The following is a 108,456-nucleotide window of genomic DNA, read 5'->3' on the forward strand; positions in this document are numbered from 1 at the left end:
ACGATGCCCAGTTTTTTCGCAAGCCACTGGATGCCTGTCTCGGTGACCATCACTACTGCGTAGTGCTTGAGTCGTTTCGGACCTACTTGGACGCTTCGCGGATCGGAGAACAAATGGCCGCTGTCACGGTGGTGACTCGCTAGATCGCCCGCTGGCGTGAGAATGCGTAACTCGCGGAGCGCCTTGCGAAGGGCGCGTGGTTTGACGCCAAACAAGGCCGCGGTCTGGTCAAGAGTACGATTCATGTCGAACTCCTTCTGAAATGACGTTTTCTGCGATTTGGCGGTTTGCTACTTCGTGCATGAAGTCACGTAGATGTAGGTGATTGGCTCGATCACCGCGACGCAGCTTCACCTGGTCTGAGCGCCCCGCCACGTCGACTCGGACAAGTGCGTATTCCGCAGTCAACTCAACATCGAACACCGCTTGGATTGTTTGCGCTGGCCGCATCATTGAGCAGGCAGCTCGGCCGCCTGTTTGCAACATGTGATGCAGCAGGTCTTGTTCTATAAGTGGTAGCTGAAAGCAATTCATGGCGTATCACCATGCTCAATTTGTCGGACTTCTATCGTGGTTTCATCCGGCAAACTGTTCGCAGTAACTACATTTTCGTGGGGCGCTATAGAGGTCATCGCTCGTGCTCTTGGTGAGAGGTATACGAGGCGAACAATACAAATACGTATCGATCTGGTCAATACGAATGTGTATTGATTTTTCCATGACCACAAAAAAACCGCCTAAAGGGCGGTCTTGTGGGGAGAGCGATTTAGAAAATTTCCAGTTTTGAAATGACAACCCCGCAAATCACGGCATCTGGCGGTAGCTCAATAATGGGTTCTGGCCACGATGGGTTGAGAGGCTTGAGAAACTGACGATGCCCCTCCAAGACCAGTTGCTTGAACGTTGCTTCATCACTGTTTGTCAGTTTGGCGATGACAAGAGATCCGTTTTCTGGATCCTTCGCTGGGTCGACGTAGATGATGTCGCCATCTCGAAAAGATCGACGTTCATGAGGATTGAACATTGAAAGCCCGCGCACACGAAGCGCATAGGTTTTCTTACTATGAGATACGGCGCATGGAAGCCAAATCTCCGCATCGCCGATATTCATAATATCGATTGCTTCGCACCACGCACCCGCTTGTACCCATGAAATCAATGGAACAGAACCTTTAATAGCAGGACCTGGCTCCACGTTGGCGTGCGCAAACGTACTTGCCTCAGATCCTGCGCTCTTACCAGTCCACAACCAATTCGAAGTAACAGCAAGAGCCTTCGCAATTTTTTCGACGTTCGATTGCCTCGGACTAAGCGATTCACCGGTGATTATTCTGTGAATAGTTGGTTGAGGTACGCCGGATCTGCGACCTAATTCACCTTCTGATAGCTGAAGCTCCGTCATGCGCTGAGCTATACGCTTGCCTATCACATGTTGGTCCTCTGATTCGTAAACGTATTGGGAGTGTATTGCGCTCGTCGATACGCATGCGTATTATCAGCTCAATGCGAAAACGCATTGGTGAATCACATGACTATTCAAAAGATGCTGAACGTACTTCTGGGGCTTGGCTATTCGCAGCGTGCGATTGCGGAGCGTGTCGGAACGACGCAACCCACGATTTTTCGAGCTGCTAAGGGTGCGGATATTCGATACGAAACGGGCAAAGCAATTGAACGGCTTTTTGAGCAAGAAAAAGGCGCTGAGACCCAGCAGGAAATAGCTTAAAGGTGCCAGGCCGGGGCCTCTCACCAAAGATCCCCCAGCCCGGCGACGACGATACACAGCAATGCACATCGGTCGTGGTCGTAGGATAGGTTGTGCCTGTTCCTATGGCTAGACCGTAAAAGGAGTTTTTACGGTTATGAGTCGCAACGCAAAACTGCCGGCCCCTGAGCCGGTTCTTTCTCTTCGAAAGGCGCTGTACCGCGCCGGCCATTCCTACAGAGGCGGTGTCACTGCCTTGGCCCTGGATATGGTTATCGATTACGACACCCTGCAGAAAAAGCTGAAGCACGACTTCGAGCAACGCTGGCTGGATCCGGACGAACTGGAAGAAGTTATCCGGTTGACGGCCAGCCCTGTATTGCTGGATGCGCTAATGCGTCCTGCGGGAATGGTTTGGTACAAACCCGAAGCCGCGGCTCCTACAAAGCAGGCGCTTTTGGCCGTCAGCAAGTTGCTGCACGAAACAGGACTATTTGTTTCCAGCATGCACGAGGGCGCAGCGGACAACGTGTGGGAACAGCACGAAGTCGCTGAGCTGGAGAAACATGGTGCGGACGTGATCCGCGCAGTGCTGGGCATCATGGCCGGCGCCCGTCAGGCGATGGAGGGGCACGAGCATGGCTGATGTGATCGATACGGCCAACGACCAAGCCGATTATTTCCTCCAGGTCGCTTTGGATCGTCGCCCCCGCCCGGTAGTAGGTATCGCCAGTTCCGAATATTGCGCTGACTGTGATGAGCCCATCCCGGTACTTCGTCAGCATACGATCGAAGGGTGTCAGACCTGCGTCAGCTGCCAGGCTTTGCGGGAGCGTCGCCGATGAGTGAGCTGGTCAAAGGAGCGCCCATAGCAGAGTGGGCGCAACGTTACATCGACTCCTTCAATCTCGCCCTGGTTCCCATTGAGGCAGGGGAGAAGGCCCCCAAGGGCATGGGCTGGAACAAGCCCGGGGGCTACATCACCGAAGCGGCGAAAGCCGCTCTTTTTTGGCAAACCAATCCTGCGCACAACTTGGGTGTGGTGCTGGGTCCAAGCCGCGTCTGCTCGTTAGACGTGGATGATGTGCAATGGACGAGGCATCTCCTCTACGAATTGCTGGAGATTGATCTGGATGCAATGGCGTTGGTATTCCCGACGGTTGTTGGGAACCCCGCACGCTTTCGGATCATGTTTCGTGTGCCGGACGGCATCGAGCTGACCCGGCATGCATTGGCGTGGCCGAACGAGAAAGATCCGGATGGCACGATCCACAAGGGTTTGATCGAGAAAGCCAAGGCTGCCAAAGCTGCTGGCGATGCGGTGGGGGAGATCGTGGCGCGGGCTGAGGCCGAGGAGTTCAAGCGCTTTACGGTATTCGAGCTGCGTGCGGGCTTGGTGCAGGACGTGTTGCCTCCATCGATCCATCCAGGTACGGGCAAACCTTACGCCTGGCGTACGCCACCTAAGACAGAGGATGGTTTGCCGGTGCTGCCCTCTGAGTTGCTGGCTATCTGGAACAATTGGGAGATTTTCAAGCGTGACGCCGAGGCTGCGTGTCCCTGGGCGGTGAAGGCAAAAAAGCCTCTTGGCAAGCCGATCAAGCGCCAGGCACCGGCCAATGGCAAGCAACCCTCTGTAATCGACGAGTTCAACCGCTGTCACGACGTGGAAGAGTTGCTGCGCGCCAATGGTTACACCAAACGCGGCGGCAAGTGGCTCTATCCACAGAGCAGCACAGGGTTGCCGGGCATCACGGTGACCGAGGGTAAGGTGTATTCGCACCACGGCGCCGATCCGCTCGCCAACGGACACCAGAACGACGCCTTTGAAGTGTACTGCCTACTCGAGCACGGCGGTGATCAGTCGCGGGCGGTCAAGGAGGCGGCGCGCCTGTTGGGTATGCAGCATTCGTCTCGACCGGATCCGCGAGATCTTCCCCCGCCCCCTTCTGGTGATGCAGCTGCGGCAGATGTGCATGATGAGGCGGCATCTAGCGAGGCGGCTCCTGCAACTCCCGGGGGAACGGGGGAGGAGTTAACCCTTGAGCAGGTGTTGCGTCGGTTTGCACTGGTGGAGGGCACCACGCATGTGTGGGACTGCGACCAGTCGAAGGTAATGAAGAAGTCGGCGTTCGAGGCCCGGGTAGGTAAGCCGTTGGCCAAGGCCTGGCTGGATGACACGGGCAAGCGTCTTATCTCCGATGACCACGTCCGTGACATCGAGCAGGCACGACGCATGGCCGGTAAAAAGGGCGGTGCCCTGGGCATGTCGCCGACGGATCGTTACGTGTACATCGACGGCACCAAGGACGTGTGGGACCGGGAGAAAAAGCGGCGTATCGCCGAAGGTGCGGTCAAGATGGCGTTGGGCGACACCTATCCGCTATGGCTCAACAGTAGCGAGCGGCGAACGGTGGATGTTGAACACATCGTGTTCGATCCGACCATGACCAAGGATCCGGCCGTGTACATCAATACCTTCGACGGGCTGCCGCTTGAGCCGGTCAGAGATGATGCAGCCTGCGCCAACCTGCGCTGGTTGATTTCGTTCCTTTGCAACCATGACGAAGATGCGGTGCGGTGGCTGACGTGCTGGCTGGCTTATCCGCTGCAGCATCTCGGCGCCAAGATGGACACCGCGGTGCTGATGCACTCCAGCATGGAAGGCTCGGGCAAGAGCCTGTTCTTTGCCGACACGCTCGGCATGTTGTACGGGCAGTACGCGGCGACGGTCGGACAGACTCAGCTGGAAAGCAATTTTAACGCTTGGCAAAGCCGCAAGCTTTGGGCGGTCTTCGAGGAGGTTGTGAGTCGCGACCAGCGCTACAACCAGGTAGGCAAGATCAAGCATCTGGTGACAGGCAAAACGGTACGAATGGAATCCAAGTTCATCAACGGCTGGGAAGAGGCCAACCACATGAACGCGGTGTTCCTGAGCAACGAGATCCTGCCCTGGCCCATCAGCGACACCGACCGGCGCATGCTGGTGGTGTGGCCATTGGAGACGTTGCCGGTGGAGCGCCAGAAGGCCATCGGCCAGGAGCTGCAGGAAGGCGGCGTCGCGGCGCTGTACGGTTGGCTATTGGCGGTCGACCTGGGCGATTTCAATCAGCGCACACGTCCACCGTCTACCGATGCCCGGGAGCGGTTGGTCGCCCTGAGTCGTGCCGGCTGGCAAACCTTCCTCCACCTGTGGAAGTACAGTGAACTCGGTCAGGGGTTATGGGGGCCATGCCTCTCCACGGATTTGTATTCGCTGTTCCTTGAGTGGTGCCAGCGCAACAAGGAGCACGTCATGAGTCAGACGAAGTTCTCATTGTTCATCAGTTCGGAGATGAACAAGACACGGGCGATCCCTTGGACCGATGGTAACAACCGACGATTCGGTGCGTTCTTCTTTCCGGTCGACCAGGACGCTTCCCCGCCCCCATCACTGAAAGCGGCCGAGCTTGGCAAGCAGGTCGAAAACTGGCGGGCCAAAGCGAAGCTGGCGGGCTGGAACGTGGACAACTGGGATCACATCAAGGCGGCTGCCGCATGACGACGCCTCTAAGTGTGTTGGGTGTGTCGGGTATGTGTTGGGTTGTCGTGGGCTACTCCACACAGTGTAAACCCCTATGTTTCGCGGACTGGCGGGCTTTGTGTCGGGTGTGTTGGGTTTACGTACGCGTGCGCGCATATGTGACGTTTTTTGATGGCAAAAATGGTGGTCGGAATTCCTTTCATGCGATGGGCGAAAACCCCAACACACCCAACACACTCAACTCAAATTGGATAAAGACCTTGGTTTTAAAGGGATTGTTTTGTGTTGGGTTTGTGTCGGGTATCGGGATTTTTGTGTGGGGTTCGATTGGCGGGGAAATGGGGCAATGATCGAGGAAATTGAAGAGCTGATGATGCACTGGGGGCGGCAGCACTGCCTGATTGGCGACGGGCCGGGGTTAGGCAGTCCGATGGCGACCATCATGCAATATGGCGGCAGCGCGCCGCGTGGAACACCGGGGTCTCGCGATCTTTTGCTGAACGGTGGCGGCGGAATGGATTACGTGGCTTGCGAGGTAGCCGCGGCGGTCGCCCAGTTGGGGAGGCAATCGGAGAAGGGGGCCAAGCTGGCAGCCTTGGCTCACAACCGCTACCTGGCGAATCCGCCGTTGCCGGTTCGCCGTCAGTTGCAGTTGCTGGGTTTACCCGAGGATGGCGACCGGACTTACCGCAATTGGGTGCACCGCATGCATCAGCAAGTGCAGCTCATTCTTACGGTGCGGACTGCGACGACGCGCAACTATGATCGGCGCAGTGGCAGTGCCCAGACCAATCTGACACGTGCCTCGTCCGTAAAGCGGCGTCTGGCGTACTGACCGTTCATCGGAGTGGATTGCCTCAAAGCTGCGTCAAAGTGAGCCAAAGTTGCGTCAAGTGTCACAACCGAAAATAGCCCCTTTTCGGTTTTTCCGGAGGGGGGTAAAAAGTCTCCACGATATGGAATTTGCGCCTTGGCGTAGAGCCCACGAACTATGCACTTTGTCCCGGGGTTACCCAGGACTCCGAAAACCCTGCCCACCCCGGCGGGGTTTTCTTTTTCCGGCGTTGGTGGCGCTACTACTGAGGCAGAACATGACAAATGAGCAGCAAGCGTTGGCTGAGATGCCGATCTGGTTAGTGATCGTCCTGGCCCTGGTTGGCGGCGTGTCGGGTGAGATGTGGCGGGCGGACAAAGATGGGGCGCGAGGTTGGGCATTGTTGCGTCGACTTGCACTTCGATCCGGTGCCTGTATCGCCTGCGGTGTGACAGCGATGATGCTGATGATCGCCGCCGGCATGTCGATCTGGACGGCAGGCGCTCTGGGTTGCCTGACCGCGATGGCCGGCGCCGATGTTGCAATCGGCCTTTACGAACGCTGGGTCGCCAAGCGGTTGGGCGTTTCCGAGTCGGCATCGACCGACCACACCTAGGCGGCCCCCCGGCTGGGGGCCGATTTTTCCGGGTCCTCCTCGAGGGCCGCCCCCTACACGGGTTACCGAACTCGCGGATTCTCTGCAGCTGAGAATCTTGCAGGGATGTCCGTCTTTTCAAAGGGTTAGATATGGGCAGGACAGTCAATAAGGCCGACTTGAGTGAGATCGTCGGCCGCGACGAACGCACCCTGACCCGTTGGCAAAACGACGGCATGCCCGTAGTCGAGTTTGGCATCGGGCGTGGCAACGAAAACCAGTACGACACTGAAGCCGTGATCCAGTGGCTGATGCATCAGGCCTCGCTCAACGGCAAAAAGGAATCCTCCCGCGACCGGCTCGACCGGATCCGGGCCGACCGCGAAGAGCTGGCGATGGCCAAGGATTTGGGTGAGGTGGTCATCGCCGATGACCTGATCGAACGCTTCGAGGCCATGATCACCGCCGCCAAAGTCGAATTACTCAACTCATTTCCGGACGCGCTGGCCGCCGAGCTGTCGGCGCGTTACGGCGTGGAGGTGGACGACCAACTGATCCGAGATCCCATTGAAGCCATCCTGAGGAGGCTGTCTGACTATGACAAGGATGATGCCCCGTCAGATGGATATTCTGACGAACCGGACGATTCGGAGCGCTTTGAGGAAGGCGGCGACTAAGGCGCTGCGCAGCGCCTGTCGCAAGTGGGCACCACCACCGCGCATGAGCATCATCGAGTGGGCGGACAAATACCGCTGGCTCGCGCCGGAAGAGGCGGCACGCCCTGGCAAATACCGCTTCGATGTGACGCCGCACCTGACTTGGCCGGGTGGTCCGCTGGAGGCGCTGGACGATCCGGCGGTTAGTGAGATCGTTGGCCGCAAATCGGCCCAGGTAGCCTGGACGTCGGGCGTATTGGGTAACGCCTTGGGTAAATGGATCGACATCGACCCGTCGCCGATTCTGGTGCTGTTCCCCAAGGCCGAAGCCGCCAAGCAGTACGTCGGTGAAAAGCTCGAACCAATGATCGAGGCCACGCCGCGGCTGCGCAAGAAAGTCGATCTGCGCAGCCGCAAGCTGCAGCAGCGTCAGGACTTCAAGCGGTTCCCCGGCGGGTTCCTGAAGATGGTCGGCTCCAACAGCCCGGCCAGCGTGAAATCCACACCGGTGCCTCGGGTGGCCATCGAGGAGCCCGACGACTGCAACCTCAACCTGCGCGGCCAGGGCGACAGCATCAAACTGGCCAAGGAGCGTCTGAAAACCTTTCGCCGTTCGAAGATCATCATCGGCGGTACGCCGACCATCAAAGGTCTGTCAGCGATTGATGCCGAGCTGGAACTGTCAGACAAGCGCGTTGGCCTGGTGCCGTGTCACGAATGTGGCCAGGAACATGCGCTGAGCTTCGACAACCTGCACTGTGATGAGGATCCGGATTACCTGCATGAGGTATACGGCAGGAAGCGGCCGGAGAAGGCCTTCTACTCGTGTCCGCATTGCGGTGCGATCTGGGACGACAACCAGAAGAACGCCAACCTCAAGCACGGACGCTGGTCGGCCACCGCCGAGTTTCGCGGGATCGCCGGCTACATCCTCAACGAGCTGTACGCGACGTTTTGGGGATCGCGCTTCCAGGTGCTGATGGAGAAAAAGCTTCAGGCCGAACACGCGGCGGCGCAGGGCAACATCGGGCCGATGATCGCCTTCGTCAACAGCTCGAAGGGCGAAAGCTACGAGTACCAGAGCGATGCGCCGAAGACCGACGAACTGGAGAAGCGTGCCGAACCTTACGCCGAACTGACGGCACCCAAAGGCGTACTGCTGATCACCGTCGGCGTCGACGTGCAGGGTGACCGACTGGCGCTGGTCATCACCGGCTGGGGGCGGGGCGAAGAATCCTGGCGATTGTATTGGGGGGAGTTGCATGGCAATCCCATCGATCCCCATGACAGCGTCTGGCAGGAACTGGATCGGGTTATCTCCCGGCCGATTCCCACCGAGGGCGGCGCTCAGTTGGCGGTATCGGCGGTCAGCATCGACAGCTCGGACGGCAACACGAGTGATGCGGTCTACAGCTACGTGCGGGATCGTCAGCGCTACAACGTGATGGCGATCAAAGGCGCGTCCATTGACAGCCGCGACAAGGAGATTTTCACCAAGCCGCCGCAGTCGGTGGATACCTCGCAAGACAACACTAAGGCCGCGAAATACGGCCTACGAGTGCACATCGTCGGCACGCACAAGGCTAAGACGTTGATCGACGGCCGCCTGCGGTTGAAGGGGGCAGGGCCTGGGCGTATGCACTGGTACAGCGAGATTCGCTCGGACTACTACGAGCAGCTCACCAACGAAGTGCTGGCGCCGCATCCGCGTAACCCCAGCAAGATGGTCTGGCAGAAAAAGGCCGGTCGCCGCAACGAGGCACTCGACTGTGAGGTGTATGCCTTGCACGCCGCACGCAGTTTGAAAACCCACCTGCTGCGCGATCACGAGTGGGATCAGTTGGAGCAGCAGCTGCTGCAGCCAACCCTGTTCAACACCGAACAACCGGTCGCACCGGTACCGCGCCGAGCAGTCGCTCGTGGGCGGGGCACCCGCAGTCGTGCGGGCTACTAAGGAAACAATCATGACAGACGCACAACAGCGCCTAGCGGAAGTTCGGGCGGCGATCTCTGACGTCCTGAAAAAAGGGCAGCGCCTGCGTCGTGCGGATCGCGAGCTGTACCGTGCTGAGCTGAACAGCCTGCGCTTGCTGGAGCAGCAGTACGCCAAGGAGGTCGCCCTGGAACAGGCCCAGCAACAGGGCCGTGGCCGCAACCGCATCTCTTACATGGCGATCTGACTATGGGCTTCTTTCGAAAGGATCCGGCCGAGCTGCTGATGCGCGAGGCCATCAAGCTCGCCAAGTCGGCATCCAGTGCACGGCCCATCGTTGCCCAAGGTGGCGGGGGCGGCACCGAGACCCGATGGCGGGGTGCCTCGCGCGTACTGCGCAGCATGGCCAGTTGGATTCCCGGTCTGGGCAGTCCGCGCCGCGACCTCGACCAGAGCGAGCGCCGGATGCTGGTAGCACGCTCACGGGACGCCATGCGCAACCACCTGATTGCCCGAGCAGCCATCACCCGCTTGCGCACCAACGTAGTGGGCACCGGGCTGGTCTGCCGTTCGCAGATCGATCACGACGCGCTTGGACTCAGTGAACAACAGGCGGAAGAACTCAACACCCGGCTTGACCGGTTGTGGTCGCTGTATGCCGACGATCCACGCGAATGCGACGCCGAAGCGACGCTCAACCACTACCAGCTGCAGGCGCTGGTGATGATCTCGTCGATGGTCTGCGGCGATGTGCTGATTGCCAGCCCCGACGATGAGCGTCCGGGTTGCGTATTCAGCACGCGCTTGCAATTGATCGAGTCGGATCGGGTGTGCAATCCGGCCGGCCAATTGGACAGCACTAACCTGGTGGACGGCGTCGAGTTCGACCGACTCGGCGCGCCGCTGGCATATCACGTCTGCAGCGGCTACCCAAACGAGTTCACCGCAGGCCAGTCTCTTCGTTGGGAGCGGTTGCCGGCCTTTGGTGAGGCCACTGGCCGGCGTAGGGTCATGCACGTCATGGCCGACAAGGAGCGACCGGGCCAGAAGCGTGGCGCGCCGTACTTGGCGCCGGTGCTGGAGCCACTGCAGAAGCTGGAGCGCTACAGCAGCGCCGAACTGATGGCGGCGGTGATCTCGGCGATGTTCACCGTGTTCATCAAGAAGAACAACGACTTTCAGGTCTCCAACTTGCCGCTGTCGGCGCTGGCCAACGAAGGCAACGGAGCCGGCGGCGACACCACCGCTGACGGCGAGTTGGCGTTGGGGGAGGGCGCGATTGTCGACTTGGGACAGGGCGAGGAGCCGGTGATCGCCAACCCGGCGCGGCCTAATGCGCAGTTCGATCCGTTCTTCACGGCGGTGGTGAAGGAGATTGGCGCCGCCCTGGAGCAACCGATGGAAGAGCTGTTGCTGCACTACAGCAGCAGTTACAGCGCGGCCCGTGCGGCGATGTTGCAGGCATGGCGCTTCTACAGCCTCCGCCGCTGGTGGCTGATCTGCGACTTCTGCCAGCCCAGCCGTGAACTGCTGATCGACGAAGCGGTGGCGCGTGGGTTGATCAAGTTGCCCGGCTACGCCGATCCGGCCAAGCGCAAGGCGTACTGCCAGGCGATCTGGATCGGTCCGGCACGCGGCGCCATCGATGAGCTGAAGGAAGCCAACGCCGCCGGCAAGCGCATCGAGATCGGCGTCAGCAACGAAACGCTGGAAACCGCCGCGATGACCGGCGAGCCGTGGCAGCAGGTGTACCGCCAGCGCGTGCGCGAAGTGGAGCAACGCCGTGCTGACGGCCTGCACGTTTTGCCCAAGGGGCGCGAGCAGGAAACGCCGCCGCCCACCAACCCCAACGAGGAATAACCATGCCCCGCGCATTTGAGCTGGCTGCCTCGCAGCCCTGGCTGATGCTGCCTGGCGCCCTGGATAACCTGCTGACCATTGCAGATCGGATGGGCGATCCGGCGGCGCTGGAGACCCGGACAGGCGTGCGCCTGGACAACAGCCGCACCGTCAGTACCCGCAATGGGGTGGCGATTATCCCGGTGGTCGGTCCGGTGTTTCGTTACGCCAATCTCTTCACCGAGATCAGCGGCGCGACCAGTACTCAGGTGCTGGCCACCGACCTGCAGACGGCACTGGATGACCCCAAGGTCAACGCGATCATTCTGAACATCGACAGCCCTGGCGGCGTGGCCGCCGGGATCAACGAGCTGGCCGACCAGATCCATGCAGCCCGATCCCGCAAGCGCATCGTCGCCTACATCGGCGGCACCGGGGCCAGCGCGGCCTACTGGATCGCCTCGGCAGCCAGCGAGATCGTTATCGATGAAACCGCGCTGGCCGGCAGCATCGGCGTTGTGGTCGAGGCAGTCGTGGAAGGCGAGGCGGCCAGCGGGCGCAAGCGCTACCAGATCGTCAGCCGCAACGCGCCGAACAAACGCGTGGATCTGGCCACCGAAGAGGGCCGGGCCAAGGTCGGCGAAACGGTCGATGCCATGGGCGACGTGTTCGTGGCCAAGGTTGCCCGCAACCTCGGTGTCGATCCCGAACGCGTGCCGGAGATGGGCGACTTTGGCGGGCTGCGTGTCGGCGCCGCCGCCGTCGAGTCCGGCCTGGCTCACCGCCTGGGCTCGCTTGAAGCACTGATTACTGAATTGGCCAAACCGGCCGCAACCCAACCGAGGAAATTCAATATGACCACCGTCAGCAGCACGGCGGAGTTGCGTGAGGCGCTGGCCGCCGGCACGGATCCGCAAACCATTCAGATTGCCCAAGCCAGCCAGCCGGATCTGGAGAGCATCCGCACCCAGAGTCGCGAGGAGGGCGCGAGCGCTGAGCGTGAACGCATCACCGGCATTCATGCCCTGGCGAGCAAGGGCTTCGAAGCCGAAATCTCTGCCGCCATCGATGCCGGCACCTCGGTCGAAGCCACCGCCCTGCAACTGTTCAAGGCGGCCCAGGATCGCGGTATTTCCCTGAATGCGATCAAGGCCGATGGCACCGGTGCCTCGACTTCCACCCCACCCGGCAATGACGACCAAGGCGAACGCAAGGCCGTGGTCGGCGCCATCGTCGCGGGCGCTTCGCGCCGCTGATTGGAGAACCTCATGAGCAACCCCGAACGCCAAACCTACGTGCCGGATCAGCTGTCGGCCGGTGCCTTCCCGGTGATGATCGACACCGCCGTGATCGCCGCCGGCCAGAGCCTCAAGCGAGGCGCTGTTCTGGGCCAGGTGAAAACCAGCGGCGAATACGTGCTGTGCGCGTCCGCCGCCACCGACGGCTCCGAGGCGCCGAAGGCAATCCTCGACCAGGCCACCGACACCAGCCAAGGCGCCCAGGTGGCGCCGATTCGTCTGACCGGCGAAGTGCTGGGCAGCCAACTCACTCTCGGCGCGGGCCTCACCCTGGCGCAGGCGAAAGCCGCGCTGCGTGGTCTGTGCCTGTTCATTCGCTAAACCGGAGTTTCCGATGGATATTTTTGATACACGCACCATGTTGGAAGCGGTCGAGCAGATGCCGACTGCGCGCCGTTTTCTGCTGAACACCTTCTTCAACGGCGGCAGCCCGGTGACGTTCCCCACCAAGACGGTGGACATCGACATCATCAAGGGAAAACGCAAGATGGCGCCGTTTGTTCACCCGCGCCTGCCAGGCAGCGTGTCGCTGCGCGACGGTTACCACACCGACAACTACACGCCGCCGTATATCCAGCCCAAGCGCGAGACCACCGCCGAACTGGTGCTCAAGCGTGCGGCCGGTGATAACCCATTTTCGTCGCGTACTCCACTGGAGCGCGCGGGGCAACTGCTGGGCAAGGATCTGCGCGACCTGGACGACGAGATCACCCGACGTGAAGAATGGATGTGCGCCCAAGCCCTGACCACCGGCAAGGTGAGCGTGGTCGGGGAGGGCGTGGACGACACCATCGACTTCCTGATGGCCAGCGACCACAAAATCAGCCTGGGCAGCGGTCAATGGGGTACTGCTGACAGCGACCCGATTGCCAACCTGCGTGGCTGGAAACGCAAGATCGCCAAGGATTCCGGGCGCACGGCCAATACCGTGGCTATGAGTGGCGAAGCGCTGGACGCTTTTCAGTCCAACGCGACGGTGATGAAGCAGCTCAACACCCGCCGTGTCGACATGGGTCTGATCAAGCCCGAAGAACTGCCAGATGGCGTGACTTACTTGGGCTACCTGAACGATCCGGGTGTCGACCTGTACGGCTATGACGAGTGGTACCTGGACGATGACGACGACGAACAGCCGATGATTCCGGCGGGTGGCCTGATCCTCGGCTCCACCTCGACGCGCAACGCCATGTTGTACGGCGCCATTCAGGACCTGGCTGCGGTAGAGAGCGGTCTGGTTGAGGCCGCGCGCTTTCCGAAAAGCTGGGTGACTGAAGAACCGAGTGCCCGCTGGCTGAAGCTGCAGAGCGCGGCCTTGGCCGGCCTGCTGGAGCCGGATGCCTTCATCTACGCCAAGGTGGTGTGACATGGCCAAAAAAGCTGAATACCTGGTGATCGATGGTTGTGTGCAGGACGGGCGCACGGTGGTGGTGAAGGGCGAGCCGTACAGTCCGCCGAGCAAAGAGGTGGCGGACGCACTGCTCGCCGAAGGGCGCATCGCCTCGATCAAGGATCCGCTTGCGCAGCAGCTGTTGCGTGAAACTCAGGGCCTCGCCGGTGACGCGGACGACAGCTCCGACGACGGTGCATAACCGTGCGCTTTCGGGAGTTGAGCGACGACATGGACGCCCTGGTGCTGGATGACCTGGGCGACATTGGACTGGTCGGCGATCGGGAGATCGCCGGCTTCTTTTCGGCGCCCTGGCTACAGCCGCGCATGGGGCGGATCAACACCGCGCTACGGGAACCGCAGTTCGAAATCCGCGTCAGCGATGCCGTGGGGATTGAGCCGGGGCAAGTGGTGGTCATCGACCTGCCGGTACAGGACGGTGGCGGCCAGTATGACCTGGTGAAGCTGGAGCCGGACGGCACCGGCTGGGTGGCGTTGCTATTGAGGGCCAAAGCATGAGCGTCGGCAGTCACTTCAAACCCTCGGTCAGCGGCGGAATGATCTCCCTGCAAACCTCGGCGGCGGATCTGAAAGCCTTTCAGGACTTCGCGGCCGTGGTGCCCAAGGCGGCGGCCAATGCCCAGCGCCGGGCGATCAACAAAACCCTGCGCTGGCTGAGCACACACATTGCTCGCGCTGTCGGTCGGCAAGAGCGCATTGCAGTCGCGGCGGTGCGTCAACGTCTGCGCAGTTATCCGGTCAGCGGCGGTGCCACCAGCGGCAAGTTGTGGTTCGGTCTCAATGCCATTGAGGCGAGCCGGATCGGCAACCCCAGGCAGGGCAAGTCCGCCGTGTCGGTGGCCGGCCGCCGCTATCAGGGGGCCTTTTACAAGAAGGTCTACGGCAACAGCGCGGACATCTGGATCCGTACGGCCAGTAAGCATTTCGATGCTGACGACTATCCCGACAGCACGGTGAGCGCGCGAGGTGGGGCGAGTTCGGGCTGGATCGCCGAACACGATAGTCGTTTCCCGCTGGCCAAGGCCAAGGTTTCCCTGGAGCAGGCTCGACCGCACTTCGAAAGCTGGGTGCGTAAGGCCGATGAGCACCTAGTGCATGTCCTGCAGCAGGAACTCAACTTTGAACTGCAGAAGTACCTGAAGGGGAAATGACGTGACGGACGAACCAGAAATCCCGTTCAGCCTTGAACAGCTGTACCAGGCCATCGAGCGGTACATCCATACGCACCTCCCAGGTGTGCAGACGGTCGCTGTGTGGCCAAACATCGAAGATCGAATCTGTCTGCCGGCGGTGTTCATCGAGCTGGCCGAAATGGAGCCGGGGCAAGATCCGGGGACCGGTGAGATGGGGCTGGCCTGCAAGTTCGAAGCGCGAGTGATCACCGATCCGATCCAGCCCGATCACCACCAGCAAGCGGTATTCCTTGCTGGGCAGCTCGCTGTGTTGCTGCGCCTGCAGAGCTGGGGCGTCGCAGTAGAGCCCGCCGAGTTTGTTCAGGCCATGCAGGACTGGACCAAGCCCGAGCTGGACGGCTACACCGTCTGGGTCGTGGAATGGACGCAGCAGATCTACCTCGGCGAAACCGACTGGCCATGGGCGGATCAGCCACCGGGCACGCTGGTGCTGAACATCGAGCCGGGCGATGGCGTGTTCCGTCCGGAGGAGGTGCCATGAGTTCGGGCTACGTCAGCGCGCAGCATGACCGGATGCTTGCCGGCTTGGTCAAGGATTGTTACGTGGTCGCGGTGGATCTCGCTGCATCTCCGCCGGTGTGTCGGGTTTCGGACGGCGAATGGGTCAGCGGCTGGGTGCGCTGGCACAGCGTCGCTGCCGGCAAGGCGCGGCATTGGCGGTCGCCCAGCCTGAACGAGCAGGGCACGCTGATCAGTACCAGCGGCGATGTGGCACAAGGCACGTTCATCCCCGGCCTGTACGGCAACGGCGGACCGCCACCGGACAACCGCGATCACGTCGAGGTCTGGCGTTTTGATGATGGCGGATCCTTGGTCTACGACTGGCAAGCCAAGAGCTACAGCATCAGCCTGCCGATGGGCACGGTCACCATCAAGGTTGGGGCGACCCAGGCCGAAGTGACCGACAACGCCGTCACGGTGAAGTCCGGCATGATCAACCTGGAGGCAACGGTGAACATCAAGGGCCCGGTCAACATCGACGGCACGCTGCACACCACGCAGAACATCACCAGTGACGGGGCGATCCTCGACACCACCGGCAACAGCAACCATCACTCGCACTAGCGACAACTTTTAACCCAGCCCGCCGCGTGCGGGTTTTTTCATTTCCGGAGCAACCATGGCCAAGCCTCAAGACGACTCGGCGGTGCAGGATCTAGCCGCCGCCACCTCCTCAACGCTGACGGCGTCGACCACGACTTTTCGCGACACCCTTTACACCTCCCGCACGCTGATCCTGCCGGATGACCGCGTGCTGGCCGTGGCGAAGGGCGTGATCGCGGTCAGCGCCACGGATGACGTGGCGCTGAAGTACCTCAAGGCCCACGCCGAGTTCGAGCCGCTTAAGGAGTAACTGCGATGATCGGAATGGATCGCCACACCGGGCAGCCCATCTCCGGCATCGAGCATTTACGCCAATCCGTTGCGGACATCCTCGGCACGCCGCTGATGAGCCGTCGTGAACGTCCGGAGTACGGCAGCAAGCTGCGGCGCATGGTCGACCTGCCCATCAACGAGGGCTGGAAGAGCGCCGCGCAAGCCGAGGCCGCCCGGGCGCTGGGCCAGTGGGAGCCGCGACTAACGCTTGAGCGGATACGTGTCCTGTCTGTTCTGGGCGGGCAAATCAATATGCAGATCAGCGGCGAATACCTCGGTGTGCGCGGCACGTTGGAGGTGTGGGTATGAGTACCCTGGTGGATCTGTCGGAACTGCCGGCGCCGGACGTTCTGGAGCCGTTGGACTTCGAGGAGGTGTACGGGGATGCGCTGGACGTGTTCCGTGGACACATGGGCGACAACTGGACCGCCTCGCTGGAAAGCGATCCCGTGACCAAGCTGCTGGAGGTCGGCAGCTACATCAAACTCGGCAACCGGGCACGGGTTAACGACGCGGCCAAGGCGCAGTTTCTGGCTTATGCCATCAACGGCGATCTCGATCAGTTGGCAGCCAACGTCAATCTCAAACGCTTGGTGATTCAGGCGGCGGATCCGCTGGCCGTGCCACCGGTCGAGGCGGTGCTGGAGTCCCACGACGCCCTGCGCGAGCGGGTGCAGATGGCCTATGAGGGGCTGACCACCGCCGGACCGCGCAACAGCTACATCCTGCACGCCCGCAATGCCTCGGCGCTGGTCGCCGATGCCACTGCGGAAAGCCCGGCGCCGGCCTGCGTCGACCTCACCGTGCTGGGGCTTGAAGGCGACGGCGAAGTCGGTCCGGATCTGCTGGCTTTGGTCGCCATAGCTGTGAATGACGACGACGTGCGTCCCGTCGGCGACCGCGTGACGGTGCGCAGCGCCGAGATCCTGCGCTACCGCATTGACGCCGTGCTGCACATGAAAGGTGCCGGCCCGGAAAACGATGCCGCGCTTGCCGAAGCGATCAAACGTCTGGCGGCGTGGATCAACCCGCGTCGACGGTTAGGGCTGGAGGTGGCGCGTTCCGGCGTCGATGCGCAGTTGCATGTGGCCGGGGTGGCGCGGGTTGAACTCAAGGATTGGCAGGATCTGGCCCCGACCAAGGCGCAGGCGGCGTACTGCACTGGTTTCAGCGTCGTGCTGGGAGGTTGATATGCGCAGTCTTTTACCGCTCAACAGCACGCCGCTGGAGCGAGCGATTGAGGCGACGTTCGCTGAGGACACCCTGATCCCGCTGCGTACGCTGTACAACCCCGACACCTGTCCGGTTCACCTGTTGCCGCACCTGGCCTGGGCCTGGTCGGTCGACCGCTGGGATCCCAACTGGTCGGAGCCGGTCAAGCGCGCCGCGATCAAGGCCTCGTTCTACATTCATGCCCACAAGGGCACCATCGGCGCGTTACGTCGGGTAGTCGAGCCGCTGGGTTACCTGATCGAAATCGTCGAGTGGTTCAACACGGTGCCGCAAGGTGTGCCGGGCACCTTCGCCCTGAAGGTCGGCGTGCTGGATACCGGGATCACCGAGGAAATGTATCAGGAGCTGGAGCGCCTGATCGACGACGCCAAGCCTGTCAGTCGGCACCTGACAGGGCTGGACATCATTCTTGAAACCTATAGCGACGCTTACGTTGGCTTCGCCGTTTATGACGGCGATGAGATCGATGTTTACCCATGGAACAACCCGGATATCGACGTGGTGATTCAGGGTTACAAGGGCGTCAGCAATTACATACTCGACGAATTGGACGTGTACCCCCATGGTTGATACGAACACTATTTTTGGCGGCATGCTCACGATTCTGGGGGCGGCGAAGAAAACCAACTGCGACGCGCTGGGGATTCCCTGGGAGCCCAAGTATTTGTTGATCGGTGATGCAAACGGCACCGATCCAGTTCCAAGTCCCACGCAGACGGCGCTGATCCATCAGGTTCATCGCGCCCAGCTCAATCAACTGCGCGTGTCACCGACGGACTCCAACATTTTGATTGCCGAGGTGGTTCTACCGCCGGATGTGGGTGGTTGGTGGATGCGAGAGTTGGCGCTGGAAGACAAGGACGGTGTGTTTTCAGCCGTGGCCAACCTGGCTCCCAGCTATAAGCCGTTGCTGTCCCAAGGATCGGGCCGCAATCAGGTGGTGCGGATGCACATCATCACCAATGGCACCGCCAATATTCAGTTGAAAATCGACCCGAGTGTTGTGCTGGCAACGCGTGAATACGTCGACTCCAGAATTCTGGAAGAACTGTACAAGCTCGACAGCAAACAATCGGTGCGCGTGGCCACTACTGCGAACATCGTGCTGTCAGGTCTTCAGACGGTTGATGGCGTTGCAGTGGTGGCCGGTGATCGGGTGTTGGTGAAAAACCAGGCAACGGCCAAGGACAACGGCCTGTATGTGGCGGCGGCGGGTGTTTGGGCGCGTGCTCCAGATGCCGACGCCAATACCGAGGTGACCTCGGCGTTACTGGTGTCCGTCGAGCAGGGGACCACGCTGGCTGATACGCGCTGGCAGTTAATCACCGACGCCGTGATTGTGCTGGGCACCACCTCGCTGACCTTTCAAAACGTGACCTTTGGCTTCGCGCCGCTGATGTCGCCTAAGTTGACCGGAGTACCTGAAACGCCGACGGCTGCCAAGGACACGGCAACACCGCAAATCGCTTCCTGCGAGTTTGTGCTGGGGCAAGCCTCTGACGATAACCCGAAGGTTAACGGCGTGGCGGCACCCGGCGAGTCAAAGCGTGTGGCACGTTCCGATCACGTTCATCCGACTGACGCGACACGCGCCGGGCTTACCGATTTGCCCTACCGGGGGTTCCTGTCCTGGACTGTGGCGGGGGTCTATACGTGGACGGTTCCACCTGGTGTGACCAAGGGTTATTCCATTGTAAAAGGTGGGGGTGGTAGTGGTCGAAACAGCCAGCTCTTCGGTCCGGGCGGTGGCGGTGGTGGCGTAGCTGAAGGTCTGGTGACACTGGTGCCGGGTACCGTCATTACGATCACGGTCGCCGCCGGCGGAGCGGGGGTCTCCTACAGCGTGGGTGGCAGCCCTGGTCTTGCCGGGGGTAGTTCTTCGTTTGGCGGCTTCATGTCGGCCTCTGGTGGCGGTGGCGGCGACTCCAGCGGTGGCGGTGGTAAAAGCGGCACCGGCACGGGTGGTGACCTCAATTATGGATTGGGCGATGGTCAAAGCGGCGGCCGTGCAAATTCGACATCGTATGGTTTTCCGGGTAGCGGTGGCGGGCCTGGTGGCGCTGGCGCAACGGTCGACGGGGCCGGCGTTAGTCAATCCTCGCTCAGAAATGGTCAGGGGCCAGGCGGTGGCGGTGGAGGGCGGATGGACAACGGCGGCCTCTCTGGTGCCGGTGCGGCCGGCTCCGTCAGCATAAGGTGGTGAGTATGTGGGCACATATTAAAAGCGGTCGTGTCATTGAGGTGACAGACATCGACCCTGTGGGGCGCTATCACGAATCCTGGATCTGGAAGAGCTGTCCGGCGGCTGTCGGGGCGGGTTGGACCTTTGACAGCGGCACCTTTTCGCCGCCGGCGGGCCTTTCTGCGGAGGCCCTGGCCGCCAGCGAGCGGTTTTGGAGGGGCGCTGAACTGGCCAGCAATGAATGGCTGGTCGCCCGGCATCGGGATGAGCTGGACATGAACGAGGCGACAACCCTGTCGGGCGAACAGTTTTCGGCGCTGCTGTCCTATCGCAAGCAGTTGCGCGACTGGCCCGAAGGCTCAGCGTTCCCAGAGAGCACGGGCCGCCCCGTAGCGCCTGACTGGCTCGCGACAATCATTGTCACCTGACGCCCCGCACTGACGGGGCGTTTTCTTTTCCATTACGCAATACCAACATTTCTCACGGCCTCGCTTATGCGGGGCTTTTTCGTTTCTGGAGATTGAGCCTTATGAGTTTCTTTCACGGCGTCACGACCACGGCGGTCGATACCGGCGCACGCACCATCTCGTTGCCGTCCTCCTCGATCATCGGGCTGTGCGACACCTTCACCCCTGGCGTCCTTGGGGGCGGCACGGCCAAGGCCGGCGAGCTGAAACTGATCACCACCGAGCGCGAGGCCATTGCCGCCTTCGGCGCCGGAGCAGCAATCACCAAGGCCTGCCAGGCGATTTACACCAAAGCCAAGGCGGTGATCGTGGCCATCGGCGTGCCCAAGATGGACGACCCGGCGCTGCAGACATCGGCGATCATCGGCGGGGTGCTGGCCTCAGGTCAGCGGACCGGCCTGCAGGCGTTGCTCGATGGCAAAAGCCTGTTCAACGCCCAGCCGCGGCTGCTGATCGCGCCGGGGCATTCAGCGACACAAGCGGTAGCCACCGCCATCGACAGCCTGGCGCAGAAGCTGCGCGCCATGGGCATCATCGACGGTCCCTGCACCACCGACGAAGCCGCCATGGCCTATGCCGACAACTTTGGCAGTCGCAACCTGTTCATGGTCGACCCGGGTGTGCAGTTCTGGGACACCGGCGAAAGCAAGACCGTGGATGCGCCCGGCTCGGCCTGGACGGCGGGCCTGTTCGCCTGGACCGATGCCACCTATGGCTTTTGGGCCTCGCCGTCGAACAAGGAGTTTATCGGCATCACCGGCACCACCCGCGCCGTCGAGTACCTGGATGGCGACGAAACCTGCCGGGCCAACCTGCTCAACAACGCCAAGATCACCACGATCATTCGCGACGACGGGTATCGACTGTGGGGCAACCGCACGCTGTCGAGCGATCCGAAGTGGGCATTCGTCACCCGTGTGCGCACGCTGTTCATTCTCATGGACGCGGTGCAAGCCGGGCACAAATGGGCGGTCGACCGCTCAATCACCAAGACCTACGTCAAGGACGTCACCGACGGCCTCGAGGCATTCATGCGCGACCTGAAGAATCAGGGCGCGGTGATCAACTTCGAGGTGTATGCCGACCATGAGTTGAACACGACCAGCCAGATCGAGCAGGGCAAGGTGTACTGGCGCATTCGCTTCACCGACGTGCCGCCGGCCGAGAACCCGAATTTCCTCTTTGAAGTCACCAACGAATGGATGACCGAAGTGCTTGAAGCCGCCTAAGGAGGCCACCTGATGATTCCTGAAGTTCTGTCCAACTGCGCCGGGTTTATCGACGGCGTGAGTTTTGCCGGTGAGATGCCGAGTCTCACCCTGCCCAAGGTCGTGCTGAAAACCGAAACCTACCGGGGCGGCGGCATGGCCGGCGAGATCGAGATCCCGACCGGCGTCGAGAAACTCGAAGCCGGGTTCACCACCAACGGTGTGCGTCGTGAGGCGTTGAAGTGGTTCGGCCTGTCCGATCGCACCGCGTGCAACGCCGTGTTCCGGGGGGCGTTCAAGGGCCTCAAGGGCAAGGTCATCCCGGTCATTGTCACCATGCGCGGCGGGATCAAAGAGGTCGACATGGGCGACTGGAAGGCCGGTGAAAAGGCCGAGAGCAAACACAACATCGCGCTGACTTACTACAAGCTCGAAGTCGATGGTCGGTTGATCTACGAGATCGACATGGTCGGCATGGTGCTGGTGGTCGACGGCGTTGATCAACTCGCTGAAGAACGTTCGGCCCTGGGCCTTTAAGGAAAAAACATGACTCAAACCACCCTAGAAAAACCGTTACCGAAATGGCTACAGCTCACCGAAGAAGGCTTTCGCATCAGCCTCAAGTATCCGACCGAACTGTCCGGCGTACTGGTCGACACCCTCGCCATCCGCGCGCCCTGTGTGCGTGACGTGCGGGCGGCCCAGGCCACCTGCAACGGTGATGAGGAAAAGCGCGAAATGTCGCTGTTTTCCTCGCTGACCCAGACCCCGGAGGCGGATCTGATGGCGCTCAAACTTGTCGACTATATGCGCCTGCAGGCCGGCTATTTTCGCCTGGTCACGGACGATTAGGTGTGACGCAACCACGTTGAAGACGCTGGCCAAACGCATGGCTCGGGAAACCGGGTTTTCTGCTGCCGAGATCACGGCCATGCCCTTCAACGAGCTGGTGTGGTGGCTCTCCGATTGAGCCACCGCTTAAACCCTCCGAAATATAAGGCACTCACATGGCGAAGAACCTCGCGCTCGGCTTTGTCATCGGCGGCGCTGTCGATCCGACGGTGGGTAAAGCGTTCAAGGACGTCGAAAGCAAGATCAAACATCTGGATTCGGTGGGCAGCAAAGCCCGTGTGTTGCAGAACACCATCGGCGACACCATGCGTCTGCGCGAGGAATGGCGCAAGGCGCACATGGCCGGTGCTGAAGGCGCAGACAAGCTGCTGGCCAAATATGAAAAGAACCTCGACCTGCTGAAAAAACAGGGCGTCGAGGTCGGTCGGCTGAGCAAGGCCTACGCCACGATGGGCCGCGTGGCCGCCGGAGCTGAATTGAAAGCGCTCGGTCACCGGCAGATCGAGGAGGGGCGTTCGGGCCTGAAAAGCACCATCGGCCAAGCCGGTGCGCTGACGGCTGCGGTGGCCATTCCGACCAAGGTCAGCGCGGACTATGGCGCGATTACTCGTGACATCGCAATCAAGGCAGGGATTGCCAATACCTCTCAAGAGGCGGATCTGTCCAAGTCGATTATCGGTACTTCAAGAGATATCGGTATTGCTCGTAATCGATTGGCAGAGACCATCAACACCTTGGTTGGCTCTGGCCTGGAGTTGAGTAAGGCGCGGGAGTATTCAGCTCCGGCGGCAAAATTCATCGTAGGGCAGGGAGCTGGGGACACCGACACTGCCAAGTTGATCAACGCTTTGAGTCAGAACGCCAAAATCACCGATCCGGCGATGATGCAGAAGGCGCTGGAGGCGATCGCTTATCAAGGACAAGCGGGCAGCTTTGAGGCTGCCGATATGGCCCGCTGGTTTCCCGAGCTGCTGGCCAACATGGGCAGCCTGAAGATCTATGGCATGGACGCCGTGACCCAGCTGGGTGCGATGCTGCAGGTGCAGATGAAGACGGCCGGCGGTGCTGACGAAGCGGCCAACAACCTGAAAAACTGGATGGGCAAGATCGGCTCGGGGGACACGGTCGACGCGTACAAGAAGGCCGGGATCGACTATCAAGCGTCGATGACCTCCGGCCTGCAGAACGGTATGTCGACCTTGGAATCGAGCTTTGCCCTGGCGCAAAAATACATCGCCGCCACCGACCCGAAAAAGGCCAAGGCGATGGCCGAAGCCACGGCCAAGATCAGCAAGGAAACCGATCCGGAAAAGGCCAAGGGCATGATCATCGCACTGGAGGAAGCCCTGCGCACCGGCGACCTGTTCGCCGACATGCAGGTCAAGGCGGCGCTGACTGCGTACATGCAGAACAAGGATCTGTACAACCAATTGAAAAAGGACTCGGCCGCCGCCACCGGGATCCTCGACAAGAACCTCGCCGAGCGCCGGCAGACGTCCGCGCAAAAATGGTCCGAGATGGCCCAGGGCATGGACGACGCTATGCGCAGCATCGGCGATGCGTTGCGGCCGGTCACCGACGCCGTGGCCGACGGCATCAACAACGTCAGTCGCAAGCTGTCGGGATTCGCCGACGAGTTCCCACGGGTAGTGGTTGGTATCGGTACGGCCGTGGTCGGTCTGGTTGCGCTGAAGGGCGCTGTCAGCGCTTTCAAGGTCGGCAAAGGCTTGATGAACCTTGGGCGCGGCACCCTGATGGGCAACCCGAATATTCCGCAAAAGGTGATCGTCACCAATCTGCCGGCTACGGGTGGCGGGATGGATGCCGGCGACCTGGATGCCAACGGCAAAAAATCGGGCAAGGCGGGTAAAGGGGGCCGTGGTGGTGGCCTTGGTCGTGGGGCCTCCATCGCCCAGGGCATGAAAGGCCCGGCGATACTCGCGGTCGCCCAGGTGGGATACAAGGCGTATGACACTTACGAAAACGCCGAGACTCAGGACGAAAAAGCCGAAGGTTACGGTCAGGCTGCGGGTGGCCTCGCCGGTACATTGGCCGGAGCGGCCGCCGGTGCCGCCATCGGCACGGCGGTGCCGATCATCGGCAACATCGTCGGTGGACTGATCGGCGGGTATCTCGGTTACATGGGCGGTGATGCCCTTGGCGGCTCTCTCGGCAAGTCGTTGTTTGGCACCGACGAGTCGCTGAAAACCCTGCCGACGGCCGGGCCGCTGATGATGGCCAACGCCGGGCAGAACCTTCCGCCGGTGATGGGCAGCATCGCCCGGTCGTTTGCGACCGCCGTCGGGCTACTCAGCCCTGCCGCATCCGGCTCGCCGAAACCATCGGCGGTGCAGAGCCTGTTGCCGGAGCGCGAAGCCGACGGCGCCGCCTTGGGTGATGTAACGCGATCCTTGGCCGCTCCGGCACCACCAAGCGTTCCGGCGCTGCTGACCCCGGTGCCGGCAGCGACCAAGCCTGAAGCACCGAAGGTGGAACAACGGATCGACATTCAGGCACCGCTGCACATCACCGTGCAGGGCGATGTGAAGGATCCAGCGCAAATGGCACGCGAGCTGCGACCCTTCATCGAGCAACAGATGCAGCAGGCCACGCAGCAGCTGCAGAACCGCAAGCTGTACGACGAACCGCATGTGTAAGGAGGGCCAATGGCCTACATGGAACAGCTGCAGTCAGGGCTCAAGCAACTGGCAGCAGCAGGGGAGACCGGCCGGCGCAGCCTCGACGGCATGATGGGGCCGGTCAACGGCGCGATCAGCGAGATCAGCGGCGCGGCCTCGGAGCTTGAGGGTATCCCGATTGTCGGTCCGGCGGTCGGGGAAAAGCTGCAGCGCGTGATGCGCGGGGTAAACGCCGCCCAGGCCAAGGTCGGGCAGGTGGTGGCCACCTACAACAAAGCCACCCGTGCTGTGTCGCAGATCGATGAACGCATGGGCCAACTGAAGGAACAGGCCGCCCGAGCGTCTACTGCGATCAACAAAATCGCCGGCAAGGTCAGTCCATCGCTGGCCAACATCGTGCCCACCGGATCACTGGCCGGTGACGCCACGCCGGTGCCGGAGGCAGTGAAGCCGTTCCCGCACCTGCTGATCGTGCAGCCGCAGGATCCCAAAGCGCCGCCGTACTACTTTAATTTGGACACCGCCGCCTTTGATGAACTGCGGCGCTCCACCGAATTTCGCTGGGCCTCGCAGGAGCGGCTGACCCGGCGACCGGCGCAGCAGGCGGTGGGCATCGGCGAGGAAAAGATCACCCTAAAGGGCGCGATCTTTCCCGGCTTCAAGGGCGGGATCAAGCAGCTGGACACTTTGCGCAGCCTCGGTGCCCAACTGAAACCCCTGACCCTGACCACCGGTTATGGCGACGTGCTGGGCACCTGGTGCCTGAAGAACGTCGAAGAAGAACAGAGCGCGCTGCTGCAGGGTGGAATCCCGCGCAAGCAGGCGTTCACCTTGGAGTTTGTGCGCTATGGCGACGACCTGCAGAACGTCTGACGGGGATTTGCTCGACACCCTTTGTTATCACGCTTACGGGCATTTGAGCGGCACCGTCGAGGCGGTGTTGGATGCCAATCAGGGGCTGGCCGACGAGCCGCAACCGTACCGTGCCGGCATCGTCATCGAGCTGCCGGATCTGCCGGCACCCAGCAATGACGGGGTGATGTTGTGGGGCTGATGTTCACGCATCGCCCTGATGACATTTCTTGGCTCTTCACGGATTGCCAGAAAAGTCGTTCTTGACTTTCAAACACACACCGGGCCGCGACCCTTGCACCGACATAGAGCCTGACATGCTTGCCAAGGCATGTATGCCGCCATAAAAGTAGTTGCAAGCGCTTGAAGATCGTGTATTAAGGGAAGGCCGCGAGCCGAAGGGTTCGTGGTGTGCTCCTGGAAGGTGCGCTGTTCGAGTGAGGCTGTCTCCAGGTCTTTTCGCAAAAACTAAAAGGATTTTAGATATGACGTCTCTTCAAGACATAAAACCTGAGCAGGTCGATGCGCTCAACAAGCAATCACAGGCTGCCTTTGACGCACAAATCAAGCGCCAGCAAGAGGTTGTCAGTGCAAAGCCGGCGCTAAAAGAGGTCCTCGATCAGAAGGTGCACCCGCAATCGTTGTGTGGATGCGGATGCCAGCAGACCATTTGCGGTTGGTTCACCTTCGAAGGTTGCGGTTGCGGTTGTTATCCTCAATCCGAAACCATCCAGATTAGTTCGTCACTCGGCAATATCGAACCACAAGGAGTCGGAGTGAAGTTCGTCGGTCAGGTGACAGGTAGTGGCACCAACATTAACATTTCCCCCGGTGTCTACCTGCAGGGCACCGTGCCTGATACTGAGAACCTCATCGGCATCCCGTTGACGCTGCAATTGTCGATTAATTCAGGTTCGCTCACCCTCTATCTTTTTGAAGGGCCGCGCCTGCTGGCCGCACTGGTCCCGCAATATGGCGCGAACATTGGCGGGGAGTTCTTCGGCAGTGGGACCGGCATATTCCAGCTGGGGTTGTAGTCGATCAGGAGTAATCAGCCCGACGCCGGGCAAGAAAGCCCTAGCCTCAAACGCTAGGGCTTCTTTTCCTTTACGGATTGCCGGGAAAGCCGTTCTTGATCTTCAAGGAACACACCGGGCCGCGAGCCTTGTCCCGACATAGGGCCTGACATTTCCAAGGCATGTGTGCCGCCATCAAAGTAGTTGCAAGCGCTTGCAGATTGTGTTTTAAGGGATGACCGCGAGCCGAAGGGTTCGTGGTGTGCTCCTGGAAGGTGCGCTGATCGAGTGAGGCTGTCTCCAGGTCTTTTCGAAAAAAATAAAAGGATTTTTAGATATGACGTCTTTTCAAGATATAAAACCTGAGCAAGTCGATGCGCTCAAAAAGCAATCGCAAGCTGCCTTTGACGCACAAATCAAGCGCCAGCAAGAGGTTGCTGGGGCGAAGCCGGCGCTAAAAGAGGTCCTCGATCAGAAGGTGCATCCGCAATCGTTGTGTGGATGCGGATGCCAGCAGAACATTTGCGGCTACTTCTCGTTCGAAGGTTGCGGTTGCGGTTGCTATCCTCAGACCGAAACCATCCAGATTAGTGCGTCACCCGCCGATATCGGACCAAATGCTCCTCAGCAAGGAACCCGAGTGCGGTTCGTCGGTCAGGCGACAGGTACGGGTACCAATATCAATATTTCCAGTCTCTATCTACAGGGCACCGTGCCTGATGCTGAGAACCTCATCGGCGTCCCGTTGACGCTGCAATTGTCGATTAGTCCAGGTTCGCTCACTCTGTACCTTTTTGAAGGGCCGCGCCTGCTGGCCGCACTGGTCCATCCAGCGCAGTATGCCGGGAACATTAGTGGGCAGTTCTCCGGCACTGGAACCGGCTTTTTCCAGCCGGCGTGATGTAGTCGACCAGAAGTAAACAGCCCGATGCCGGGCAAGAAAGCCCTAGCCTCAAATGCTAGGGCTTTTTTTTGGCTCTTTTTTCCGGTAATCGGTGAAGAATTTTTTTTTTGCCCGCCGTGTGCGGGCTTTCTTTTGGACAGAACAATGACCCCAGCCTTTCGCGTCGTGGCCGACGGCGCCGACATCACGGCGCTGATCAATGATCGGCTGCTGCAACTAAAAACCACTGACAAGCCCGGCATGGAGTCCGACGAGTTCGAACTGCGCATCGATGACCGCGACGGTGCCGTGGCACTGCCGCCGCGAGGGGCCGGCATCGAGATCTACTTGGGCTATGCGGAGACCACATTGACCCGCATCGGACGCTACGTCGTCGATGATGTGGATTTCGACGGACCGCCGGACACCCTGATGATTACCGGCAAGGCCAGCGACATGCGTGGCAGCGGCAAGACCACCCGCAGCGGCAGCTGGGAAGACGTGCCCCTGTCGCGGATCGTCGCCGATGTTGCCGCGCGTAATGGCTGGCAACCGGTGTGCCCGGTACAGACCAAAGTGCCTCGCGCTGATCAGCTCAACGAGTCGGATTTCAACTTCATCACCCGCCTGGCCAAACAGTACGACTGCACGGCCAAGGTGGCCGACGGCAAATTGCTGGTGATGCCTCGGCAGGCCGGGCAAAGCGCCTCGGGCAAGGCCTTTGGCGTGGTGGTGATTCATCGCCGTGACGTCAGCCGCTTCAAGTTCCGCTTGGGGGATCGCAACACCCACAAGGCGGTGTCGACCAAGCACCAGGACAAGAAAAACGGAAAACTCGCCGTCGTCACCCTGGACAACGACGACTCACCGGACGGCTTGCCGCCGGTGCATACCGACCGTCACATCTACCCGAACAAGTCGGCGGCCGAACAAGCGGCCAAGGCTCGACTGGCGGCCTTCAACCGGTCGACGGCCGAGGTTCGTCTGGAAATGCCCGGGCGCACCGACCTGTTTGCCGAGCGAACGATCGATGCCCAAGGCTTCAAGGTCGGTTTCGATGGCGACTACCTGGTGGACTCGGTGGAGCAGGTGTACACCCAGTCCGGTTGGAGCACGACTGTGGAGTGCAACGGCGGCAAGCAGGGTAAGGCGAAAGCCAAAGGCAAAAAGAAAAAGTCGGCGAAGGATCTGAAGGTCGTTCAGCTCAAGCAGTAGCGCCGCATTCCCCCAAACCCATGGAGACCCGCTATGTCACTGACAGAGCAACAGCTACAGCGCATCATGCCCAACGCCCGCCGCCAAGCGGGCGTTTTTGTATCCGCCCTAAACACCGCCATGGCCCATCGGCAGATCAACACACCCCAGCGGCAGGCCGCGTTCCTGGCTCAAGTCGGTCACGAGTCCGGCCAATTGCAGTACGTCCGCGAACTGGGCGGCGACCAGTACCTGAGCAAGTACGACACTGGCAGTCTCGCGGCGAAGCTGGGTAATACGCCGGAGGCTGATGGTGACGGCCAGCGCTATCGCGGTCGCGGGCTGATTCAAATCACCGGCCGCAACAACTACCTGCGCTGCAGCCTGGCGCTGTTCGGCGACGAACGATTGCTGCGCACCCCGGAGTTGCTCGAGCTGCCGCAATGGGCCGCCGAGTCGGCGGCGTGGTTCTGGTGGGTGCGTGAACTGAATGCCCTGGCGGATCGGGATGAGTTCGAGGCGATTACCCGTAAGATCAACGGCGGGCTGAATGGCTTGGCAGATCGCCGGCAGCTGTGGGAGCGGGCGAGGGCGGTGCTATGCGCCTCGGCGAACTGATCCCGGCGCCCTACCGGCTGCTGGCCAAGGGTGTGCTGCTGGTCACTTTGTCTGGCGGTTCCGCTGCAATTGCCTGGCAAGTGCAGGACTGGCGCTATGGCCGGCAGCTGGAGGAACAAGCCCGCCTGCAGGCAGAGCGTCTCAATCAAAAAACACTGGCCGCTGCAGCGCAGCAACAAGCTGAGCAGGCCAAACGTCTGGCCCTGGAGCAGCGGCTTTCAGCCAGTGAACAAACCCATTACCGAGCCCTGAGCGATGTCCAACGTGATCAAGGTCGCCTGCGCGACCGCCTTGCCACTGCTGATCTGCGCCTGTCAGTCCTACTCGACACCACCGCTGCCGGCGGCAGCGCCTCGGTGCCAGCCACCACCGCCACCGGCGGCGTGGTTCATGGCGCCACAAGAGCCCAACTTGACCCGGCGCATGCTCAACGAATTATCGGCATCACCGATGCCGGCGACCAAGGACTGATCGCCCTGGCGGCCTGTCAGGCCTACGCTAAAGAAGTCTCAACACCGAAGTGAAAAAGAGCGACCGGGGTGGATGCGTCAACATCCAACCCGGCCGCCGTCCCTGCAGATTGCCCCTGCAAGTCCAGCCAAGGCTCTTGCTCCGTGCACAAAGCGCGGCGAGCCTAGCACCTGTTTATCCATACAGTAAAGGTCTTGCTCTCAATGTCTACACCCATCATCCCTTGGATGGGCGGCAAACGCCGCCTGGCCGACCGCCTCATTCCGCTTTTTCCGCCTCACGAATGCTACGTCGAAGTCTTTGCCGGCGGTGCCGCGCTGTACTTTATGCGGCCCCAGGCAGCGCCCGTGGAAGTCCTCAATGACATCAACGGCGATCTGGTAACGTTGTACCGCGTCGTGCAGAACCACCTTGAAGAGTTCGTGCGCCAATTCAAATGGGCGCTCAGCTCCCGGCAGGTGTTCGAGTGGCAGAAGATGACCCGCCCCGAAACCCTCACCGACATCCAGCGCGCCGCCCGGTTCTTCTACCTGCAGCACCATGCCTTCGCCGGCAAGGTCACCGGGCAGACCTTCGGTACCGCCACCACCGGCCCGGCCATCAACCTGTTGCGGATCGAGGAAAACCTGTCGGCCGCGTGGCAGCGCCTGTCCGGCACCTACGTCGAAAACCTGCCTTGGCTGGAGTGCGCCGAACGCTACGACCGTCCCCACACCTTCCACTACATGGATCCTCCTTACTGGCAGACCGCTGGTTATGGCGTGGGCTTTCCGTTCGAGAACTACGAACGGATGGCCGACTTCATGCGCCGCTGCAAGGGCAAGGTGATGGTCAGTATCAACGACCACCCGGATATCCGTCGCGTGTTCGAGGGCTTTCATTTCGAGACACTGGACATCCGTTACTGCAACACCAACCAACGGCAGGGAAAGGCCGAGGTGAGCGGTGAGCTGGTGATCATGAATTGGGAGCCGGCGGACTTGGGCGGGCTGTTTTAGTAACCCAGCTATCCATCAGTGCACAAAGTCAGCAGGACGGTCACGGTCGTCAGAGTCGCTAATAGGATTGATCAGGCCGCTTTGCTGATTCCGAACGTTGCTGATTGCCCGGTCGACCTTGAACCACTCGAAAGCCTCGGTCGGTTCCCACTGCAACAGCATCATTTGCTCGGCGCGCTGTTTCTTCGGCCCACCCTCGTCAACCCATTCGAACCAGTTGTCGATCGCGATGATCGCCCGGTGCGGCCAGATCGATCTGAAGAATGGATTGCGGGCGACTCTCTCTACCCGGGCCTTGATGGCAGCACGGTCCTTGCTCCACTGTGGCCGCCAGCCCCAGCGCACCATGTCGGCCCGCAGATACTGACCTTCCTGGTGAAAGAGGGTGAGTTGAGCGGATGGCGCGGCATTGTAGCGCTCGAAAGGCTGGTTGCTTGCATAGTCAATCAAGGCGCTGGGCATGCTCAGTGCCGCGACAAAGTCATGAATGCCTCGGTATTGGGAAAGACGTCCGCACATGGTTGGAGCCCTACGGTTGTGCTTTCAGCGTAGACCAGAACCTGGCGGCTTGATGACGAAGCCCTGTCCGGCGCAGGCAGCGCAGTCGTCTCTTCGGTCAAAGCGATCGAGGCAAGCGGGGCAGGTGCTGAAGCTGGCCAGATCCATAAATGGCCGCATCTTTTCGTAAGCGCGCAGGTCGCGACCTTCCAGCGCGACCTGCGCCGCGTCAACCAGGGCGCGATACATATCGGGATCGTCGATCGGCTGGTAAATCACCCCAAGAATCATCCGTCCGGTCTCGATCAGATCAAACTGTCGACCATCGCGCAGGGTCAGCGTAAGGCCTTCAATGCGTGCAGTGATGCCTGATGGGTTGAAAACCAGATTTGCTCCGGCGCCATCGCGATAGACTTTGCCGTCGTAGGTGGTTCGAGCTTCGACCTGGTTCTCCCTTCTCGCGTGGAAAATGGTTTGCCGGATTTCCCCAAGGATCAGGGAGCCGTCGCAGGCCACGAGGTCATAGGACGATGCGCCGCAATAGCGAACAGGATGACTCTGCAGTTCTTCCACGGCATGCCAGTACGCGGCGTTGGCCATTTCATTCATGTCGTATTGCTCGAGCGTGTCGATCAATCCCTCGGCCACCAGAGTGGATGCCATGGAGTGAAGGTGCTGGCGGTGCGCCTCGGGGTTTTGCATTCGAAAGTCGTGGTCGTCAAGGGTCGAGCGCCACTGCTGAAATCTCAGCGCTTTAGCCTGGTCGAAATTCATTGAGGGAGATTCACTGTACGGATACTGGTTTTATGTACAGTAATTGAGGTGTAAAGGACGCGCGAGAATAGAGCGACGAGCTGTAGGATTTTGGGGTACGTACGGTCGACAGGACGCCGTGGGGAAGGCGAGACTCTTGGTCGTTTTCTGCGACAAGGGGGAGCCTAGGTTTCTATTATTAATAGGCGAGCATCCAAAAAAACGATGAGTTTGGGACGAAAGCCATGATCTCCATTTTTGAGCTTCGCCATATCATTGAGGGTGGTTTTCTGCCTCTTTCCTGTAGCTGTACCGTGAACCCTGATAGATCGCTCAAGATCAAGGTGTTCGAGCCCGAAACCGGGCGCGTCGAATTACTGGTCACCGGCATATCGACTGCGAACCTGGGCTCCAGCCGAGCAATTGCCAATCTGATTGGCGAGTTGCATAGCGAAATGGCGGCCAGGAAAGTAGCTTTCGTGTGATGTAGGCCATTCGACCCTAACCACCACCCTCCAAACAGTGATGCGTCAGCGGTATCAGAGGCGCATATGACCTATGACGTGAACATCGACCAATACTGCCTCCAGTGTGAGGTCACTTCGTTGTTGGATGTGCCCCCCGACCCGTGGGCCACCACCAGCGATTGGGACGCCTATGGCTATCGGGAACTGGAGTTTCGTGTTGTGTCAGGTCAGGTGTATGACGAAAACGGCACGGCCAGTGACGCCGGACGCAACGGCTGCGCGGCACTGGCCGAACAATATGCCGAGCTCATAGAGGAAGAATTATGGCGGCAAATTGAGGCCGAGCGGCAGGATGTCGCTTAAAGCCGTTTGACGAGGGGGCATTTCGCATCGCGTGCTCGTTCATCGCGATATAGCGTCCTGCTCGTCAAGGGTTTTTACATCGGAGATAAGAGGTTACTAAACGGGTTATCCCTTATTTTTTTCCCGTTGTTGGGCAATCCAATTTTTACCTGCTCCGCCGCAACCACATTCACAAGTGGTCGAGTGATACCACGACTTATAATAGTCCTCCAGGGAGCTATCAGTTTCTCTGGGCGAGGCAGCACGGGTGCCATTTCTCTCACTCATGTCACTGTCTTTCTTTCTAGGCCGATGGGATCCTTGTGAGGGCATTTCGCGTACTCCTTTACGTGTGATGAATCATAGACTTTAGAGCACTTTTTGACAGATGGTAGGGGGCATTCGTCCCGTAGCTTCCTACACGAATGCCCAGGCAACGTCGGTTATCCCTAACGCAGCCACCTGCGGACGCAAATGCTCTGCCCCGGTTACCGTCAAATCGATGTGAACGTTCTTTCGATTCTCGTAGTGCCTAAGAATATTGAACAGTACGGCGTACTCATCTGCTCTCGTATTCAACGGCGCGGCAATAACCAGCTCCATCGGATAGCCGACCTCCTGGTAGCTGATTTTTAGCAGCCCGTTTTCGTTCATTGGGCACCTCTGGCTTGCCGATATGCAAAACGAGCTTTTAATCCTCGTCGCCCCTATGAATCAGTGCGCTGGCTCGAGATTTGGTGAATGGGGTGACCAGGTTGAAGGAGGGTGGCCACCGCGATTACCAAGTCGTCCAGCGAAAATGGTTTCTGCAAATAGATTGTAGAAGCTGGCACTTGGGTAGGATCGAGCAGATATCCGGAAGTGAGTATCGAGGCGATCAACGGCCATTTGCCTTGGAGCATTACAATAAACTCTGCCCCCTGGACCTGTCCCGGCAAGCTCTGATCCACGATCACAAGGGGGCATTGACCGTGGTTTTCCAGAAGGTGAGTTAATGCATCGTCTGCAGTCACAAAGGCAAGAGTGTTTGCTCCGACCTCGCTCAAGATGTCCGTCATTAATGATCGAAGGGTGGGGTCATCCTCTACGATGATGACCGTCCCTTCGATTGGCAGCATTCCCTTCCAATTTACATTCACCCGCCCATTCCTTAATCGTCAGGGTTTTCGCCGTATGAAAAGGACAGCGTAGGCCGACTTCGGTTTGAGGTGGATGGAAAAATCGGGTGGCTGCTCAAATGCCAATATTAGTCGCCCCCAGTGCGGCCTTTAACAATCACATGCCCTGCTCCGTGTATCAACTCTTCTGCGGCGTCCCTGGCTTTCCTCTCAAATGACGTCATTGACGGATTTTCGTGGGATACACCACCAAAGTGTGGCGAACGCCCCCGACCATAGAGATGTCGTGCAGCGAATCTTCTGCCCGGCTCGTCTTGGGATTCGAACCCCTTCTCGCATGCCAGCAGACCGCTTTAGGCCAAGGAAATTGGTGCTTTTTGCCCGTACGTTGGAAGGTTGATAGAGGCGGAATCAGCTACAGTTGATAGGTGATTCGAAAGGAGGTGCGTATGAGCATCACCGTCTGCGTCGTATGTGGTGATAGCGCCGAGAAAGCTTACCCAGTTGGCAGTTTTGATGAGTTTAAATGTCCGAACTGTGGCTACTACTCAGTCGATCGGCAGTTGATTGACGAGATGGAGGCAGCAGATCAGGTCTTTGACACCGAGCGCACCCAGCAATATTTGATGATCCACTCTCGGCCGGGCCAGGTGCCTGCGATTACGCGAGACGAGACTACAAATCATCAACTAATTGTGGAAAGCACGTGAACAAGGTGGGGGGCCGGCAATGCCGGTGCTGGCACCACCGCCACTGGCGAACAGATCAACCACCAGTTCTTTTCGAACGGCAGGCCCTGCTTGACTGGCCATGGATGAACTGGGTGTAACTTCTATTGTGCGGACATAGGGGATCCTCGCCGGCTGGCGTGAAGTGGTTTGTGGGCTATTGCGTGATATGTCGGTGGAGTGCTGGATGACAAGGAAGTCGAAATGAGCTTATTGGTAGAACGGCCTTATCCTGTGGATTACGTCCACCCAAATGGTAAAAGAGCGAAGATTGATTTCATCTGGGGAAAGCCGGATAACCCCGCCCCGGTGGGGCTTCGTGTCTGGGGCCGAGACGGTAATAACGATATCCTGCTAGCCAAAGAAAGCTGGCCTTGGAAAAGCTTCGATGAAGCAATGAGGCGCGGGATTAGACTGGCTACGGCGTGGTGTGAGCGATAACTGTTATTAGCAGCGGGCCTCCCTTCAGCGCAACAGGTGAGAGTGGGTTAGGCGGCCGCTTGTGATTCCTGCTTCGGCGGCCAGTCCGTGAAACCAACCTTCGACGCCTTGGTCATTCGGATTAATGATCGGCTCACCTTGGGCGGGTAGGCGTCAGCCCCGCCGGCTAGCGTGATTCGTTGAAGTGGGGTATTTGTGATTAGCCCGGTATGGCGCCAGATTGAGGAGAATTGATATGGCTTATTGGGATTCGTACGGTTACCCAGAGAGCGATCCAAAAGTGTGGATCACGTTCGGCCCGCAAAAGGATGGTCTGCCGCAGGTGGCGTTTCTCGCCCCTATTCTGCCAGAGGATGATAGTCCCAAAGCGGACGAGTACTACCAAGAGGTGGCAGGGCGCTGGACTGACGAGCTTGCAGCCCATGAAGAGTTGGACAAAATAGCTCAAGCACTCATTGAACAGAAATGTCTGTAGCAATAGGAGAGCCACAACGTGCATAGCGGACGCTTGACCTCGGCAGCGGTCTTGTTCGCCACTGGCGCGGCGCGTGTCTGACCCTGTCAGTGAAGTCGGGTTAGGGTGAGATTGTGAATCGTCGTTTACATCTCATTGTGTGTTTCGAAAGTCCCTAGGGCTAGAAGTTCAGGAAACGATGGTAGCAGCGGCAGTTTCAATGGAGCGCGGGCTTGGGGTCGACTGCTGCCCTTCACGACAGGCAGCTATCGGCCGATTCTGTTGAAAAAGTCGGCCATGGTTCCCACGGTAGTAAAGTACGCGTTTGAGATTGAAATCTTTACATTGAGCAGAGGATTCCGGGCTCAGATTTCGCGTAGCGGCGCGAAAAAAGGCGTTTTCAGCGGTCAGTATGCGGGCAGTCTGGAAGAACCGACTTTTTCAACAGAATCGGCCATAAGCGGACGCTCAGGACAGGTCAGCTTTCGGCCAGAAGCTGCCATTAGGATGCGTCTAGGAAATCAGGGGCGATTCATCCTGAGCGGCATTTTATTGTCCCGCCCTCCGGTGGGCACGCTCTCTATCAATATGTGCCCAGGTCTGGATTCTCGAGAGACTTTCTCGATTACCCAAAATAAAACGCACGTTCCTCCACGGGATCGAACAACAAGTCGGAAACGAGATAGCTGCGAGCTTTTTCAGATACCAAAATTCTGTCGAAGGAATTTTCTATTTCATCATGTTCGTCATCACCCACAGCACGCCAGTTGGAGCCGTAGTATTGCTTAAATACCAGTAACGCAAATGCTGCTGGTGTGAGTACCCTCCTTACCGCCCATCGATTCTCAGAATGGAATCCAATGTGAAAATGTGAGCACGGGTGGTGAAGTTTTGTTCGCTGCGCCGGAGCATTTTCATACCTAAGCAAAGGCACGGAACCGATGCCAACCTTATCCGCCAAAAGAGACAGAAACTCTTCATGTGTCAATAAACCGGCTTCCACCATCTCGTGACGGGTTCGAAACCAATCAGCATATTCGTTAGAATTAGAAGAATAAGGATTGGGGTAAAATGCATAGCGCACATTGCTATCGCCTTCAATGCTAAACTGAAAGAATGAATAATCAGACAGCAGAATATTGTAGTGCGATAATCCAAGCGCCTTGTTGTAAACATCAATGTAATTTGCAGAGTCAGACAATATTAAGTCACGAAACTCCTCATTAACTGGTAATGGAATTGGGTTTGAATATATCTCAGCAATACCCAGACTTTCCGCTACTCGCCATACTTGAGAAATGCCGGCCCTCACCTCTTCCTTATTCATCTTTGACTTCCTGCACGACCAAAAAGTCATCGATTTCGTTATCTGTAAACCCTTCGTCACGCAGACGTTCTATAAATTCTTGCCGGAGTTTCTTAGCTCTGAGTGTCTTCTCACTCATATCGCGTTGAATCAGGTTCATCTGAGAAAGATCTGGCATCTTAAAGCGCAGATAAGGGAAGTCAGCCGCTGCCGAATCGATTTCATTACCGATGGCAATTGTCGATCCTTTACACCCAGAAACGCGAAGCCAGGCTTTGGTTCGGGTGAAAGCAACGAACAATTTATTACGCTCACTCCTCTGACGAAGCCATATAGCATCAACCCCGACTACGTAAACAACCGCCGCTTCATTACCCTTTGCCCGGTACACTGTTGAAAGAGTGATCTTGTCAGAAATAGAGAAGGGCGGTTCTGAATAAGGGTCAGCATGGATGTTGTTTGTTGCGATCCCAGCCATTGAAAAGCTCGCGGACAATCGCTTAAAGTAATTACGAGCGTTTCTGTCATCCAAGGCAATGACAATGATGTCCTCTGGTGATAGACCACCTTGTAGAAAAGAACATGCGTCCTTAACAACCCAATCTATTTCTTCGTCAAAATCATTGGCTGAGTGATATTTAATCAAGTCAGGCAAGCCTTCTCCCTGCAGGGATACTGGACTATTTCCTTCAGGTCTCAAAATTTCAACCTGCTTGCCTGTTTCAAAAGTGTCAGCTTGTACGATATACCCAACGTCGCGCCAATGATCAGGACTTTCAAGAAGTTGGACTATGTCGGAATAAATGCCAAAGCCCATTGCGTGCGCGGTGGTTAAAACCTCTCTTTGATTTCTGTAGCATTTACTAAGCACTGTGTCATTGACGGCTCCCGGAGGTAGGCCCGCAGCAGCTCTATCAAGAGAAATACACGGCTCATGATTTTCGTCAAAACCAAAAAGTTCTTCTGCAGACGGCATTTTTACATTTAGAATGTTCTGCAGTTCATCATATGCCCAAACTATGCTTTTTTTGTCTCGGGTACCTTTAGTCAGCAGGAAGCAAAGTTGGTAAAATGCAGCAGGAAAATCCTGGCCTTCATCAATTAGCACGTGATCGTAATATGTTTGTACGGATCCAGTGGCAACCAGATCAGCACAGGCATATTGGAACGGATCCACTCCTGCAGGAGCAGCACTCCTCGCCGCGCTATAGCTCATTGGGATTCTTCCTGCGCGACGGCTAGCGTCTGAATATGCACCGTTCGCGTTTGAACCACCCCAGCCATGAAGAATGTTAATTTTAGTCCAGTCAGGATCAACTTCAGTGTAATGCCTAAAAAACTTTGTAATCATGTTTTGAATGGGCGAGCGCAAACTTTTTGTAAAGAATGTAACGAGAATAGTTTCATTGGGCTTGGTCATGTGCAGATGCGCAGCTTTCATGGCCAATATTACAGTCTTTCCTGAGCCTGCTAGACCTCGAATTCGTTGAGGTCCATTAATTGTAACGAGAGCCGCTCTCCTTTGCTTTTGGTCGAAGTTGGCGATTTCAGCTTCCAAATTGGATAGAGCAAAGGCTTCCTTGTGTTGCTCAGGATTTTCAATAACTCGATTTCCGCTACGCGTAAGTGCTTTTGCACCCTCAATGACGGATCGAGCCTCATGCATTTGCTCAGGACTGAGTAAATCTTCGCTTTGAAGGTTTTCGAGAAGGGTGCGTAGAGCTGTATTAGAGTTTATTACATCGCACTCTCCACCCTCAAAGATTCGGTCAGCTATTTCTGAGTCGCAGAAGATCACCGGTGTAATCTCTACGTCAAGCGAGGAGCGTGTTCGTCGTAGCGTTTTGCTTTTTAAGAGTCGGCCAATCAAGATGCTGCAAAATTGGTTAAGAGACTCACCGATCTCACCAATTTTTGGAGTTGGTAGCCTTTCCGCCTGCGACGCGCTAACAAAACGAAGTGCAATAATCCCATGCGATCGGCTTAGTAATAATGCGTCAGGCTTATGCGTGACAGTTTCGTAGTCAGAGTAGCTAGGAAAGTCGTAATAAAGCACTGCCTCCTCAAGTCCAAGTTCTTGATGGGCACCTTTGACATATGAAATGAAGTCTCTGGCGAGAGGGTCGTTATTAATTCGATCACTTGTTACAAGGATGTCGATATCCATTTCTTGTTTGCTCGCCGACCTAAGTCTTAAATAATGATTTTTACTTTGTCTGGAAAGATAATAGCTTCGAACCTTCATGTCTAGATTAGATGGGTGTGAGAAACCCTTTTATTTTCGCCTACTTTGGGTCAGCGTTGGCCTTATGAGGGAGGTGAATGATCCTCGGTATCCCATCTACATTTAGGTATGCAATTGGCCAAAAGCTGACGGCCACGACTGACCGCTTTTGGCCGATAGATGTCTGTCAGCCAGCGTTCAGAGCATCAACTCTAGTTGTGGAAAAGCCCCGCACCGTTAAAGGCGGAGCGGGGGGGCATTTATCTGTTGCGAGAGGAGGGAATCCCGTACCAATTTCCGTACCAATGCCTGTGTTTTGGCAGGAAATTCTGGGTTGGTCTAGGCGCTAAGTCCCTGATTTCATTGACCCTGACAACCTAGAGAACACCCCGTGACATGTCGGTGTAATTCTGTTCCAGGGACATGAAACTACCTGTGGGATTTTACGCAAAGGGCAAGGGTACGGTGACGGACACGGCGCTGCAAGCGTGAAGCGACAGCATCACTCGTCGCGACCTTCCATCATGGTGCGTTTGAGCATTACATAAACCGCTCCGGCGCCGCCGTGTTTCGGCTGGCACGAAGTGAAGCCGAGCACCTGTGGATGCTGACGTAGCCAGGTGTTGACGTGGCTCTTGATCATCGGCCGCTTGCCGTCCAGGCGCACCGCTTTGCCGTGGGTGACACGTACGCAGCGAATTTCGAATTTTGTCGCTTCGGCCAAAAAGGCCCACAAGGTTTCACGGGCCTTTTCCACGTTCATGCCATGCAGATCGAGGCTGCCTTCGAACGGAATCTGTCCGATCTTGAGCTTGCGCATCTGGCTTTCCTGGACGCCGTCGCGGGCCCACATCAGCTCATCTTCGGGGCCGACATCGATGACGAACTGATCGGACAGCCCGTCAACGGTGGTGGCATCGGTGCGCACGGTGGCGGCTTGGCGCAGCTTGGCGATTTGCGCGCGATCGGCCTTGGGTTTGCCGGTTTCGGCGCGATCGTGCTTGATCGGCTTGACGCCTTGGATCGCGCTTTTGAACAGGGAAAAATCGTCGTCTTGCATGTCAGCCTCCGCGAAGGGCGGCCAGTTTACCCAAGTCGGGGCGAATCGGGCGGGACAAAACGTCTGGCGTTGGGCTTAGTCGTGTTTTTTCATCAGGTGCGGTGCCATATTCAGCTCTTGCGACTGGCGCGAGCGGCGACGGCAGCGGCGCCATAGCCACACGCCGATGTACAGCACGAACAGGCCCACGGCCAGAATGATCGCCGAGCCCAACGGGCTGGCATTCAACTCGCCCAGCGCCGGTGGGCGGCCCAGCAAGCTGGCTGCGCCGGCCATCGCCAGCAACACACCACACGTCGCCAGCAAGGCAGCGAACGCTGCGCCGAAGCGAAAACGCCAGGTGCTTTGCCCTTTGGGCCGCAAGCGGCGTGCATCAAAACCATCGGATAACTTCATTCCGACCTTCCTCAATGGGTATCGGCCCTTCGACCGGGAGTTGACCGGGATGTTCCTGAGGCTAGGGCAATTACAGCAAATGAGAGGCTTTTGCGGATGAGCGGCGGCATGGACCGCTCATCGAAGGGTTGATCAGATCAGTTCGCGGGTCTGGGCGAGGGTGGCGAAATTGTCCGCCATGATCGCCATCTCGGTGTGCTGAACGTGCTCGGCGCTCAGGACGCCACCCTTGTAGGGCAGGTCGCGAGTCGCGCAGGCGTCTTCAACCAATGTGCAACGAAAGCCCAGGTTCTTCGCGGCGCGCACGGTAGTGCTGACGCTGGAATGGCTCATGAAGCCGCAGACGATAAGGTCCAGCGAGCCGAGGTTCTGCAGGCGCTCCAGCAGTTCAGTGCCATGAAACGCACTCGGCAGCAATTTGCCGATGATGGTTTCGTCGCCCTGTGGCTCCAGGCCCGGGATGAACTCGCCGCGCTCGCCTTGCGGGTCGAACAGCCCACCGACAGTGCCGAGGTGGCGTACGTGCACGATCGGCCGACCGGCTGCACGGGCAGCGGCCACCAGTTGCTTGATGTTCGCGACGGCAGCATCCATGCCGCTCAGTGCCAAGGGGCCGCTGAGGTATTCTTTCTGGGCATCGATGATGACAAGGGTCGCATGACCCAGATTGGCCGCTGCATAACCACGGCCGCTGAGTTGAAACATCGTTTTTGGAACGGACATTCTGGGGCTCCTTCGGGTGGGGCTTTTGCGACATTGTCCTCTGGCTGAGCGCTTCTGTGAATCGCTACCATCGTAGGCACCGCCGTTGTTGGGTCGCAGCCTTGTCAAGATACTCGTTCTGTTCAATAGCTTGCTGAAAAAATAGAAGAGTCCTACATCTGATCCGGTGTTTTTCCTGCGTCGTCGTGGCGTCTTTTGGCTGTTAGAATCGTCAGTCGTTTTTTCTGGAGTTTGCCCCGTGATCACTTCCCGACTTCGTACCCTGCGTGACCATATCCGTTGGGCCGTCAGCCGCTTCCATGGGGAGGATCTGTTTTTCGGCCATGGGACCGACAACGCCTGGGATGAAGCCCGTCAACTGGTGTTGGGGGCGCTGCACCTGCCGTGGGAAATTGCCGACAGCTATCTGGACTGCCGTCTGGAAGAAGACGAACTGGTCAATCTGCAACGCTTGCTCAAGCGCCGCATCGAAGAGCGCATTCCGACCGCTTACCTGCTGGGCGAAGCCTGGTTTTGCGGTATGTCGTTCATTGTCGACGAACGCGTACTGATCCCGCGTTCGCCAATTGGCGAGCTGATCGAAAAGCGTTTCGAACCGTGGTTGGGTGCCGAACCTGCGCGCATTCTCGACCTGTGCACCGGTTCCGGTTGCATCGGCATCGCCTGTGCCTACGAGTTCCAGAACGCCGAAGTGGTACTGGCCGATCTGTCGTTCGAGGCGCTGGAAGTGGCGAACCAGAACATCGAGCGCCACGGTGTCGATGAGCGGGTGTTCACCGTTCAGGGCGATGGTTTCGATGGTTTGCCGGGTCAACGTTTCGACCTGATCGTGTCGAACCCGCCTTACGTCGATGCGGAAGATTTCGCCGACATGCCGGATGAGTATCAGCACGAACCGGAGCTGGGCCTGGCCTGTGGCGACGACGGTTTGAACCTGGTGCGCCGCATGCTCGCCGAAGCGGCGGATCATCTGACCGAGAAGGGATTGCTGATCGTTGAGGTGGGTAACAGTCAGGTTCACGTCGAGGCGCTATACCCGCAAGTCGACTTCGCCTGGCTGGAGTTCGAGCGCGGTGGGCATGGGGTGTTCATGCTGACAGCGGAGCAGTGCCGCGATCATCAGGCGTTGTTCGCTTCTCGCGTCTGACCTGAGAAAGCCTTCGCGGGCAAGCCACGCTCCCACAGGTTTTGTGTCGTGTCCAAATGATGGGTACACACTAAATCTGTGGGAGCGTGGCTTGCCCGCGAATGGCCGCGCCGCGGTCTCAAGTCTTCAGCGGTGCGTAGCAATCCAGATCAGCAACCCCGCCTGAAACACCGCAAACGCCACCAGACAGGTAATGGTAAAACGCAGCCCGGCGTCTTCGCGTTTGTACTTGCTGACCTTTTCTTCGTGCTTCTTCAGTTTGACTTCCTGTTCCGCCAGATTCTGCTCGGCTTGCTGGAGCATTTGCGCGGCTTCGAGGATTTCCACCTGCTGCAACCTCTCGCTGTTCCAGTCGCCGAGCAAATCACCGACCGACACCTCTTTAACGCTGCCCTTCAAATGCTGGGCGTCGGCGTAGACCACGTCAAAACCGTGCACCCGCAGAAAGTGATCGCGGCGCAGGCGAGTGTCTTCGTTCAGCGCATCCTTGTTGTTCAGATCAGTGCCATCGACGGTGTAGGCGGGCCATCTCTTCTTCGCCCACGTAATGCCCTGAGCTGCCAAATAGCGCCCGATGCCGCGGTTCAGCGGCTCGATCTGCAAGCCGCTTTCCGGCTCGAAATGCACGCGTTTGGTCGTGTGATCGACCCACACGTCCAGATGGTTCTGTTCTTTGCGCACCCGCTGGCCCGGCAGCTTGATGGCCATGCGCATCAGGCTGTGTTCCTTGCTATTGCGTTCGGCGTAACCGAATTCGACAAAGCGCAACGGCCGTCCGCCAGTGTTGCGGTCGGTTTGCAGCGGCGCCAGGCGGAGCATTTTGTGGTGCTCGACGTGGACGTCCGCCCACGGCAGCTCGACCGCTGGCGGTGTGTCTTTTTCAGCGGTGGTGTCGGGTGAAGTCTGGGTATCAGTCATAACGGCGAGATCCTGTCCAAGCCCTGCTTGCCGCCAGCCAGTGCGCTGGCGACAAAGGCTTATCGGCCGTTTTTTTCAGGACTGGAGGGTCAACAGCGCTTAAAACAGCGCTTAACGGGTGCGAAGTCCGTCAATAAACCCGAGGATTCGCGCGCCGAGTTCGGCGGCCAGCGGTAATTGCGGATCTTTATAGGAGGCCAATTGCCGCTTCACGTCGTTGGGCACGATGCGCATCACGTGGTTCATGCCTTCGATCAGCGCCAGTTCGGCGTCCGGTTTGGCGGCCTTGAGTGCCTTGGCGTCACCCACGCCGACCTGAATGTCGTTGCTGCCCTGGATGATCAGCGCCGGCATTTTCAATTTGGCGAAGGCCGCCGCCGGGTCTTGGCGGAACAGCGAAATCAGATACGGCTGCACGCTGGGGCGGAAAATCACCTGCAATTGCGGGGGCACGTTGTCGTCGGTATGGCCGGCCTTGAGGCTGTCGAGCAGTTCATTGCTGCGCAGCATCAACGGCGGTGGCAGGCGATTGCTCAGCTGCTGGCGCAGTACCTGATCGATCGGCCGGGCGCTGCCGGACATGGAAATTACCGCCGCGGCATCGACGTTTGGCGCCGCCAGGCTGGCGATCAAAGCACCTTCACTGTGGCCCAGCAAAATCAGTTTGCCAAAGCGCGGATCGGCTTTGAGCTTCTGGCCCCAGGCTTCGGCGTCGGCCACATAGGCTTCCACCGAGAGATTACGTTCGTCTGGAGTCGCAGCCAGGCTCGCCGCCACGCCGCGCTTGTCGTAGCGCACGCTGGCGATGTTGTGTTTGGCCAGCACCCAGGCCAGCCGTTTGAGGCTGTCGTTGCGTCCGCCGTCGGGGTTGTTTCCGTCACGATCCGTAGGGCCGGAGCCGGAAATGATAAGGACAACCGGCACAGGCGTGTCGGACTTGGGCAGCAACAGCGAGCCGAAAAGCTCGCCGCTGCCCGTGTCCAATGTGATCGGGCGTTGCAGCACAGTGGCCTGTGCAAAGCCGGTAAACAGGGTAAGGCTCAAGGCTAGAACTCGCAGCATCATCACGCCATCATCAACAAGGTGCCGGTTGGACTCGCAGGCACCCATAAGGTTCGAGGATGAACTAGTCGGGTAGCCTGCGTATACTGGCGCGCATTACGTATTTTAGTTTCGATTTCACGGAGCGTCCCGCATGTCCGGCAATACCTACGGCAAGCTGTTCACTGTCACCACCGCGGGCGAAAGCCATGGTCCGGCGTTGGTCGCCATTGTCGATGGCTGCCCGCCGGGCCTGGAGATTTCCCTTGAGGATCTGCAGCGCGACCTGGACCGCCGCAAGCCCGGCACCAGTCGCCACACCACCCAGCGCCAGGAAGCCGACGAAGTCGAAATCCTCAGCGGCGTCTTTGAAGGCCGCACCACCGGTTGCGCCATCGGCCTGTTGATCCGCAACACCGACCAGAAGTCCAAGGACTATTCGGCGATCAAGGATCTGTTCCGCCCGGCGCACGCCGACTACACCTACCACCACAAATACGGCGAGCGCGATTACCGCGGCGGCGGTCGCAGTTCGGCCCGTGAAACCGCCATGCGCGTGGCAGCCGGTGCGATTGCGAAAAAGTACCTGGCCACCCAGGGCATCGTCATTCGCGGCTACATGAGCCAGCTCGGCCCGATTGAAATCCCGTTCAAGACCTGGGATTCGGTGGAAGAAAACGCCTTCTTCAGCCCCGACCCGGACAAAGTGCCGGAGCTGGAAGCCTATATGGACCAATTGCGTCGCGACCAGGATTCGGTCGGCGCGAAGATCACCGTGGTCGCCGAAGGCGTGATGCCGGGCCTGGGCGAGCCGATCTTCGACCGTCTCGACGCCGAACTGGCCCACGCGTTGATGAGCATCAACGCGGTCAAAGGCGTGGAAATCGGCGCCGGGTTTGCCAGCATCGCCCAGCGCGGCACCGAACACCGTGATGAAATGACCCCGGAAGGTTTCCTCAGCAACAACGCTGGCGGCATTCTCGGCGGCATTTCGTCCGGTCAGCCGATCGTTGCACACCTGGCGCTCAAGCCCACCTCGAGCATCACCACGCCAGGCCGTTCCATCGATATCCATGGCAACCCGGTGGAGGTCGTCACCAAGGGCCGTCACGACCCTTGCGTTGGCATCCGCGCCACGCCGATTGCCGAAGCGATGATGGCCATCGTGTTGATGGATCACCTGCTGCGTCATCGCGGGCAGAACCTCGATGTGCGCGTGAGCACTCCGGTGCTGGGTCAGCTTTAATGGCTGACCTCACAGCCGCTGCGGTTTGACGACCGTGGCGGCGCTCCCGTACTGGCGGCTCTCCAGTTTCTATCTGTTCTATTTCGCCTTGCTCGGTTCGACAGCGCCATTCCTGGCGCTGTACTTCGATCACCTGGGCTTTTCCAGCGCGCGCATTGGCGAACTGGTGGCGATCCCGATGCTGATGCGCTGTGTGGCGCCGAATATCTGGGGCTGGCTCGGTGACTACACCGGGCGACGTCTGGCCATCGTGCGGTTCGGCGCGGTCTGTACGTTGCTGACCTTCTCACTGATTTTCGTCAACAAAAGCTACGCGTGGCTGGCGATGGTCATGGCCTTGCACGCGTTCTTCTGGCACGCGGTATTGCCGCAGTTCGAAGTCATCACCCTGGCGCACTTGAATGGCCAGACGTCTCGCTACAGTCAGATTCGCCTGTGGGGTTCCATCGGTTTCATCATCACCGTGGTCGCCCTCGGGCGGCTGTTTGAATGGCTTAGCCTGGACATCTATCCGGTGGCGTTAGTGCTGATCATGGCCGGGATCGTCGTCAGCAGTTTGTGGGTACCCAACGCGCAACCGATTCAGAGCGAACGGTTGGCGGGGGAGGGATTCCTCCAGCAATTGCGCAACCCCGGGGTGTTGGCGTTCTACGGTTGCGTGGCGCTGATGCAGATGAGTCACGGGCCGTATTACACCTTTCTGACCCTGCACCTTGAGCGACTCGGTTACAGCCGCGGGCTGATCGGCATGCTCTGGGCGGTCGGCGTGGTTGCCGAAGTCTTGATGTTTCTGGCCATGAGCAAGATCCTTGCGCGTTTCTCTGTGCGCCGGGTGCTGCTGGCGAGTTTCCTGCTGGCGGCCCTGCGTTGGTTGTTGCTCGGTTCGTTTGCTGAATTCCTTTGGGTGCTGCTGTTTGCCCAAGTGCTGCACGCCGCTACCTTCGGCAGCTTTCACGCGGCTGCCATCCAGTTCGTGCAACGTAGTTTCGGCGCGCGTCAGCAAGGGCAGGGCCAGGCGTTGTATGCCGCGCTGGCCGGCACCGGCGGTGCACTGGGCGCGCTGTATTCCGGCTATAGCTGGAATGCCCTCGGCGCCACATTGACCTTTAGTATCGCCAGTCTCGCCGCCTTCGCCGCTGCCGTTATCATTGCCACACGCATGCAAGAGGACAGGCCATGAGCCTTACCCGTGAACACCTTGCTCAAGAAATCATCGACGCCGGGCGTTTTCTGTATGGCCGCGGCTGGTCGCCGGCCACCAGCAGCAATTACTCCACCCGCCTGTCGCCGACTGAAGCCTTGCTGACGGTGTCCGGCAAGCACAAAGGCCAGCTGGGCATCGACGATGTGCTGGCCACCGACCTGTCGGGCAATAGCCTGGAACCGGGCAAAAAACCGTCCGCCGAAACCCTGCTGCATACTCAGCTCTACAGCTGGCGCCCGGAGATCGGCGCGGTGCTGCACACCCATTCGGTGAATGCCACGGTGCTGTCGCGCCTGACGTCGGAAGACTTCATCGAGTTCGAAGGCTACGAACTGCAAAAAGCCTTCAGCGGCGTCTCGACTCACGAATCCCGCGTGCGCGTGCCGATTTTCGACAACGATCAGGACATTGCACGGCTGGCCGCCAAGGTGCAGCCTTGGCTCGACGCCCATCCTGATTGCGTCGGCTATCTGATCCGTGGCCATGGCCTCTACACGTGGGGCGCGCGTATGAGCGACGCGCTGCGCCAGATCGAGGCCTTTGAATTTTTGTTCGAGTGCGAGTTGAAGACGCGCTCGCTCTCGAACCATAAAGCATGAACCGTTAAGGAGTTGCCCAGATGAGCAGCCTGTCCGTTTACCACGTCAGCAGCCCCGAAATACCGAACAAAGTACTCACCCACCTCGAAGACATCGCCTCGACCCTGGCCGAACAGGGTGTGCGCTTCGACCGTTGGCAAGCCACGGCGAAAATCCAGCCCGGCGCCAGCCAGGAAGAAGTGATCGCCGCGTATCAGGAGCAAATCGACAAGCTGATGACCGAGCGCGGTTACATCACCGTCGACGTGATCAGCCTGAACAGCGATCACCCGCAAAAAACCGAGTTGCGTGCCAAGTTCCTCGATGAACACCGTCATGGCGAAGACGAAGTACGATTTTTCGTCGCCGGACGTGGCTTGTTCACCCTGCACATCGGTGATTACGTCTACGCCGTGCTCTGCGAGAAAAATGACCTGATCTCGGTGCCTGCCGGTACGCCGCACTGGTTCGACATGGGCGAAAACCCGCATTTCGTCGCGATCCGCCTGTTCAACAACCCCGAAGGCTGGGTGGCCAATTTCACCGGCGATGACATCGCCAGCCGCTTCCCGCGTCTCGAGGACTGAGTCGATGCCGATCAAAGCAATTCTCACCGACATCGAAGGCACCACCAGCGCGGTGAGTTTTGTGTTCGACGTGCTGTTTCCTTACGCAGCTAAACACCTGCCGGATTTCGTTCGCCAAAATGCCGGACGCGCGGATGTCGCCGAGCAGCTCGCCGCTGTTCGGCGTGACGGCGGTGAGCCGCAAGCCGATGTCGAACGGGTCATCGACATCCTCTTGGGCTGGATCGCCGAAGACCGCAAGGCCACGCCGCTCAAGGCGTTGCAAGGGATGGTCTGGGAGCAGGGTTATCAGGCCGGGGAGTTGAAAGGCCACGTGTACCCGGACGCCGTTGAAGCGCTCAAGCGCTGGCATCAGGAAGGTTTCAAACTGTTTGTGTATTCCTCGGGCTCGATTCAGGCGCAAAAACTGATCTTCGGCTGCTCGGACGCGGGAGATTTGTCGCCCCTGTTCAGCGGCTATTTCGACACCACCTCGGGGCCCAAGCGTGAAGCGCAGTCCTACGAGCGCATTTCCCAGGGGATTGGCGTTGATGCTTCGCAGGTTCTGTTTCTGTCCGACGTCGTTCAAGAGTTGGACGCCGCGCGTGCAGCCGGAATGGCAACCTGTGGCCTGGCCCGTGAGGGCGGGGAACTGACAGGGCACGTGACCGTCGACAGCTTTGCGCGGATCAATCCTTCAGCCCTGTAAACCACATAACAGGGATTGCATAACCGCAGAAACAACTCAGGCCGTGAAGCGAAAGCGCTCACGGCCTGTTTGTTTGTAGCGCGTTTATTTACACAACCGCAGGATTTAAACCGAGTGATAGGTCGGCAAGGCGAACCGTTGCTGGCTTTGCAGCATGGAGATCTGCGGCAGTTCGCTGGCCTGTTCGGCGATGTCACGGCGAATTGCGCTGATCACCCACGACAGCTGATCGCCGGCATGTAATTGCTGGTAGGAAATCGAACGTTTGAAGACTTTGCCGTCGGTACTGCGCAGGGTCAGCAGAATGCCGCCGTCAGGCCGGGGCTGGGTGGTCACTTCGAAGTTGGAGAACAGCGACGAAAATTTTTCCTGGATCAGGCTCATGTCTATCAGCTCCGTTTGTGCTTGAAGGGCAACATGGAGAGGTAGTTGCAGTGATTGTGCCAGCGCCTGATTTTTAAAAAAATTATATAAATCAACAAGTTAGTTTTTAGACGGTTTTGTGCTTTCGTGCAATCTGCATGAATGGCCATCGTGCATCCTGCATTTTGCGTGGTCGCCATCGATTCGATGGAACCAATCACAACGCCAGGGTTCCGCTTTTCGATCTCCGGTCCGAGCACTTCAGTTGCGGATACAAAACATTTCAAAAACCGCGTGTACAGCTCAAGAACCGCTGACGTATTTTCGATTTCAATCAACGCCACCCGACAATAAGAAGATCGAACGGGAGCACCATGAGCCGCACGCTGAACGACACGATTACCTGGGGCATGATGCTCCGCAAGCTACCTTCCATTGCCAAAGCCATTCCCCGGGTGGTGAAGGGCATGAAAGCCGCCAACGTCAAGGACCCGACCCAACCGTGTGGTCTCGGCTGGAGCTTCGAGCAGGCGACATTGCGTAATCCCGATGGCCCGGCCTTGCTGCAGGGTGAGGTGGCGCTCACCTATGCACAGGTCAATCAGTGGGCCAATCGCATCGCCCATCACTTGATCGCCCAAGGCATCGGCAAGGGCGATGTGGTGGCGATCTTTATCGAAAACCGTCCGGAACTGCTGGTGACGATATTGGCGGTGGCCAAGGTTGGCGCGATCAGCGCCTTGCTCAATACCTCTCAGACCCGCGATACCCTGGCCCATAGCCTTAACCTGGTGGCGCCCGTGGCGATCGTGGTCGGCGAAGAGCTGGTGCCGGCTTTCAATGCGGTCCGCGAGCGGGTGTCCATCGAGGCGGCGCGCACCTGGTTTGTCGCCGATCAAGACACTTATCACCATCCGGGCAATTCGCCCGATGGCTTCATCAACCTGATGGCGGCCAGCTGCGACGCGTGCAGCGATAACCCCGTCAGCAGCCAGCAGGTTTTTCTCGACGATCCTTGTTTCTACATTTACACCTCGGGCACCACCGGGTTGCCCAAGGCCGGGGTGTTCAAGCACGGCCGCTGGATGCGCAGCTCCGCCAGCTTCGGGTTGATTGCCCTGGACATGCAGCCGCAGGACGTCGTCTATTGCACCTTGCCGCTGTACCACGCCACCGGGCTCTGCGTGTGCTGGGGCTCGGCAATCAGCGGGGCGTCGGGGTTTGCCATCCGCCGCAAGTTCAGCGCCAGCCAGTTCTGGAGCGACGTGCGCAAATACCGGGCGACCACCCTCGGTTATGTCGGCGAATTGTGCCGCTACCTGGTGGATCAACCGCGCAGCGTCGACGACAGTCGGCACAGCGTGACGAAGATGATCGGCAATGGGCTGCGCCCCGGCGCGTGGCGTGAGTTCAAAACGCGTTTTGCCGTTAACCATATCTGTGAGCTGTACGCCGCCAGCGACGGCAATATCGGCTTCACCAACATCCTCAATTTCGACAACACCATCGGTTTTTCCCTGATGTCCTGGGAGTTGGTGGCGTACGACCACGACAGCGGCGCACCCACCCGTGATGCCAAGGGCTTCATGCGCAAAGTGGCCAAGGGCGAGCAGGGTTTGCTGCTGGCAAGAATCGACGACAAGGCGCCGCTGGACGGCTACACCGATCCGCAGAAAACCGCAAAAGTCGTGCTCCACGACGTGTTCAAGAAGGGCGACCGTTATTTCAATACCGGTGACCTGCTGCGCAACATCGGTTTTGGCCACGCGCAGTTTGTCGATCGCTTGGGCGACACCTACCGCTGGAAGGGTGAAAACGTCTCGACCACCGAGGTCGAAAACATCCTCTTGCAACACCCGCACATTGCCGAAGCGGTGGCCTATGGCGTGGAAATCCACAACACCAATGGGCGTGCCGGGATGGCGGCAATCACGCCGGCTGAATCCCTGGCGACCCTGGATTTCAGCGAGTTGCTGGCTTTCGCCAGGCAGCAAATGCCTGCCTACGCGGTGCCACTTTTCCTGCGGGTGAAAGTGAAAATGGAAACCACCGGGACCTTCAAATACCAGAAGACGCGGCTCAAGGACGAAGCCTTCGACCCGAACAAAACCGGCGATGACCCGATCTACGCCTGGTTGCCGGGCACCCAGACGTACGTGCAAGTCACCGAGCAGGTGCTGGCGGATATTCGCGGCGGCAGGTACCGCTATTGAATGTGGCTCTTATTGAACGTAGCTATGGCCGTCCATGAGAAAAAAGAAGTGACAGGTTCCGGACCGCTCGGGAAACTATCGGCTTTCCGATTGACCGAATGTGGAGTCCCCAATGTCAGACAAAAGCCGCCAGATGACCCCCGAAGAGGCTGCTGAATTTGCCGAACAGGTGTTCAACAAAGCGCGCGAGGGCGATGCGGCCATGATGGCTGCGCTGCTGACCAAGGGCCTGCCGCCGAACCTGCGCAATCACAAGGGCGATACCCTGTTGATGTTGGCCGCGTACCACGGCCATGTCGACACGGTAAAAGTCCTTATCGAGCACAAGGCTGATCCTGAAATCCGCAATGACAACGGCCAGAGCCCGATTGCCGGCGCGGCATTCAAAGGTGACCTGGCGGTGGTCAAGGCGTTGGTTGAGGGTGGCGCTGAAGTGGAAGGTTCGTCCTTCGACGGTCGCACTGCGCTGATGATGGCGGCGATGTTCAATCGCGTCGAAATCATCGACTACCTGATCAGCAAAGGCGCCGATCCGAAAGCCAAGGATGCCAACGGTGTGTCCGCGCTGGACGCGGCCAAAACCATGGGCGCGGCGGATACCACCGCACAATTGCAAAAGCTCCTGGCCTGACCTCTGTGGCTGCGGGGCTTTTGTGCCTGGTCCCGCAATCCGTTTGCGAATACGTTATCCTTCGCGCCCTCAAATCTCCCTCGCTACAGGATCCACCTCATGAAAGCCGCACTCGTCGAACTCATCAGCAAAATCAGCTCCGGCTGCATGGACGAGGGCGAAATCCTGAAAGTCGCTGACGAAGCGGCTCAGGCCTACGCCGATCCCGAGGCTTTTCTGACGGCCAATCCGGACATCAACTACGACGACACCTTCCCGATCCCATTGGGCGAATGGGTAGTCGTCGGCAGCCTGCCGGAAACCGTGCTGTTCCAGGCTGACACCTACATGGACCTGTTTGCGCAGATCGTTGCTTCGTTCGGCCCCGGTGTCGATTTCAACATCAAACCCAAGCAACTGGCCAAGACCGAAGCCCTCACGGCGCTCAATCGCATTCAGGTGCAGATGAGCAGCATGAACAAGGAAAACGGCGGTTACACGCTGATGAACTTCAGCCAGTTGCTCGACGACGAACTGCAAGTGGTGCTGGTCTACGGTAACGACGTGCCACGGGTTCTTGAATTGTGCGCGGAAGTCGGCATAGCCGCCGCGCCATCCCTGGAAGCCCTGAAAGTGGCGATCCACGTCTGAAGCCCTCTAGGACGGTAATAAAACGGAACCCTTGCATCTCCCGACTATCCTAAGAGTGCATACCACTCTTCGGGAGCGTCACCATGGGTTCCACGTTCAACAGCCTGGTTGGCCTGATTATTCTTGCCCTTGATATCTGGGCCATCATCAACGTGCTTAAAAGTGGCGCCGAGACCGGGATGAAAATCATCTGGGTGCTATTGATCCTCCTGCTGCCGGTCCTGGGCCTGATCATCTGGGCCATCGCCGGGCCAAGGGGCAATGTGCGGATCTGATCGGTTTCTCGCAAACAATACTGAACCCTGTGGGAGCGTGGTTTGCCCGCGATGCAGGCGCTACGGTCAGTCAGATACACCGCAGCGATCCGCATCGCGGGCAAACCACGCTCCCACAGGATTGGGTCGGGCCATAGCGTGACGTCGATTGGCCATCATGTGCGGGTAACCGTCCGTTGCCACCCGCATTCTCGGAGCACCTACTTTTCATACCTTTGCGGTGTAAATCCGTTTGAACGATCACTCAAGGTAAAAGTCCAGATAGAAGTAAGCCCATCCATGGGTTTTATCGAGGAGGCACCGATGCAAAAGTGGAAAATCACTTTCGTGGATGATCATGGTGAAATTGTCGATGAAGTCTTCGAGCGTGCCGAATGCCCCAGCGACGATGAGGCTGCCCAACTGATCAAGGAGCGACTCCTTCCTGTCGCCGCCGAACTGGACATGAACGATCTGGAAGGGCGAACCCCCGATGCAGGCGCCAAAAGCCTGAAAACCCAGTACAGCATCGAAATCCGCAGCATCACCCCAATCTGAATCTTCCTGTCTATCACTCACCAGACCTTGGCAGCAGCTCTGTCTTGAGGCTACTCTGCAAGCGAGATCAGCGAATGACTCGCTAAGGTCTGGTCTTGTCAGCTACATGCTTGTTTCCCGTCGGTAACCTCTGTTGCCGTATCGCTCTCACCAATCGGTTGAAAGTGCAGGGAATACGGAAAGTCTATCCATCAGTCTGAGGGGGACGTTTCATGAGCACAGCCTATCAAGAAGACATCAGCAGCAGCGTGCTGCGCCGCATGAAAGAAGGCGGTTTCGACTTTTCACGATTCCATCCCATCGAGTTCTACGCCATTTTCCCGGACGAGGAGCGGGCACGCAGGGCGGCAGGTCATTTCAGTGGTGAATCCTTGAATGCCCAGATCAGCGTGAGGGACGACGGCGCGTGGCATCTGGAACTGAGCAAAGTGATGTACGCCACCTATGACGGGATCGGCGACTTTGAGCAGGACTTCGAGGCGGTGGTCGAGCCTCTGGGCGGTATCATCGAAGGATGGGGCGTCAAACAGGAGGTACGAGGGCTGCTCGCATAACTTTATGAACAGTGACAACACTCAGCAACGGCTGACCTTTGGGTTGGCCGTTTTCGTTTTTGCTATATGAAAAGCAAGATCAAATGGACAAAAAAAAAGCCACCTGAACAGGCGGCTAAAAGGGAAGAACAATAAGGTTTCCAGCGAATGCGCCGATTATCCGCATCGCCCCCCGGGCAGTGAAATCAACTCTGGCTATGCTGCTGATAGGCGACAGCATTGCTTCGCCATGAAGCGGGGGCGATCAGGTTGGGGCATTTACCGCACAGGATTGGTGCGGCGGGTGCGACGCCGTTATCCAACTGATTGATATCAAAGCGTTTATGCCGATGGCACGGGCCTTGCGAAGGCTTGGATGTCCGGGTGACAAGGAGTACGGCATGATCCGCACCTATTTTGATGAGATGTACGATGCCGGCGGCCAGGTCCGCCCGCATTATCGGGAGTTTGCCCGTTGGCTGGCCGAAACGCCTGACGAGCTTTTGGCACAACGGCGACGCGAGGCCGATCTGTTATTTCATCGTGCCGGGATTACATTCACGCTCTATGGTGATGAGCAGGGGACAGAGCGCCTGATTCCCTTCGACACCATTCCCCGCAGTATCCCCGCCAGTGAATGGCGGGTCGTCGAGCGCGGCTGCATTCAGCGGGTCAAGGCATTGAACATGTTCCTTGCCGACCTCTATCACGAGCAGCGCATCATCAAGGCCGGCATCATCCCGGCCGAGCAAGTACTGGCCAACGAGCAATACCAGTTGGCGATGCAAGGCCTGGATCTGCACCGCGATATCTATTCGCACATTTCCGGCGTCGACCTGGTGCGCGATGGCGACGGCACGTACTACGTGCTCGAAGACAACCTGCGTACCCCCAGCGGCGTGAGCTACATGCTCGAAGACCGCAAGATGATGATGCGCCTGTTCCCCGAGTTGTTTGCGGCCCAGCGCATTGCGCCGATCGACCACTATCCGAATTTGCTCCTGGACACCCTGAAAAGCTCCAGCCCGCTCGACAACCCGAGCGTGGTGGTGCTGACACCGGGGCGCTTCAACAGCGCGTTTTTCGAGCATGCGTTTCTGGCCCGGGAAATGGGCGTTGAACTGGTGGAAGGCGCAGACCTGTTCGTGCGTGATGACAAGGTGTTCATGCGCACCACGGACGGGCCGAAAGCCGTCGACGTGATCTACCGGCGCCTCGACGATGCCTTCCTCGATCCGCTGGCGTTCAACCCGGATTCGATGCTCGGCGTGCCAGGACTGCTGTCGTCCTATCGCTCCGGCAACGTGGTGCTGGCGAATGCCATCGGCACCGGGGTCGCGGACGACAAGTCGGTGTACCCCTTCGTCACGGACATGATTCGTTTCTACCTGGATGAAGAGCCGATTCTGAAGAATGTGCCTACATGGCAGTGTCGTAATCCTTCTGAACTGTCCCACGTGCTGGCCAATCTTCCAGAGCTGGTAGTCAAGGAAACCCAGGGCTCCGGTGGTTACGGAATGTTGGTGGGGCCGGCGGCAACGGCAGCGGAAATCGAATCTTTCCGCGAGCGGATCAAAGCCAAGCCCCACGCGTACATCGCCCAACCGACGTTGTCTTTGTCGACCTGTCCGACCTTTGTCGAAAACGGCATCGCTCCACGCCATATCGACCTGCGTCCGTTTGTATTGTCTGGCCGCGAAACCCGGGTTGTGCCCGGCGGTTTGACCCGTGTCGCCTTGCGCGAAGGCTCTCTGGTGGTGAATTCCTCCCAGGGCGGCGGAACCAAGGACACCTGGGTGGTCGAGGATTGAAGGAAGCCTGCCATGTTAAGTAGAACTGCCTCGGATCTGTATTGGATGTCGCGTTACCTGGAGCGGGCCGAAAACCTCGCACGGATGCTCGACATCAGTTATTCGCTGTCACTGATGCCTCAGGACGGTCGTGGCGATGGCTTGCACGAACTCGCCATGCCGTTGCTGATCACCGGCACTCTGGACGATTACCTGGAGCGTCATGGCGAACTGCATGCCGAACGGCTGCTGCACTTTTTCGCTTTGGATGCGGCCAACCCGGCGAGCATCTACAGCTGCCTCGGTGCTGCGCGAGCCAGCGCCCATGCGGTGCGTGGGCGAATCACCGCTGACATGTGGGAAAACATCAACGCTACCTGGCTGGAAATTCGCGGAATCGCCGAGCAGGGCTTGAGTCGCTACGGCATGAGCCGTTTCTGTGAGTGGATCAAGGAACGTTCCCACCTGTTCCGCGGCGCGTCCTACGGCACCATCATGCGTAACGACGCGTTCCGGTTCATTCGTCTGGGCACCTTTATCGAAAGGGCTGACAACACCTTGCGCCTGCTCGACGCCCGTTACGAAATGGCCGGCGATCAGGCTGAAGCAGTCAGCGACGGCACGGCTCACGCCTATTACCAGTGGAGTGCCTTGCTACGGGCCTTGTCGTCGTTCGAGGCTTATACCGAGATCTATCGCGACGCCCCAGGCGCCCGGCATGTGGCCGAGTTGTTGCTGCTGCGCGCCGACGTGCCGCGCTCCCTGCGGGCCTGCACCGAAGAAATCGACCAGATTCTCGCCCAATTGCCGGGGGCCAACGGCCGTCCCGCGCAACGTTTGGCGGCAGAAATGGACGCGCGCCTGCGCTACACCGGTATCAACGAAATCCTCGACGAAGGCCTGCACGCCTGGCTGACCGAGTTCATCCCGCTGGTGCGCCAGTTGGGCAACGCCATACACAGTTCCTACCTGGAGGCGGCATGAGACTTTCCATTAGCCACGAGACCACCTATCACTATGAAGATCAGGTGCGGGCGAGCATCCAGTACCTGCGATTGACCCCTCATGACAGCGAGCGCCAGCACGTGCTCAGCTGGCAGCTCGATTTGCCACGCCCGGTGCGCGCGCAACTCGATCCATTCGGCAACATTCTGCATGTGCTCACCCTGGATGAACCTCACGAAGCGATCATCATCGGCGCCCGAGGGCAGGTGGATATCGACGAACTGCGCGAAGCCGAGCATGAAAGCCAGTCGGCGCTGCCGTTCCTGCGCTTCACGCGCCTGACCGAAGCCGACGAAGCGCTGCGCGCATTCGCCGAGAAGGCCTGCAAACAACGCCGGGATCGTACGGCGCTGATCGATTTGATGCATGGCCTGAACCAGCACATGACCTACACGCCGGGCTCCACGGAAGTAGACACCAGCGCCGCCCAGGCTTTCGCTGGGCGTTCCGGGGTCTGCCAGGACCACGCCCATGCGTTTCTCGCCTGCGCTCGCAGTCTGGGCATTCCCTCGCGTTATGTGTCGGGGTATTTGTACAGCGAGAACAGTGAACACCTGGCCAGTCACGCCTGGGCTGAAGCCTGGCTGGATGACGCCTGGTATAGCTTCGACGTGACCAACGAACTGGCCCGCCCGGAGCGTCACCTGAAACTGGCCGTGGGCCTGGACTACCTCGACGCCTGCCCGGTGCGCGGCATGCGCCGTGGCGGTGGGTGCGAGCAGATGCATGCGAAGGTGTTTGTGTCGCCGACGCCTGCGCCGGTGATCTCAGTGCAGCAGCAGTAAACCTACACGCTGATCGTTCCCACGCTCTGCGTGGGAATGCCTCCACGGACGCTCCGCGTTCGGCTCTTGATGGGACGCAGAGCGTCCCGGGCTGCATTCCCACGCAGAGCGTGGGAACGATCGGTTACGGCTTAACTTTGCGTCCCGCCATATGCTTCAAATACCCCACCAACAATTCCAGATCCTCCTCCGGCAACACCGTCGTCGCGAACGCCGGCATCTTCGCCTGCGGCCACTGGCGCAAGCTCTGCGGATCTCGAATGTAACGCTTGAGGAAATCCGCGCCGAAGTACTCGGTCGGGTTGAACGGAATATTCAGGTCCGGCCCGAACTGCGCATCCCCCGCGCCATTCAATCGATGACAGGCCAGGCAGTTCTTCTGAAACAGCGCAAAGCCCTTGTTCACCGGACCGTCCGCCTTCAGCGCAGGATCGGGCAGCAGGGCAGGGAAGCGCTCGGCCACCGGGGCCATGCGCTTGATGCTCGCTACTTCGAACGGCCATTGCTCGGGGCTGATATTGCCCGCTTGTGGATCGGTCCAGACCAGATAAAACGGCCCCGCACTGTGCTTGCCTTCTGACAGCGGCGGCCACGGCTGGGCCGGGTCTTCAATCGCCAACCAGGCCCGCGCGCCTTGGGTATTGAGCAGCGGGGCGGCGGCCAGTTCGGCGGCAAAACCGTCCAGGGCAACGGCTTGCAGATGATCGTCAGGCTTGATGCCCGTCAGCAACGCCGCCAACGGCACGGCGCGATAGCTCATGTCCCGTTTGTAGGAAACGTCGTTAGTGATGGTGATTGTCTGAACCTGAGGATGCTTGAGCAATTGCTCGGTCTGCCAGGTGCGAGAACTCGCGCCTAGCTCCAGACTCAGCTGTGCGGCAGACAGAGGCATGCTGAGCAGCAAGGCCCCAAATAGAATGAGCGCTTTCAAGTGATCGCCGTCCATGTCGTGGAAGTGCGCAAAGGTTGGCACAGCCACGCTGACCCGGGTAGCGAGCCAATCACATTTTTTATCAGGCGAAATGAAAACCCTGATGCCCGATCAGCCAATCACCTTGGTCAGGTTCGGCAAAATCAACAACAGTGTAGTGGCGAATAGAATGAGCCCGGCTTGACGAACTTTCGAATGCTTGAACATGGCTTGACCGCCTTTTTTGTTATTTCCTGATGCCTGCCTGCACATATCCATGACGGCAGAGCGCTGCACTTCCTTGTAGAACGAGTGCCTCGGCAAAACCCGACGACAACTTCGTACAGGTTTACCTTAGGGCCCGCGTCACGATTGGCTTAGATCCATTTCGTATGTGCTGAGCACTCTGCGCTTTTAAAAAAGCATGAGGCTTATGGCCAGCTTCTTGGGCGCCCGTTTGCTAGACAGCTTGGTGACTTGAATCGGTTTATCCGATAGCAGACTACCGTTCGTCTGAGCGTGACCGTCAACGCACATGAGCACTGTGGTCATTGAATCCACGGCTGCTCGGCATAAGGTGAGGGCATAAAGATCAGGGTCACACGGCCCCCTGTAGGCGCTGCCGAAGGCTGCGATCTTTTGAGTTTCATTCACCTTCAGGTTCGAGGACGTCATGACCCAAGCTTTGATATTCGACGCGTTACGCACGCCCCGTGGCAAAGGCAAGGCCAATGGCGCCTTGCACAGCGTCAAGCCAGTGAACCTGGTGGCCGGACTGCTGACGGCGCTGCAGCAGCGCACGTCCCTGGACACCAGTCAGGTCGATGATGTGGTGCTCGGCTGCGTGACGCCCATCGGCGACCAGGGTTCTGACATCGCCAAGACCGCCACGCAAGTGGCCGATTGGGACGTCAGCGTGGCCGGCATGCAGCTCAATCGCTTTTGCGCATCGGGGCTGGAAGCGGTGAACCTCGGCGCGATGAAAGTGCGTTCCGGCTTCGAAGACCTGGTGGTGGTCGGTGGCGTCGAGTCGATGTCCCGCGTGCCCATGGGCAGCGACGGCGGGGCTTGGGCGCTGGACCCGGAAACCAATTTGCACAACCACTTCACGCCCCAGGGCGTGGGTGCCGACCTGATCGCCACGATTGAAGGCTTCAGCCGTCAGGACGTCGATGCCTTTGCCTTGCGCTCCCAACAGAAGGCCGCACGGGCGCGGGCGAACGGTTCGTTCAACAAGTCGCTGGTGCCGGTGCAGGACCAGAACGGCATCATCCTGCTCGATCACGATGAGTTCATTCGCGCCGAATCGACAATGGAAGGCCTGGGCAAGCTCAAGCCAAGCTTCGAAATGATCGGGCAAATGGGCTTCGACGCCACGGCCTTGCGGGTTTACAGCCAGATCGAGCGGATCAACCACGTGCACACGCCGGGCAACAGTTCCGGGATCGTCGATGGCGCGGCGCTGATGCTGATCGGCTCCGAGGCCAAGGGTCGGGCGTTGGGCTTGCAGCCACGGGCGCGAATCGTCGGCACGGCGGTCACCAGCACCGACCCGACCATCATGCTCACCGGCCCGGCACCGGCCACTCGCAAGGCGCTGGCCAAGGCCGGGCTGCGGGTCGAAGACATCGACCTGTTCGAAGTCAATGAAGCGTTCGCCTCGGTCGTGCTCAAGTTCATCAAGGACATGGCCATCGACCCCGACAAGGTCAACGTCAACGGCGGCTCCATCGCCATGGGCCACCCGCTCGGCGCCACCGGCTGCGCGATTCTCGGCACGTTGCTCGACGAACTGGAAGCCCGGCGCCTGCGCTATGGCCTGGCGACATTGTGTGTCGGCGGCGGCATGGGCATTGCCACCATCATCGAACGCCTCTGAGCCTGCCTTTAAGAAAATCCGACTCAAGGAAAATTGCCATGACCCAAGCCATCCGTTACGAAAAGGGTCAGGACCAGATCGTCGTCCTGACCATCGACATGCCGGGCCAGAGTGCCAACACCATGAACGCGGTCTACCGCGACGCCATGGCCACCTGCGTCGCCCGACTGGTCGCCGACAAGGAGGCCATTGCCGGCGTGATCATTACCTCGGCCAAGAAGACCTTCTTCGCTGGTGGCGACCTCAATGAACTGATCAAGGTCGGCAAACCCGAAGCCAAAGCCTTTTACGACATGGTGCTGACCCTCAAGGGCCAACTGCGCACCCTGGAAACCCTCGGCAAACCGGTGGTTGCCGCCATTAACGGCGCGGCACTCGGCGGTGGTTGGGAAATCTGCCTGGCCTGTCATCACCGCGTCGCGCTGGACAACCCGTCGGTGCTGCTGGGCCTGCCGGAAGTCACCCTCGGCCTGTTGCCGGGCGGCGGCGGGGTAGTGCGCATGGTCCGCATGCTGGGCATTGAAAAAGCCCTGCCGTATCTGCTTGAAGGCAAGAAAATCCGTCCGCAACAGGCGTTACAGGCGCGATTGATCGACGAGTTGGCAGCCGATCGCGATGAGCTGATGGCCAAGGCGCGGGCGTGGATTGTCGCTCACCCGGTCGCTGTGCAGCGCTGGGACGTGAAGGGTTATCAGATTCCTGGCGGCACGCCGTCGGATCCGAAGCTCGCGCCGATGCTTGCTATCACGCCATCAATTCTGCGCAGCAAAACCCAGGGCTGCCTGCCCGCGCCAGAGAAAATCCTCTGCGCCGCGGTGGAAGGCGCTCAGGTGGATTTTGACACCGCGCACCTGATCGAAACCCGCTACTTCACCGAGCTGACCACCGGGCAGGTGTCGAAAAACCTCATTGGCACGTTCTGGTTTCAGCTCAATGAGATCAATGCCGGTGGCTCCCGGCCCCAAGGCATAGCGCCTTATGTGACGAAGAAAGTCGGCGTGCTCGGCGCCGGGATGATGGGCGCGGGCATCGCGTTTGTCAGCGCATCGGCCGGCATCGACGTGGTGCTCAAAGACATCAACCTCGCCGCGGCAGAGAAGGGTAAGGCCCACTCAGCGACGTTGCTGGACAAGAAAATTGCGCGTGGTCAGTTAACTCGTGAGCAGCGCGGGGAGATTTTGGCGCGAATCCATGCCACCGAAAACGATGCGGACCTGGCGGGTTGCGATCTGATCATTGAAGCAGTGTTTGAAGATCGCGAACTGAAGGCCAAGGTCTCATCAGCCGCGCAAACAGTTGTCGGCCCGGACGCGGTCATCGCCTCCAACACCTCGACCTTGCCGATCAGTGGCCTGGCCACCGCCGTGCCGGACCAAACGAAATTCATCGGCCTGCATTTCTTCAGTCCCGTGGAGAAAATGCCACTGGTGGAAATCATCAAGGGCGTCCATACCAGCGACGAAACCCTGGCTCGCGGATTCGATTTCGTCCTGCAAATCAAGAAGACGCCAATCGTGGTCAACGACAGTCGCGGCTTCTTTACCTCCCGAGTATTTGGCACCTTCACCAACGAAGGCATCGCCATGCTTGGCGAAGGCGTGAGCGCGCCGATGATCGAGACCGAAGCGCGCAAGGCCGGCATGCCTGTCGGGCCTCTGGCGATCTCCGACGAAGTTTCCCTCAGCCTCATGAGCCATATCCGCGAACAAACTGCCAAAGACTTGCGCGCAGAAGGGAAAAACCTGATTGAGCACCCGGCGTTCGCCGTGATTGACTTGTTGCTCAAGGAATACAAGCGTCCGGGCAAGGCCGCTGGAGGTGGTTTCTACGATTATCCGGCCACAGGGCAGAAGCATTTGTGGCCAGAGCTGAAAAGCCGCTTCGAGAAAGCCGATGGGCAGATTTCGCCGCAGGACATACGCGATCGACTGCTGTTCGTACAAGCCATCGAAACCGTGCGCTGCATGGAAGAGGGTGTGCTGACTTCGACGGCGGATGCCAACGTCGGCTCGATCTTCGGCATCGGCTTCGCGGCCTGGACTGGCGGTGCGCTGCAGTTCATCAATCAGTACGGCGTGAAAGACTTCGTCGCCCGCGCCCAGTACTTGGCCGAGCAGTACGGCGAGCGCTTCACACCGCCTGCGCTGTTGCTGGAGAAAGCCGCCAAAGACGCGTTGTTTTAAGGGACGTTCTAAGGGACCGATGACGCGTTCCGGGGCTTGCCTTGCCACTGTGTTTCAAGGCAGGCTCTGGGGTGTGCATTATTCCCTTCATGTGTCAGGTATTTTTTATGTCGTTACGCATCTGCATTCTGGAAACCGACATCCTGCGTCCGGAACTGGTCGATCAATATCAGGGTTACGGGCAGATGTTCCAGCGTCTGTTTTCGCAGCAACCCATCGCTGCCGAGTTCACCGTGTACAACGTGATGCAGGGCGATTATCCCAGTGATGACGAGACCTTTGATGCGTATCTGGTCACCGGGAGCAAGGCCGATTCCTTCGGCACCGACCCGTGGATTCAAACCCTCAAGACCTACCTGCTGAACCGCTACGAGCGCGGCGACAAACTGCTGGGCGTGTGCTTCGGCCATCAACTGCTGGCACTGTTGTTGGGCGGCAAAAGTGAGCGAGCGACCCAAGGTTGGGGCGTCGGCACCCATAGCTACAAACTCGCGGCCAAGGCGCCATGGATGAGCCCGCTGAGGGAAGAGCTGACGCTGCTGATCAGCCACCAGGATCAGGTCACCGCGCTACCGGAAAACGCTACGGTGATTGCTTCGAGCGATTTCTGCCCGTTCGCCGCGTACCACATCAACGATCAAGTGCTGTGCTTCCAGGGGCATCCGGAGTTCATTCACGATTACTCACGGGCGTTGCTGGATATTCGTCAGCAGCATCTGGGCGAAGAGGTTTATCAGAAAGGTATGGCGAGCCTGGAGCATCCTCACCATGGAGCGACTGTTGCGGAGTGGATGATGCGGTTTGTGGCGCACAAGCCTTAGTCGGATGTTTGATCATTCCCACGCTCCGCGTGGGAATGCATCCCGTGACGCTCCGCGTCACACCATACTCACAACCACCCCGACCGCTTGAAACTCGCCCATAAACTGACGCACCCAACGGCAATAAACCCCAACACCCCGAAATACCCATAATGCCAAGTCAACTCTGGCATGTCCTCGAAGTTCATCCCGTAGATCCCGGCCACCGCCGTCGGGAACGCCAGAATCGCTGCCCACGCCGCAAACTTGCGCTGCACCACGCTCTGGCGCGACGCCTCCAGCAACACCCCGACCTCGATGGTCTGGCTGGCAATGTCCGCCAGGGTCGTGAGGTCTTCCATCTGCCGCGTGACATGAATCTGCACATCGCGAAAGTACGGGCGCATATTCTTGTCGATGAACGGAAAGCTCAGATTTTGCAGTTCCTCACCGATCTCCACCATCGGCGCCGCAAACCGGCGCAAGCGTAATACATCGCGACGCAGGCCGTGGAGTTTCTGGATGTCGCGTTCGTTCAGGGAACCGCAGAGGACATTGGTCTCCAGCTCATCGATCTCGGCATGAATCGCTTCGCCCATCGGCTGGTAGTTTTCAATCACGAAGTCGAGGATGGCATAGAGTACGAAATCTTCCCCATGCTCCAGCAACAGCGGCCGCGCCTCACAACGCTGTCGGACATAGGCGTAGGACGCTGAATGACCATTGCGTGCGGTAATGATGTAGCCCTTCCCGGCAAAGATATGAGTTTCGATGAACTCCAGTTTGCCTTCATTGCGGATCGGCGAATACGTGACGATAAACAGTGCGTCGCCGAACGTTTCCAGCTTCGGTCGGCTGTGTTTTTCCAGGGCGTCTTCGATGGCCAGTTCATGCAGGTTGAACTGACGTTGCAGGTTGAACAGCTCTTCGGCGTTCGGTTCTTCCAGACCAATCCACACAAAGTGGCCAGGCTTGGCAGCCCAGGCGGCGCCTTCGTCGAGGGTAATATTGGTGACTTTCTTACCGGCACTGTAAACCGCAGCAGCAACGACTCTACCCATGATAGTGATTCACTTCTTATTAGCCGCTTTCTATAAAGACTGGCGGGGCCAGGCAGGATTCAGCTTAACCTTGTCTGCTGCTTGAGAGTCAGCAAAATCTGTAGAGTTCGCAGGCAAAAGAAAACCCGCACAGGGCGGGTTTTTTCAGGCGGCTTGCAGTTGCCGATCCATCGAGTCGATGCACTCGCGCATCTGCTCGCGACACTGGGCGATCAGCATCGGCATGTCATCCAGACTCAATCCAGCCGTAGGAATTGCCGGTAGCGAACGGATCAGAATCTTCCCACTGCGCCAGCGGTTCAATCGCATGTGTTTGACGTAACTGCTGACACACACCGGCACGATTGGCACGCCCGCGGCAATCGCCATCTGGAACGCGCCTTTTTTGAATGGCAGCAGCTCTTCGCCGAGGTTGCGCGTGCCTTCCGGGAAAACCCAGATCGAGGTGTCTTCATGCTGCAAGGTGCGAGTAGTGGTCAGCATCGACTGGCGTGCCTTGTGCGCATTGCCGCGGTCAATCAACACATTGCCGGCCAGCCAGAACAGCTGCCCGAACAACGGCACCCACTTCAGGCTCTTCTTGCCAATGCACACAGTGCGACGGGGCACCACGTTGCCGAACACAAACAGATCGTAGTTGGACTGGTGGTTGGCAATGATCACACAACTGTCAGGCTTATCCATCAACGGCCCGACGTCGGCCTTCACGCGCAAACGCAAAATGCACATCGCCGGCCACGCATACAGACGCGCGCATAAACGGCTGTTGTCCGGATTAAACGGCCGACACAGACCGAGAATCACCCCAAGCATACCGGCCAGAATAAAGTGCAAGCCCATCAATAACATACGAAACACAAACAGCATTTACAGGGCCCACCGGGACAAAAGGTGGCGCAGTGTACGGATGTGCACTGTTTTCGGCAATTGCCGCTATAGAAGTGGGAGATAGCCGATGTTTGAGCGCATGTTTCCGACTTATGGGTCAGATGCGGCCTAGAGCGCTTGAAAGGTTTTAAACCAGACACGTAAGAAAAAGCCCGACACGACGGTCGGGCTTTTCGGTGCAACGCGTAGGGGCTTAACCCATATGCTCCTGATCCAGGATGATCGCGTTGTCCAGCGTCTCCAGCAGCGCCTTGCGCACTTTCAGCTTGGTGTTCTTGTGGGCAGTCATGTTGAGCTTCTTCAACTGACGAGCCGCCGCCAGCGCCGCGCCTTGCAGCTCTTCGGCCGACACCACCAGATCAAGGAAACCGGCATCCACAGCACTCTGCGGATTGAACATCTCAGCATTGATCACCGCACGGTGAAACGCCGACTTGCGCAGACGATCACGCGCCAGCTCGATACCGGCGTGGTGCATGGTCATGCCGATCTGCACTTCGTTCAAACCAATGCTGAACGGGCCATCGACACCAATGCGGTAGTCAGCCGACAACAGAATAAACGCACCCTTGGCCACCGCATGCCCAGGGCAGGCCACGACCACCGGGAACGGGTGCGACAGCAGGCGACGAGCCAGGGTCGAACCGGCAGCTACCAGCGCAATGGCCTCTTTAGGGCCTGCCGTCATCACCTTCAAGTCATAACCACCCGAAAAAATACCCGGCTGACTGGTAATGATCACCACCGCCCGATCCGCCACCGCCCGATCCAGCGCAGCGTTAAACGCAACAATCACATCCGGCGAGATGGCATTGACCTTGCCATTGCTCAAGGTCAGGGTCGCGATACCGTCTTCGAGATGGTAGGAAATCAACTCACTCATGACGCCAATCCTTCTAATAAAGTAGGGCAGACGTTACCCACCGCCGTAGACCAGGTAAAGCGCCGTGAGTGACCGCCCGGTCACCCTTTTCCCCGCCCGGCAAGCGTTGCCGGCCACGCCAGCCGCGCATTCCCCTCTATATAGAAGAGGGCGCGAAGCCGGAGATTGGCGGGTTTGCCATGGCACGGCACCCACAGGAACAACTAAATCGCTAACCGCATGAAAATTCTGCAAAAAAAGTTTGCCATCAGAAAAGCTTTCGACTACATTAGCGCGCCTCGACAGACAGAACATGTTTGACGAGATACGGTGAAGTGTCCGAGTGGCTTAAGGAGCACGCCTGGAAAGTGTGTATACAAGAAATTGTATCGAGAGTTCGAATCTCTCCTTCACCGCCACATTCTGCAAACACAAACCCCTGATTTTCTTAGAGAAAGTCGGGGGTTTGTGGTTTTTTGCGTCTGAAAAAGGGCCATATGGGAACAATATGGGAACACGGCCTGCATTTATGAGATTTTTCTCAATCCCCGGAGTGAAAGCAAACCGACTGTTTTCAACAGAATTGACCAAAAGAAGCCATTGGCTCGGCCTAGAATGCTAGCCAGGTCCGCTTTTCGCTCTTGTTTCTGTGTGTATCACCAGGTCGGTTACGCGATATCTACCTAGCTTGTCCCCAAGGGAGGGGAGTTTGCTGCTGCGGTTTCGCGAGTGATGCTCCTGACCCAACCCAACCCAACCCAACCCAACATGAATTGATTTGAGGAACAAAGCCGAGTAGATGCCAGGCTAGTCGGTAATGGGATAGTGCACGAGACGGTCTACACTCAATGCTGGTAACCACCCGGGATGGTCAGCGCCGCCAAGTAATGGTGTTTGGTTAAATCTCCCTCAGTCGTTCCATCGATATGGAGTGGAGCATGAATATAGAGTTTATTAAGTTCAAAGGAGAATTGGGAAAATTTTGCGATCAGGATTACTGCGCCAAGATTCTTGACGTCGTTTCATTTTATGAGGAAAGGATTCTCCGTTTTTACGAAAAAGTTAGAATAGATGAATTGAACGAGGTTCGGCTAGGCTTCGTCGATATGACTGGTATCGTTAATAATGCATCCTTGAAGAGGAATAATGAAGATCACGGCATGTTCCTGATTAGATTGACATTTGATTGTAATGATGACATTTCGCTTATAATTGCCCATGAACTGTGCCACATGATGCAATTCTTGTCCGGATGGATGGACAGTGCATCTGATGATCCAGATGTTGTAATTTGGAAGGGCGAAATATTTAGAAAGAGCAACCTTGGTCCCCTAAATATGCCTTGGGAGAAAGATGCAAAGAAAAATTCGTTTTCCTTGTGGCGGGAATATGATGGGTGGTAGGAGGCATTGAGGCCTGCAATAGAGACTTACGCATTGGTAAAGGAAAAGCACAAATGACTACTAATACGGTAACGGCGAAGACAGTGGAGTCCTTCAAAAGCGGTCTGGGCGGTGCCCGGTTCGCCCAGCTATTTGCGATACTTGAGGAAAACGGGCTCCGGCCGCTCGGTAAATCGAATACAGGCACACTGCTGTTCCAGGCCATTGACAACGACGGCACTGCGCATGATGTATTGGCGTTCCGACGTGAACCCGTCTCTGTCCTTTCGTTCCCAAAGTCCTACTGGCTTTCTCGCAAAGAACTGCGTAGCAGCTTATGCGGGGCGTTTGAGCCCAATGAGCAACCAACTGCGATTCCTGGTGTAGGTTCGAACTCGAATGAGTCTGCCGGCCAAGTAGCGATCAACAAAAACACCCTAGAGCGCGTGAAGGAACTTTGCGTCGAGGTATGTAATCGTGTGATTTCGACTCACGGCTGAGCGCAATTCTTTTGATCTAAATGAATTGATCCTGATTTTATAGACACCACGATTGGCCTGTTTGGGGTGAAAGTAGCCAGTGACAGCTTCATCAGTTGACCATACTCCAATCAACCTATTGCAGGTTCCAATTGGGGGCACTGTTGCTGCTATGCTTGGGCTTTCTCGAAAGGAGTCGACACCATGCGAAGCGATTATTCACTGTCGGATGTACTGGAAAGGTTGTTCGAAAACCAGCAGGCCCTAGAGGCGGCAATTATGGAGTTGACCCTGCTGATCGAGGCGCAAGGGGTACAGGAAGTGGGCGGGAATGTCCGTGGCGCACTGTGGACCATGGGTGAAAACGCCGGCCATATCAAACAAGGCCTGGCTCGATTGAAGAAATTGGACATCGGCTAACCGAATGTACACCAAGGGCCCGTCAACAGTCATGTCGAGGTGAATTCGGTTAGCCAGTCCAGTTCACCTCACAGTCAGCTATCGGCGAGGCTGTGTAAAAACGTTTTAGAACACGTTTGACAGTCGGGGCTGGAACACAAAAATCGCGCTCCTACGTAAATTTCTGGTCTGCTGATTACACAAGCACCAGAAGATTTTACGTAGCAACGCAGACTTCAAAACGGCACATGCATTTTTACACACTCTGCACCAAAAGCAGTCGTACGTTGCTTAGTCCAAAGGTACGCACAGATAGCTCAACGGCAAGACAAACTTGCTCTGCAGTAAATCTAAATATTTCGCATCGTCACCGTATAAGGGCTTTCGTCCCACAGCAACCAAACTGATCTTTTTTTTGCGCACTTGAGTATGGTAGGCGTATTCGAGTAACTGCCCGATAGCTTGCCGCAGGACGGTGCGAGGCAACAGATCTGACTTAATCTCATAGAGGATGAGCGCATCCTGGGTCTCTACAGTTATATCGATGTATTCACGCTCCGCACGAACGATGTCGGTTGGATAATCTTTCTTCAGCTGCTCGAGTAGTTTCTTCTGCATCCTTGTATGCTCAGCTGTGCGCTGATAAGTCACCGTCCTGGTGGTAGGTTTGATCTTGGGGATAGTGATCCAGTCCTTGCCATTAGGTTTCCGTCGCCCTCCAGGCGTTTGGTCACCCTGGACAACCACAGAATAGAGCTGATAGCGCTTGCACCGCTCTATGATTGGATCGCCGGGTTTCGAGTACTCATCAACGTCGTAAAGCGTGACGTTATCCAACCGAAATCGAATGTTGAATACGTATGGGGCATACTCGTCATGCCCCAAGTCCTCTGGATTGCGACCAAGCTGGATAATCTCTTCACACATCTCTTGAAGCCAGCCATTTCTTTGGAACAATGCGAGCGCATCTTGCGCTTGACGGTCGGTAAGGCATTCCACTTCTCGAATTTCACCTACGTACCGACGTTTCGCTTTTGGCTCAATGCTGAAGAGGTGCAGATCGAATGGCTGCGCGTCCTTGAGCAGTCTATTGCGGCTTTTGTTCACGCCTTGCACGAAGGCGTAACGCCAAACCATCAACGATCCAATCATCTCGGAACAACCATTCCTCATGGCCGAACCCGAATTTGCTTGTATAGGAGCTTTTCACCTCTTTGGCCTGCGCTACGCCTGAAGGCTTCTTCCAGTTGTCCGTGTTGTAACAAAGCCTCGTTAGATACTTCATCGCCGCTTCCTGCATGAGGGATATCAGATGGAAGTCACTTTATAGCTCGCTGAGATTTGTAGCCAGCGACGAGCCGCATAACTCATTCAACAGCTCGTCGGTTTGCTAGGCATCTTCACCGGCCGGGTCGAAAGCTGTCGGCCAGCTCCAGAGGGCAAAATTGCGAATCTACAGCTATGCTGCTGCAACTTACATCTCTCAAGCTTGATTTTTATCTGATGAATGTGTGCCCTCTCTAACGTTGACTTGGAAATGGAAATCAAATGAAAACGATACGAAATCAGGATACTTGGCACTTTGGTGTTGGCTACTCTTCTGGGCGGTTGCACAGGCATGAGGTTCCGAGACGCCGTCGTCAATCAACCGCTTCCGCAGGACTGGGAGGGTAGAGTCTTGATGAATAACCCAGCAGACTTCAGATATTATATGAAGGAGAACATTGGGCTCCTCGTAACACCCAACAGCGATAAGACATACAGCGTAATCAGCAAGCCAATTACTCCAAATGCATTCACCGCACGGGAGGATACCATCAAAGATGGATCAATCTACAGTTCGCGGATTACCTCTGCAGCCTCAGTTAAAGGTGGCTATTTAACTTTTGCTACCAAGTTTTCTTCTAGTGAGGCAGTTAACTACCAAATCGTTGATGTTTCGCGTGCAGATATACCTTGGGCTCAATTCCCAGACACAAAAATTCGTAAAGCTGCTGCGCAGGCGAATCCGACTGGGATGAAGCGCTTGTGGATTCAGAGTTTGATACTATCCCGCATCGTCAAGAATTCCGCAGCAAAAGTAGAGTGCGATATCTCTGGCGCGGGACCAGCGTTTCAAGTTGGGGCAACATGTTTTAATGAAAGTGATTCAGTCTCAAATGACTGGGCAATCGCTGCTGTTTTGTTTGATATTGATAAATACGTGGCCGAAAATCCCGCAGGTGTTCCTGCGTTGGGATCGCCAGCTGCATTTTCGGTAAAATCGCAGCCTGGCGAATCGGTTGCCAATCAAATCTCAAAAGTTTTTGAGTTTCTTGGGAAACAAACGAAGAAAATTAATGGAAAGCCTACGCTTCCTGAATACATAAGTGCCGAAACGCAAGGCTATACCCTTGGGGAGTAACATTCTTCCAATGAGGTAATTAGTTAGCAAAAGAGCCTTGCTCCTCTTATTTCGTTTTCAATAGGCATACGCCATGGGTTGGGATGTAAATAGCTATTGGTTTCTTAGACACATCGAAACGTCTCCGATTAGCGGTATCGTACTGAATCCCAAAAGGCAGCTTTGGGTCCAAGCTGTATGAAAACACATGCGCTGTTTTGAAGTCTGCGTTCCGATTCATAAACTGCTTTTGATCTGGCTGGCATGAACGTCTGCAATAGGTTGTGGATTCAACCGGTCTTGGTTGCCCTCGTTGCCCGAAATTGTCCTCGCGTTACATGCCCGGTGGTCTACAGCTTTAGAGCGTGTTGTAGGATGCCAACGACGTCCGGACCATCCTCGTTGATCCAGGTCCCGTAGTGCTGCCGAATCATGTTCCCATTCGTATGCCCCATCTGCTCAGCGATCCAATCGATTGAAGCCACCCCCGTGGTCAGCAACTGACTGGCATAGGTATGGCGACACTGGCCCGGCCCGCGATACCGAACCCCAGCCGCGTTCAAGTGCGTCTTGAAAAACCGATCCCGCACAACAAAATCGCTCACATGCGGCAGTCCGCTTTTGCTGTTCAAAAAGACAAAGTGCAATTTGTGCTGCCGCACCGTCTTGTTATCCCGTTCAACGATGTCGACCGTCTCCGCTTTTTTCTTCTGGTTGATCGCATCGATCTTACGTAGTGCATCCCATGCTGGCTCCAGCAGCCGAACCTTCCGCGTAGAGCGCCGAGTTTTAGTTACACGATATGCCCCGCGCACTTTCGATCGGCGGAAAATCACCGTTCCTCGCTCCAGGTCGACATCCTCCCAAGCCAAGGCAATAGTTTCCGAAACCCGCGGCCCGGCCCAAATCATGAACTGCACCATCAAAAGCTCCTGCGTGCGGCTGGTCGGCGTTTCCAGGATCTGTTTGATTTCTGCCCTGGTGAATGGGTCAGGAGCTTCCGGATCAGGCAGGCGGACGAACAGCCCCTCAGTCGGGTCATGAGCCACCTTCTTACGAGTGCGATACAGCCTGAAGACTTGGCGCACGTTGCTGATGATGTCGCGAATGGTCTTGTTCTTGAGCCTCTTCGAGAGTGTGTCCTGCACCCACTCCTGCAAATCCAAATGATCAATCTGGTCGATCTGAACTTTGCCCCAGCGCGGCCGCACATGAACCTCTGCCTTGTTCGCATAACCCCGATAGGAAGTGGCGGCAACGCTGTTGTGCTTGATCTTCAGCCACAAATCCAAGTAATGGCCGAAGGTGTTTTCGACCAGTCTGGGCGAGTTGGGAAAATGCCGGCTGTAGTCAAAGGTGCCAGCCTGTATCTCGTATTCGATGATGTTCACCAGGCGTGCTGCATGCTCCCGGTTGGCCGCTGTGTTGCCGCCGGGTACAAGCTCCCGGCACAATTCGCCATTGAAACGAAAATAGACCCGTACTGAATTGCCACGGGCCTCTACGCCATCTGCCATGTGCGTCCCCACGCAATGTATTGAACAACCGACCAGCTTTCTGGAAGAAGAAAGGCCCGTTACCGGGCCTTTCGGGGTCAAGTGTTGCCGATCATTCCTGGCGAAGTAACCAGAACAATCCGGCGCTTTTTCTAGGTCTTGGCGCTATCCCGGCGTGTTCTTCTTCAGCCCTACGTCGTGCGTTGATCGCTTGGCGCGCTTTGCTGCACTTCCTGTGGTTGCCATGGGCGCGGGATTTGCCGCATTGGTCGCAGAGGCCTGTAAGCTCGAGGTTCCAGGGGAAGGATTTCCCGTTGTTCATTCCGCATCCCCCAACAGAGCACGGGTCAGGGCATTGCGTTGGCCTTTGCGAGTGAGCTTATTCAACGGTTGCACACTGCTGCGACCGTTACGGGATTTTACGGTGGCCACATGGTCATTGATTACAGCGATTTTTCCTTCGCGAACGCTGAAGCTAACGCTATTCCCGGTACTGCGACCAATGACATAGGTAACGTCATCCCCGACTTTCAAGACGTTCGTGGTAGCCTCTGTGCCGCTGCTGCTTGGGTGTTGTGCTTGCATGGTGCTGCTCCTTGGTGGTGGTCGGTGTCGGGGAGGTGCAACTCCTCGACACCACTTTCAATTTCCTGCGACTGGCATCAACTGGCTTTTCGCACCAGGTGAACAATCAAGTCGTCGTATTGCGTGTCCTCTTCGACGGTTGATTGCCATTCCAGAACCGCATCGATCTGTTGGCGCGTGCAGTCGTCAACCAGTAGCGTTCGCTGCCCTTTGTGAACCCTCACTTCCATAATTCGAAGCAGTCCGGATGCCGCGTAAGATTCCGCATGGATGATGCTGGCATCCTTTCCTTTGCCTAAAAGCGCGGCTTCAATCGTCCGCAACTTGGTTGTTTTGCCGGTAGCCATGTCGCCGGTGATCACTTGGATTTGCATGGTGCTGCTCCTGTGGTTACTGCGGTTCATGCGCTCTGAAACACCCAGCAGCGCACGGTTAAGGGTTTGTTGAACATTGCGTTGCCGGCGCTCTGCGAAGCGCGCACCGCGCTATACGTGGGCTTGTTGGTTTCCACCAATTTGTGACTGCGACTCTCGGTCAGCAGAGTGCGCAAGGTCTTCAGGTCGGCCAGGTTCTGGCGGTGCACGCTGGCCAGCTCGGCGAACTCGTTGAGGTTGATGGCGATCAATTTGGGGTCGGTGCTGTGATTGACCTGCGGGCCTTCGCCCAAGCTTTCCAGGTACTCGTAGACCTCCCAGAATTCAGCCACCAGCGGGTGGTCGGCGCTGATTGCGGTCTGACGTTCCAGGGCCATGGCTGTCAGGGCCTGTTGAGTCGTCACCACCTGGTTTTCATCGAGCGGGCAGACCAGGCATAGGCAATCGACCAGGGCCATCAACTGGCTGTGGTTTTTAATGATTCGCTCGACGCGGATTTCCTTGAGCTTGCGCAGACGTTGTTCATGAACAAGCACACGCTCGGCGAACTTCGCCATCACCTGCGCTTCCGCGCGCACTGCCAGCAGCAGAAAGTGGCTCAGGTGCTCGACCGGGATCAGGTTCAAGTTGTCAGCGGCGGCCCGGCTCTCGGTGGTGACTTCCGGGCGCGCAAAATGCGATTTGATAATCCGGGTCAGGATTGCTTCGGACGCGCTGACATCGGCGTTCTGGCTGATCGCAATAGCGCCACGAAACGGGGGCTCGTAGGTTTCGTTACCGCTGGTTTTCATACCCTTGGTACCGAGCGTGCCACCGCCGTAGAAGTCTTTCAGCTCGTCCCAGTCGAAGCCCTTCGCGTGAGCCTTGTCTGGCTCATTGCGGTCGCCCTCGATCAGCACCACCGGCATGTTGGAAACCTGACCCATGGCTCGCTGTCGGCCGGCGCGTGTAGATTTCGACGGGTCAAAACCTTCATGCTCGCGGCCCAGCAGTTTCCAAAGGAAGGTGAGAAGCGTGGTCTTGCCGGCGCCGGCTTCGCCCGTGACCTCAAGGAACGGAAACGACTTGTATTGCGCGCGGATCTGTTCGGCGAACAGCGAGCCGAACCAGAACGCCAGGGCAACAATGCCTTTGGCGCCAAAACACAGCCACAACATTGGCAGCCAATCGCTGCGATACACCTTGCTGTCGCGCTGAATGTGCATGGCAATCGACTTCTGCAGCGTCTTGAGCCGCAGTTTGCCGAACTCGAAAAAGTCCTCCTTGTTCACTTCGCTGACGATACCGCTACGCACAGCGATGTCGCCGAATACGTAGCAGCTGTGCTGTTTGCTGTAGCCAATGAAATCGATGGTCTCCACGGTTTTCAGGCCGAAGAGTTGGTCTTTCATGATCTTGTCGAGTTGTTGACCACTGCCGGTGAATACGGCACCGGCGGCCATGCTGAGCAGTCGCTTTTTGAATTCGCTGGCGGCGGCAACCTGGCCACCGGTGAAGGTGTTTTTGACGCTCCCACTGTCGTGTGGGAAATCAACGCGGAAGTAGTACCAGGATTCGTCGGTCACTTCGTTGCGTTGGAAATACAGTGCCTGCGGGTAGCAGTTGGCGATCTCGACCACTCCGCCACATTGACGCAGAGCTTTGTCGCGGCGCTGCTTGTCGTTGAGCAACTGGTCTTCATGGCGCTCGGAGGACTCCAGCGCTTGCATGGCCTTGTTGAACTTCTCCAGGTCCATCTTGAACCAGTACAACCGACTGTCGAAGCCGAAGTGAAATTCATGGCGCTCGCGCCAGTCGTACATCAGCACGCCTTTCTCTGAGGCGCTTTCGGCGATCAGAAGGGAGCCATGGTAGCGAGCCGTGGCCAGGTCTTTTTCGACCTGCTCGGTGCGTTGGGTTTCGTCATCGATGAAGTTCCACCGCTGGTGCAGGTCATTCCAGTCAACCTTGCGGCTATCTGGTTGGGGGATCTGCGCCGCTTCGCATTCGTAGCCCAATGCGCGGGCCTGACGTACCCAACGCTTGGTGTATTTATGCGCGCCTGGTTCGTTGTCCAGTGCCCACACCAACTTCGGCAGTTTGCCGCCGCGCTGCCGTGCAAGCTCTTTCAACGACTCTTCGGGATAGGCGCCGGATGACATCGCCGATACTGCTGCGATGCCGTTGTGGACCAGAGCAATGGCATCGAAGATGCCCTCGACGATCCATAGCTCGGTAACGTCCAACAACTCGACGCAGGGCGGACACCACCAAACACCACGGGGACTGTCGCCGGGTTTGAAGCGGGCTTTCATCTTGCCAAAACGGTGCGGCCGGTCGATCAGCCGTTCCCAGTAGCCGCCCTTGTCTAGGGCGAAACGCACGGTGGCGCTGCCTGCGTTCAACTCGCCAGAAAAATACGTTTCCTGGGTGAACCAGCCTTGAATCAGATCCAGACGAAAGCCGCGAGCAAACTCCAGGTAGGCACGCGCCGTGGCGTTGGGATGCTGCTCGGTCGCCGGAGCACGTTTGCTCCAGTCGTCGAACAGGTCTTCGTAGATCTCCTTCACGTGCCAGGTCTGGCCGCACTTGCCCCGGCCACAACGGATCATCCATGGGTCATCGTGGAAGGCGTACAGCTCCTTTTTCTTGCACGCTGGGCATTCGCCTTCGCGCATGTATTTGCCCGCTTTGTGCTTGAGGCCGTAATCGGACTGAAGACGTTGCAAGATGTCGGCGCGTAGATCGTGTTTCATGTTCATCGGGGCTTACTTCACTTCGCCGAGACTGTGTTTGAGGGCGCCAATCAGGCGTTTTTGCGCGGCCATCACGGGGAAGGCAGTCAGCAGCGAGCCGTGCCGTAGACCCTCGGGGATCAAGCGAAATCGATCGTCGTACCAGTGCTCGTTGAACTGCATCGCGTACTGGCTGCGTAGCGTTTCGAGCAACGCTTCGGCCTGCGAACGGCTCAGTTTTGCGTTGATGGCAACGTCGATTTCCATGATCCACCTCGGATTTCGGGCAAAGCTCACCCAAACCCACGGGAAGCGGGGCAGGGCAGGGAGTTAAAAAAGGATTACTGAGGGTGGTGCTTGGGCGCGGAGTTGCGCTGAGCGAGTAATGTCTGCGGTAGCAGCCTCGCCGGGACGGGGTAACGTAGGTCAGCCCGTGTATCGATCAAGTGCACGACCGTGCAATCCGGGCTTGTGCCCCAGTCCACACCAATCCACTTGCGCTGATTGATCACCTGCAATTCAGTCCAGGCGTTGTGCACCAACTGCTGAGCCATGAACACCGGGACTTCCAGTGAAACGGTCATGTGCCGAACGCAGTTGTCGTAGAGCAGATCGGAATCCACCAGGTACTGAGCTTCGTGTCGTTGCAGGTAGGCAAACGCCGCCCGTTGCATGCTGCTGCGGTAGTCGTGGGTCAACTGTTCATGGTTCATTGCGCACACTCCATTTCCATTTGGTCGAGCAGGTCGGGTTGATCGTTGGCGGTCTTCATCGCGGCGCGGCGCAGAGCGATGTCAGCAACGGGAAGCCTCACGGATGGGTTGGCCATGCCGCTTGGGCTCATCTCGTGAGTCATTTCGAATTGGGCACGTACTGACCAACCGCAAGCCTCGTTGGTGCATTGCAGGTAGGCCACGCGCAGGAAAATGTGGGTGCCTTCGCTGGTGCGTATGCGCATGCGGCCTTGGCAGTGAGGGCAGACCAGTTTGTAAGTACTCATGACCGGTCCTTTAGAACGTTTCTGCCGCTTCATGAGCGATGTTCAGCGGAGTGATTGCATCACCGATGGCAATCCTGATGTCAGTGCCTGAGAGTGAATCGTTGGTGGTTGCTGCAATTTCTTTTAATGTGTCCAGTCGCTGCTGGGCGATGACCAGTAGATCCAGTAAGTGATTTCTTTCTAAATCGGAGATGTAGGTCATGACGGCTCACTCAAAAAAGGATGTTGAAAGCTTGATGCAGCGCTTGCAGGAGCGGCATGAAGCGCTGGTGGAAATCATGCGTGGTCGCGAATCCATGAAGCTGACTGCTACCGGGGAGGTGCCAGCGCTATTCGTGAGGGCCGAAGACATCCGCTTTGCGGTGGATGACGTCGCAACAGCGCTGAAAGAGATCAAGGCTCGTCTCGGTAAAGGCTGAGTACGGCTGCGCATGCTCACCTTCCTTCCGTCGTCTTACTGTGCAGTTGGATGGTCGCCAGCACCTCTGCATAGCGGGCAGACATGTAGTGCATCAATGCTTTGATAATTGCTTCAGCTTCCCCAGCTTCAATGACTCCATCGTCGAGCGCCTTGGAAATGATCTGATCAACCAAACCGCGCTTGGCTGCCGCTTTGACTGAACGGCTATATAAATCGATATTGTCTAGGGTTCCCGGCATGGTCAGCGGCACAAACATTCCGCCATACAGCCCGCTGACGTAGTCAGGAAGGAACGTGGTCCCCGCGACTTGTTCCAAACGATGGATATGGTCATCGGTCAGCGGGCGGCTGCCGGCGTTTTCGTATGCCTGGTTATCAAACTTCTTGATGGTCATGCCGAGTTCGGCAGCGGCATATAGACGCCCGCCGGGGTATGCGCAAATGACTGCACTGACTACATCCTTTCTGTTGGCTAGAACTGAGCGTTTCATCTTCTGGTTTCCTCCCTGAGCCAACGGACCTAGTTTGTGACTACGCCGTCTTTGATGCCGAGAAGCACCGCGGCGCGGTGAGCTTCGCCCCGCAGACATTTCTTCTGTCCGTTTAGAACCGCGTACACCGTTGACGGATTGAGTTTGTGCTGTTCAGCCCAGTCTTTCGCGGAGAGCCCTTGGTGCGCCAAGCGACTTCGGGCCTCTTGGCATACTTGCTCGGTGGGGTATGCGTTCGGCATAGTCTCGTTTCGTGTGATTTCGTGTGATGACAAGCGCAGTATTTCCCATGATTGTGGGAATGTCAAACCGCTTTGGAGACGTTTGTGGGAATTGGTGATCGTCTAAAAGAAGAACGCGAACGGTTGGGATTGAATCAGACCGAATTTGCGGCGAAGGCCGGTGCCTCTAAAAACAGTCAGTACAACTATGAAAAAGGCGAGCGAAGCCCTGATGCCAGTTACTTGGCAGCAGTGGCTGAGCAGGGAGTTGATGTTCTCTATGTGGTGTCCGGAGAGCGAAAGCCGGCAGCAGCTGGCAGCCTTACCAGTGACGAGTCGAGCTTGCTGGAGTTTTACCGACTGATGGCTGAACCCGATCGTCAGTCATTGGTACGGATGGCCTTTGCGCTTGCGAAGGCAGCAGGTCACGCATAGCACATGCCCACAAGCGGGGTTAAACTGTATGACAGTCACATTGTGAAATGTAGTCGTACCAGTTTGTAATTGATTAGGGCTGGTGGCACGCCTCAACGTGCACAAAATTGGCTGTTCTCTGGGTGAGCTTTTTTGAGGTGCTGTGTTGGCACCGGGCGCCCATTGCGTGTGAAAGGAGTAATCGCATGTTGGAGAACAGTGTGTCGAAAACCGAAGTTTCAGTAGTTTATACTGGTTCTCTGAGCGAGCAGGAACAAACGTTGCTGACTAAGTTCCGGCGGATAAGTGAGCAGCGCCAACAGGATATTCTGCGACTTTTAGAGGTATTCACTCAGTTCCCTGAGTAGGTTGGAGCAGACCCCGGCTAGGTGCTGGGGTTTTATGCTGGATCTGCCTCACCCATTTTTTCCACTCTCGATCCACTGCACGCTTTGCTGTCCTTTCATTCGCATACAACCACCGCAGCCGCCGCGGCTTGCTCTGATCCCCCGCTGTCACCGTCTTTTCCTTCCCGGTCTTCTTGTCGCGGTAGTACGCGATGATTCCCGTGAAGTCGCCCTTGTTCTCTTCAGCCAGATCCTCAACCGTGTCCTCGGGCAACTTGCTCTCCAGCTCCAGACTGACGGTGTAGCCGTTGTCCGCGCTGAGGGTGTGCTGCACGTTGCCTCCGTACCAGATGATTTCGTCGATCTCCGACTTCACGCCCTGGAGCGTATAGGTCAGCTCCGGGATCAGATCCGGCCGGCCAATGGCCAGGGTGTAGCTGAGGGTGGCGCTGCCGCGTTGCAGGCGATTGAACTCGGCACGGGCAGCGCGCAGGGCGGACTGGCGGTCGCTGTAGGTATGGCGCAGATCCTTGAGGTTTTCGCCGCCGCCGGCAATGGCTTCCTGTTTCTTGGCGCTGTTCACGTCGTAGAAGTAGGCGCGCACGCCGTCGTAGCTGTCGCGGTCGGCTTGCAGGTAGCGGTGCCGGTCGCCATCGGCGCGGGTCAGGGTGATGTGGGGCAGCTCCGCGCCACTGGCAGTCTTGCCGCCGCCGGCCGGGAGGCACAGCAGGCAGCCGGCCTTGACTGTAACCACGGCGTCAAACTCTTCCCCCACACGACTGATCAGATTGGCGTCGGATTCGTTGGCCTGGTCGAGTTGCAGGATGGGCAACCCATCCAGGGCGCCGGCAATGGTCGCGGTCAGGCCGTTGCTTTGGGCGATGTCCCCCAGGACGTCGCCCAAAGTAGTGTTGCTCCAACTGCGTTCGCGCTTGGTTTTTAAGCCTTTGCGCAGATCTGCAGACCGAGCGCGAATACTCAGCACATCCGGTGCGCCGCTGTGTTCAGTTTCGTCGACCGTGTAGGTGCCCTTATCGACCAGACCAGTATCGCTCCAGCCAAGCCAAAGGTGGATCACCGCGCCCTTAGGTGGGATGGCCAGCAGCCCGTCATGATCGCTGAGGGTGAGGCTGAGTTGGTCCGCCTCGATCCCCCGGTTGTCGGTCAGGTCCAGGCTCATCAGCCGCGGACTGATCAGTTTGGCTATGTCGTTGCCGTCGACGGTAATTCGAAACGCTGGCACTGGGTACCCGGCCTCGCGACGGTAACGTTCCACGGCGTCATCCAGAAAGCCTGTGACCCTGGAGAGGGCGGCATCGATCACAGCAACGATCTCATGATGCTGACACCTGCGTTGGTACCGGCACCGAGCAGGTCTATCCGATCATCGTCGATGCGTTTGAGGCTGATGGAAAATTCGATACGGCGTGGTGTGCCGTCGCGGAAGAAGATGGTTTTGGTCTCGCTCAGGCTCTCAATGATCCACAGGCCATAGATCCGGCCGCTGCCTTCAACCACGGGCCATGCCTTGCCGGTATTGGCCATCAGGCGCACGGCGTCGAGGCTGAGAGCACTACCAGCCAACTCGGGGAGGATGACGCCGGGAAGGGTGATCGAGTCGTCACCGCGCCCGACAAACTGCCGCGCTGGCGCTGCTCCGAAGCGATTATTGCTGGCGTGGCGCCATTCGGTTTGGCGTTGCAACTCCTGGTAGGCTGCAGTGGAGAGGCTGAACACGAACATGCCCAAGGCAAGCATCATGGGGATTTACTCCAGGTCAGAGAGTTTGCTGCGCTTGCGCGCGCCTTTTTCGCTTTCGATGCGGGCGAGCTCTGCGCGCACGGCACGGGCGATTGCTTGTGGGTCCATGCCAGGCGTTGCCGGGATGTGGATTTCGTAGGTGTCGTGACTGTCGTAAACCGAGCTGCCTGCGTTGCTGATGGGGGCACGGGTATCGACCGTTAATACAGGTAGTGAGGCTGTGCCCAACGCCATGGCGCCCGCAGTGGTGATTTGCTTGCTCATGTCGGCCAGTGCACCCAACGGGCCGTTTTGACCGCCTTCCAGACCTTGGGTGAGGCCGGCCATGGTGAAGCCACCTAACTCGGCGAACACTCGCGACGGGCTGTGGATGCCGAGCTTTTCCTTGAACCAGCCGATGGTCGAATCGCCGATCGAGGTGATGGCGCCTTTGATTTGGCCCATACCGGCAAACAGGCCGTTGACCAGACCGTTGACGATCATGTTGCCGAACTCGGTAAATCGGTTTGGCAAATCCACGCCCAGGTAACTCAGCACGCCGGCGAACGCCTGGTAGATCAGGCCGACCGGGCTGAAGTTGGCCAAGGTGTTGAGGATGCTGCCGATGCCACCGCTGAAGCCGGCCTTGATCTCGGTCCAGGTATTGGTGAAATAGAGCTTCACCGCGTCCCAATTCTTGTAGACCAGGTAAGCGGCACCGGCGAGCGTTGCGACAACCGCAGCGATGGCGAGCACCACCGGGTTCGCGGCGAGTCCCCAAAGCGCGATGCTCACAGTGCGCAAAGCGGTCAGCAGAACGCCGCCCAGGGTGCTGGCCACCGTCCGAATCCCCTGCGCAAGCATGGGGAAAGCGTTGCGCGCCAGGCCGGTCAGGGTGGGGGCCAGCTTCTGCATGATCCTCAGCGTGCCGCCACTCTGTACACCGAACATGGCCATGCCGTAGCGAACCACAGCGAAGGGACCGAGCAGGCTCGCCAAGGTCAGTGCCAGACCACCGAACACAATCGACAGACCGGCCACCAACGCCACGACTTTTACCAAGCCGCCGGCCAATTGCGGATTCTCCCGAGCCCAGGCGCCGACCTTGTTGGCGATTTCGCCCAGGGTGTTGATCAGCTCTTTCAGATCGGGCGCAACGGCGGCGCCGAATTCGGCCATGGCATTGGTGAAGCTACCTTCGGCGGCTTCCATGACATTGGTGAGGGTGCCGAGCTGTTCGTTGACGCGCTTGCGTAGGTCGGCCTGGTTCTGAAGCTTCTGCTGAATCTCCCTGTATCCTGCCAGCCCCTTGTTCATCATGGTGTTCAGGGTGGTTATCGTTTCAGAGTCATCGCCGAACAGCGATTTCATGGTCGCGGTCCGGTCTTCATCGTTCAGCGTATTAAGCTTTTCGACCTGGGCAAACAGGTTTTCCAGGCCGGCGAAGTTGCCTTTGTCGTCGGTGAACTTGAAGCGGATTTTTTTGCCTTCGATCTCCAGGATTTTGTTGACGTCCTTTACACCGTCCTTATCCAACCCAGCCTGGAAGATTTTCCGGAAGGCGTTGCCGGCGGCGCCGCCTTCCATACTTGTTTGATCCATCATGACCAGCAGCGGTGCCAGCTCGTTGGCCGCATCAATGCCTGATTTTTTGATGGTGTCCAATACCGGCGAGATTTTGCTGAAGCCCTGGAGCATGTTGGTCGGGTCAACGCCCGAGTAAAAACCGCGCTGGATGGTATCCATCAACGCCATCATGTCCTTCTCGGAAGTGCGGGTGGCATCTTGCATCTTCGCCGCGAATTCGGCGGCTTCGGCCACTGGCATTTGCAATTGCACGCCCAGGTACGCCGCTGCTTCACCGGTACCGCCGAGAATGCTCTGGGCGCTGAGACCTTGGCGCCGGAGCATCGTCATCATTTCCTGAAAGTCGGCCGTGGTACCGGGCAATCGGTCGCCCAGTTTGGTGGCGAGGTCAGTGATTTTCTGGAAGTCCTCAGCGACCTTGCCCGTGCCATCCATCATCGACACTTTCAGTTGTGTGGCCGAGTCTTCGTTCGGCGCAAAGGCGCCAATGGCTTTGGCAATCGGCCGGCTTGCTGCATAACCCGAACCCAGTCCGGCGGCGCCGTTCATGGCCATATTGCCCGCCAGGTTCTGGGTCTTCTCCATCTTGCTGCGTTCGATCGCCAGGCGTTTTTGTTGCGAGTTCAGGGCGACCAGGCGCTTGCCCTGTTCGCTGATGCTGGCGTTGGTGGCTCCAATCTGTTCGCGCAGCTGGCGCTCGTGGCTGCTGAGGTCCTTGGTGCTGATGCCGGCGCTGTACAGTTTCGTGCGTAGCGTCTGGAGCTGTTCACTCTGCTGCTGGTGCTGTTCTTTAAGTTTCTGTGCTTCACGCACGGCGGTGCGGAAATCTTTGGCCATGGACTTGGTCGGCACACCGGTGGCAGCGAATTGCTGGCTGAGTGCCCGAACCTTGTCGCGGGCGGCGCCGAGAGCTTGCTCGGTTTGTTCGGCCGCAGCGCGCTGGGTACGCCAGGCGCTGACATCCTTCTGCTGTGTGTTGAGCTCCTTGAGGCGGTCACGAGCATCCTTGAGGGCGCGTGCGGCGCCGATGCTGCCATTGTTGATGGCCTTCAGTGGACCGCTCGCCCGGTCGATGGCGTTGAGCAATACCTGAAGTTTTAGATCATTCGCCATCGGTGGAGCTCCGCACCCTGGCGCGCTCGCGCCAGTCCATCAGTTCTTGCAGGCCCAACTGATCCATGTCCGCTGGCGCCCAGTGAAAAACCACAGCCAGGTCGGCCATGGCGTCCTCTACGCAACGAGGGATGCGTCCGTCTTCACCGACCTCTGCAACAAAAAACCGGAAATCTTGCTGCCACAGGCGAGCAGGTCGGCCGGGTCCATTCCGGCTGCTTCCGGGGCGGTAATGCCTGGGCTGGTGATGCGTGGCAGGATCTTGATCAGAGTGGCCACGTCCATGTTCAATAGTTCAACCAGCTGGACGCCGCGCAGCTCGCCTGACGCTGGTTTTCGTAGGGTGAGGGTGTCGATGGTGGTCTTGCCGCGTTTGATCGGTGAATCGAGGGTGACGGTGTTGTCATCGACAGGCGGTAATGCTTCTACGGTGTCTTCAGGGTTCATGAAAGGCTCCAGATTTCAGGTTAGGCCGTCCTCGAATGAGCACGGCGGGGCGGATCAAAGGCCGATGGCGGCGCGCTGTTTTTCCAGCATGTCGACACCGTTAACCTTCTCGATGAAATTGAGCAGATCGATCTCGATGATTTCTTCGTTATCGACGATCAGCTTGTAGTAGGTGCAGGTGGTGGTGATGCTGTGTTCGGTGTCTTCACCGGGCTGGGCATCGCCCATTTCGATGGTTTCGTGGCGGCCGCGTACGACGATCTCCACGGCGCTGACTTCGCCGGTGTCGTCCTGCTGAAACGAACCGGCGAATCGCAGCTGCACACCCGAAGCGTTCACAGTGCCGAACTGACGCAGCGCGATCAGGTCCAGGCCACCGGTCTTCCATTCGAATTGAATGCCATCATCGGAGAAGCCCAGATCCGCCTTGACCGGTCCGTTCATACCGCCGCCGCGATAGGCTTCCATCTTGCGACCGAGCGGGGGCGGGGTAACGCTTTTAGCAACGCCCTGGTAGCTGTTGCCGTCGTTGAACAGGTTCATGTTTTTGAGTTTGCGAGGCATGGCCATGGCTGTGTTCTCCGGTGTACTGACTCGGGGTGACTCCCCTCACGGGGAGCCCCGGTTTAGCTATTAACTTTGTTGGCGAACTGGATCAGGTAACGGTCGGTGATGCGCTGCCGAAGGGTCAGGTCTTCCAGCGGCGGTACCGGTGTGTAGTCGTAATCGAGAACAAGCTTCCCGGCCTTCAGGCTGTCTTTGTCGTTTATGTCATCCGGGTACCAGCAGCTGCCGCCAATCAGGTAGCCCGCGGTGACCAGTTCGCGGAACTTGGCGTTGATGCTCTCGATCATGTCGCGCACCAGAGAGGCATGCATGGGCCTGTCCACAGCCCACATCTGCGCCTCGGCCATGGTGTCGGCGAGGATCTGCGCGGTACGGGTGTAGTTCTCGAAAGCGAATAACGGATCGTCGCTGCACGTCCGACTGCCCCAGAAGCGAAAGCCGCCCTCGTTGATCAGGGTGGTGACCTCGTTACTGTTGAGGTAGTTGGCATCGGTGGCGGGGTTTTGCAGATCCCAGAACACGTCGGCGCTGATGCCTGTCACGCCGTTGACCGCAACGTTGGACAACGTTTTGTGCCAGCCCACTTCCTGGTCGATCTTGGCGCGCAGGCCCAAGGCGCGAGCCACAGAGGAGGCCTTCGCGGTTGCATTGGCGGTGGTTTTCCAGTTCTGGAAGTCCGGCCAGATGACCATGACTTCTCGGGCGCCGAAGTTTTCGCGGTAGGCGACGGCTTCTTCTTTGGTCTTGCAGTTCCAGGCACTGACGTAGTTAAAGGCGCGCAATTGTTGACCGATAGCGACCAGGGCGCTGGCCACCGGTTGGCTGTCCAGACCAGGTACCCCGAGAATGCGTGGCACCAAGCCGACCTTGGCCTTGGCGGCGAGCAAGGCTTTCATGCCGGTGTATTTGCCATCGGCGGTGGTGGTACCAATCAGGGCGCTGGTGGTGGCTGCTTCCGTCGCCCCTTCTTTGACACGCACCACGATCACATAGGGTTTGGTCTGGTCGGCAATGGCTTGGAGAGATACCGCCAGCGTGCCTTTGGTACCGGCCTTGGCAATAGCACTTTGTACGTTGGTCAGTAGAACCGGTGTGTCCAGTGGGAAAACAGTGGCATCAGCGTCTTCGGCCGTGCAAACCATGCCGATAACAGCGGTGGGGATGGTGCGGATGGGGCGGGTGCCGTCGTTGAGTTCGATGACCCGCACGCCGTGGAGATAATCGGCCATGGGTTTGCCTGCGCAGTGAATGAGATGACAGTGCGCAGGCTGCCGCGTGCGCGCCTGATCGGCGAGTACCGGGGATTGTGAGAGCGGGGATTACAGGGAGAAGTGCTGACCTGGTTGCTGGACCGCTTTTCACGGCCCAGGGTTCCAGCAGGGTAGGGTTAAATCGCGTCCAGCTCGGCGATAACCAATTCGCCAGCCGTGACCACCGCCTCGACGGTCGCCAGCTCAGCCAGGGACGCTTTGCCGCCGATGCGGGCTGCCTCGATGCGTGCGGCCACCGTCAGCCACGAATCACGGGCTTCAATCACCCGGTTTGCCTGCGCTTGCGGAGTGATTTGCAACGCCTCGGCTTCTGTCTTGAGCAACACGTAGTCGCTGGCATCTGCTGGCGAGCCGGCAGCGATGTAGCGCTCAGCTTCATTCGCCTTGAGCAAATACATGGAATCCTGACCATCAATCCGAGTGGCATTACGCGCGCGGGCCTGCGCCACGGCAGCATCAATTCCTTTTTGAACCTGCTCAGCCGCAGCCCCCGCCAGCACCAATATCGGGATTCCTACTGCTAGTGCGTCCTCGACGGTAAACGCCGAATAAAACTGCCCTTCGTATGTGAAATTAAGCCGCATTTTTAGTCACCGAGTTAAACAAGATTCACGTTAGTAACGACACTTCGGGTCGCGCCATTGGAGTCAAAAACAACGCCAGTCAAATAGTCACCCGACCATTTCGCGCCGGCCGGCAAGGTATTGGATTGCGCCGCAAAAATAATCGGACTACCGGCCGTTTCGATTAATGGCGTGTTCTTAACAACCGGACCCACGCGGCTGATCTTGTTTAAGTACAGCGAGACGATGCCGGTTTGCCCGTTGATGGTGTGACGAGTCAGGGCGGTATCGCCCAGCTCAATCTCACACCCGGTCACATGAATCATGCCCATCGGGCGGTCATAGCGACGGAAGAAACCCGTGTAGACGTTGTTCGTCGTTGACTCGGGCTTCGAATAATTGGCCGTGCGAATGCGGATGCTCCCCAAAACAACGGTGGAACTGTCCAGCATAAAACCTGTGGTCGAGTTGTCCTGATTCCCCGCGCCGTCAGCCCCGTTCGCCTGCACGCAAATATTGCGCAGGGTGGGCATCACCGTCTCACCCTCGGCGACAGTAATTGTCAGGTTCTTGGATGCGACGAAAATCAAACTCTCGATCACATGTTCGTGACCAAACAACCGGACGTAACCACCACCGCCGTAAGGAATGGTATTCACAGCCTTTGCCACCGTTTTAAACGGTTTGAGCTTGTCGCCTGTACCGGCCGCATCATCCCCGGTAATAGCGTTCACGTAGTAAACTTTGCTCATCGCCGGGACCGCGCTAACAGCAGCGGCCACGGCATCTTTAATGCTTTTCTCTTTATCCTGGAACATTGCAACAAGGCGAGTAGCCTCAGCCAGCAGTGCCGACATGCCCATAGTTATTCCCCCGCTTTATTTCTGTTTAAGTTGCGAAACTTCGTTTTTAAGTACCCGGATCGACTCATCCATTTCTGCGATTGAGTCTCTTTGCGTCATGTAGCCACGCATCAAATTCACCAGGCTGGTCGTGCAGTCGCCCGCTAGGGCATCGACAGCTGCTGCCGCCCAGCCTCCTTCGTGGTACATCGGATAGACCGGGTAACGCAGACACAACCCACCAGCGCCATCGATTTTGGGCAGCACCGCGTAGATGCCCGAGGCCCGCACCAGTCGAGGCGCTCCGGCGCTATCCAACACCCAACGCGGGCTTGCCCCGGTATCCGCTGGATCGGGATCTAACACCGTGTCAGAGAACATTTCGGCCGGCGTGAGGTAGTGCCGAGAGCTATCGCTGCGCCCCGTCCAAGCGGTTTGCGCGGTGGCGCCATCGCCGGCCGTGGCGTTTACCGTGGCAATGCCATAAGGGTTCCAGCCCTCCAGTGGCGTGCGCAAAATCAGCTCCAACGGAATCGCATAGCTGTTGCGATAGGTTTGGCCATCCGCCGTAAACGACGCCACCTCTGGGCGGGTATTGGACGCGACGAACAGCGTCGGATCGTTGTAACTACGCAGGCCCTTGGTGCGGCCGCTAGCGTTGCGCTCGTGCCCATACCGGCGGTTGTAGTAAGCCGCGTTCAGCAGTTCAGGGCTGTCCCACTTGGTCAGCTTGGTGACCACACCGCTGTCCGTGTACTGCTCGACCAGGTTCGCCCCGGCGCCGTTCAGCCCCGGAACCTTCGCCATCAGTTCATCCAGTAGGTCAATGGTTGGGGATTCGTTGTACGCGCCCCAGGTCGGATCGGCCGACAGCTCACGGTTGATACGCCACCGCTGACGGCGGCTTGTCGCCACCTGCGGCCCTGTCAGGTTCGCGTGCCAACGCTGCAACGGCAGATCGAGTGGGGTGACGAGTTTTTCAACGGGGTAATCCCCCACACTGCCCACGTCTGCGACCGATATGCGGTAGCGCCAGGCCACGTACTGCGGCCGCCCAGTCTTGGACACTTGGCGCACCGAGCCAGGGATAAACGACCCGTTTTCATTGCGACCGCTGAAGCCGGTGGCGCCCATCAACAAGGTGCGCGACAACAGGTCGCGATAGCCGTTGATTTCCTCCAGATGGCGGAAGCTTTCAAAGGTATCGTTCACCTCGTCGGTCAACAGCTCCGGCCAGATTTCCAGCACCGACAGGTTCCAGCGAAAATGTGGCCGGTAGTCACGAATCTCGGTATCCCGCGCAGCAAAGGCCCGAAAGTATTCACGCATTTCTGCGACCTTCGCCGGAATGCCGACCGCCGCATTCACCGACGCGGGGGCTGCTGGTGGGGCAATGTCCACCATGGCCAGGTAGTTACCCGGCGCAGCGCTGCGCAGGCGGTAGTCGTTGTGCCGCGTCCTGACCATGTGGCCGTTGATCATGGCCGCGATTTCACCCAGCCCCGGAGTGGCCAGCAGGTTGGGGTGGTTGTGCAGGTTGATGGCCGAATAAGCGCCGTCGAACGTGCGGTTGAACGACTCGGTCCCGGCAGAGCCGTATTGACGACTGCCCAAAACCCCCGACTGGCCAAAGGTTCGGAAAATTTCAGCTAGGTATTCTGACTGACTCGACTCGGCGACCCAGTCTGTTTCGATGAAATTGGTCAGCGGGTAGTTATGGGTTTTGCCTTCTGCATGTTCGGCCGACAAATCTTTTTTGATGCTGGCCAATTCGACTTCAACAAACTCTTTCACCCAGGCACGGGTCGCCTGAATGACCGAGCCGTCGAGCATCAACGTCACGTTGTCGGCATTGCTGGTGGTGAAGATGGTGCGAATGTTGATTTCGCGACCGGCACCGGTGGCAATGAGCGGCTTAAACGACTCAGGGTATTTGCCGATGGCGTACAACACGCCGGTGTCGGTCCAGACGGCCACTTCACGAATCCAGAAGCCACCGACGTTTTGAGGAATGATCGCCTCGACCACCAACCAGGCTGTGTTTGTTTTGTCTTGATACAGGTTGCTGAAGCTGCCTTCCCAGACCGTACGCTTCAATGCGACTTGCGTATCCACAGGGTTGTAGGTGGCGCCGTTACCGTCACCGACGCTCATTTTGACCAGCTTGATTGGCTTGCCGGTGGCCTTGCAGTCGGCTTCATATTGAATGCCGGCCTTGGTCAAAATCGTATAAAACTCTTGCGCTGCCATCACGCCTCCAACGGGTAGATAGTGGTCAATTCACCCGCGTCCGCAGCGATGGACTGATAGGCCGGTTCGGCCTGTTGTTCCAGGGCTGTGACGTGCAGGGGGTGGATAGTCGTTTGCTCGCCAGAATCACCGCCAACCGCCTCTCTGGCGGGATAGGCATGCTGTTCCAGCAACGTGGGTTGAAGCGGATAAAGCGTGGTCATTTCGGCGGTGACCGCGACACTCGCCGCGTCCCGAGCCGTGCAGGTGAGCTCCAGCAACGTGACGTGCAACGGGTAGATCGTAGTGACCTCGCCCTCGAGAACGCAGGCACCGAACCAGAGGGCGGCGGTGGTTTCCAAGCCAAAGGCGAGGCGGGTCATGTGCCGGCTGACCGGCTTGGCGTCATCAATGAGCCGGGTCAGCTCCTGGTACATTTCTTCGGTGATACCGGTATCCAGAACCTCGACCTTCAGCGCAAAGGTGCCCGGCTCGCGCTCTGGTACGGTCTGCCACCATTCCTCCACCTCGATCAGGTAGCCCAGAGGCTCGACCACGCGGCGCAGTGCACCGAGGGTGCCTTTGCGCGCATGGATGTAGAACGACGCGCGGATAGCGGTGCGCTTGGCTGCGTCGGACCATCGAGGGTCCCAGCGATCAACCGAGAAAGCCCATGCCAGGTAGGGCAGCAGGTGCGGCGGGCACAGGTCCGGGTTGTACAGCTGGCGCAAAGGAATCGGCACGCGCTGGATGTCTGCCAAGGCTTGGGCGGCCTGGCGTTCTAGCGGGGTGACGTTGCGCGGGAGCAGGGCTTGAGCGGTCATTACTCAACCCCCAGGGACAAATCGATATCCGTGCAAAAGGGGGCTTGGTAGGGGCTGGCAACGATGTCCCGCCAATCTTGCAGCACGACTTTGCGCACGCCTTCAACGTGCAGCGAGGCGTGCACGATGGATTCGGACACTTCAAGCCCGAGGCGACGTCGCTGGCTCACGAACTTCAGTAGGCTGGTCTTAGCCGCGGCAAGAGCAAGCTCGCTCTCGGGACCATTACTCAGCATGTAGAGCTTCGCTTTTACCTGGTAGTTGATGATATCGGCACCCTGAACGGTCAGTCGATCAGCGACCGGGCGGCGATCATCGTCACTCAGGTATGTCTTGACCGTGGCCAGCAGCGCAGGCGAGGCAGTACCGTCGCCGAGCAGCGATTGCACGATCACCACCACTGCGGCGGGTGCAGGGCTTTCGGCGGTTGCGTCAGCCACTTGGCCATCTGCCGAGCGAGCATGAAAGATGTAGCTGTTGCGGGAACCTGCAGTGCTCAGACCTTCCCAGGCCATTTGTGCACGCTCGCGCAGGCTGTCGTCACTCTCCATCACCCGAGGGATTGGCGGTATCGCGGATGGCCTGGCTTCCTGAACGACCAGGCGTGCGACGTTGTAATTCGCGGCGATGTTTTCGAGATCGGTGCCTTTGGCCAAGGCCAGCATGTTTGCAACGGACGCTTCATTCACACGCTGACGCCAGACAGTCTCGCGATAGGCGTTCTCCTCGAGCAGCTTGGTCAGCGGCTCCGACTCCAGCGTAAGGCGTGCAGCGATTTCGGCCTGTTCTTCGACTGGCCAGAGGCTGATGGCGTAGGCCTTGCGCTCGGCAAGGATCTGCTCGAAATCGATCTGTTCGACGATCTGCGGGGCCGGCAGCTGAGCCAGGTCGATGGCGGCAAAGGTACTCATACGCTGGCCCCAAGCTGCAATGGGACGCTGAGATTTAGCGCCTCGTTGGTGTCGACACGGCTGCATTCGATGTCCATCACCGTCTGGCCTTGTAACGTGGCTCCTATGAATTGCACACGGCTGAGGGTAATTCGGGGTTCCCAGCGCATCAGGGCCATGACGGTGGCGGCATAGGCGCGCAGACGGGTGATGTCATTGAACGGATGATCGACCAGCTCCGGCAGTAAGCTGCCGTACTCCCGACGCATCACGCGGGTGCCGAGGCGAGTGGTCAGGATGTCGGTGGCCGACTGGACTATATGCTCGACGGTGTTGATTGCGGCGCCGGTTTCTCGGTTCATTCCGGTTTTCCCGTCTTGCCACCGCCTGTCATCACGCCGCCGTGCGGGTGATTGACCAGGCTGATGTCTGCCGCGATCACGTCCTCCGATACGGTGACCTTACCGGTGATTTTCTGGTTGCCGGTCTGGGTGTAGTCGCCCTCATGGGTGATCGGGCCGACGATGTGGATGCCGCTGGTGCTGATCAGGTTGGTGGTGCCGCCTTCGGTCAGCGTGGCGTTAAGGTGGTGAGCGACGCTGTCGTACTCGATCACCGTGCCGTCGCGGTAGGTGCGGCGTTGCAGGCCTTCGCGGTCGCCGTTGGCCGGGATGTGGTCGCTGAACAGGCCGGTTAGGACGATGCCGTTACCGAGCTGGCCGGAAGGGCTGAACAGGATGACTTGCTCTTCGATGGTGGGCGGATTCCACTCGCGGTCGGCGCCGGCTCTCGGGGCAATCCATGGCAACCAGCCGGTGGTCAGCGATCCGGTTTTGACTTGCACACGCGGGGGCTTCATCTGGACGGCAGCGATGGTGCCGAGGCGGATGAGGTTTTCAATCAGGCGGGCGAGGGTGGCTAAGTCGTTCATGAGGTAGATCTTGTGCGCTGCGCGCGTAGGAGCGCATCTTGCAAAGCTTGTATAGTCAGTCTTCACAAACAATTTTTTTATTGAGATGGGTTCGCTTCAGGGCAGGTGTTTGTTTTGGTTATGGTCGAAAAGCGTCGCGTGATAGTGTATTGCTGAGTCGGTCTTTATATGGTTGTGTGATCTTGCGGGGTAAGGGAAATGGATAAGCGTTACCAGGTTTTTGTCAGTTCTACTTACAAGGACTTAAAGGATGAGCGGCAGAGTGTAACCGAGACGTTGATGGGGATGGACTGTATACCTGCAAGTATGGAGTTATTTCCCGCTGCCGATGAGGAGCAGTGGGAGTTTATAAAGAAAATAATTGATGATTGTGATTATTATCTTTTGATTATAGGTGGTCGGTACGGCTCTCTAAGTCCGGATGGTATAAGTTATACCGAGAAGGAGTTCGATTATGCTGTGGAAAAGAGAATTAAAGTAGTTGCTTTGATCCATCGAAGCCCCAATAAGCTGTCATTTGAAAAATCAGAGGAGTCTCCTGAGGCGAGGGAAAAGCTTCAGGCTTTTCGTGAAAAGGTATCCACTGGAAGGTTAGTTGGATATTGGGACCAGGGTAGTGAGTTGGCAGGTCTAGTGGCCTTGAGCCTCGGTAAGACTATCAGGGCTTATCCTGCTGTGGGATGGATTCGCGCGAGCGAGGGCTCAAGTGAAGAACTTCTAAAGGAAATAAACGAGCTCCGCAAAGAAAATGAAAGACTGAATCAGGAATTGTCTCAAATCAAAGCTTTGAAGGAGACAGTTTACGATGTGCCTGATTTGGCAGGTTTTGACGACGTGTTTGAATTGCATGGGACATATTGGGATGGATTTGCGAGCTCTATCTGGAAAGTAAAGTTTACGTGGCGACAGATTTTTTACTACGTGTCGCCCTATTTGGTAGCTTCTCGCAGTGAGTCCTCTGTTAAAGAGGTTCTTCGTGACGCTGTTTGCTTTGCTAACGAGTATTTGGGTTCTGCTATGACTGAGTTAGAAGATCAGGACTTTCAAACCGTAGCGATTCAATTAAAGGCTCTTGGTGTTGTGAAGGTTGATGTTTCGAATTGTGTTGGTGGCGTAATTGACCCTTTGTGGACATTAACAGGTGAGGGGGAAAAGCTTATGGTGGAGTTGCGGGCTGTCAGGAAGAGCGCTATTTAGAGTTTAATAATGCAGGCGCTATGTGATCCGGAAACTCGCAGTAAAAGCGAGTTTTTGGGATGCTATTTATTAGTTAAGTGAAGCAGAAGGCCGTCGCGGATCAAGTCAAGATCCGCTTCGGTAAACCCTAAAACCTCCCGTTGATCGTACTTTATGTCTGGGGCACCACGCTCCGCACGATCTTTCATGCCGTACTGATGCACTCGGGCGATGCGCGCAATGCGGCCAGTGAAACCGACACTGATGGCGGTGCCATCGCTCTGGACTTTGAGAAAGCTAGCCGTGCGTAGCTTTTTAAACATCTGAACCTTCCGCTTCACCCGTCCCTGTTTACCGCGCAGATTGCGCTGCTTGCGCGGGGTGTACTTGCTGCCATCCGGGTTACGCTGGGCGTTCACTCGTTGCTGCTGGCTGCGACGCAATGTCTGACCGAGGCTTCGAGCAAGTCTGTTGCGTGATGCAGGCTCCAGCTGCCCGAGCAAACCGGCCGCCCAATCCTCCAGCGCTTCCAGTCTGTTAGTCATTCGGGACTACCCATTCACTACCTGTGCCCTGGTCGCCGGGAATCCAACTCGGATCGAGAAACGCCGCGACTCGCTGAGGTTCACCAGGGTGTCTGAAGGTGGTTTTGCCTTCGGCGTCTTTACCTACGACCACGCGTTCAGTTAGCGGCAAGGTCAGACTGAGGTCCACCTTGCTGTTGTCGAGAATGTCGGCTTCGAACTGGATACCGGCGGCGGACTTGTTCAGGTTTTCCAGCAGCTCGGATTGATGAACGCTGATCCAGCCGAGCAGGGGCAACATGACGTTGTCGGGGTGGCCGGCGAAGTCGGTGAGGATGACTTGCAGGTCGAAGCTGTATTCGAACGAGAGGCTGGCCGCAGCAGTGCAACGGACTTTGCCGTTATCGATAAAGATCAGCAGCCGCTCGGGGTTGTGTTTGAGTTCGGCAACGGTGGCCAACAGGTGGGCGCGCAGGCTTTCGGGTTTGTTCATGGGTTGGCCTGTTGATGCTGGTAGACCATGTCGACCTGACCCGCGCATTCCGCCCAGGCAGCCTCGACTCGGTCCTGGTCGTTGAGTTGGTCGCCGTTACTGCGCGGACTGGTCGCCGGCAGAGTGCAGGGCACTACGGCCGGACAACCACTGACGATAAGCGTCGGCGCCGGTGAGGGTGGGCCGCTCGCGCAGCCGACGAGCAGCATCAGGCAAAGGCTGACCAGCCCAGTCGCGTAGTTCGGCATTTTCACGTTTCAGAGCCTCAATGGTGAGTTCGCGTTTTGCCAGGCCTTGGCGCAGCTGGTCCTGTTGGGTACGCAGGCTGGCCTGTGCGTCTCGTTCCTGTTGCAGGGTGTTTTGCAACGCGCTGGCGTTGGCGAGGTAACGCCTAGCTTCTTCCCGGGCGGTGTTGGCGTCCTTGGTTGCCAGCTCTGTGTTCTTGTCAGCAACGGTGACACGCAGTTCCTGGCTCCAGATCAACAACGTCAGAGCACCGAGCAGGGCCATGCCATACAGGGCCTGACGCAGGGAACTCATGCGCGGTACCAGCCGAGTTTGTTCATGGCGTCGACTTCCAGCTGCTGCACCGGACCGCGAATGATGATGACCTTGCGACCAGGCATCTGGATGTGTAGCGCGTCGCACAGCAGTTCCATGTCGTGCGGGTCGCTGTCTTCTGGCACCACCAGCAGATCGCCGTCCTGCACGTTCAATCGTTGCACCGCGTCGAAGTCGATCATGCTGCCACCGCCTGACCACATCCGCAGTCGTCGTGTCGTTCGTAGGCGCGTTGGAGTTTGATGTCGTACAGGTTCCGCTGGTAGGCCGGCCCGTTGTAGAGCTTGGCGAACTCGACCCATTTGCGTCCCTTCAGTGTCTTGTGCAACGCCGGATCGGTTTCGATAAAGCGAACGAAGGCATCGAACTGCTGCGACTCGCCCGCACTCATCGCCACGACGAAATCCTGCACGCTGGCGTAGCCGAGGCGCTTCCAATGGAAGCCCATGATCTGGAACGCGCCCCAGGAAGCGGACTCCAGCGCGGCGGTGTCATCAATCAGGCGAGCGGTGGTCAGGCGTTGGTGTTCTGCGGTACCGCCAGCATAACCGCCCGCTTTCGGATTGACGATGGCTGGGTAGGTACTGGCGAGCTGGTCAGCGTGGCGTTTGAGTTCAGCGGTGTCATCGCCTTCGTTTCGAACCTTCGAAAGCTGGCGGTACATGATGTGGCGTTCGAATAGGATCACCGGCTTGCCGTTGTCGAGGAAACCCTTGCCCTTCGATTCGACTTCGTTGACTGCGTATACGCTGGCCAGAGGAACGTCGAGACGTTGCGCGGCGTTGACCAGGTCGGTGTTCTTCAGCAGTTGCTGGCAGTCATAGCCGGCGAGTGCTGCCTGCGTCTTATTGCCGGCGACACCATCAGCAACTAGGCCGACCTTGAGCTGATAAGCCCGTACGGCTGCCTCGGTGACGTCACCGTAATCGCCATCGACGGTTAGCGTTGCACCGTAATTGTTGAGATTTTTTTGAAGGGCGCGCACCGCTTGCGAGCGGTCACCGTGGCGAAGTGTATTCATAGCTGCTCTACCTTGCGGGTGAAAAACTTCCTTGCCGCAGCGCGTGTGCCTTCGACGCCCAGCAAGCCGATCACACCGCCGAAAAATGGCGCAGTCGATGCGGGAATACCCAGCAGTGACAAACCATGGCTGGCGGCAAGTGCTAAGGCGCCGCAAAGCGGGGCCTCGATTGCCATGCGGCGTAAAGTGCCACCGCCGTACATGATCCGAAGGGCCGCGATGATCAGAGCCAGGATGCCGGCGTAGAGGGTCGGCCAGTTTTGTTCGAGCCAGGCGGCGAGCCAGGCCCAGGTATCGGGACGTTCAGGCATGTGTTTCATTCCATGGTCCAGTGTGGGTGGTTTCAAGGACGCGGTACGGGTGAGTCAGTCCCATAGGTTCACCATCTGCCGCTGTGGGGCGGTGGTTTGGGCTTCGGGCATTTGAACCGCCAGGCCATGGGGCAGCACCGGGCCGTGATCAGCCAGGCCAGGGTTCGCGTCGAGTACGGCTTCGGTCACGCCAGCGGTACGGCCGTAGTGACGCCAGCAGAGCGCGTCGACGGTGTCGTTTTGCTGGGCGCGAAGGGTCACTGCCATCAGATCAACTCCACCGTGGTACGGCCGAGGCCGAGAAAGTCGCGCACCGCCCAGCGCTGGTCGCGGCGCAATTCGTCGATGCTGGGATTGAGCTCGTCAGCGTTCTGGTTGCCGCTGTTGGTGGTGTCATAGGAGCGGTAGCGCTCGCAGATTTCCGCCCCAGTCGCGGCGTAGATAGCTCGCTGGTAGAGGTGGACGAACTGCGACACGTCTTTGACCTGTTCGGCCGGGACGTCGGCAAGGGTGGTGTAACCCTCGGTTTGTTTGGTACGACGCCACTCGGCGAGCTCGCGGTTGACGCTGATGGCGGCGGCAATGGTCGCGGTTTCCAGGCGGATTAGGGTGACGCTCGAATCAATCCTCAGCGTGCCGCGCACGTCATCCAGATCGATCGATGGCCAGAAAGGGTCGGTGTTTATGTGGCCGGTGGGGGCCGTGCCGCCCGCTACGAATCCGCTCATGGAACTGCGCTCTGTTGTAGGTCGCCGGTGGTCGGGGCTTCACGTTCAGGAGGAGCGGCCTGATCGATCCGCCCCGAGCCGGCGGGGTGCGTGGGGACGCTCGGTTAGCCGCCTGGGGCGGTGAATTTTTTGAGCAGGCGTTCGGCCCGCTCCAGATCCTTTTTGCCACCGCAGGCATCGTGCAGCTCGATGGCCTTCTTCAGCAGGTCGATGCCGGCTTGCACTTGACCCGGTTGGCCGGGCTGTTCTTCGGTGACGCCTTCCAGCGTCGCGCGGCCGGTGGCCAGGAATAGCTTGGCGCGGGCCTGGTCGGGCATGTCTTCGGCGTCGGTCAGCTCGGCGGTGCGGTATAGGATGGCCAGGTCGAACGGTTCGCCGACCTTCTGTGCCTTGAATGCGGCGGTCGCTACTTCCTCCGCGACCAGGCAACCCAAGGTTCGGGCGAAGCGGTCGGGCATGACCATCTTGTGCTTCAGCACGTACTGGGCAATGTCGAGGCCACCGGTGAAGTCGCCGGCATCGAAGCGCCAGACCATGACGGTGGTCAGTACTTCGTCCTGGGCACCTTGACCGGCCTCCAGTACACCTTGCACGTAGGGCACGTAATCCGGCAGCAATTGGCGTTTGAGTTCGGCCTTGCCTTGGTTCGACTGCACCTGTTTCAGGCGCAGGCGGTCTTGCAGCAACTGATTGAGCTGATGCTCGTAGGCGGTGGCGCCGGCCATGGTCTGGGTGGGTTCGGCTGCTGCCGCCTCGATGGCAGCAGTGACCCGTTGAAAGTGACGGCGGCAGGGGTTGGTCATGGTCGGCCCCTTACGACGCGATTTCGATGTTTTCAGCGAGCGAGGCACATTCCAGATCCTCGATCACGTAGGCATCGTTGACCGACTCGTAATTCTCGATGCGGTCACGTTTGGCGTTGTCGAGGACGGTGCGGCGGCGGCTGCCTTCCTGCCAGTAGATGGACAGGTTTTCCAGCTTGGTGACCAGCAGTCCGCGAGCCGGGAAGTACGGCACGCGCACCGCCGGCAGGTTGCCCAGACGTTTCTGGCTGGTGACGATGTCAGCGGCCAGCATCTCGGTCGGGGCGTTGTCCTTGTTGATGATCGGGAAATACTTGTCAGCCAGCAGCTGGCGACCGCAGATCACCACCAGGTCAGGGTCTTCCTGATACCAAGGGGCAATGAACTCTTCGACCATGCTGAAGACCAGTGCGTCGAGGTTGGTGAAGTCCTTGCCGGCGCCGATGGTGATTTTGTTCGAGCCTTCGACGACTTCCTTCATTACCCGGGCGGCGTTCTCGGTGCGCATCTTTTGCAGCCAGCCGACGTTGACGTCCTGGCGTAGCGGGTTGGTTGCCGGGTTGGAGGTGGCGGCGCGACTGATACCGTTCCAGCCGATCAGGATGCGGTCCAGCGCTTGGCGCTTGAGGATCGCGTCACGGATGCGCGCCTGAAAGTCCGGGAACTTGGCCCAGGCATCCAGCTTGCTGTAACGCAGATGGGTGTCGAAGTTGGTCTGGGAACAGAAGTAACCCCGATCATCGAGGGTGGTGATGTCGGTGGTTTCGCGGTCTTTCTGGGTGGTGTCGGTGGTCCCTGCGTTCGGTCCGCCGATGCCCATGCCGATCTTTTCGCCCATCTGTTCGGTCACACCGTAGATGTTGATCGCGCTGAGGAACTGACTGGATTCCTGCATGCGGGTTTCCAGCGTTTGGGTGACGCTTGGGGCGGTGGCGAACTTGGTGGTGACGTTGGGCACGCTGTGCAGCTTGGCCAACTGGCCCAAGTAAGCGTTGAAGAGGTTGCGGGTATCGTTGCGCATGGATGTCGTCCTTCGTTATTCGGGGCTGGGGTGGGCCGGCTGTTAGCAGTCGGTCATTACCTGGTTGTCGCCACCGGTAACCGGAGGGCGCTTCGTTTGGCTGTGGTCTTGGGTGGTGGAGAGCTTGTCCTTCAGTTCGGTGAAGTCCTTGCTCAGCTGATCCAGTCGGGTTTGCAGGCCCGTGGAGAATTTTTTCTCGGCGGCCAGTTGCTCGGGCAGATCCTTGACGTGCTCAGCCACGGCTTCGACGGCTTCGCTGATCTGGGCGAACTCGGTGTCGTCCTTGGCTTGTTTGCCTTTGAGCAGGGTTTGCACCTTGCTGAAGAGCTGGGCACCGATGCCGGGCTTCTCTTCGATTTCCTCGAACGTCAGCTCGGTCTCGACCGCCTCGGTGAACATCGAGGTCGCGGAATAGTGGCGATCCTTGAACGGGCTGGCGTCAGGTTTCTGGGCTGAGAACGCCAGGACATCGGTGCCCAGGCTGGCTGGGGAATCCGTTACCCCCAGGCCGACGATGTAAGCCTCACCGGTGTCGGCGAAGCTGTCGTCGATTTCAATCGAGGTGTAGACCTTCTGCTTGGCCTTGTTCATGGCGATCAGGTCGGGCGTCGGTTCAATCTGGGCGAACAGAGCCAGCTTCTTCTGGCCATTGATGTCCACCTCTTCGGTCTTCACCGCGAGCACGTCACCGTAGGCCTTGAACGGACTGTCCGGCAGCACACTGCGGTAGTGCTCCAGCCAGATGCGGGCACCGTAGGTGGACGGGTTGAAGTTCTTCGCCGCCTGTTCCAACCAGTTGCGTTTGATGGTGCGCTTGTCAGAGGTAGCGCCCTCGACGGCGACGCGGAACCAGTTGCTGCGGAATTTCTTCATGCCGGGAATCCTCAATGCGTTGGGCGCTAAGTGCGTTGCAATGAGGGGCATGGTCGTGACGCGCGCGAGTTGCGGCAACGAGGCGGGACTGTAGGGGAGGGAGGTACAAGGGGCGGTGCTATTGAGTCGCAGGCATGGGCGGCAGCATCGCGGCCATGACTACGACCGCACTGCTGCCCATCGATCCCCGCCGCCAATCCAAGTTCCTGTACTGGATGGGGTGGCGTATCTGCGAGATTGCCGAGGCTACGGGCGAAAAGGAAAAAACGCTACACAGCTGGAAGGCCCGTGACGAGTGGGATCGGGCGGACAACGTCGAGCGCATCGGCGGGGCGTTGGAAGCGCGATTGGTGCAGCTGATCCTCAAGGATGGCAAGACCAGCGGCGACTTCAAGGAAATTGACCTGCTGCACCGGCAATTGGAGCGGCAGGCCCGAATACAGCGCTTTCAGGGGGGCGGTACCGAAACTGACCTCAACCCGAACTTGGCGAAACGTAACGCCGAGCCGAAGAAAAAGGCCGTCAAAAACGAAATTGATGAAGACCAGATCGAGCTGCTGCGCGAGGCGTTCATCGATGGCTGTTTCGACTACCAGAAAGACTGGTACCGGGCCGGCAACCAGCGCACCCGCGTCATCCTCAAGAGCCGGCAGATCGGCGCCACTTACTACTTCGCCCGCGAGGCGTTCATCGACGCCCTGGACACCGGACGTAACCAGATTTTCCTGTCGGCTTCGAAGAACCAGGCCTACCTGTTTCGGGGCTACATTCAGGCGTTTTGCCGCGAGGTGATCGGTGTCGAGCTGACCGGTGACCCCATCGTGCTGCCCAACGGCGCCGAGTTGTTTTTCCTCGGCACCAACGCCCGCACTGCCCAGGGTTACCACGGCAATTTCTACTTCGACGAATTCTTCTGGACGTTCAAGTTCGAGGAGCTGAACAAGGTCGCCTCGGGTATGGCGATGCACAAGAAGTGGCGCAAGACCTACTTCTCGACGCCGTCGAGCATGGCCCATGAGGCGTACACCTTCTGGACCGGCGAGCGCTTCAACAAGGGCAAGCCCGCCGCACAGCATACGAAGGTGGACGTGTCCCACGGAGCGCTCCAGCAGGGCCGGTTCTGTGAGGATCGGTTGTGGCGGCAGATCGTCACGATCCTCGACGCGGAGCGGGGCGGGTGCGACCTGTTCGACATCGAGGAACTGCGCCGCGAGTACAGCCCCGAGGCGTTCGCCAACCTGCTGATGTGCGAGTTCGTCGACGACGGCGCGAGCATCTTCCCGCTGACTCTGTTGCAGTCCTGCATGGTGGACAGCTGGGTCGAATGGGCTGAGGACTACAAGCCGTTCGCCATGCGCCCGTTCGGCGACCGTCAGGTCTGGATTGGTTACGACCCGGCCGAGACGGGCGACTGTTCCGGCCTGGTGGTGGTCGCGCCGCCCCTGGTGCCAGGCGGCAAGTTCCGGATTCTTGAGCGCCACCAGTTCCGGGGCATGGACTTCGCCGCGCAGGCTGCGTTCATCAAGAGCGTCTGCGACCGCTACTGGGTGACTTATATCGGCATTGATGTCACCGGTTTGGGCAGTGGCGTGGCCCAGCTGGTGCGCCAATTCTTCCCGGCGGTGACCACCTTCAGCTACTCGCCCGAAGTCAAAACCCGCCTGGTACTCAAAGCCTATGACGTAATCCACAAGGGCCGGCTCGAATTCGATGCCGGCTGGACGGACATGGCCCAGTCGTTGATGGCGATACGCAAGACGGTCACCGCCGGTGGACGCCAATACACCTACACCGCTGGGCGCAACGACAACACCGGCCATGCCGACCTGGCCTGGGCGCTCTTTCACGCATTGCACAACGAACCGCTTGAGGGGCAGACCGCTGCCAACACCGGACGCATGGAGATTTACTGATGACCGAACAACTCGCCAACCAGACGCTGCTGCCTGCGACCACACCCGCCACCGGCGCTGGGACTCAGGTGTTTTCCTTCGGTGAGCCGACGCCGGTACTGGGTGGCCGGGAGGTGTTTGATTACCTGGAGTGCTGGTTCAACGGGCGCTGGTATGAGCCGCCGTTGTCTCTGGATGGCCTGGCCCGGTCGGTGGGGGCGAGCGTGCATCTGCATTCGGGGTTGATGTTCAAGCGCAACCTATTGAGCAAGACGTTTATTCCGCATCCGCTGTTGTCGCGGGCTTCATTCGAGCAGTTTGCCCTGGACTTTTTGTGTTTGGGGAATGGGTACCTGGAAGCGCGGCGGTCGGTGCTGGGTAACACTCGGCAGCTGGTGCCGCCGCTGGCCAAGTACATGCGCGCCGGGCCGGACGGGCAGTTTTACCAGGTGCGCGGGTGGAAGGATGAACACGTCTTTGAGCCGGACAGTATTTTTCACTTGCGTGAGGCCGATCTGCATCAAGAGATTTACGGGCTGCCCGAGTGGATCAGTGCGTTGCAGTCGGCGTTGTTGAATGAGTCGGCGACGTTGTTTCGGCGCAAGTATTACGAGAACGGTAGTCATGCTGGTTTCATTCTGTACATGACGGATGCGGCTCAGACCGAGGCCGACATCGATGCGTTGCGCAAGGCGCTGAAGGAGTCGAAGGGGCCGGGGAATTTTCGGAATCTATTCGTCTACTCGCCGACTGGGAAGAAGGACGGCATTCAACTGATTCCCGTCAGTGAGGTCGCGGCGAAGGATGAATTCAACTCGATCAAGAATCAGACCAGGGATGACGTGCTGGCGAGCCTACGCATTCCGCCGCAGTTGATGGGGATTGTCCCGCAGAACGCTGGAGGATTTGGGTCGATCAGGGAGGCAGCCCAGATCTATGCGGCCAATGAGTTGGAGCCGATTCAGACGCGAATGTTGCAGCTGAATGATTGGGTAGGGGGTGAGGTAATTCGGTTTAAGCCCTACGAAATCGGCGGGGAGGCATAACCCCCCCTGCGCAATAAGCGAGGCGACGAGCTGGCACGTCAACACCAGCTCGATGTCACTAATAACTCATGGGGTGATCTAGAGAGTAAATAATATTATTATGGATGTCGTTTATTAAGTTTGCATTGGTTTCAAATAATGGGACTGCATATTCTTTGAAGTCGGACAATGAATCTATGTTGCTAAGAAGTCCTTGCATTACCCCAGCTTGACACCTGCTAACAGCATAAGTCATTACCGAGCTAAATAGCTCAAGTTTTTCTTTTGTAAAATCTACGCTTCGAAAGCCTGAGTGCACGGAATCGTTCCGGAAGTCGCGAATTTCTTTAACTACCTCAATAAGTTTTTTTTGCCAGTATTTATATCTGTCGTGATTTTCTAGATTGATTTTTACTGTGGGAGATATAAGTCCTAACTGTTGACCATTGGGGAAGCCCAAAAAAAGGCGAATATAGCTCTCGACGCAGTTATCGGTTTCGTCCGCCTTCAGTAATGCCTCCAAGGCGAACCATAAAAATATGATCTTCAGCTGCGGGTTTGTCTCATTTTTGCTATTTCTTGTCCAGTGAAGAGAGCGCCTGTAACGGTTGCTTAGCTCATTTTTAAGCGACAGTAAAAAATTAGTGATATCAAAACATTGTATGGCGCCGTGCCGCACAACAAAAGAAAGGGATTGCTGAAAGCCGGATCTTTTAATAGGTGTTATTTCGCCCGAAGCCAAATCCTTTACTAGGCCGATTCGCGATGTCTTTATAGCGGATACCGCAAACTCAGTCGACTTGAAGTCGAGAACTTCAAGAAATTTGTTGTCGGCGATATGGACAGCTTCACTATTCGTCTCGCAGTCCACTATCGTAGCAATCCTCGCACATATTTTGTGCTTGTTAAAATCCAGCCCACCTTCAGACGCAGATGTTTCAAATGCATCAGTTTCGAGTTTGGTATCAGCCGAGTAAGATCGAAGCTCGACACTCCCATAGTTCATGGTGGACGGAAGCGTGATACTTCTATCGTCCAGAATTTTGACAACCAAGAAGCTAGTCATTTGTACCTCTGGAGAGTGTGTATCAATCTTGTAATAACTATTTGCTTGAACCAGTTGCTCACGGGAGGTGATAACGCTAAGCGGTTCTTAACTAGATATCTCGCTAAAGATTCTGCTACTACATAGCTTTGTCGCTCGATACATGTTTCAAGAACTGCTGAAAAATGGTCGTTGTTCAAGCGTTTTTCAAGAAGCTCGCAGCTTACAGTCTCGCAAGCAGGGATATTGTTTTGTGATTGGTAATAGCGTAACTGGAACCATAGCACCTCGTTAATATCCGATGCCGAGTCAGTTAGAAGTTGGTCGTACTTCAAAACCCAATCATTATCAAAGGTGGCAATTGCAATCGTGTAGCCCAATCGTATTGTCTTGTCATGATGGGGGCTTATTTTGCATAGCTCTAAGAAAAAGTGTTTGGCTTCAAGGATTCTGCCGCGCTTAACTAGATCAGTAACGTAATCTGTAAGACGCTTAGGGTACTTCCGACTGTTAGTGGGTGTTGCCCTATAGTTTTTTTCAATATCTTCCAAAACGCGAAACTCCTTTCTCAGCGCATCACCACGTTAATAATCTTGTCTCATCTTCGCTGCCTGCCGCGCCTGCATCTCGCGTCCACAGGCTGGTCCTTATCATTTGTAGCGAATACGGATCCATTCGCGAGCTTTCGTTCTTACCTTGCCAGTTTGGTCGTATCGCTGCGGCTTATCAAATATCGCCCCAGAGTACATCTATAGCCTGCCATGACACTGCGACTGTCCCTGAGTTTGATCCATGTTGCTGGCAGGGCGGATTCAGCCGTTCGACGGTAAGCCTACCTGGTGTGGACACGTGCCCTAACGTAATGCGCGAGAGGGGCGGGGCTGATTCTGCCCCGGCGCGCGCCGTCGTCCCCCCACCTCGCCTGCGGGCTAAATGGATCTTTTTTTCTGCACTCCTGCGGTCCACTGGACATCACTAAGGCTGGGCGCCTAGTTCGCAATTTGGGGGGGGTGGAATCCTGCGGAACCCTGCGAGGGTAGGGGCGGTGGCCGAATGGTCTGGGAGCGGAATGTGGGCTTTTTCAGGAAAGGCGTCGGAAAAAGGTAATTTTGTAATGTGGGGCTGGTGACACGGCTGAAAGCCACGGATTCACTGGTTTTGACGGATTACTCAATTAGGTTATTTTTAGTAATGCGTCAGGTAATTTTCTCGTAAGTCATTGATTTATAAGGATGTAGCCGTGGTTAAAGATTACCTTTAAGAAGAGTAATTACATTACCTTAAAATTACTTGGATCTTACCTTTTCGCTTTCCTCTCAAAGCCTTTAAAACCAAGGCTTGTAGCCAATCATCAGGCTTGCCTTACCAAAATTACTCCTTTCCGATGGTTCACCCAAAAAACACATCAAGCCTTATATGCCGGGGCGTCTTCAGTCGCACATACAGATCCATGGGAACGCCATGGGAATACTTGCGCGCTAACTATCGCCGCGAAACCCTTATAAACCGGGGCCTGATTTGTCGAAAACCGCGATCGGGTGCTTTCGAATCTCTCCTTCACCGCCACATTCGATACACACAAAACCCCTGATTTCGAGAGAAGTCAGGGGTTTTGTGGTTTTTGGTGTCTGGATTTTTCAATCTGGCTGCCGCTGGCTCAGGCGCATCAGCAAAGACGCGTCCGAAAATGATGTAGGACAAGTGCTAGGCGTGTGGGAAGTAATGCTGGAAAGCTAGGCAGGTAGGTGCTTCCATAGGTTTCAGCAGTTCATATGAGCCATCTCGGGAAGGGTATTTGTTTTGCGCCTCTAGGGTGCAAAATGAATCAAAGGGCAGCGCAAATGACGCCCCCATTATCCGGAACGGACGTACGCACGTTATGCAGGAAATGACCATGAAACAGGCAGAGCTGGAAAGGGTTCATGTGGAGATCGTCAAACTGATCGCTGAACAGCGCAAGCTGAACGCCGAGGCCGGCAAGATGACCCGTGAGACTTTTTGGTATCCAGTGGCCATTGCTAGTGGGTTGATTGGTACGGTAGCTACCATTACTGCGGTGTTGATCAAGCTGTTCTAATACTTCAGGCACCAGTCCCAACCGGGAGGCTTCTGCATATTTGTCGTCGAGTCGCCAAATCCGAACCGCTATTCAGGGCGACGTCCAGACAATACGCTCCCGCTCTATATACTCAATTCTCGCGCCGTTTTCCCCGTCGTTTCACCCTATCGACGACAGCTCTGACAAGGACATTTCATGATCACCACCACAACACACACCATCGAAGGTCGGCAAATCACCGCTTACCTGGACATCGTCAGCGCCGAGTCGGTACAGGGCGTAAACGTGATCCGCGATCTGTTCGCGGGCATGCGGGACTTTTTCGGCGGGCGCTCTCAAACGTTGGAGCGAGCATTGAAAGATGCGCGAATTCAGGCCACCGACGAGATCAGGGAGCGGGCGCGGGGGCTTCAGGCGGATGCAGTGGTAGGGCTCGATTATGAGATCAGCATGCCGTCCGGCAAGGGTGGAATGGTAGTGGTGTTTGTGACCGGAACGGCGGTCAAACTGAGGTAAGTTGGCGTCAAAAAAATCTTGAGGGCACCGTGCCGAGGGCGTGCGCGTTCTGTTTATTCGCCATCTGGTTTTGTAGGAAGCAAGCGCTGGCCATTCGTCGGGCACGTAACAATCTGAATCACAAGTCCAGGAATGACCGGCTAGTCTCAAAATCCTGGGTGGTCGATATTTTCCAGGCAAATAGGGCTTGCCGGTATCGACCCGTTGAGAGGAGCGAAGATATGACTGAGCCGTATATCGAAGACGACGGGGCGGAGTTTCCAATCAATAATTGCGTGCAGTGTGGTCAGACGGACTATGTGCCGAGCTTCGGTGAAGACCGTATCAAGATCAACAAAATCAAATCTACAGTGCCTCGAACTCGAGGGCCGAAGTCGAAATTCATGCCCAAGCTGGGTGCGCCTTCCAGGAAGTAAACAGTGATTCGTCGAGCCCCGCCATTGAGCGGGGTTTCTTGCTTTTGAAGGGTAGAAAGCGTGGCTTGGCGGCAATGCGGGAAAACGTCCTACAAACTTTACGAGCACCAGGTTTTTTTTCACAAACTTTTCACACCTGCCTACGTAGTCTCAGCTCATCCGTTAGAAAGCAGTACCCTGGCCCGTCTCCCCAGCGGGCTTTTTTTTGCCTGTCATAAAACCTTTTCCATAAATGCTGTCCAACCGTCGCCAATGACGAGGTTGTTCCGTGTTTGTGTCTGGACTTTGCCTCCTCTAAAGCATTCAATCTCCGGCCTTTCGGTTTCCCCCTTTTTTGAGGTTCTCGTTATGCGTTTGACACTGCCTGCTTTGGTTCTGGGCCTTTTGGTTGCTCAAGGTGCGATGGCTGCCGGTGATGGCACTGCCGCGCTCGGTGGTGGTCTGGGTGGCGCGCTGGGTAATGTGGTCGGCCAGAAAATGGGCGGCAGCACAGGTGCAGCGATTGGTGCTGGCGTAGCGGGCGCAGCCGGCAGTGCTGTTGCAGCACGCAAAGGCAGTCGCACCAAAGCGGCCATCGGCGGCGGTGTGGGCGCGGCGGGTGGTTCGGTGATCGGCAATAGCCTGGGCGGCAAGACAGGTTCCACCATCGGCGCCGGCCTGGGTGGTGCATTGGGCGGCGGCGTGGGCAGCAATCTGTCCAAAAAGGGCCACTGATCCTAATGATCCGCTGAAAATGCCCGGCTCGATGCCGGGCTTTTTCGTTTTGGAACGTTTTCCCCGTATATGGCTCAAATCTCTTACAGTCGGTATCTGATTTGCTGTTAAACAGACGCAGATGCCAGACTGAGGCCTATCCGCGGCACGATCTTCCCCCGATGCGGAAATTAGAGGTTCATATCATGCGTTTGACATTGTCCACGGTGGTTTTGGGACTTTTGGTCGCTCAGGGTGCAATGGCTGCCGGTGACGGCACTGCTGCAGTGGGCGGTGGTCTTGGCGGCGCGCTGGGGTAACGTGGTCGGCGGTCAATTAGGCGGCAGCACGGGAGCGGCAGTGGGCGCTGGCGTCGGCGGTGCGGCAGGCAGCGCGGTCGGTGCGCGCAAGGGCAGTCGAACAGAAGCGGCTATTGGCGGAGGTATCGGCGCGGCGGGTGGCTCGGTGATCGGCAATAGCTTGGGTGGCTCCACGGGTTCGACTATTGGCGCTGGCTTGGGCGGAGCAGCTGGTGGTGCGGTGGGTAGCAACCTGGGTAATGACAGCGGCAGCTCGCATTCCGGCGGTGGCAAACACAAACACAAGCATAAAAATAAGTACAAGCATCGTTAACTCGATATCAAGTGACAGTAGAAACCCGGCCCAGCGCCGGGGTTTTTCGTTTCTGTCACCAGGACTCTGGAACGTTTGCTCGTAGGACGCCTCGAACTTCATATACCCCTGAACGTTTTGAGGCATGTCATGACTCCGGAAACCGAAAACATGGAAGATGAAGGTCCGATCAACGATCCTGGCAACGAAGACCCGGGGTCTCTGATGGACGACGCCACGGTGCCGCTCAACGATGCCGATGACGCAGGCGATGTGGGCAATGTCGAGTACGACGAATACGACGAGGAAGACGACGAGTGATAGGGGGTATGGTCGGGCCGACCGATTGTCCCTCTGATCGAACCGCGTCTATCGTGCTGTCCTCGAAATGTCAGGATCTGCTTTTCAGGTCCATTGAGAGGTGCGTTATGAACGCTAATCCAAAAGACTCCGATATCGACGACGATACTCCCGAATATCCGCTGCCTTCACCCACCGACTCCCTGAGTCGCGATCAACGCCCGCCCGACGATGACGACACCGGCGTGGAGCAGGTGCCCACCGATACCGATGATGTGAAGCGCGGTGATGTGGAAGCCGTCCCCGAAGACCCGGACATTGCCGGTGACGATCTATCGGGAGAACCGAGCTGAAGCCTGCGCAGCGATCCATCGCCGCTCGTCGATTGTGCGGCACCTTTAAAAAGCGACCGCTGCCAGACATCAGATAAAGCACTCTTTAAAAGGAGGTGCGCCATGA

At 57.9% G+C, this 108,456-nt stretch carries 130 protein-coding genes, 1 tRNA gene and 3 pseudogenes (2 of these 134 running past the window's edge); 77 read left to right on the forward strand and 57 right to left on the reverse strand.

The window, feature by feature from the left end:
- Positions 1 to 245: the 5' portion of a hypothetical protein gene (locus PSH65_RS09460; RefSeq protein ID WP_305425956.1), read on the reverse strand. Its footprint begins 28 nt before the window's first position; the window shows 245 of its 273 coding nt (coding positions 1–245); its start codon is at positions 243 to 245; the stop codon falls past the left edge of the window.
- A 521-nt stretch (positions 246 to 766) separates the two neighbouring features.
- Entirely contained in the window at positions 767 to 1,429 is a 663-nt protein-coding gene (locus PSH65_RS09465; RefSeq protein ID WP_305425957.1) for a LexA family transcriptional regulator, read from the reverse strand.
- Positions 1,430 to 1,528: 99 nt separating this feature from the next.
- Here PSH65_RS09465 and PSH65_RS09470 point away from each other — a divergent pair, with 99 nt between their 5' ends.
- From PSH65_RS09470 to PSH65_RS09645, 36 genes are all read left to right on the forward strand, one after another.
- Complete coding sequence (locus PSH65_RS09470; protein WP_305425958.1) at positions 1,529 to 1,726, forward strand: hypothetical protein; 198 nt, start codon at positions 1,529 to 1,531, stop codon at positions 1,724 to 1,726.
- A 136-nt stretch (positions 1,727 to 1,862) separates the two neighbouring features.
- Entirely contained in the window at positions 1,863 to 2,351 is a 489-nt protein-coding gene (locus tag PSH65_RS09475; protein ID WP_305425960.1) for a phage regulatory CII family protein, read from the forward strand.
- On the forward strand, positions 2,344 to 2,550 hold the full coding sequence (locus PSH65_RS09480; RefSeq protein WP_305425962.1) for a TraR/DksA C4-type zinc finger protein: 207 nt from the start codon (positions 2,344 to 2,346) through the stop codon (positions 2,548 to 2,550). Before PSH65_RS09475 ends, PSH65_RS09480 begins: the two co-directional genes overlap by 8 nt.
- On the forward strand, positions 2,547 to 5,246 hold the full coding sequence (locus PSH65_RS09485) for a DUF5906 domain-containing protein (RefSeq protein ID WP_305425964.1): 2,700 nt from the start codon (positions 2,547 to 2,549) through the stop codon (positions 5,244 to 5,246). The genes PSH65_RS09480 and PSH65_RS09485 overlap by 4 nt, the downstream gene beginning before the upstream one ends.
- A 328-nt stretch (positions 5,247 to 5,574) precedes the next feature.
- Positions 5,575 to 6,063: a hypothetical protein gene (locus PSH65_RS09490; RefSeq protein WP_305425965.1), complete on the forward strand. Its 489-nt coding sequence runs from the start codon at positions 5,575 to 5,577 to the stop codon at positions 6,061 to 6,063.
- Between the two features lie 256 nt (positions 6,064 to 6,319).
- Entirely contained in the window at positions 6,320 to 6,658 is a 339-nt protein-coding gene (locus PSH65_RS09495; RefSeq protein ID WP_086945412.1) for a phage holin family protein, read from the forward strand.
- A gap of 131 nt (positions 6,659 to 6,789) precedes the next feature.
- Positions 6,790 to 7,314, forward strand: coding sequence for a terminase small subunit (locus PSH65_RS09500; protein WP_348529757.1), 525 nt, complete (start codon positions 6,790 to 6,792; stop codon positions 7,312 to 7,314).
- Positions 7,259 to 9,247, forward strand: a complete 1,989-nt coding sequence (locus PSH65_RS09505; protein WP_348529758.1) for a terminase gpA endonuclease subunit — start codon at positions 7,259 to 7,261, stop codon at positions 9,245 to 9,247. Before PSH65_RS09500 ends, PSH65_RS09505 begins: the two co-directional genes overlap by 56 nt.
- A 10-nt stretch (positions 9,248 to 9,257) precedes the next feature.
- On the forward strand, positions 9,258 to 9,473 hold the full coding sequence (locus PSH65_RS09510; protein ID WP_054597792.1) for a hypothetical protein: 216 nt from the start codon (positions 9,258 to 9,260) through the stop codon (positions 9,471 to 9,473).
- 2 nt (positions 9,474 to 9,475) lie between these two features.
- Entirely contained in the window at positions 9,476 to 11,086 is a 1,611-nt protein-coding gene (locus tag PSH65_RS09515) for a phage portal protein (RefSeq protein WP_305425969.1), read from the forward strand.
- Between the two features lie 2 nt (positions 11,087 to 11,088).
- Positions 11,089 to 12,321: a S49 family peptidase gene (locus PSH65_RS09520; protein ID WP_305425970.1), complete on the forward strand. Its 1,233-nt coding sequence runs from the start codon at positions 11,089 to 11,091 to the stop codon at positions 12,319 to 12,321.
- A 12-nt stretch (positions 12,322 to 12,333) separates the two neighbouring features.
- Positions 12,334 to 12,684: a head decoration protein gene (locus PSH65_RS09525; protein WP_305425971.1), complete on the forward strand. Its 351-nt coding sequence runs from the start codon at positions 12,334 to 12,336 to the stop codon at positions 12,682 to 12,684.
- A 13-nt stretch (positions 12,685 to 12,697) separates the two neighbouring features.
- The gene (locus PSH65_RS09530) at positions 12,698 to 13,726 is read left to right on the forward strand and encodes a major capsid protein (protein WP_305425972.1); all 1,029 of its coding nucleotides are present in this window, start codon (positions 12,698 to 12,700) and stop codon (positions 13,724 to 13,726) included.
- Between the two features lies 1 nt (position 13,727).
- Positions 13,728 to 13,952: a hypothetical protein gene (locus tag PSH65_RS09535; RefSeq protein ID WP_305425973.1), complete on the forward strand. Its 225-nt coding sequence runs from the start codon at positions 13,728 to 13,730 to the stop codon at positions 13,950 to 13,952.
- 2 nt (positions 13,953 to 13,954) lie between these two features.
- Positions 13,955 to 14,269 (forward strand): hypothetical protein, encoded by a 315-nt coding sequence (locus PSH65_RS09540; protein ID WP_305425974.1) that lies wholly within the window; start codon positions 13,955 to 13,957, stop codon positions 14,267 to 14,269.
- Positions 14,266 to 14,922 carry a hypothetical protein gene (locus tag PSH65_RS09545; protein WP_305425975.1) on the forward strand — a complete coding sequence of 219 codons (657 nt, stop codon included), beginning with the start codon at positions 14,266 to 14,268 and terminating at the stop codon, positions 14,920 to 14,922. Before PSH65_RS09540 ends, PSH65_RS09545 begins: the two co-directional genes overlap by 4 nt.
- 1 nt (position 14,923) lies before the next feature.
- Entirely contained in the window at positions 14,924 to 15,445 is a 522-nt protein-coding gene (locus PSH65_RS09550; RefSeq protein WP_305425977.1) for a hypothetical protein, read from the forward strand.
- Positions 15,442 to 16,029: a phage baseplate assembly protein V gene (locus PSH65_RS09555; protein WP_305425978.1), complete on the forward strand. Its 588-nt coding sequence runs from the start codon at positions 15,442 to 15,444 to the stop codon at positions 16,027 to 16,029. The genes PSH65_RS09550 and PSH65_RS09555 overlap by 4 nt, the downstream gene beginning before the upstream one ends.
- Before the next feature lie 55 nt (positions 16,030 to 16,084).
- Positions 16,085 to 16,318, forward strand: a complete 234-nt coding sequence (locus PSH65_RS09560; protein ID WP_305425979.1) for a hypothetical protein — start codon at positions 16,085 to 16,087, stop codon at positions 16,316 to 16,318.
- Between the two features lie 5 nt (positions 16,319 to 16,323).
- Entirely contained in the window at positions 16,324 to 16,650 is a 327-nt protein-coding gene (locus tag PSH65_RS09565) for a GPW/gp25 family protein (RefSeq protein ID WP_305425980.1), read from the forward strand.
- On the forward strand, positions 16,647 to 17,531 hold the full coding sequence (locus PSH65_RS09570; protein WP_305425981.1) for a baseplate J/gp47 family protein: 885 nt from the start codon (positions 16,647 to 16,649) through the stop codon (positions 17,529 to 17,531). Before PSH65_RS09565 ends, PSH65_RS09570 begins: the two co-directional genes overlap by 4 nt.
- Before the next feature lies 1 nt (position 17,532).
- A complete protein-coding gene (locus PSH65_RS09575) occupies positions 17,533 to 18,144 on the forward strand; it encodes a phage tail protein I (protein ID WP_305425983.1) in 612 nt (203 codons plus the stop codon).
- The gene (locus PSH65_RS09580; protein ID WP_305425984.1) at positions 18,137 to 19,777 is read left to right on the forward strand and encodes a phage tail protein; all 1,641 of its coding nucleotides are present in this window, start codon (positions 18,137 to 18,139) and stop codon (positions 19,775 to 19,777) included. Before PSH65_RS09575 ends, PSH65_RS09580 begins: the two co-directional genes overlap by 8 nt.
- Before the next feature lie 2 nt (positions 19,778 to 19,779).
- Positions 19,780 to 20,184, forward strand: a complete 405-nt coding sequence (locus tag PSH65_RS09585) for a phage tail assembly chaperone (protein WP_305425985.1) — start codon at positions 19,780 to 19,782, stop codon at positions 20,182 to 20,184.
- 101 nt (positions 20,185 to 20,285) lie between these two features.
- On the forward strand, positions 20,286 to 21,452 hold the full coding sequence (locus tag PSH65_RS09590; protein ID WP_305425986.1) for a phage tail sheath family protein: 1,167 nt from the start codon (positions 20,286 to 20,288) through the stop codon (positions 21,450 to 21,452).
- A gap of 12 nt (positions 21,453 to 21,464) precedes the next feature.
- Positions 21,465 to 21,968, forward strand: coding sequence for a phage major tail tube protein (locus tag PSH65_RS09595; RefSeq protein WP_305425987.1), 504 nt, complete (start codon positions 21,465 to 21,467; stop codon positions 21,966 to 21,968).
- 9 nt (positions 21,969 to 21,977) lie between these two features.
- Positions 21,978 to 22,283 (forward strand): phage tail assembly protein, encoded by a 306-nt coding sequence (locus PSH65_RS09600; RefSeq protein ID WP_305425988.1) that lies wholly within the window; start codon positions 21,978 to 21,980, stop codon positions 22,281 to 22,283.
- Positions 22,284 to 22,438: 155 nt separating this feature from the next.
- The gene (locus tag PSH65_RS09605; protein WP_305425989.1) at positions 22,439 to 24,940 is read left to right on the forward strand and encodes a phage tail tape measure protein; all 2,502 of its coding nucleotides are present in this window, start codon (positions 22,439 to 22,441) and stop codon (positions 24,938 to 24,940) included.
- A 9-nt stretch (positions 24,941 to 24,949) separates the two neighbouring features.
- Positions 24,950 to 25,795, forward strand: a complete 846-nt coding sequence (locus PSH65_RS09610) for a phage tail protein (RefSeq protein ID WP_305425990.1) — start codon at positions 24,950 to 24,952, stop codon at positions 25,793 to 25,795.
- Positions 25,770 to 25,976: a tail protein X gene (locus tag PSH65_RS09615; protein ID WP_305425992.1), complete on the forward strand. Its 207-nt coding sequence runs from the start codon at positions 25,770 to 25,772 to the stop codon at positions 25,974 to 25,976. The genes PSH65_RS09610 and PSH65_RS09615 overlap by 26 nt, the downstream gene beginning before the upstream one ends.
- Positions 25,977 to 26,259: 283 nt before the next feature.
- Complete coding sequence (locus PSH65_RS09620) at positions 26,260 to 26,811, forward strand: hypothetical protein (RefSeq protein ID WP_305425993.1); 552 nt, start codon at positions 26,260 to 26,262, stop codon at positions 26,809 to 26,811.
- A gap of 316 nt (positions 26,812 to 27,127) precedes the next feature.
- Positions 27,128 to 27,691 carry a hypothetical protein gene (locus PSH65_RS09625; protein WP_305425994.1) on the forward strand — a complete coding sequence of 188 codons (564 nt, stop codon included), beginning with the start codon at positions 27,128 to 27,130 and terminating at the stop codon, positions 27,689 to 27,691.
- A gap of 147 nt (positions 27,692 to 27,838) precedes the next feature.
- On the forward strand, positions 27,839 to 28,888 hold the full coding sequence (locus tag PSH65_RS09630) for a phage late control D family protein (RefSeq protein ID WP_305425995.1): 1,050 nt from the start codon (positions 27,839 to 27,841) through the stop codon (positions 28,886 to 28,888).
- A gap of 33 nt (positions 28,889 to 28,921) precedes the next feature.
- The gene (locus tag PSH65_RS09635) at positions 28,922 to 29,485 is read left to right on the forward strand and encodes a glycoside hydrolase family 19 protein (protein ID WP_305425996.1); all 564 of its coding nucleotides are present in this window, start codon (positions 28,922 to 28,924) and stop codon (positions 29,483 to 29,485) included.
- Entirely contained in the window at positions 29,467 to 30,009 is a 543-nt protein-coding gene (locus PSH65_RS09640; protein WP_305425997.1) for a lysis system i-spanin subunit Rz, read from the forward strand. The genes PSH65_RS09635 and PSH65_RS09640 overlap by 19 nt, the downstream gene beginning before the upstream one ends.
- A 150-nt stretch (positions 30,010 to 30,159) precedes the next feature.
- On the forward strand, positions 30,160 to 30,954 hold the full coding sequence (locus PSH65_RS09645) for a DNA adenine methylase (protein ID WP_305425999.1): 795 nt from the start codon (positions 30,160 to 30,162) through the stop codon (positions 30,952 to 30,954).
- A gap of 15 nt (positions 30,955 to 30,969) precedes the next feature.
- Here the strand turns inward: PSH65_RS09645 and PSH65_RS09650 are convergent, their stop codons facing one another.
- Together PSH65_RS09650 and PSH65_RS09655 are read right to left on the reverse strand one after the other, a co-directional pair.
- Positions 30,970 to 31,473, reverse strand: coding sequence for an SOS response-associated peptidase family protein (locus PSH65_RS09650; protein ID WP_305426000.1), 504 nt, complete (start codon positions 31,471 to 31,473; stop codon positions 30,970 to 30,972).
- Between the two features lie 24 nt (positions 31,474 to 31,497).
- Positions 31,498 to 32,226 (reverse strand): hypothetical protein, encoded by a 729-nt coding sequence (locus tag PSH65_RS09655; protein WP_305426001.1) that lies wholly within the window; start codon positions 32,224 to 32,226, stop codon positions 31,498 to 31,500.
- Positions 32,227 to 32,450: 224 nt separating this feature from the next.
- Here PSH65_RS09655 and PSH65_RS09660 point away from each other — a divergent pair, with 224 nt between their 5' ends.
- A complete protein-coding gene (locus tag PSH65_RS09660) occupies positions 32,451 to 32,690 on the forward strand; it encodes a DUF1652 domain-containing protein (RefSeq protein WP_305426003.1) in 240 nt (79 codons plus the stop codon).
- Positions 32,691 to 32,756: 66 nt separating this feature from the next.
- Positions 32,757 to 33,035, forward strand: a complete 279-nt coding sequence (locus PSH65_RS09665; protein ID WP_305426004.1) for a hypothetical protein — start codon at positions 32,757 to 32,759, stop codon at positions 33,033 to 33,035.
- A gap of 396 nt (positions 33,036 to 33,431) precedes the next feature.
- On the opposite strand, the gene PSH65_RS09670 is transcribed toward PSH65_RS09665, so the two are convergent.
- Both PSH65_RS09670 and PSH65_RS09675 read right to left on the reverse strand, forming a co-directional pair.
- Positions 33,432 to 33,668: a hypothetical protein gene (locus PSH65_RS09670; protein WP_305426005.1), complete on the reverse strand. Its 237-nt coding sequence runs from the start codon at positions 33,666 to 33,668 to the stop codon at positions 33,432 to 33,434.
- A gap of 53 nt (positions 33,669 to 33,721) precedes the next feature.
- A complete protein-coding gene (locus PSH65_RS09675) occupies positions 33,722 to 34,153 on the reverse strand; it encodes a response regulator (RefSeq protein WP_305426006.1) in 432 nt (143 codons plus the stop codon).
- 428 nt (positions 34,154 to 34,581) lie between these two features.
- On the opposite strand from PSH65_RS09675, the gene PSH65_RS09680 reads away from it, so the two are divergent.
- The 3 genes from PSH65_RS09680 to PSH65_RS09690 all read left to right on the forward strand — a co-directional run bounded on the left by PSH65_RS09680 (position 34,582) and on the right by PSH65_RS09690 (position 35,776).
- Complete coding sequence (locus PSH65_RS09680) at positions 34,582 to 34,842, forward strand: hypothetical protein (protein WP_305426007.1); 261 nt, start codon at positions 34,582 to 34,584, stop codon at positions 34,840 to 34,842.
- A gap of 222 nt (positions 34,843 to 35,064) precedes the next feature.
- Entirely contained in the window at positions 35,065 to 35,301 is a 237-nt protein-coding gene (locus PSH65_RS09685; protein ID WP_305426008.1) for a hypothetical protein, read from the forward strand.
- Between the two features lie 235 nt (positions 35,302 to 35,536).
- On the forward strand, positions 35,537 to 35,776 hold the full coding sequence (locus PSH65_RS09690; protein ID WP_305426009.1) for a hypothetical protein: 240 nt from the start codon (positions 35,537 to 35,539) through the stop codon (positions 35,774 to 35,776).
- Positions 35,777 to 36,380: 604 nt separating this feature from the next.
- Here the strand turns inward: PSH65_RS09690 and PSH65_RS09695 are convergent.
- From PSH65_RS09695 to PSH65_RS09715, 5 genes are all read right to left on the reverse strand, one after another.
- A complete protein-coding gene (locus tag PSH65_RS09695) occupies positions 36,381 to 37,082 on the reverse strand; it encodes a DUF2290 domain-containing protein (protein ID WP_305426010.1) in 702 nt (233 codons plus the stop codon).
- Entirely contained in the window at positions 37,075 to 39,228 is a 2,154-nt protein-coding gene (locus PSH65_RS09700; protein WP_305426011.1) for an ATP-binding domain-containing protein, read from the reverse strand. The genes PSH65_RS09695 and PSH65_RS09700 overlap by 8 nt, the downstream gene beginning before the upstream one ends.
- A gap of 559 nt (positions 39,229 to 39,787) precedes the next feature.
- Positions 39,788 to 40,345: a Smr/MutS family protein gene (locus tag PSH65_RS09705; RefSeq protein ID WP_008005647.1), complete on the reverse strand. Its 558-nt coding sequence runs from the start codon at positions 40,343 to 40,345 to the stop codon at positions 39,788 to 39,790.
- Positions 40,346 to 40,420: 75 nt separating this feature from the next.
- A complete protein-coding gene (locus PSH65_RS09710) occupies positions 40,421 to 40,741 on the reverse strand; it encodes a hypothetical protein (RefSeq protein WP_305426013.1) in 321 nt (106 codons plus the stop codon).
- 132 nt (positions 40,742 to 40,873) lie between these two features.
- Positions 40,874 to 41,464, reverse strand: a complete 591-nt coding sequence (locus tag PSH65_RS09715) for a cysteine hydrolase family protein (protein WP_008005646.1) — start codon at positions 41,462 to 41,464, stop codon at positions 40,874 to 40,876.
- Positions 41,465 to 41,702: 238 nt separating this feature from the next.
- On the opposite strand from PSH65_RS09715, the gene prmB reads away from it, so the two are divergent.
- The gene (gene prmB, locus PSH65_RS09720) at positions 41,703 to 42,611 is read left to right on the forward strand and encodes a 50S ribosomal protein L3 N(5)-glutamine methyltransferase (protein WP_305426014.1); all 909 of its coding nucleotides are present in this window, start codon (positions 41,703 to 41,705) and stop codon (positions 42,609 to 42,611) included.
- A gap of 126 nt (positions 42,612 to 42,737) precedes the next feature.
- Here prmB and PSH65_RS09725 read toward each other — a convergent pair whose 3' ends face one another.
- Both PSH65_RS09725 and PSH65_RS09730 read right to left on the reverse strand, forming a co-directional pair.
- On the reverse strand, positions 42,738 to 43,529 hold the full coding sequence (locus tag PSH65_RS09725) for a hypothetical protein (protein WP_305426015.1): 792 nt from the start codon (positions 43,527 to 43,529) through the stop codon (positions 42,738 to 42,740).
- Between the two features lie 111 nt (positions 43,530 to 43,640).
- On the reverse strand, positions 43,641 to 44,639 hold the full coding sequence (locus tag PSH65_RS09730) for an alpha/beta hydrolase (RefSeq protein WP_030131638.1): 999 nt from the start codon (positions 44,637 to 44,639) through the stop codon (positions 43,641 to 43,643).
- Positions 44,640 to 44,724: 85 nt separating this feature from the next.
- On the opposite strand from PSH65_RS09730, the gene aroC reads away from it, so the two are divergent.
- Genes aroC through mtnC form a run of 5 tightly spaced genes read left to right on the forward strand, consistent with a single transcriptional unit; the run spans position 44,725 to position 48,873 of the window.
- Positions 44,725 to 45,816, forward strand: coding sequence for a chorismate synthase (aroC, locus tag PSH65_RS09735; RefSeq protein ID WP_305426016.1), 1,092 nt, complete (start codon positions 44,725 to 44,727; stop codon positions 45,814 to 45,816).
- Between the two features lie 34 nt (positions 45,817 to 45,850).
- Complete coding sequence (locus PSH65_RS09740) at positions 45,851 to 46,996, forward strand: MFS transporter (protein WP_305426017.1); 1,146 nt, start codon at positions 45,851 to 45,853, stop codon at positions 46,994 to 46,996.
- Positions 46,993 to 47,619 carry a methylthioribulose 1-phosphate dehydratase gene (locus tag PSH65_RS09745; RefSeq protein ID WP_305426018.1) on the forward strand — a complete coding sequence of 209 codons (627 nt, stop codon included), beginning with the start codon at positions 46,993 to 46,995 and terminating at the stop codon, positions 47,617 to 47,619. The genes PSH65_RS09740 and PSH65_RS09745 overlap by 4 nt, the downstream gene beginning before the upstream one ends.
- A gap of 20 nt (positions 47,620 to 47,639) precedes the next feature.
- Entirely contained in the window at positions 47,640 to 48,185 is a 546-nt protein-coding gene (locus tag PSH65_RS09750; protein ID WP_305426019.1) for an acireductone dioxygenase, read from the forward strand.
- 4 nt (positions 48,186 to 48,189) lie between these two features.
- A complete protein-coding gene (gene mtnC / locus PSH65_RS09755; protein WP_305426021.1) occupies positions 48,190 to 48,873 on the forward strand; it encodes an acireductone synthase in 684 nt (227 codons plus the stop codon).
- 105 nt (positions 48,874 to 48,978) lie between these two features.
- Here mtnC and PSH65_RS09760 read toward each other — a convergent pair whose 3' ends face one another.
- The gene (locus PSH65_RS09760; RefSeq protein WP_008005638.1) at positions 48,979 to 49,257 is read right to left on the reverse strand and encodes a DUF3509 domain-containing protein; all 279 of its coding nucleotides are present in this window, start codon (positions 49,255 to 49,257) and stop codon (positions 48,979 to 48,981) included.
- Between the two features lie 353 nt (positions 49,258 to 49,610).
- Here PSH65_RS09760 and PSH65_RS09765 point away from each other — a divergent pair, with 353 nt between their 5' ends.
- The 9 genes from PSH65_RS09765 to PSH65_RS09805 all read left to right on the forward strand — a co-directional run bounded on the left by PSH65_RS09765 (position 49,611) and on the right by PSH65_RS09805 (position 57,635).
- Positions 49,611 to 51,449, forward strand: a complete 1,839-nt coding sequence (locus tag PSH65_RS09765) for a long-chain-acyl-CoA synthetase (protein ID WP_305426022.1) — start codon at positions 49,611 to 49,613, stop codon at positions 51,447 to 51,449.
- 112 nt (positions 51,450 to 51,561) lie between these two features.
- Entirely contained in the window at positions 51,562 to 52,080 is a 519-nt protein-coding gene (locus tag PSH65_RS09770) for an ankyrin repeat domain-containing protein (RefSeq protein WP_305426023.1), read from the forward strand.
- Between the two features lie 99 nt (positions 52,081 to 52,179).
- Entirely contained in the window at positions 52,180 to 52,710 is a 531-nt protein-coding gene (locus PSH65_RS09775) for a hypothetical protein (protein WP_305426024.1), read from the forward strand.
- 83 nt (positions 52,711 to 52,793) lie between these two features.
- A complete protein-coding gene (locus PSH65_RS09780) occupies positions 52,794 to 52,985 on the forward strand; it encodes a PLDc N-terminal domain-containing protein (RefSeq protein ID WP_007902193.1) in 192 nt (63 codons plus the stop codon).
- A 303-nt stretch (positions 52,986 to 53,288) separates the two neighbouring features.
- Positions 53,289 to 53,522, forward strand: coding sequence for a hypothetical protein (locus PSH65_RS09785; RefSeq protein ID WP_305426026.1), 234 nt, complete (start codon positions 53,289 to 53,291; stop codon positions 53,520 to 53,522).
- 212 nt (positions 53,523 to 53,734) lie between these two features.
- Positions 53,735 to 54,076, forward strand: coding sequence for a ribonuclease E inhibitor RraB (locus PSH65_RS09790; protein WP_008005633.1), 342 nt, complete (start codon positions 53,735 to 53,737; stop codon positions 54,074 to 54,076).
- Between the two features lie 380 nt (positions 54,077 to 54,456).
- Positions 54,457 to 55,866 carry a circularly permuted type 2 ATP-grasp protein gene (locus tag PSH65_RS09795; protein WP_105339690.1) on the forward strand — a complete coding sequence of 470 codons (1,410 nt, stop codon included), beginning with the start codon at positions 54,457 to 54,459 and terminating at the stop codon, positions 55,864 to 55,866.
- A 12-nt stretch (positions 55,867 to 55,878) separates the two neighbouring features.
- Positions 55,879 to 56,829, forward strand: a complete 951-nt coding sequence (locus PSH65_RS09800) for an alpha-E domain-containing protein (RefSeq protein ID WP_047531601.1) — start codon at positions 55,879 to 55,881, stop codon at positions 56,827 to 56,829.
- Positions 56,826 to 57,635, forward strand: a complete 810-nt coding sequence (locus PSH65_RS09805) for a transglutaminase family protein (protein ID WP_305426028.1) — start codon at positions 56,826 to 56,828, stop codon at positions 57,633 to 57,635. Before PSH65_RS09800 ends, PSH65_RS09805 begins: the two co-directional genes overlap by 4 nt.
- A gap of 124 nt (positions 57,636 to 57,759) precedes the next feature.
- Here PSH65_RS09805 and PSH65_RS09810 read toward each other — a convergent pair whose 3' ends face one another.
- Positions 57,760 to 58,581, reverse strand: coding sequence for a cytochrome c (locus tag PSH65_RS09810; RefSeq protein ID WP_305426965.1), 822 nt, complete (start codon positions 58,579 to 58,581; stop codon positions 57,760 to 57,762).
- Positions 58,582 to 59,218: 637 nt separating this feature from the next.
- Between PSH65_RS09810 and PSH65_RS09815 the strand changes: the two genes are divergently transcribed.
- The 3 genes from PSH65_RS09815 to PSH65_RS09825 all read left to right on the forward strand — a co-directional run bounded on the left by PSH65_RS09815 (position 59,219) and on the right by PSH65_RS09825 (position 63,428).
- Positions 59,219 to 60,424, forward strand: a complete 1,206-nt coding sequence (locus tag PSH65_RS09815) for an acetyl-CoA C-acetyltransferase (RefSeq protein ID WP_305426030.1) — start codon at positions 59,219 to 59,221, stop codon at positions 60,422 to 60,424.
- A gap of 38 nt (positions 60,425 to 60,462) precedes the next feature.
- Positions 60,463 to 62,607, forward strand: a complete 2,145-nt coding sequence (locus PSH65_RS09820) for a 3-hydroxyacyl-CoA dehydrogenase NAD-binding domain-containing protein (RefSeq protein WP_305426031.1) — start codon at positions 60,463 to 60,465, stop codon at positions 62,605 to 62,607.
- A 107-nt stretch (positions 62,608 to 62,714) separates the two neighbouring features.
- A complete protein-coding gene (locus tag PSH65_RS09825; protein ID WP_305426032.1) occupies positions 62,715 to 63,428 on the forward strand; it encodes an amidotransferase in 714 nt (237 codons plus the stop codon).
- Positions 63,429 to 63,496: 68 nt separating this feature from the next.
- On the opposite strand, the gene PSH65_RS09830 is transcribed toward PSH65_RS09825, so the two are convergent.
- From PSH65_RS09830 to PSH65_RS09840, 3 genes are all read right to left on the reverse strand, one after another.
- A complete protein-coding gene (locus PSH65_RS09830; protein ID WP_305426034.1) occupies positions 63,497 to 64,468 on the reverse strand; it encodes a magnesium and cobalt transport protein CorA in 972 nt (323 codons plus the stop codon).
- Between the two features lie 144 nt (positions 64,469 to 64,612).
- Positions 64,613 to 65,335, reverse strand: a complete 723-nt coding sequence (locus PSH65_RS09835; protein ID WP_008073003.1) for a 1-acyl-sn-glycerol-3-phosphate acyltransferase — start codon at positions 65,333 to 65,335, stop codon at positions 64,613 to 64,615.
- A 214-nt stretch (positions 65,336 to 65,549) separates the two neighbouring features.
- Positions 65,550 to 66,239: a crotonase/enoyl-CoA hydratase family protein gene (locus PSH65_RS09840; protein ID WP_123496361.1), complete on the reverse strand. Its 690-nt coding sequence runs from the start codon at positions 66,237 to 66,239 to the stop codon at positions 65,550 to 65,552.
- Positions 66,240 to 66,547: 308 nt separating this feature from the next.
- On the opposite strand from PSH65_RS09840, the gene PSH65_RS09845 reads away from it, so the two are divergent.
- The 4 genes from PSH65_RS09845 (at position 66,548) to PSH65_RS09860 (ending at position 68,499) form a co-directional block, all read left to right on the forward strand.
- Positions 66,548 to 66,637: transfer RNA gene (locus PSH65_RS09845), tRNA-Ser, on the forward strand.
- Positions 66,638 to 67,156: 519 nt separating this feature from the next.
- Positions 67,157 to 67,621 carry a hypothetical protein gene (locus PSH65_RS09850; protein ID WP_305426036.1) on the forward strand — a complete coding sequence of 155 codons (465 nt, stop codon included), beginning with the start codon at positions 67,157 to 67,159 and terminating at the stop codon, positions 67,619 to 67,621.
- Between the two features lie 53 nt (positions 67,622 to 67,674).
- Positions 67,675 to 68,100 (forward strand): hypothetical protein, encoded by a 426-nt coding sequence (locus PSH65_RS09855; protein WP_305426037.1) that lies wholly within the window; start codon positions 67,675 to 67,677, stop codon positions 68,098 to 68,100.
- Positions 68,101 to 68,283: 183 nt separating this feature from the next.
- On the forward strand, positions 68,284 to 68,499 hold the full coding sequence (locus PSH65_RS09860) for a hypothetical protein (RefSeq protein WP_305426038.1): 216 nt from the start codon (positions 68,284 to 68,286) through the stop codon (positions 68,497 to 68,499).
- Positions 68,500 to 68,769: 270 nt separating this feature from the next.
- On the opposite strand, the gene PSH65_RS09865 is transcribed toward PSH65_RS09860, so the two are convergent.
- Positions 68,770 to 69,615 (reverse strand): hypothetical protein, encoded by an 846-nt coding sequence (locus PSH65_RS09865; RefSeq protein WP_305426039.1) that lies wholly within the window; start codon positions 69,613 to 69,615, stop codon positions 68,770 to 68,772.
- A gap of 544 nt (positions 69,616 to 70,159) precedes the next feature.
- On the opposite strand from PSH65_RS09865, the gene PSH65_RS09870 reads away from it, so the two are divergent.
- Positions 70,160 to 70,882 carry a hypothetical protein gene (locus tag PSH65_RS09870; protein ID WP_305426040.1) on the forward strand — a complete coding sequence of 241 codons (723 nt, stop codon included), beginning with the start codon at positions 70,160 to 70,162 and terminating at the stop codon, positions 70,880 to 70,882.
- A 329-nt stretch (positions 70,883 to 71,211) separates the two neighbouring features.
- Here the strand turns inward: PSH65_RS09870 and PSH65_RS09875 are convergent, their stop codons facing one another.
- From PSH65_RS09875 to PSH65_RS09910, 8 genes are all read right to left on the reverse strand, one after another.
- Positions 71,212 to 72,378, reverse strand: coding sequence for an Arm DNA-binding domain-containing protein (locus PSH65_RS09875; protein WP_305426041.1), 1,167 nt, complete (start codon positions 72,376 to 72,378; stop codon positions 71,212 to 71,214).
- 297 nt (positions 72,379 to 72,675) lie between these two features.
- Positions 72,676 to 72,942, reverse strand: coding sequence for a hypothetical protein (locus tag PSH65_RS09880; protein ID WP_305426042.1), 267 nt, complete (start codon positions 72,940 to 72,942; stop codon positions 72,676 to 72,678).
- A gap of 77 nt (positions 72,943 to 73,019) precedes the next feature.
- Entirely contained in the window at positions 73,020 to 73,316 is a 297-nt protein-coding gene (locus tag PSH65_RS09885) for a hypothetical protein (RefSeq protein WP_305426044.1), read from the reverse strand.
- A gap of 26 nt (positions 73,317 to 73,342) precedes the next feature.
- Entirely contained in the window at positions 73,343 to 76,057 is a 2,715-nt protein-coding gene (locus PSH65_RS09890; protein WP_305426045.1) for a toprim domain-containing protein, read from the reverse strand.
- A gap of 6 nt (positions 76,058 to 76,063) precedes the next feature.
- On the reverse strand, positions 76,064 to 76,297 hold the full coding sequence (locus PSH65_RS09895; RefSeq protein ID WP_305426047.1) for a hypothetical protein: 234 nt from the start codon (positions 76,295 to 76,297) through the stop codon (positions 76,064 to 76,066).
- A gap of 74 nt (positions 76,298 to 76,371) precedes the next feature.
- Positions 76,372 to 76,743, reverse strand: a complete 372-nt coding sequence (locus PSH65_RS09900) for a hypothetical protein (RefSeq protein ID WP_305426048.1) — start codon at positions 76,741 to 76,743, stop codon at positions 76,372 to 76,374.
- Complete coding sequence (locus PSH65_RS09905; RefSeq protein ID WP_305426049.1) at positions 76,740 to 77,030, reverse strand: ogr/Delta-like zinc finger family protein; 291 nt, start codon at positions 77,028 to 77,030, stop codon at positions 76,740 to 76,742. Before PSH65_RS09905 ends, PSH65_RS09900 begins: the two co-directional genes overlap by 4 nt.
- 10 nt (positions 77,031 to 77,040) lie before the next feature.
- On the reverse strand, positions 77,041 to 77,232 hold the full coding sequence (locus PSH65_RS09910) for a hypothetical protein (protein WP_305426051.1): 192 nt from the start codon (positions 77,230 to 77,232) through the stop codon (positions 77,041 to 77,043).
- On the opposite strand from PSH65_RS09910, the gene PSH65_RS09915 reads away from it, so the two are divergent.
- Positions 77,231 to 77,449: a hypothetical protein gene (locus PSH65_RS09915; RefSeq protein ID WP_305426052.1), complete on the forward strand. Its 219-nt coding sequence runs from the start codon at positions 77,231 to 77,233 to the stop codon at positions 77,447 to 77,449. The two genes, PSH65_RS09910 and PSH65_RS09915, sit on opposite strands and share 2 nt — an antisense overlap.
- Positions 77,450 to 77,465: 16 nt before the next feature.
- Here the strand turns inward: PSH65_RS09915 and PSH65_RS09920 are convergent, their stop codons facing one another.
- The gene (locus PSH65_RS09920; RefSeq protein WP_305426053.1) at positions 77,466 to 77,942 is read right to left on the reverse strand and encodes a YmfL family putative regulatory protein; all 477 of its coding nucleotides are present in this window, start codon (positions 77,940 to 77,942) and stop codon (positions 77,466 to 77,468) included.
- A gap of 29 nt (positions 77,943 to 77,971) precedes the next feature.
- Positions 77,972 to 78,184, reverse strand: a complete 213-nt coding sequence (locus PSH65_RS09925; protein WP_305426054.1) for a DNA-binding protein — start codon at positions 78,182 to 78,184, stop codon at positions 77,972 to 77,974.
- 84 nt (positions 78,185 to 78,268) lie between these two features.
- Between PSH65_RS09925 and PSH65_RS09930 the strand changes: the two genes are divergently transcribed.
- Positions 78,269 to 78,598, forward strand: coding sequence for a helix-turn-helix domain-containing protein (locus PSH65_RS09930; RefSeq protein ID WP_305426056.1), 330 nt, complete (start codon positions 78,269 to 78,271; stop codon positions 78,596 to 78,598).
- 327 nt (positions 78,599 to 78,925) lie between these two features.
- Here PSH65_RS09930 and PSH65_RS09935 read toward each other — a convergent pair whose 3' ends face one another.
- The 14 genes and pseudogenes from PSH65_RS09935 to PSH65_RS10000 all read right to left on the reverse strand — a co-directional run bounded on the left by PSH65_RS09935 (position 78,926) and on the right by PSH65_RS10000 (position 91,928).
- Complete coding sequence (locus PSH65_RS09935) at positions 78,926 to 80,248, reverse strand: phage late control D family protein (RefSeq protein ID WP_305426057.1); 1,323 nt, start codon at positions 80,246 to 80,248, stop codon at positions 78,926 to 78,928.
- Positions 80,245 to 80,685 (reverse strand): phage tail protein, encoded by a 441-nt coding sequence (locus PSH65_RS09940; RefSeq protein WP_305426058.1) that lies wholly within the window; start codon positions 80,683 to 80,685, stop codon positions 80,245 to 80,247. Before PSH65_RS09940 ends, PSH65_RS09935 begins: the two co-directional genes overlap by 4 nt.
- A 6-nt stretch (positions 80,686 to 80,691) precedes the next feature.
- On the reverse strand, positions 80,692 to 83,364 hold the full coding sequence (locus PSH65_RS09945; RefSeq protein WP_305426059.1) for a phage tail tape measure protein: 2,673 nt from the start codon (positions 83,362 to 83,364) through the stop codon (positions 80,692 to 80,694).
- Entirely contained in the window at positions 83,354 to 83,473 is a 120-nt protein-coding gene (locus PSH65_RS09950; RefSeq protein ID WP_041752072.1) for a GpE family phage tail protein, read from the reverse strand. The genes PSH65_RS09945 and PSH65_RS09950 overlap by 11 nt, the downstream gene beginning before the upstream one ends.
- A gap of 8 nt (positions 83,474 to 83,481) precedes the next feature.
- Positions 83,482 to 83,811 carry a phage tail assembly protein gene (locus PSH65_RS09955; protein WP_305426062.1) on the reverse strand — a complete coding sequence of 110 codons (330 nt, stop codon included), beginning with the start codon at positions 83,809 to 83,811 and terminating at the stop codon, positions 83,482 to 83,484.
- Positions 83,812 to 83,865: 54 nt separating this feature from the next.
- The gene (locus PSH65_RS09960) at positions 83,866 to 84,381 is read right to left on the reverse strand and encodes a phage major tail tube protein (protein WP_305426064.1); all 516 of its coding nucleotides are present in this window, start codon (positions 84,379 to 84,381) and stop codon (positions 83,866 to 83,868) included.
- Positions 84,382 to 84,437: 56 nt separating this feature from the next.
- Positions 84,438 to 85,607, reverse strand: a complete 1,170-nt coding sequence (locus PSH65_RS09965; protein WP_305426065.1) for a phage tail sheath protein — start codon at positions 85,605 to 85,607, stop codon at positions 84,438 to 84,440.
- A 158-nt stretch (positions 85,608 to 85,765) separates the two neighbouring features.
- Positions 85,766 to 86,233 (reverse strand): hypothetical protein, encoded by a 468-nt coding sequence (locus tag PSH65_RS09970; RefSeq protein WP_305426066.1) that lies wholly within the window; start codon positions 86,231 to 86,233, stop codon positions 85,766 to 85,768.
- Positions 86,234 to 86,247: 14 nt separating this feature from the next.
- Positions 86,248 to 87,069: a hypothetical protein gene (locus PSH65_RS09975; protein ID WP_305426067.1), complete on the reverse strand. Its 822-nt coding sequence runs from the start codon at positions 87,067 to 87,069 to the stop codon at positions 86,248 to 86,250.
- Positions 87,070 to 87,090: 21 nt separating this feature from the next.
- Positions 87,091 to 89,304 (reverse strand): phage tail protein, encoded by a 2,214-nt coding sequence (locus tag PSH65_RS09980; protein ID WP_305426069.1) that lies wholly within the window; start codon positions 89,302 to 89,304, stop codon positions 87,091 to 87,093.
- Between the two features lie 272 nt (positions 89,305 to 89,576).
- Positions 89,577 to 90,107: pseudogene (locus tag PSH65_RS09985) on the reverse strand (phage tail protein I); the annotation flags it as partial.
- On the reverse strand, positions 90,107 to 91,018 hold the full coding sequence (locus PSH65_RS09990; RefSeq protein WP_305426070.1) for a baseplate J/gp47 family protein: 912 nt from the start codon (positions 91,016 to 91,018) through the stop codon (positions 90,107 to 90,109). The pseudogene PSH65_RS09985 and the gene PSH65_RS09990, both read right to left, overlap by 1 nt.
- Complete coding sequence (locus PSH65_RS09995) at positions 91,015 to 91,359, reverse strand: GPW/gp25 family protein (RefSeq protein ID WP_305426071.1); 345 nt, start codon at positions 91,357 to 91,359, stop codon at positions 91,015 to 91,017. Before PSH65_RS09995 ends, PSH65_RS09990 begins: the two co-directional genes overlap by 4 nt.
- Positions 91,356 to 91,928 carry a phage baseplate assembly protein V gene (locus tag PSH65_RS10000; RefSeq protein WP_305426072.1) on the reverse strand — a complete coding sequence of 191 codons (573 nt, stop codon included), beginning with the start codon at positions 91,926 to 91,928 and terminating at the stop codon, positions 91,356 to 91,358. Before PSH65_RS10000 ends, PSH65_RS09995 begins: the two co-directional genes overlap by 4 nt.
- A gap of 198 nt (positions 91,929 to 92,126) precedes the next feature.
- Between PSH65_RS10000 and PSH65_RS10005 the strand changes: the two genes are divergently transcribed.
- On the forward strand, positions 92,127 to 93,125 hold the full coding sequence (locus PSH65_RS10005; protein WP_305426074.1) for a DUF4062 domain-containing protein: 999 nt from the start codon (positions 92,127 to 92,129) through the stop codon (positions 93,123 to 93,125).
- Between the two features lie 62 nt (positions 93,126 to 93,187).
- Here the strand turns inward: PSH65_RS10005 and PSH65_RS10010 are convergent, their stop codons facing one another.
- The 12 genes and pseudogenes from PSH65_RS10010 to PSH65_RS10065 form a co-directional block, all read right to left on the reverse strand.
- A complete protein-coding gene (locus PSH65_RS10010) occupies positions 93,188 to 93,649 on the reverse strand; it encodes a phage virion morphogenesis protein (RefSeq protein ID WP_305426075.1) in 462 nt (153 codons plus the stop codon).
- Entirely contained in the window at positions 93,642 to 94,121 is a 480-nt protein-coding gene (locus PSH65_RS10015) for a phage tail protein (RefSeq protein ID WP_305426077.1), read from the reverse strand. The genes PSH65_RS10010 and PSH65_RS10015 overlap by 8 nt, the downstream gene beginning before the upstream one ends.
- Positions 94,118 to 94,303: pseudogene (gene lysC / locus PSH65_RS10020) on the reverse strand (Rz1-like lysis system protein LysC); the annotation flags it as partial. The gene PSH65_RS10015 and the pseudogene lysC, both read right to left, overlap by 4 nt.
- Positions 94,218 to 94,661, reverse strand: coding sequence for an Rz-like lysis system protein LysB (gene lysB, locus PSH65_RS10025; protein ID WP_305426078.1), 444 nt, complete (start codon positions 94,659 to 94,661; stop codon positions 94,218 to 94,220). The gene lysB and the pseudogene lysC, both read right to left, overlap by 86 nt.
- Complete coding sequence (locus tag PSH65_RS10030) at positions 94,658 to 94,864, reverse strand: hypothetical protein (protein ID WP_305426079.1); 207 nt, start codon at positions 94,862 to 94,864, stop codon at positions 94,658 to 94,660. The genes lysB and PSH65_RS10030 overlap by 4 nt, the downstream gene beginning before the upstream one ends.
- Positions 94,861 to 95,703 (reverse strand): N-acetylmuramidase family protein, encoded by an 843-nt coding sequence (locus PSH65_RS10035; RefSeq protein WP_305426080.1) that lies wholly within the window; start codon positions 95,701 to 95,703, stop codon positions 94,861 to 94,863. Before PSH65_RS10035 ends, PSH65_RS10030 begins: the two co-directional genes overlap by 4 nt.
- Positions 95,700 to 96,023 (reverse strand): phage holin, lambda family, encoded by a 324-nt coding sequence (locus tag PSH65_RS10040; RefSeq protein ID WP_305426081.1) that lies wholly within the window; start codon positions 96,021 to 96,023, stop codon positions 95,700 to 95,702. Before PSH65_RS10040 ends, PSH65_RS10035 begins: the two co-directional genes overlap by 4 nt.
- Positions 96,024 to 96,068: 45 nt before the next feature.
- Positions 96,069 to 96,281 carry a tail protein X gene (locus PSH65_RS10045; protein WP_305426082.1) on the reverse strand — a complete coding sequence of 71 codons (213 nt, stop codon included), beginning with the start codon at positions 96,279 to 96,281 and terminating at the stop codon, positions 96,069 to 96,071.
- Positions 96,281 to 96,742 carry a head completion/stabilization protein gene (locus tag PSH65_RS10050; protein ID WP_305426083.1) on the reverse strand — a complete coding sequence of 154 codons (462 nt, stop codon included), beginning with the start codon at positions 96,740 to 96,742 and terminating at the stop codon, positions 96,281 to 96,283. The genes PSH65_RS10045 and PSH65_RS10050 overlap by 1 nt, the downstream gene beginning before the upstream one ends.
- Before the next feature lie 104 nt (positions 96,743 to 96,846).
- Positions 96,847 to 97,545 carry a terminase endonuclease subunit gene (locus tag PSH65_RS10055; RefSeq protein ID WP_305426084.1) on the reverse strand — a complete coding sequence of 233 codons (699 nt, stop codon included), beginning with the start codon at positions 97,543 to 97,545 and terminating at the stop codon, positions 96,847 to 96,849.
- A gap of 10 nt (positions 97,546 to 97,555) precedes the next feature.
- Positions 97,556 to 98,566 carry a phage major capsid protein, P2 family gene (locus PSH65_RS10060; protein ID WP_305426085.1) on the reverse strand — a complete coding sequence of 337 codons (1,011 nt, stop codon included), beginning with the start codon at positions 98,564 to 98,566 and terminating at the stop codon, positions 97,556 to 97,558.
- 42 nt (positions 98,567 to 98,608) lie between these two features.
- Positions 98,609 to 99,439 (reverse strand): GPO family capsid scaffolding protein, encoded by an 831-nt coding sequence (locus PSH65_RS10065; RefSeq protein ID WP_305426086.1) that lies wholly within the window; start codon positions 99,437 to 99,439, stop codon positions 98,609 to 98,611.
- A gap of 155 nt (positions 99,440 to 99,594) precedes the next feature.
- On the opposite strand from PSH65_RS10065, the gene PSH65_RS10070 reads away from it, so the two are divergent.
- Together PSH65_RS10070 and PSH65_RS10075 are read left to right on the forward strand one after the other, a co-directional pair.
- A complete protein-coding gene (locus PSH65_RS10070) occupies positions 99,595 to 101,352 on the forward strand; it encodes a terminase ATPase subunit family protein (protein WP_305426087.1) in 1,758 nt (585 codons plus the stop codon).
- Positions 101,352 to 102,377 (forward strand): phage portal protein, encoded by a 1,026-nt coding sequence (locus PSH65_RS10075; protein WP_305426089.1) that lies wholly within the window; start codon positions 101,352 to 101,354, stop codon positions 102,375 to 102,377. Before PSH65_RS10070 ends, PSH65_RS10075 begins: the two co-directional genes overlap by 1 nt.
- 58 nt (positions 102,378 to 102,435) lie before the next feature.
- Here the strand turns inward: PSH65_RS10075 and PSH65_RS10080 are convergent, their stop codons facing one another.
- Positions 102,436 to 103,422, reverse strand: a complete 987-nt coding sequence (locus PSH65_RS10080) for a HEPN domain-containing protein (protein ID WP_305426091.1) — start codon at positions 103,420 to 103,422, stop codon at positions 102,436 to 102,438.
- Complete coding sequence (locus PSH65_RS10085) at positions 103,419 to 103,952, reverse strand: hypothetical protein (protein ID WP_305426092.1); 534 nt, start codon at positions 103,950 to 103,952, stop codon at positions 103,419 to 103,421. The genes PSH65_RS10080 and PSH65_RS10085 overlap by 4 nt, the downstream gene beginning before the upstream one ends.
- 1,343 nt (positions 103,953 to 105,295) lie before the next feature.
- On the opposite strand from PSH65_RS10085, the gene PSH65_RS10090 reads away from it, so the two are divergent.
- The 8 genes and pseudogenes from PSH65_RS10090 to PSH65_RS10125 all read left to right on the forward strand — a co-directional run.
- Entirely contained in the window at positions 105,296 to 105,478 is a 183-nt protein-coding gene (locus PSH65_RS10090; RefSeq protein ID WP_305426093.1) for a hypothetical protein, read from the forward strand.
- Positions 105,479 to 105,655: 177 nt separating this feature from the next.
- The gene (locus tag PSH65_RS10095) at positions 105,656 to 105,976 is read left to right on the forward strand and encodes a YbjQ family protein (RefSeq protein WP_305426094.1); all 321 of its coding nucleotides are present in this window, start codon (positions 105,656 to 105,658) and stop codon (positions 105,974 to 105,976) included.
- 221 nt (positions 105,977 to 106,197) lie between these two features.
- Complete coding sequence (locus PSH65_RS10100) at positions 106,198 to 106,392, forward strand: hypothetical protein (protein WP_008072999.1); 195 nt, start codon at positions 106,198 to 106,200, stop codon at positions 106,390 to 106,392.
- 348 nt (positions 106,393 to 106,740) lie between these two features.
- Positions 106,741 to 107,106: a hypothetical protein gene (locus PSH65_RS10105; RefSeq protein ID WP_007902140.1), complete on the forward strand. Its 366-nt coding sequence runs from the start codon at positions 106,741 to 106,743 to the stop codon at positions 107,104 to 107,106.
- Positions 107,107 to 107,291: 185 nt separating this feature from the next.
- Positions 107,292 to 107,718, forward strand: a pseudogene (locus tag PSH65_RS10110) (glycine zipper domain-containing protein).
- 129 nt (positions 107,719 to 107,847) lie between these two features.
- Complete coding sequence (locus tag PSH65_RS10115; RefSeq protein ID WP_305426095.1) at positions 107,848 to 108,018, forward strand: hypothetical protein; 171 nt, start codon at positions 107,848 to 107,850, stop codon at positions 108,016 to 108,018.
- A gap of 107 nt (positions 108,019 to 108,125) precedes the next feature.
- Positions 108,126 to 108,350, forward strand: a complete 225-nt coding sequence (locus tag PSH65_RS10120; protein WP_305426096.1) for a hypothetical protein — start codon at positions 108,126 to 108,128, stop codon at positions 108,348 to 108,350.
- A gap of 102 nt (positions 108,351 to 108,452) precedes the next feature.
- Positions 108,453 to 108,456, forward strand: the beginning of a protein-coding gene (locus PSH65_RS10125; RefSeq protein WP_305426097.1) for a hypothetical protein. The gene runs 353 nt beyond the window's last position; 4 of the gene's 357 nt are visible here — the first part of the coding sequence; the start codon lies at positions 108,453 to 108,455; the stop codon falls past the right edge of the window.

Source organism: Pseudomonas sp. FP603, assembly GCF_030687415.1.
Classification (GTDB): Bacteria; Pseudomonadota; Gammaproteobacteria; order Pseudomonadales; family Pseudomonadaceae; genus Aquipseudomonas; species Aquipseudomonas wuhanensis.

Bases quoted from the DNA above. Each gene is read 5' to 3' on its own strand.
- PSH65_RS09875 (WP_305426041.1), bottom strand. From the start codon at position 72,378: ATGGCAGATGGCGTAGAGGCCCGTGGCAATTCAGTACGGGTCTATTTT.
- PSH65_RS09830 (WP_305426034.1), bottom strand. From the start codon at position 64,468: ATGGGTAGAGTCGTTGCTGCTGCGGTTTACAGTGCCGGTAAGAAAGTC.
- PSH65_RS10050 (WP_305426083.1), bottom strand. From the start codon at position 96,742: ATGAGCGGATTCGTAGCGGGCGGCACGGCCCCCACCGGCCACATAAAC.
- PSH65_RS09850 (WP_305426036.1), top strand. From the start codon at position 67,157: ATGAATATAGAGTTTATTAAGTTCAAAGGAGAATTGGGAAAATTTTGC.
- PSH65_RS09970 (WP_305426066.1), bottom strand. From the start codon at position 86,233: ATGCGGCTTAATTTCACATACGAAGGGCAGTTTTATTCGGCGTTTACC.
- PSH65_RS09855 (WP_305426037.1), top strand. From the start codon at position 67,675: ATGACTACTAATACGGTAACGGCGAAGACAGTGGAGTCCTTCAAAAGC.
- PSH65_RS09775 (WP_305426024.1), top strand. From the start codon at position 52,180: ATGAAAGCCGCACTCGTCGAACTCATCAGCAAAATCAGCTCCGGCTGC.
- PSH65_RS10035 (WP_305426080.1), bottom strand. From the start codon at position 95,703: ATGAATACACTTCGCCACGGTGACCGCTCGCAAGCGGTGCGCGCCCTT.
- PSH65_RS09535 (WP_305425973.1), top strand. From the start codon at position 13,728: ATGGCCAAAAAAGCTGAATACCTGGTGATCGATGGTTGTGTGCAGGAC.
- PSH65_RS09590 (WP_305425986.1), top strand. From the start codon at position 20,286: ATGAGTTTCTTTCACGGCGTCACGACCACGGCGGTCGATACCGGCGCA.
- PSH65_RS09615 (WP_305425992.1), top strand. From the start codon at position 25,770: ATGGCGACGACCTGCAGAACGTCTGACGGGGATTTGCTCGACACCCTT.
- PSH65_RS09570 (WP_305425981.1), top strand. From the start codon at position 16,647: ATGAGTACCCTGGTGGATCTGTCGGAACTGCCGGCGCCGGACGTTCTG.
- PSH65_RS09710 (WP_305426013.1), bottom strand. From the start codon at position 40,741: ATGAAGTTATCCGATGGTTTTGATGCACGCCGCTTGCGGCCCAAAGGG.
- mtnC (WP_305426021.1), top strand. From the start codon at position 48,190: ATGCCGATCAAAGCAATTCTCACCGACATCGAAGGCACCACCAGCGCG.
- PSH65_RS09545 (WP_305425975.1), top strand. From the start codon at position 14,266: ATGAGCGTCGGCAGTCACTTCAAACCCTCGGTCAGCGGCGGAATGATC.
- PSH65_RS10115 (WP_305426095.1), top strand. From the start codon at position 107,848: ATGACTCCGGAAACCGAAAACATGGAAGATGAAGGTCCGATCAACGAT.
- PSH65_RS09515 (WP_305425969.1), top strand. From the start codon at position 9,476: ATGGGCTTCTTTCGAAAGGATCCGGCCGAGCTGCTGATGCGCGAGGCC.
- PSH65_RS09525 (WP_305425971.1), top strand. From the start codon at position 12,334: ATGAGCAACCCCGAACGCCAAACCTACGTGCCGGATCAGCTGTCGGCC.
- PSH65_RS09990 (WP_305426070.1), bottom strand. From the start codon at position 91,018: ATGAGTACCTTTGCCGCCATCGACCTGGCTCAGCTGCCGGCCCCGCAG.
- PSH65_RS09880 (WP_305426042.1), bottom strand. From the start codon at position 72,942: ATGCAAGCACAACACCCAAGCAGCAGCGGCACAGAGGCTACCACGAAC.
- PSH65_RS10080 (WP_305426091.1), bottom strand. From the start codon at position 103,422: ATGACTAGCTTCTTGGTTGTCAAAATTCTGGACGATAGAAGTATCACG.
- PSH65_RS10090 (WP_305426093.1), top strand. From the start codon at position 105,296: ATGAAACAGGCAGAGCTGGAAAGGGTTCATGTGGAGATCGTCAAACTG.
- PSH65_RS09900 (WP_305426048.1), bottom strand. From the start codon at position 76,743: ATGAACCATGAACAGTTGACCCACGACTACCGCAGCAGCATGCAACGG.
- PSH65_RS09505 (WP_348529758.1), top strand. From the start codon at position 7,259: ATGGATATTCTGACGAACCGGACGATTCGGAGCGCTTTGAGGAAGGCG.
- PSH65_RS09595 (WP_305425987.1), top strand. From the start codon at position 21,465: ATGATTCCTGAAGTTCTGTCCAACTGCGCCGGGTTTATCGACGGCGTG.
- PSH65_RS09825 (WP_305426032.1), top strand. From the start codon at position 62,715: ATGTCGTTACGCATCTGCATTCTGGAAACCGACATCCTGCGTCCGGAA.
- PSH65_RS09895 (WP_305426047.1), bottom strand. From the start codon at position 76,297: ATGGAAATCGACGTTGCCATCAACGCAAAACTGAGCCGTTCGCAGGCC.
- PSH65_RS09510 (WP_054597792.1), top strand. From the start codon at position 9,258: ATGACAGACGCACAACAGCGCCTAGCGGAAGTTCGGGCGGCGATCTCT.
- PSH65_RS09965 (WP_305426065.1), bottom strand. From the start codon at position 85,607: ATGGCCGATTATCTCCACGGCGTGCGGGTCATCGAACTCAACGACGGC.
- PSH65_RS09585 (WP_305425985.1), top strand. From the start codon at position 19,780: ATGTGGGCACATATTAAAAGCGGTCGTGTCATTGAGGTGACAGACATC.
- PSH65_RS09765 (WP_305426022.1), top strand. From the start codon at position 49,611: ATGAGCCGCACGCTGAACGACACGATTACCTGGGGCATGATGCTCCGC.
- PSH65_RS09790 (WP_008005633.1), top strand. From the start codon at position 53,735: ATGAGCACAGCCTATCAAGAAGACATCAGCAGCAGCGTGCTGCGCCGC.
- PSH65_RS09810 (WP_305426965.1), bottom strand. From the start codon at position 58,581: ATGGACGGCGATCACTTGAAAGCGCTCATTCTATTTGGGGCCTTGCTG.
- PSH65_RS09485 (WP_305425964.1), top strand. From the start codon at position 2,547: ATGAGTGAGCTGGTCAAAGGAGCGCCCATAGCAGAGTGGGCGCAACGT.
- PSH65_RS10040 (WP_305426081.1), bottom strand. From the start codon at position 96,023: ATGAAACACATGCCTGAACGTCCCGATACCTGGGCCTGGCTCGCCGCC.
- PSH65_RS09560 (WP_305425979.1), top strand. From the start codon at position 16,085: ATGGCCAAGCCTCAAGACGACTCGGCGGTGCAGGATCTAGCCGCCGCC.
- PSH65_RS09700 (WP_305426011.1), bottom strand. From the start codon at position 39,228: ATGGATATCGACATCCTTGTAACAAGTGATCGAATTAATAACGACCCT.
- PSH65_RS09530 (WP_305425972.1), top strand. From the start codon at position 12,698: ATGGATATTTTTGATACACGCACCATGTTGGAAGCGGTCGAGCAGATG.
- PSH65_RS09745 (WP_305426018.1), top strand. From the start codon at position 46,993: ATGAGCCTTACCCGTGAACACCTTGCTCAAGAAATCATCGACGCCGGG.
- PSH65_RS09670 (WP_305426005.1), bottom strand. From the start codon at position 33,668: ATGAACGAAAACGGGCTGCTAAAAATCAGCTACCAGGAGGTCGGCTAT.
- PSH65_RS10070 (WP_305426087.1), top strand. From the start codon at position 99,595: ATGACTACGACCGCACTGCTGCCCATCGATCCCCGCCGCCAATCCAAG.
- PSH65_RS09650 (WP_305426000.1), bottom strand. From the start codon at position 31,473: ATGTGCGGACGTCTTTCCCAATACCGAGGCATTCATGACTTTGTCGCG.
- PSH65_RS10010 (WP_305426075.1), bottom strand. From the start codon at position 93,649: ATGACTAACAGACTGGAAGCGCTGGAGGATTGGGCGGCCGGTTTGCTC.
- PSH65_RS10065 (WP_305426086.1), bottom strand. From the start codon at position 99,439: ATGAAGAAATTCCGCAGCAACTGGTTCCGCGTCGCCGTCGAGGGCGCT.
- PSH65_RS09565 (WP_305425980.1), top strand. From the start codon at position 16,324: ATGATCGGAATGGATCGCCACACCGGGCAGCCCATCTCCGGCATCGAG.
- PSH65_RS09605 (WP_305425989.1), top strand. From the start codon at position 22,439: ATGGCGAAGAACCTCGCGCTCGGCTTTGTCATCGGCGGCGCTGTCGAT.
- PSH65_RS10075 (WP_305426089.1), top strand. From the start codon at position 101,352: ATGACCGAACAACTCGCCAACCAGACGCTGCTGCCTGCGACCACACCC.
- PSH65_RS09520 (WP_305425970.1), top strand. From the start codon at position 11,089: ATGCCCCGCGCATTTGAGCTGGCTGCCTCGCAGCCCTGGCTGATGCTG.
- PSH65_RS09835 (WP_008073003.1), bottom strand. From the start codon at position 65,335: ATGCTGTTTGTGTTTCGTATGTTATTGATGGGCTTGCACTTTATTCTG.
- PSH65_RS10005 (WP_305426074.1), top strand. From the start codon at position 92,127: ATGGATAAGCGTTACCAGGTTTTTGTCAGTTCTACTTACAAGGACTTA.
- PSH65_RS09785 (WP_305426026.1), top strand. From the start codon at position 53,289: ATGCAAAAGTGGAAAATCACTTTCGTGGATGATCATGGTGAAATTGTC.
- PSH65_RS10030 (WP_305426079.1), bottom strand. From the start codon at position 94,864: ATGATCGACTTCGACGCGGTGCAACGATTGAACGTGCAGGACGGCGAT.
- lysB (WP_305426078.1), bottom strand. From the start codon at position 94,661: ATGAGTTCCCTGCGTCAGGCCCTGTATGGCATGGCCCTGCTCGGTGCT.
- PSH65_RS09660 (WP_305426003.1), top strand. From the start codon at position 32,451: ATGATCTCCATTTTTGAGCTTCGCCATATCATTGAGGGTGGTTTTCTG.
- PSH65_RS09635 (WP_305425996.1), top strand. From the start codon at position 28,922: ATGTCACTGACAGAGCAACAGCTACAGCGCATCATGCCCAACGCCCGC.
- PSH65_RS09750 (WP_305426019.1), top strand. From the start codon at position 47,640: ATGAGCAGCCTGTCCGTTTACCACGTCAGCAGCCCCGAAATACCGAAC.
- PSH65_RS09480 (WP_305425962.1), top strand. From the start codon at position 2,344: ATGGCTGATGTGATCGATACGGCCAACGACCAAGCCGATTATTTCCTC.
- PSH65_RS09795 (WP_105339690.1), top strand. From the start codon at position 54,457: ATGATCCGCACCTATTTTGATGAGATGTACGATGCCGGCGGCCAGGTC.
- PSH65_RS09690 (WP_305426009.1), top strand. From the start codon at position 35,537: ATGGCTTATTGGGATTCGTACGGTTACCCAGAGAGCGATCCAAAAGTG.
- PSH65_RS09905 (WP_305426049.1), bottom strand. From the start codon at position 77,030: ATGAGTACTTACAAACTGGTCTGCCCTCACTGCCAAGGCCGCATGCGC.
- PSH65_RS09955 (WP_305426062.1), bottom strand. From the start codon at position 83,811: ATGAACCCTGAAGACACCGTAGAAGCATTACCGCCTGTCGATGACAAC.
- PSH65_RS10120 (WP_305426096.1), top strand. From the start codon at position 108,126: ATGAACGCTAATCCAAAAGACTCCGATATCGACGACGATACTCCCGAA.
- PSH65_RS09695 (WP_305426010.1), bottom strand. From the start codon at position 37,082: ATGAATAAGGAAGAGGTGAGGGCCGGCATTTCTCAAGTATGGCGAGTA.
- PSH65_RS09925 (WP_305426054.1), bottom strand. From the start codon at position 78,184: ATGCCGAACGCATACCCCACCGAGCAAGTATGCCAAGAGGCCCGAAGT.
- PSH65_RS09580 (WP_305425984.1), top strand. From the start codon at position 18,137: ATGGTTGATACGAACACTATTTTTGGCGGCATGCTCACGATTCTGGGG.
- PSH65_RS10015 (WP_305426077.1), bottom strand. From the start codon at position 94,121: ATGAACAAACCCGAAAGCCTGCGCGCCCACCTGTTGGCCACCGTTGCC.
- PSH65_RS09620 (WP_305425993.1), top strand. From the start codon at position 26,260: ATGACGTCTCTTCAAGACATAAAACCTGAGCAGGTCGATGCGCTCAAC.
- PSH65_RS09890 (WP_305426045.1), bottom strand. From the start codon at position 76,057: ATGAACATGAAACACGATCTACGCGCCGACATCTTGCAACGTCTTCAG.
- PSH65_RS09645 (WP_305425999.1), top strand. From the start codon at position 30,160: ATGTCTACACCCATCATCCCTTGGATGGGCGGCAAACGCCGCCTGGCC.
- PSH65_RS09685 (WP_305426008.1), top strand. From the start codon at position 35,065: ATGAGCTTATTGGTAGAACGGCCTTATCCTGTGGATTACGTCCACCCA.
- PSH65_RS09500 (WP_348529757.1), top strand. From the start codon at position 6,790: ATGGGCAGGACAGTCAATAAGGCCGACTTGAGTGAGATCGTCGGCCGC.
- PSH65_RS09820 (WP_305426031.1), top strand. From the start codon at position 60,463: ATGACCCAAGCCATCCGTTACGAAAAGGGTCAGGACCAGATCGTCGTC.
- PSH65_RS09625 (WP_305425994.1), top strand. From the start codon at position 27,128: ATGACGTCTTTTCAAGATATAAAACCTGAGCAAGTCGATGCGCTCAAA.
- PSH65_RS09730 (WP_030131638.1), bottom strand. From the start codon at position 44,639: ATGGGTGCCTGCGAGTCCAACCGGCACCTTGTTGATGATGGCGTGATG.
- PSH65_RS09870 (WP_305426040.1), top strand. From the start codon at position 70,160: ATGAATAACCCAGCAGACTTCAGATATTATATGAAGGAGAACATTGGG.
- PSH65_RS09860 (WP_305426038.1), top strand. From the start codon at position 68,284: ATGCGAAGCGATTATTCACTGTCGGATGTACTGGAAAGGTTGTTCGAA.
- PSH65_RS09865 (WP_305426039.1), bottom strand. From the start codon at position 69,615: ATGGTTTGGCGTTACGCCTTCGTGCAAGGCGTGAACAAAAGCCGCAAT.
- PSH65_RS09960 (WP_305426064.1), bottom strand. From the start codon at position 84,381: ATGGCCATGCCTCGCAAACTCAAAAACATGAACCTGTTCAACGACGGC.
- PSH65_RS10095 (WP_305426094.1), top strand. From the start codon at position 105,656: ATGATCACCACCACAACACACACCATCGAAGGTCGGCAAATCACCGCT.
- PSH65_RS09705 (WP_008005647.1), bottom strand. From the start codon at position 40,345: ATGCAAGACGACGATTTTTCCCTGTTCAAAAGCGCGATCCAAGGCGTC.
- PSH65_RS09725 (WP_305426015.1), bottom strand. From the start codon at position 43,529: ATGACTGATACCCAGACTTCACCCGACACCACCGCTGAAAAAGACACA.
- PSH65_RS09770 (WP_305426023.1), top strand. From the start codon at position 51,562: ATGTCAGACAAAAGCCGCCAGATGACCCCCGAAGAGGCTGCTGAATTT.
- PSH65_RS09575 (WP_305425983.1), top strand. From the start codon at position 17,533: ATGCGCAGTCTTTTACCGCTCAACAGCACGCCGCTGGAGCGAGCGATT.
- PSH65_RS09780 (WP_007902193.1), top strand. From the start codon at position 52,794: ATGGGTTCCACGTTCAACAGCCTGGTTGGCCTGATTATTCTTGCCCTT.
- PSH65_RS09610 (WP_305425990.1), top strand. From the start codon at position 24,950: ATGGCCTACATGGAACAGCTGCAGTCAGGGCTCAAGCAACTGGCAGCA.
- PSH65_RS09475 (WP_305425960.1), top strand. From the start codon at position 1,863: ATGAGTCGCAACGCAAAACTGCCGGCCCCTGAGCCGGTTCTTTCTCTT.
- PSH65_RS09655 (WP_305426001.1), bottom strand. From the start codon at position 32,226: ATGAATTTCGACCAGGCTAAAGCGCTGAGATTTCAGCAGTGGCGCTCG.
- PSH65_RS09815 (WP_305426030.1), top strand. From the start codon at position 59,219: ATGACCCAAGCTTTGATATTCGACGCGTTACGCACGCCCCGTGGCAAA.
- PSH65_RS09760 (WP_008005638.1), bottom strand. From the start codon at position 49,257: ATGAGCCTGATCCAGGAAAAATTTTCGTCGCTGTTCTCCAACTTCGAA.
- PSH65_RS09910 (WP_305426051.1), bottom strand. From the start codon at position 77,232: ATGACCTACATCTCCGATTTAGAAAGAAATCACTTACTGGATCTACTG.
- PSH65_RS09940 (WP_305426058.1), bottom strand. From the start codon at position 80,685: ATGATGCTTGCCTTGGGCATGTTCGTGTTCAGCCTCTCCACTGCAGCC.
- PSH65_RS09800 (WP_047531601.1), top strand. From the start codon at position 55,879: ATGTTAAGTAGAACTGCCTCGGATCTGTATTGGATGTCGCGTTACCTG.
- PSH65_RS09640 (WP_305425997.1), top strand. From the start codon at position 29,467: ATGCGCCTCGGCGAACTGATCCCGGCGCCCTACCGGCTGCTGGCCAAG.
- PSH65_RS09665 (WP_305426004.1), top strand. From the start codon at position 32,757: ATGACCTATGACGTGAACATCGACCAATACTGCCTCCAGTGTGAGGTC.
- PSH65_RS09630 (WP_305425995.1), top strand. From the start codon at position 27,839: ATGACCCCAGCCTTTCGCGTCGTGGCCGACGGCGCCGACATCACGGCG.
- PSH65_RS09470 (WP_305425958.1), top strand. From the start codon at position 1,529: ATGACTATTCAAAAGATGCTGAACGTACTTCTGGGGCTTGGCTATTCG.
- PSH65_RS10045 (WP_305426082.1), bottom strand. From the start codon at position 96,281: ATGGCAGTGACCCTTCGCGCCCAGCAAAACGACACCGTCGACGCGCTC.
- PSH65_RS09555 (WP_305425978.1), top strand. From the start codon at position 15,442: ATGAGTTCGGGCTACGTCAGCGCGCAGCATGACCGGATGCTTGCCGGC.
- PSH65_RS09715 (WP_008005646.1), bottom strand. From the start codon at position 41,464: ATGTCCGTTCCAAAAACGATGTTTCAACTCAGCGGCCGTGGTTATGCA.
- PSH65_RS09915 (WP_305426052.1), top strand. From the start codon at position 77,231: ATGACGGCTCACTCAAAAAAGGATGTTGAAAGCTTGATGCAGCGCTTG.
- PSH65_RS10105 (WP_007902140.1), top strand. From the start codon at position 106,741: ATGCGTTTGACACTGCCTGCTTTGGTTCTGGGCCTTTTGGTTGCTCAA.
- PSH65_RS10100 (WP_008072999.1), top strand. From the start codon at position 106,198: ATGACTGAGCCGTATATCGAAGACGACGGGGCGGAGTTTCCAATCAAT.
- PSH65_RS09600 (WP_305425988.1), top strand. From the start codon at position 21,978: ATGACTCAAACCACCCTAGAAAAACCGTTACCGAAATGGCTACAGCTC.
- PSH65_RS10000 (WP_305426072.1), bottom strand. From the start codon at position 91,928: ATGAACGACTTAGCCACCCTCGCCCGCCTGATTGAAAACCTCATCCGC.
- PSH65_RS09680 (WP_305426007.1), top strand. From the start codon at position 34,582: ATGAGCATCACCGTCTGCGTCGTATGTGGTGATAGCGCCGAGAAAGCT.
- PSH65_RS09975 (WP_305426067.1), bottom strand. From the start codon at position 87,069: ATGTCGGCACTGCTGGCTGAGGCTACTCGCCTTGTTGCAATGTTCCAG.
- PSH65_RS09490 (WP_305425965.1), top strand. From the start codon at position 5,575: ATGATCGAGGAAATTGAAGAGCTGATGATGCACTGGGGGCGGCAGCAC.
- PSH65_RS10060 (WP_305426085.1), bottom strand. From the start codon at position 98,566: ATGCGCAACGATACCCGCAACCTCTTCAACGCTTACTTGGGCCAGTTG.
- PSH65_RS09945 (WP_305426059.1), bottom strand. From the start codon at position 83,364: ATGGCGAATGATCTAAAACTTCAGGTATTGCTCAACGCCATCGACCGG.
- PSH65_RS10055 (WP_305426084.1), bottom strand. From the start codon at position 97,545: ATGACCAACCCCTGCCGCCGTCACTTTCAACGGGTCACTGCTGCCATC.
- PSH65_RS09805 (WP_305426028.1), top strand. From the start codon at position 56,826: ATGAGACTTTCCATTAGCCACGAGACCACCTATCACTATGAAGATCAG.
- PSH65_RS09920 (WP_305426053.1), bottom strand. From the start codon at position 77,942: ATGAAACGCTCAGTTCTAGCCAACAGAAAGGATGTAGTCAGTGCAGTC.
- PSH65_RS09995 (WP_305426071.1), bottom strand. From the start codon at position 91,359: ATGAACCGAGAAACCGGCGCCGCAATCAACACCGTCGAGCATATAGTC.
- PSH65_RS09885 (WP_305426044.1), bottom strand. From the start codon at position 73,316: ATGCAAATCCAAGTGATCACCGGCGACATGGCTACCGGCAAAACAACC.
- PSH65_RS09840 (WP_123496361.1), bottom strand. From the start codon at position 66,239: ATGAGTGAGTTGATTTCCTACCATCTCGAAGACGGTATCGCGACCCTG.
- PSH65_RS09950 (WP_041752072.1), bottom strand. From the start codon at position 83,473: ATGGCCGACCTGGCTGTGGTTTTTCACTGGGCGCCAGCGGACATGGAT.
- aroC (WP_305426016.1), top strand. From the start codon at position 44,725: ATGTCCGGCAATACCTACGGCAAGCTGTTCACTGTCACCACCGCGGGC.
- PSH65_RS09980 (WP_305426069.1), bottom strand. From the start codon at position 89,304: ATGGCAGCGCAAGAGTTTTATACGATTTTGACCAAGGCCGGCATTCAA.
- PSH65_RS09495 (WP_086945412.1), top strand. From the start codon at position 6,320: ATGACAAATGAGCAGCAAGCGTTGGCTGAGATGCCGATCTGGTTAGTG.